This is a genomic window from Helicobacter sp. WB40, assembly GCF_027859275.1.
In the GTDB taxonomy this organism is placed as follows: domain Bacteria; phylum Campylobacterota; class Campylobacteria; order Campylobacterales; family Helicobacteraceae; genus Helicobacter_D; species Helicobacter_D ibis.
The window spans coordinates 1-110,218 of record NZ_JAQHXS010000007.1 but is presented as its reverse complement, the minus strand read 5'-3'; the positions used below and the strand labels follow the sequence as shown (position 1 = coordinate 110,218).

Annotated in this window: 116 protein-coding genes and 3 pseudogenes; 28 read left to right on the top strand and 91 right to left on the bottom strand. The window is 31.5% G+C overall.

Annotation, left to right across the window (positions count from 1 at the left end; all coding sequences use genetic code 11):
• A partial coding sequence (locus PF022_RS06610) for an autotransporter outer membrane beta-barrel domain-containing protein (RefSeq protein WP_271023285.1) occupies nucleotides 1-2,331 on the top strand: 2,331 nt, incomplete at its 5' end.
• 168 nt (nucleotides 2,332-2,499) lie between these two features.
• Nucleotides 2,500-3,114, top strand: coding sequence for a recombination protein RecO (recO, locus tag PF022_RS06605; protein WP_271023283.1), 615 nt, complete (start codon nucleotides 2,500-2,502; stop codon nucleotides 3,112-3,114).
• Here the strand turns inward: recO and PF022_RS06600 are convergent, their stop codons facing one another.
• From PF022_RS06600 to PF022_RS06555, 10 genes are all read right to left on the bottom strand, one after another.
• Nucleotides 3,115-3,819 (bottom strand): hypothetical protein, encoded by a 705-nt coding sequence (locus PF022_RS06600; RefSeq protein WP_271023282.1) that lies wholly within the window; start codon nucleotides 3,817-3,819, stop codon nucleotides 3,115-3,117.
• A gap of 304 nt (nucleotides 3,820-4,123) precedes the next feature.
• Nucleotides 4,124-4,477 carry a 50S ribosomal protein L20 gene (gene rplT, locus PF022_RS06595; RefSeq protein WP_271020679.1) on the bottom strand — a complete coding sequence of 118 codons (354 nt, stop codon included), beginning with the start codon at nucleotides 4,475-4,477 and terminating at the stop codon, nucleotides 4,124-4,126.
• An 82-nt stretch (nucleotides 4,478-4,559) separates the two neighbouring features.
• On the bottom strand, nucleotides 4,560-4,754 hold the full coding sequence (gene rpmI / locus PF022_RS06590) for a 50S ribosomal protein L35 (RefSeq protein WP_271020678.1): 195 nt from the start codon (nucleotides 4,752-4,754) through the stop codon (nucleotides 4,560-4,562).
• A gap of 24 nt (nucleotides 4,755-4,778) precedes the next feature.
• Nucleotides 4,779-5,294: a translation initiation factor IF-3 gene (infC, locus tag PF022_RS06585; protein WP_271020677.1), complete on the bottom strand. Its 516-nt coding sequence runs from the start codon at nucleotides 5,292-5,294 to the stop codon at nucleotides 4,779-4,781.
• Nucleotides 5,291-7,105 carry a threonine--tRNA ligase gene (gene thrS / locus PF022_RS06580; protein WP_271023279.1) on the bottom strand — a complete coding sequence of 605 codons (1,815 nt, stop codon included), beginning with the start codon at nucleotides 7,103-7,105 and terminating at the stop codon, nucleotides 5,291-5,293. The genes infC and thrS overlap by 4 nt, the downstream gene beginning before the upstream one ends.
• Nucleotides 7,106-7,198: 93 nt before the next feature.
• Nucleotides 7,199-8,605, bottom strand: coding sequence for an efflux transporter outer membrane subunit (locus PF022_RS06575; protein WP_271023278.1), 1,407 nt, complete (start codon nucleotides 8,603-8,605; stop codon nucleotides 7,199-7,201).
• On the bottom strand, nucleotides 8,602-11,724 hold the full coding sequence (locus PF022_RS06570; protein ID WP_271023276.1) for an efflux RND transporter permease subunit: 3,123 nt from the start codon (nucleotides 11,722-11,724) through the stop codon (nucleotides 8,602-8,604). The genes PF022_RS06575 and PF022_RS06570 overlap by 4 nt, the downstream gene beginning before the upstream one ends.
• A gap of 31 nt (nucleotides 11,725-11,755) precedes the next feature.
• Nucleotides 11,756-12,874: an efflux RND transporter periplasmic adaptor subunit gene (locus PF022_RS06565; protein ID WP_271023275.1), complete on the bottom strand. Its 1,119-nt coding sequence runs from the start codon at nucleotides 12,872-12,874 to the stop codon at nucleotides 11,756-11,758.
• Between the two features lie 81 nt (nucleotides 12,875-12,955).
• Entirely contained in the window at nucleotides 12,956-14,182 is a 1,227-nt protein-coding gene (gene nspC / locus PF022_RS06560) for a carboxynorspermidine decarboxylase (protein WP_271020672.1), read from the bottom strand.
• Nucleotides 14,183-14,199: 17 nt separating this feature from the next.
• A complete protein-coding gene (locus tag PF022_RS06555; RefSeq protein ID WP_271020671.1) occupies nucleotides 14,200-14,943 on the bottom strand; it encodes a 3'-5' exonuclease in 744 nt (247 codons plus the stop codon).
• A gap of 87 nt (nucleotides 14,944-15,030) precedes the next feature.
• Here PF022_RS06555 and PF022_RS06550 point away from each other — a divergent pair, with 87 nt between their 5' ends.
• The 5 genes from PF022_RS06550 (at nucleotide 15,031) to PF022_RS06530 (ending at nucleotide 18,968) form a co-directional block, all read left to right on the top strand.
• Nucleotides 15,031-15,690, top strand: a complete 660-nt coding sequence (locus PF022_RS06550; protein WP_271020670.1) for an HAD family hydrolase — start codon at nucleotides 15,031-15,033, stop codon at nucleotides 15,688-15,690.
• 137 nt (nucleotides 15,691-15,827) lie between these two features.
• Nucleotides 15,828-16,388, top strand: coding sequence for a pyruvate flavodoxin oxidoreductase subunit gamma (locus PF022_RS06545; protein ID WP_271020669.1), 561 nt, complete (start codon nucleotides 15,828-15,830; stop codon nucleotides 16,386-16,388).
• Nucleotides 16,389-16,396: 8 nt separating this feature from the next.
• The gene (locus tag PF022_RS06540) at nucleotides 16,397-16,795 is read left to right on the top strand and encodes a 4Fe-4S dicluster-binding protein (RefSeq protein WP_271020668.1); all 399 of its coding nucleotides are present in this window, start codon (nucleotides 16,397-16,399) and stop codon (nucleotides 16,793-16,795) included.
• Between the two features lies 1 nt (nucleotide 16,796).
• Nucleotides 16,797-18,014, top strand: a complete 1,218-nt coding sequence (locus PF022_RS06535; RefSeq protein WP_271020667.1) for a 2-oxoacid:ferredoxin oxidoreductase subunit alpha — start codon at nucleotides 16,797-16,799, stop codon at nucleotides 18,012-18,014.
• A gap of 9 nt (nucleotides 18,015-18,023) precedes the next feature.
• On the top strand, nucleotides 18,024-18,968 hold the full coding sequence (locus PF022_RS06530) for a thiamine pyrophosphate-dependent enzyme (protein WP_271020666.1): 945 nt from the start codon (nucleotides 18,024-18,026) through the stop codon (nucleotides 18,966-18,968).
• Here the strand turns inward: PF022_RS06530 and PF022_RS06525 are convergent, their stop codons facing one another.
• Nucleotides 18,969-19,664, bottom strand: a complete 696-nt coding sequence (locus PF022_RS06525; protein WP_271020665.1) for a queuosine precursor transporter — start codon at nucleotides 19,662-19,664, stop codon at nucleotides 18,969-18,971.
• Entirely contained in the window at nucleotides 19,664-20,353 is a 690-nt protein-coding gene (locus tag PF022_RS06520) for a hypothetical protein (protein WP_271020664.1), read from the bottom strand. The genes PF022_RS06525 and PF022_RS06520 overlap by 1 nt, the downstream gene beginning before the upstream one ends.
• 104 nt (nucleotides 20,354-20,457) lie before the next feature.
• On the opposite strand from PF022_RS06520, the pseudogene PF022_RS06515 reads away from it, so the two are divergent.
• The 3 genes and pseudogenes from PF022_RS06515 to PF022_RS06505 form a co-directional block, all read left to right on the top strand.
• Nucleotides 20,458-20,705, top strand: a pseudogene (locus tag PF022_RS06515) (glycosyltransferase family 2 protein); the annotation flags it as partial.
• A 223-nt stretch (nucleotides 20,706-20,928) separates the two neighbouring features.
• Complete coding sequence (locus PF022_RS06510) at nucleotides 20,929-21,141, top strand: hypothetical protein (RefSeq protein ID WP_271023274.1); 213 nt, start codon at nucleotides 20,929-20,931, stop codon at nucleotides 21,139-21,141.
• A 241-nt stretch (nucleotides 21,142-21,382) separates the two neighbouring features.
• Nucleotides 21,383-21,592, top strand: coding sequence for a hypothetical protein (locus PF022_RS06505; RefSeq protein WP_271023273.1), 210 nt, complete (start codon nucleotides 21,383-21,385; stop codon nucleotides 21,590-21,592).
• 21 nt (nucleotides 21,593-21,613) lie between these two features.
• On the opposite strand, the gene PF022_RS06500 is transcribed toward PF022_RS06505, so the two are convergent.
• The 52 genes and pseudogenes from PF022_RS06500 to PF022_RS06250 all read right to left on the bottom strand — a co-directional run bounded on the left by PF022_RS06500 (nucleotide 21,614) and on the right by PF022_RS06250 (nucleotide 70,888).
• Entirely contained in the window at nucleotides 21,614-22,111 is a 498-nt protein-coding gene (locus PF022_RS06500; RefSeq protein ID WP_271023272.1) for a FixH family protein, read from the bottom strand.
• A complete protein-coding gene (locus PF022_RS06495; protein ID WP_271023271.1) occupies nucleotides 22,111-22,704 on the bottom strand; it encodes a TPM domain-containing protein in 594 nt (197 codons plus the stop codon). The genes PF022_RS06500 and PF022_RS06495 overlap by 1 nt, the downstream gene beginning before the upstream one ends.
• 111 nt (nucleotides 22,705-22,815) lie before the next feature.
• A complete protein-coding gene (locus tag PF022_RS06490) occupies nucleotides 22,816-23,016 on the bottom strand; it encodes a DUF4006 family protein (RefSeq protein ID WP_271023270.1) in 201 nt (66 codons plus the stop codon).
• 11 nt (nucleotides 23,017-23,027) lie between these two features.
• Nucleotides 23,028-23,909, bottom strand: a complete 882-nt coding sequence (locus tag PF022_RS06485) for a c-type cytochrome (RefSeq protein ID WP_271020658.1) — start codon at nucleotides 23,907-23,909, stop codon at nucleotides 23,028-23,030.
• Nucleotides 23,910-24,125 (bottom strand): cytochrome c oxidase, cbb3-type, CcoQ subunit, encoded by a 216-nt coding sequence (locus PF022_RS06480; protein ID WP_271020657.1) that lies wholly within the window; start codon nucleotides 24,123-24,125, stop codon nucleotides 23,910-23,912.
• A complete protein-coding gene (ccoO, locus tag PF022_RS06475; RefSeq protein ID WP_271023267.1) occupies nucleotides 24,126-24,809 on the bottom strand; it encodes a cytochrome-c oxidase, cbb3-type subunit II in 684 nt (227 codons plus the stop codon).
• Between the two features lie 12 nt (nucleotides 24,810-24,821).
• On the bottom strand, nucleotides 24,822-26,288 hold the full coding sequence (gene ccoN, locus PF022_RS06470) for a cytochrome-c oxidase, cbb3-type subunit I (RefSeq protein WP_271020655.1): 1,467 nt from the start codon (nucleotides 26,286-26,288) through the stop codon (nucleotides 24,822-24,824).
• A 109-nt stretch (nucleotides 26,289-26,397) separates the two neighbouring features.
• The gene (locus tag PF022_RS06465; RefSeq protein ID WP_271020654.1) at nucleotides 26,398-27,339 is read right to left on the bottom strand and encodes a KpsF/GutQ family sugar-phosphate isomerase; all 942 of its coding nucleotides are present in this window, start codon (nucleotides 27,337-27,339) and stop codon (nucleotides 26,398-26,400) included.
• Between the two features lie 8 nt (nucleotides 27,340-27,347).
• Nucleotides 27,348-28,649, bottom strand: a complete 1,302-nt coding sequence (locus PF022_RS06460) for a Na+/H+ antiporter family protein (protein ID WP_271020653.1) — start codon at nucleotides 28,647-28,649, stop codon at nucleotides 27,348-27,350.
• Nucleotides 28,639-29,556 (bottom strand): damage-control phosphatase ARMT1 family protein, encoded by a 918-nt coding sequence (locus tag PF022_RS06455; RefSeq protein ID WP_271020652.1) that lies wholly within the window; start codon nucleotides 29,554-29,556, stop codon nucleotides 28,639-28,641. The genes PF022_RS06460 and PF022_RS06455 overlap by 11 nt, the downstream gene beginning before the upstream one ends.
• A gap of 36 nt (nucleotides 29,557-29,592) precedes the next feature.
• On the bottom strand, nucleotides 29,593-30,081 hold the full coding sequence (locus tag PF022_RS06450) for a DUF3972 domain-containing protein (RefSeq protein WP_271020651.1): 489 nt from the start codon (nucleotides 30,079-30,081) through the stop codon (nucleotides 29,593-29,595).
• 8 nt (nucleotides 30,082-30,089) lie between these two features.
• Complete coding sequence (gene purE / locus PF022_RS06445; protein WP_271020650.1) at nucleotides 30,090-30,584, bottom strand: 5-(carboxyamino)imidazole ribonucleotide mutase; 495 nt, start codon at nucleotides 30,582-30,584, stop codon at nucleotides 30,090-30,092.
• Nucleotides 30,585-30,598: 14 nt separating this feature from the next.
• Nucleotides 30,599-31,918 (bottom strand): hemolysin family protein, encoded by a 1,320-nt coding sequence (locus PF022_RS06440; RefSeq protein WP_271023265.1) that lies wholly within the window; start codon nucleotides 31,916-31,918, stop codon nucleotides 30,599-30,601.
• A 54-nt stretch (nucleotides 31,919-31,972) separates the two neighbouring features.
• Nucleotides 31,973-32,803 carry a YihY family inner membrane protein gene (locus PF022_RS06435; RefSeq protein WP_271020648.1) on the bottom strand — a complete coding sequence of 277 codons (831 nt, stop codon included), beginning with the start codon at nucleotides 32,801-32,803 and terminating at the stop codon, nucleotides 31,973-31,975.
• 3 nt (nucleotides 32,804-32,806) lie between these two features.
• Nucleotides 32,807-33,646 (bottom strand): biotin synthase, encoded by an 840-nt coding sequence (locus PF022_RS06430; RefSeq protein WP_271020647.1) that lies wholly within the window; start codon nucleotides 33,644-33,646, stop codon nucleotides 32,807-32,809.
• A gap of 1 nt (nucleotide 33,647) precedes the next feature.
• Nucleotides 33,648-34,052 carry a pyridoxamine 5'-phosphate oxidase family protein gene (locus PF022_RS06425; protein WP_271020646.1) on the bottom strand — a complete coding sequence of 135 codons (405 nt, stop codon included), beginning with the start codon at nucleotides 34,050-34,052 and terminating at the stop codon, nucleotides 33,648-33,650.
• A complete protein-coding gene (topA, locus tag PF022_RS06420; protein ID WP_271020645.1) occupies nucleotides 34,045-36,246 on the bottom strand; it encodes a type I DNA topoisomerase in 2,202 nt (733 codons plus the stop codon). Before topA ends, PF022_RS06425 begins: the two co-directional genes overlap by 8 nt.
• 60 nt (nucleotides 36,247-36,306) lie before the next feature.
• A complete protein-coding gene (locus PF022_RS06415) occupies nucleotides 36,307-37,131 on the bottom strand; it encodes a 3'(2'),5'-bisphosphate nucleotidase CysQ family protein (RefSeq protein WP_271020644.1) in 825 nt (274 codons plus the stop codon).
• Nucleotides 37,121-37,885 carry a phosphocholine cytidylyltransferase family protein gene (locus tag PF022_RS06410; protein WP_271023263.1) on the bottom strand — a complete coding sequence of 255 codons (765 nt, stop codon included), beginning with the start codon at nucleotides 37,883-37,885 and terminating at the stop codon, nucleotides 37,121-37,123. Before PF022_RS06410 ends, PF022_RS06415 begins: the two co-directional genes overlap by 11 nt.
• A 52-nt stretch (nucleotides 37,886-37,937) precedes the next feature.
• Nucleotides 37,938-39,038, bottom strand: a complete 1,101-nt coding sequence (locus PF022_RS06405) for a CDP-glycerol glycerophosphotransferase family protein (protein ID WP_271020642.1) — start codon at nucleotides 39,036-39,038, stop codon at nucleotides 37,938-37,940.
• 330 nt (nucleotides 39,039-39,368) lie between these two features.
• The gene (locus PF022_RS06400; RefSeq protein WP_271023261.1) at nucleotides 39,369-39,518 is read right to left on the bottom strand and encodes a hypothetical protein; all 150 of its coding nucleotides are present in this window, start codon (nucleotides 39,516-39,518) and stop codon (nucleotides 39,369-39,371) included.
• A complete protein-coding gene (locus PF022_RS06395; protein WP_271020640.1) occupies nucleotides 39,509-40,117 on the bottom strand; it encodes a gamma-glutamyl-CDP-amidate hydrolase in 609 nt (202 codons plus the stop codon). The genes PF022_RS06400 and PF022_RS06395 overlap by 10 nt, the downstream gene beginning before the upstream one ends.
• The gene (locus PF022_RS06390) at nucleotides 40,108-42,402 is read right to left on the bottom strand and encodes a PEP-utilizing enzyme (protein WP_271020639.1); all 2,295 of its coding nucleotides are present in this window, start codon (nucleotides 42,400-42,402) and stop codon (nucleotides 40,108-40,110) included. Before PF022_RS06390 ends, PF022_RS06395 begins: the two co-directional genes overlap by 10 nt.
• The gene (locus PF022_RS06385) at nucleotides 42,389-43,963 is read right to left on the bottom strand and encodes a hypothetical protein (protein ID WP_271023259.1); all 1,575 of its coding nucleotides are present in this window, start codon (nucleotides 43,961-43,963) and stop codon (nucleotides 42,389-42,391) included. Before PF022_RS06385 ends, PF022_RS06390 begins: the two co-directional genes overlap by 14 nt.
• Complete coding sequence (locus PF022_RS06380; protein ID WP_271023257.1) at nucleotides 43,947-44,720, bottom strand: class I SAM-dependent methyltransferase; 774 nt, start codon at nucleotides 44,718-44,720, stop codon at nucleotides 43,947-43,949. The genes PF022_RS06385 and PF022_RS06380 overlap by 17 nt, the downstream gene beginning before the upstream one ends.
• Before the next feature lie 296 nt (nucleotides 44,721-45,016).
• Nucleotides 45,017-46,372, bottom strand: coding sequence for a hypothetical protein (locus tag PF022_RS06375; RefSeq protein ID WP_271020636.1), 1,356 nt, complete (start codon nucleotides 46,370-46,372; stop codon nucleotides 45,017-45,019).
• Nucleotides 46,373-46,388: 16 nt separating this feature from the next.
• Nucleotides 46,389-47,170: pseudogene (locus PF022_RS06370) on the bottom strand (class I SAM-dependent methyltransferase).
• A 63-nt stretch (nucleotides 47,171-47,233) separates the two neighbouring features.
• Nucleotides 47,234-47,475 (bottom strand): annotated as a pseudogene (locus PF022_RS08915) (DUF2972 domain-containing protein); the annotation flags it as partial.
• Nucleotides 47,476-47,490: 15 nt separating this feature from the next.
• On the bottom strand, nucleotides 47,491-47,673 hold the full coding sequence (locus PF022_RS06365) for a hypothetical protein (protein WP_271020634.1): 183 nt from the start codon (nucleotides 47,671-47,673) through the stop codon (nucleotides 47,491-47,493).
• Between the two features lie 18 nt (nucleotides 47,674-47,691).
• Nucleotides 47,692-47,937, bottom strand: a complete 246-nt coding sequence (locus PF022_RS06360) for a hypothetical protein (RefSeq protein ID WP_271023255.1) — start codon at nucleotides 47,935-47,937, stop codon at nucleotides 47,692-47,694.
• Nucleotides 47,938-48,132: 195 nt separating this feature from the next.
• The gene (locus PF022_RS06355) at nucleotides 48,133-48,684 is read right to left on the bottom strand and encodes a hypothetical protein (RefSeq protein ID WP_271023253.1); all 552 of its coding nucleotides are present in this window, start codon (nucleotides 48,682-48,684) and stop codon (nucleotides 48,133-48,135) included.
• 142 nt (nucleotides 48,685-48,826) lie between these two features.
• Nucleotides 48,827-48,961 (bottom strand): hypothetical protein, encoded by a 135-nt coding sequence (locus PF022_RS06350; protein ID WP_271020631.1) that lies wholly within the window; start codon nucleotides 48,959-48,961, stop codon nucleotides 48,827-48,829.
• A gap of 14 nt (nucleotides 48,962-48,975) precedes the next feature.
• A complete protein-coding gene (cysC, locus tag PF022_RS06345) occupies nucleotides 48,976-49,503 on the bottom strand; it encodes an adenylyl-sulfate kinase (protein ID WP_271020630.1) in 528 nt (175 codons plus the stop codon).
• A complete protein-coding gene (locus PF022_RS06340) occupies nucleotides 49,504-50,601 on the bottom strand; it encodes a DegT/DnrJ/EryC1/StrS family aminotransferase (RefSeq protein WP_271020629.1) in 1,098 nt (365 codons plus the stop codon). It lies immediately after the preceding gene.
• Nucleotides 50,592-51,251, bottom strand: a complete 660-nt coding sequence (locus tag PF022_RS06335) for an O-methyltransferase (protein WP_271020628.1) — start codon at nucleotides 51,249-51,251, stop codon at nucleotides 50,592-50,594. The genes PF022_RS06340 and PF022_RS06335 overlap by 10 nt, the downstream gene beginning before the upstream one ends.
• A 1-nt stretch (nucleotide 51,252) precedes the next feature.
• On the bottom strand, nucleotides 51,253-51,672 hold the full coding sequence (locus PF022_RS06330; protein WP_271020988.1) for an acyltransferase: 420 nt from the start codon (nucleotides 51,670-51,672) through the stop codon (nucleotides 51,253-51,255).
• Nucleotides 51,673-51,679: 7 nt separating this feature from the next.
• Complete coding sequence (locus PF022_RS06325) at nucleotides 51,680-52,471, bottom strand: formyltransferase family protein (RefSeq protein WP_271023251.1); 792 nt, start codon at nucleotides 52,469-52,471, stop codon at nucleotides 51,680-51,682.
• Between the two features lie 8 nt (nucleotides 52,472-52,479).
• Nucleotides 52,480-53,541, bottom strand: a complete 1,062-nt coding sequence (locus tag PF022_RS06320) for a Gfo/Idh/MocA family protein (RefSeq protein WP_271023249.1) — start codon at nucleotides 53,539-53,541, stop codon at nucleotides 52,480-52,482.
• Entirely contained in the window at nucleotides 53,535-54,614 is a 1,080-nt protein-coding gene (locus PF022_RS06315) for a DUF354 domain-containing protein (RefSeq protein ID WP_271023247.1), read from the bottom strand. Before PF022_RS06315 ends, PF022_RS06320 begins: the two co-directional genes overlap by 7 nt.
• A gap of 43 nt (nucleotides 54,615-54,657) precedes the next feature.
• Entirely contained in the window at nucleotides 54,658-55,266 is a 609-nt protein-coding gene (locus PF022_RS06310; RefSeq protein WP_271023245.1) for a hypothetical protein, read from the bottom strand.
• Nucleotides 55,208-56,095, bottom strand: coding sequence for a hypothetical protein (locus tag PF022_RS06305; RefSeq protein WP_271023242.1), 888 nt, complete (start codon nucleotides 56,093-56,095; stop codon nucleotides 55,208-55,210). Before PF022_RS06305 ends, PF022_RS06310 begins: the two co-directional genes overlap by 59 nt.
• Nucleotides 56,092-57,777, bottom strand: a complete 1,686-nt coding sequence (gene asnB, locus PF022_RS06300) for an asparagine synthase (glutamine-hydrolyzing) (protein WP_271023240.1) — start codon at nucleotides 57,775-57,777, stop codon at nucleotides 56,092-56,094. The genes PF022_RS06305 and asnB (PF022_RS06300) overlap by 4 nt, the downstream gene beginning before the upstream one ends.
• Nucleotides 57,770-59,344 carry a hypothetical protein gene (locus tag PF022_RS06295; RefSeq protein WP_271023237.1) on the bottom strand — a complete coding sequence of 525 codons (1,575 nt, stop codon included), beginning with the start codon at nucleotides 59,342-59,344 and terminating at the stop codon, nucleotides 57,770-57,772. Before PF022_RS06295 ends, asnB (PF022_RS06300) begins: the two co-directional genes overlap by 8 nt.
• On the bottom strand, nucleotides 59,338-60,780 hold the full coding sequence (locus PF022_RS06290) for a hypothetical protein (protein WP_271023235.1): 1,443 nt from the start codon (nucleotides 60,778-60,780) through the stop codon (nucleotides 59,338-59,340). The genes PF022_RS06295 and PF022_RS06290 overlap by 7 nt, the downstream gene beginning before the upstream one ends.
• An 8-nt stretch (nucleotides 60,781-60,788) precedes the next feature.
• Nucleotides 60,789-61,766: a methyltransferase domain-containing protein gene (locus PF022_RS06285; RefSeq protein WP_271023233.1), complete on the bottom strand. Its 978-nt coding sequence runs from the start codon at nucleotides 61,764-61,766 to the stop codon at nucleotides 60,789-60,791.
• Nucleotides 61,759-62,856, bottom strand: coding sequence for a glycosyltransferase (locus PF022_RS06280; protein WP_271023231.1), 1,098 nt, complete (start codon nucleotides 62,854-62,856; stop codon nucleotides 61,759-61,761). Before PF022_RS06280 ends, PF022_RS06285 begins: the two co-directional genes overlap by 8 nt.
• Nucleotides 62,853-64,580 (bottom strand): asparagine synthase (glutamine-hydrolyzing), encoded by a 1,728-nt coding sequence (gene asnB, locus PF022_RS06275; protein WP_271023229.1) that lies wholly within the window; start codon nucleotides 64,578-64,580, stop codon nucleotides 62,853-62,855. Before asnB (PF022_RS06275) ends, PF022_RS06280 begins: the two co-directional genes overlap by 4 nt.
• Nucleotides 64,581-65,750, bottom strand: coding sequence for a glycosyltransferase (locus tag PF022_RS06270; RefSeq protein WP_271023227.1), 1,170 nt, complete (start codon nucleotides 65,748-65,750; stop codon nucleotides 64,581-64,583). It lies immediately after the preceding gene.
• A complete protein-coding gene (locus PF022_RS06265; protein ID WP_271023225.1) occupies nucleotides 65,747-66,988 on the bottom strand; it encodes a glycosyltransferase family 2 protein in 1,242 nt (413 codons plus the stop codon). Before PF022_RS06265 ends, PF022_RS06270 begins: the two co-directional genes overlap by 4 nt.
• Nucleotides 66,981-67,937, bottom strand: a complete 957-nt coding sequence (locus PF022_RS06260; protein ID WP_271023222.1) for a glycosyltransferase family 9 protein — start codon at nucleotides 67,935-67,937, stop codon at nucleotides 66,981-66,983. The genes PF022_RS06265 and PF022_RS06260 overlap by 8 nt, the downstream gene beginning before the upstream one ends.
• 33 nt (nucleotides 67,938-67,970) lie before the next feature.
• A complete protein-coding gene (locus PF022_RS06255) occupies nucleotides 67,971-69,263 on the bottom strand; it encodes a hypothetical protein (protein WP_271020611.1) in 1,293 nt (430 codons plus the stop codon).
• Between the two features lie 86 nt (nucleotides 69,264-69,349).
• Nucleotides 69,350-70,888, bottom strand: a complete 1,539-nt coding sequence (locus PF022_RS06250; RefSeq protein ID WP_271023220.1) for a hypothetical protein — start codon at nucleotides 70,886-70,888, stop codon at nucleotides 69,350-69,352.
• A 79-nt stretch (nucleotides 70,889-70,967) separates the two neighbouring features.
• Here PF022_RS06250 and PF022_RS06245 point away from each other — a divergent pair, with 79 nt between their 5' ends.
• Nucleotides 70,968-72,536 (top strand): multicopper oxidase family protein, encoded by a 1,569-nt coding sequence (locus PF022_RS06245; protein WP_271023218.1) that lies wholly within the window; start codon nucleotides 70,968-70,970, stop codon nucleotides 72,534-72,536.
• Between the two features lie 22 nt (nucleotides 72,537-72,558).
• Here PF022_RS06245 and PF022_RS06240 read toward each other — a convergent pair whose 3' ends face one another.
• The 14 genes from PF022_RS06240 to PF022_RS06175 all read right to left on the bottom strand — a co-directional run bounded on the left by PF022_RS06240 (nucleotide 72,559) and on the right by PF022_RS06175 (nucleotide 84,810).
• On the bottom strand, nucleotides 72,559-72,978 hold the full coding sequence (locus PF022_RS06240; protein WP_271023216.1) for a hypothetical protein: 420 nt from the start codon (nucleotides 72,976-72,978) through the stop codon (nucleotides 72,559-72,561).
• An 11-nt stretch (nucleotides 72,979-72,989) separates the two neighbouring features.
• Nucleotides 72,990-74,843 (bottom strand): asparagine synthase (glutamine-hydrolyzing), encoded by a 1,854-nt coding sequence (asnB, locus tag PF022_RS06235; protein ID WP_271023214.1) that lies wholly within the window; start codon nucleotides 74,841-74,843, stop codon nucleotides 72,990-72,992.
• The gene (locus PF022_RS06230; protein WP_271023212.1) at nucleotides 74,843-76,126 is read right to left on the bottom strand and encodes a hypothetical protein; all 1,284 of its coding nucleotides are present in this window, start codon (nucleotides 76,124-76,126) and stop codon (nucleotides 74,843-74,845) included. Before PF022_RS06230 ends, asnB (PF022_RS06235) begins: the two co-directional genes overlap by 1 nt.
• Before the next feature lie 9 nt (nucleotides 76,127-76,135).
• Nucleotides 76,136-76,861 (bottom strand): CDP-glycerol glycerophosphotransferase family protein, encoded by a 726-nt coding sequence (locus PF022_RS06225; RefSeq protein WP_271023209.1) that lies wholly within the window; start codon nucleotides 76,859-76,861, stop codon nucleotides 76,136-76,138.
• Nucleotides 76,818-77,423 (bottom strand): hypothetical protein, encoded by a 606-nt coding sequence (locus tag PF022_RS06220; protein ID WP_271023207.1) that lies wholly within the window; start codon nucleotides 77,421-77,423, stop codon nucleotides 76,818-76,820. Before PF022_RS06220 ends, PF022_RS06225 begins: the two co-directional genes overlap by 44 nt.
• 21 nt (nucleotides 77,424-77,444) lie before the next feature.
• Entirely contained in the window at nucleotides 77,445-78,854 is a 1,410-nt protein-coding gene (locus PF022_RS06215; protein ID WP_271023206.1) for a hypothetical protein, read from the bottom strand.
• Between the two features lie 8 nt (nucleotides 78,855-78,862).
• On the bottom strand, nucleotides 78,863-79,972 hold the full coding sequence (locus PF022_RS06210; RefSeq protein ID WP_271023204.1) for a radical SAM/SPASM domain-containing protein: 1,110 nt from the start codon (nucleotides 79,970-79,972) through the stop codon (nucleotides 78,863-78,865).
• Nucleotides 79,973-80,223: 251 nt separating this feature from the next.
• Nucleotides 80,224-80,382, bottom strand: coding sequence for a hypothetical protein (locus PF022_RS06205; RefSeq protein WP_271023201.1), 159 nt, complete (start codon nucleotides 80,380-80,382; stop codon nucleotides 80,224-80,226).
• 20 nt (nucleotides 80,383-80,402) lie between these two features.
• Nucleotides 80,403-81,659 carry a hypothetical protein gene (locus PF022_RS06200; RefSeq protein ID WP_271023199.1) on the bottom strand — a complete coding sequence of 419 codons (1,257 nt, stop codon included), beginning with the start codon at nucleotides 81,657-81,659 and terminating at the stop codon, nucleotides 80,403-80,405.
• A 29-nt stretch (nucleotides 81,660-81,688) separates the two neighbouring features.
• The gene (locus tag PF022_RS06195; RefSeq protein ID WP_271020597.1) at nucleotides 81,689-81,817 is read right to left on the bottom strand and encodes a hypothetical protein; all 129 of its coding nucleotides are present in this window, start codon (nucleotides 81,815-81,817) and stop codon (nucleotides 81,689-81,691) included.
• Between the two features lie 18 nt (nucleotides 81,818-81,835).
• On the bottom strand, nucleotides 81,836-83,020 hold the full coding sequence (locus PF022_RS06190; RefSeq protein ID WP_271023197.1) for a hypothetical protein: 1,185 nt from the start codon (nucleotides 83,018-83,020) through the stop codon (nucleotides 81,836-81,838).
• Between the two features lie 213 nt (nucleotides 83,021-83,233).
• The gene (locus PF022_RS06185; RefSeq protein WP_271020595.1) at nucleotides 83,234-83,737 is read right to left on the bottom strand and encodes a hypothetical protein; all 504 of its coding nucleotides are present in this window, start codon (nucleotides 83,735-83,737) and stop codon (nucleotides 83,234-83,236) included.
• Nucleotides 83,638-84,108, bottom strand: coding sequence for a class I SAM-dependent methyltransferase (locus PF022_RS06180; protein WP_271020594.1), 471 nt, complete (start codon nucleotides 84,106-84,108; stop codon nucleotides 83,638-83,640). Before PF022_RS06180 ends, PF022_RS06185 begins: the two co-directional genes overlap by 100 nt.
• Nucleotides 84,109-84,228: 120 nt before the next feature.
• Complete coding sequence (locus PF022_RS06175) at nucleotides 84,229-84,810, bottom strand: hypothetical protein (RefSeq protein WP_271020593.1); 582 nt, start codon at nucleotides 84,808-84,810, stop codon at nucleotides 84,229-84,231.
• A gap of 152 nt (nucleotides 84,811-84,962) precedes the next feature.
• Between PF022_RS06175 and PF022_RS06170 the strand changes: the two genes are divergently transcribed.
• Nucleotides 84,963-85,424 carry a GlcG/HbpS family heme-binding protein gene (locus tag PF022_RS06170; RefSeq protein ID WP_271020592.1) on the top strand — a complete coding sequence of 154 codons (462 nt, stop codon included), beginning with the start codon at nucleotides 84,963-84,965 and terminating at the stop codon, nucleotides 85,422-85,424.
• A 3-nt stretch (nucleotides 85,425-85,427) separates the two neighbouring features.
• Here PF022_RS06170 and PF022_RS06165 read toward each other — a convergent pair whose 3' ends face one another.
• From PF022_RS06165 to PF022_RS06140, 6 genes are read right to left on the bottom strand one after another with little or no spacing between them, the layout of a single operon-like run.
• The gene (locus PF022_RS06165; RefSeq protein ID WP_271020591.1) at nucleotides 85,428-86,669 is read right to left on the bottom strand and encodes a glycosyltransferase family 2 protein; all 1,242 of its coding nucleotides are present in this window, start codon (nucleotides 86,667-86,669) and stop codon (nucleotides 85,428-85,430) included.
• A gap of 2 nt (nucleotides 86,670-86,671) precedes the next feature.
• The gene (locus PF022_RS06160) at nucleotides 86,672-88,069 is read right to left on the bottom strand and encodes a hypothetical protein (protein WP_271023195.1); all 1,398 of its coding nucleotides are present in this window, start codon (nucleotides 88,067-88,069) and stop codon (nucleotides 86,672-86,674) included.
• A complete protein-coding gene (locus PF022_RS06155) occupies nucleotides 88,069-89,178 on the bottom strand; it encodes a UDP-galactopyranose mutase (protein ID WP_271023193.1) in 1,110 nt (369 codons plus the stop codon). The genes PF022_RS06160 and PF022_RS06155 overlap by 1 nt, the downstream gene beginning before the upstream one ends.
• Nucleotides 89,179-89,237: 59 nt before the next feature.
• Complete coding sequence (locus PF022_RS06150) at nucleotides 89,238-90,536, bottom strand: hypothetical protein (protein ID WP_271023190.1); 1,299 nt, start codon at nucleotides 90,534-90,536, stop codon at nucleotides 89,238-89,240.
• Between the two features lie 10 nt (nucleotides 90,537-90,546).
• Nucleotides 90,547-91,080 carry a thermonuclease family protein gene (locus tag PF022_RS06145; RefSeq protein ID WP_271020586.1) on the bottom strand — a complete coding sequence of 178 codons (534 nt, stop codon included), beginning with the start codon at nucleotides 91,078-91,080 and terminating at the stop codon, nucleotides 90,547-90,549.
• Nucleotides 91,073-92,740 (bottom strand): extracellular solute-binding protein, encoded by a 1,668-nt coding sequence (locus PF022_RS06140; RefSeq protein WP_271020585.1) that lies wholly within the window; start codon nucleotides 92,738-92,740, stop codon nucleotides 91,073-91,075. Before PF022_RS06140 ends, PF022_RS06145 begins: the two co-directional genes overlap by 8 nt.
• 91 nt (nucleotides 92,741-92,831) lie before the next feature.
• Between PF022_RS06140 and PF022_RS06135 the strand changes: the two genes are divergently transcribed.
• Entirely contained in the window at nucleotides 92,832-93,377 is a 546-nt protein-coding gene (locus PF022_RS06135; protein WP_271020584.1) for a hypothetical protein, read from the top strand.
• Here PF022_RS06135 and dnaJ read toward each other — a convergent pair.
• The gene (gene dnaJ, locus PF022_RS06130; RefSeq protein ID WP_271020583.1) at nucleotides 93,367-94,485 is read right to left on the bottom strand and encodes a molecular chaperone DnaJ; all 1,119 of its coding nucleotides are present in this window, start codon (nucleotides 94,483-94,485) and stop codon (nucleotides 93,367-93,369) included. The two genes, PF022_RS06135 and dnaJ, sit on opposite strands and share 11 nt — an antisense overlap.
• Before the next feature lie 90 nt (nucleotides 94,486-94,575).
• Here dnaJ and recR point away from each other — a divergent pair, with 90 nt between their 5' ends.
• Genes recR through PF022_RS06110 form a run of 4 tightly spaced genes read left to right on the top strand, consistent with a single transcriptional unit; the run spans nucleotide 94,576 to nucleotide 97,849 of the window.
• Entirely contained in the window at nucleotides 94,576-95,148 is a 573-nt protein-coding gene (gene recR, locus PF022_RS06125) for a recombination mediator RecR (RefSeq protein ID WP_271020582.1), read from the top strand.
• Nucleotides 95,145-96,341, top strand: coding sequence for a potassium/proton antiporter (locus tag PF022_RS06120; protein WP_271020581.1), 1,197 nt, complete (start codon nucleotides 95,145-95,147; stop codon nucleotides 96,339-96,341). The genes recR and PF022_RS06120 overlap by 4 nt, the downstream gene beginning before the upstream one ends.
• A gap of 52 nt (nucleotides 96,342-96,393) precedes the next feature.
• Nucleotides 96,394-97,059, top strand: coding sequence for a hypothetical protein (locus tag PF022_RS06115; protein WP_271020580.1), 666 nt, complete (start codon nucleotides 96,394-96,396; stop codon nucleotides 97,057-97,059).
• Between the two features lie 28 nt (nucleotides 97,060-97,087).
• Nucleotides 97,088-97,849 carry a TIGR02757 family protein gene (locus PF022_RS06110; protein WP_271020579.1) on the top strand — a complete coding sequence of 254 codons (762 nt, stop codon included), beginning with the start codon at nucleotides 97,088-97,090 and terminating at the stop codon, nucleotides 97,847-97,849.
• On the opposite strand, the gene flgK is transcribed toward PF022_RS06110, so the two are convergent.
• The 4 genes from flgK to PF022_RS06090 are packed head-to-tail and all read right to left on the bottom strand — an operon-like array spanning nucleotide 97,850 to nucleotide 100,661.
• Complete coding sequence (gene flgK, locus PF022_RS06105) at nucleotides 97,850-99,676, bottom strand: flagellar hook-associated protein FlgK (RefSeq protein WP_271020578.1); 1,827 nt, start codon at nucleotides 99,674-99,676, stop codon at nucleotides 97,850-97,852.
• A gap of 9 nt (nucleotides 99,677-99,685) precedes the next feature.
• The gene (locus PF022_RS06100; RefSeq protein ID WP_271020577.1) at nucleotides 99,686-100,141 is read right to left on the bottom strand and encodes a hypothetical protein; all 456 of its coding nucleotides are present in this window, start codon (nucleotides 100,139-100,141) and stop codon (nucleotides 99,686-99,688) included.
• Between the two features lie 32 nt (nucleotides 100,142-100,173).
• Entirely contained in the window at nucleotides 100,174-100,407 is a 234-nt protein-coding gene (locus tag PF022_RS06095; protein WP_271020576.1) for a flagellar biosynthesis anti-sigma factor FlgM, read from the bottom strand.
• Between the two features lie 59 nt (nucleotides 100,408-100,466).
• Complete coding sequence (locus tag PF022_RS06090) at nucleotides 100,467-100,661, bottom strand: hypothetical protein (RefSeq protein ID WP_271023189.1); 195 nt, start codon at nucleotides 100,659-100,661, stop codon at nucleotides 100,467-100,469.
• A 135-nt stretch (nucleotides 100,662-100,796) separates the two neighbouring features.
• Between PF022_RS06090 and PF022_RS06085 the strand changes: the two genes are divergently transcribed.
• The 10 genes from PF022_RS06085 to hisG all read left to right on the top strand — a co-directional run bounded on the left by PF022_RS06085 (nucleotide 100,797) and on the right by hisG (nucleotide 108,078).
• Nucleotides 100,797-102,014, top strand: coding sequence for a peptidoglycan DD-metalloendopeptidase family protein (locus PF022_RS06085; protein WP_271023186.1), 1,218 nt, complete (start codon nucleotides 100,797-100,799; stop codon nucleotides 102,012-102,014).
• 1 nt (nucleotide 102,015) lies between these two features.
• Entirely contained in the window at nucleotides 102,016-102,606 is a 591-nt protein-coding gene (locus PF022_RS06080; protein ID WP_271023183.1) for an NUDIX domain-containing protein, read from the top strand.
• Nucleotides 102,603-103,172, top strand: a complete 570-nt coding sequence (locus tag PF022_RS06075) for a hypothetical protein (protein ID WP_271023180.1) — start codon at nucleotides 102,603-102,605, stop codon at nucleotides 103,170-103,172. The genes PF022_RS06080 and PF022_RS06075 overlap by 4 nt, the downstream gene beginning before the upstream one ends.
• Nucleotides 103,165-104,265, top strand: coding sequence for a lipid-A-disaccharide synthase (gene lpxB, locus PF022_RS06070; protein ID WP_271020571.1), 1,101 nt, complete (start codon nucleotides 103,165-103,167; stop codon nucleotides 104,263-104,265). Before PF022_RS06075 ends, lpxB begins: the two co-directional genes overlap by 8 nt.
• A gap of 61 nt (nucleotides 104,266-104,326) precedes the next feature.
• Nucleotides 104,327-104,797, top strand: coding sequence for a transcription elongation factor GreA (greA, locus tag PF022_RS06065; RefSeq protein ID WP_271020987.1), 471 nt, complete (start codon nucleotides 104,327-104,329; stop codon nucleotides 104,795-104,797).
• 8 nt (nucleotides 104,798-104,805) lie between these two features.
• Nucleotides 104,806-105,237: a dUTP diphosphatase gene (dut, locus tag PF022_RS06060; RefSeq protein WP_271020570.1), complete on the top strand. Its 432-nt coding sequence runs from the start codon at nucleotides 104,806-104,808 to the stop codon at nucleotides 105,235-105,237.
• Nucleotides 105,238-105,247: 10 nt separating this feature from the next.
• The gene (locus tag PF022_RS06055; protein ID WP_271020569.1) at nucleotides 105,248-105,838 is read left to right on the top strand and encodes a tetratricopeptide repeat protein; all 591 of its coding nucleotides are present in this window, start codon (nucleotides 105,248-105,250) and stop codon (nucleotides 105,836-105,838) included.
• Nucleotides 105,825-106,829, top strand: coding sequence for a hypothetical protein (locus PF022_RS06050; RefSeq protein WP_271020568.1), 1,005 nt, complete (start codon nucleotides 105,825-105,827; stop codon nucleotides 106,827-106,829). The genes PF022_RS06055 and PF022_RS06050 overlap by 14 nt, the downstream gene beginning before the upstream one ends.
• 8 nt (nucleotides 106,830-106,837) lie before the next feature.
• A complete protein-coding gene (locus PF022_RS06045) occupies nucleotides 106,838-107,476 on the top strand; it encodes a type III pantothenate kinase (RefSeq protein ID WP_271020567.1) in 639 nt (212 codons plus the stop codon).
• Nucleotides 107,473-108,078 (top strand): ATP phosphoribosyltransferase, encoded by a 606-nt coding sequence (gene hisG / locus PF022_RS06040; protein WP_271020566.1) that lies wholly within the window; start codon nucleotides 107,473-107,475, stop codon nucleotides 108,076-108,078. The genes PF022_RS06045 and hisG overlap by 4 nt, the downstream gene beginning before the upstream one ends.
• A 1-nt stretch (nucleotide 108,079) precedes the next feature.
• Here the strand turns inward: hisG and PF022_RS06035 are convergent, their stop codons facing one another.
• Nucleotides 108,080-108,454 carry a hypothetical protein gene (locus PF022_RS06035; RefSeq protein WP_271020565.1) on the bottom strand — a complete coding sequence of 125 codons (375 nt, stop codon included), beginning with the start codon at nucleotides 108,452-108,454 and terminating at the stop codon, nucleotides 108,080-108,082.
• A 96-nt stretch (nucleotides 108,455-108,550) separates the two neighbouring features.
• On the opposite strand from PF022_RS06035, the gene PF022_RS06030 reads away from it, so the two are divergent.
• Nucleotides 108,551-109,753 carry a 2,3,4,5-tetrahydropyridine-2,6-carboxylate N-succinyltransferase gene (locus PF022_RS06030; RefSeq protein WP_271023178.1) on the top strand — a complete coding sequence of 401 codons (1,203 nt, stop codon included), beginning with the start codon at nucleotides 108,551-108,553 and terminating at the stop codon, nucleotides 109,751-109,753.
• On the opposite strand, the gene yedF is transcribed toward PF022_RS06030, so the two are convergent.
• Entirely contained in the window at nucleotides 109,750-110,094 is a 345-nt protein-coding gene (gene yedF, locus PF022_RS06025) for a sulfurtransferase-like selenium metabolism protein YedF (RefSeq protein WP_271020563.1), read from the bottom strand. The genes PF022_RS06030 and yedF overlap by 4 nt on opposite strands.
• Nucleotides 110,095-110,218: the final 124 nt, after the last annotated feature.

Here is a 110,218-nt window from a genome sequence, read left to right as displayed (position 1 = left end):
ATAGCTACACTTAATAATACTGGAAGCATTAATGGTAATATCAACCTAACTGATGTTAGTGGAAATGGTATTGGAACTCTTAATAACTCAGGAACAATTACTGGAAAAATTATTTTAAATGGTGGCAAACTAGATGCTTCTGTTGCAAATATTAATACACTTACTAACTATGAGACAGGTTCAATTGCTGAAATATTAGTTGGTGGCAATAGTGGTGGTCATATTGGAACTCTTGATAACTATGGAACAATTGTAAATGGTATCACTATATCTGCTTCTGGTTCTATTACAAGCTTAAATAACTACTCTGCACTTGGAAATGTTGATACTGGTAAAGTTGGTCTAACTAACAATAATACAATCGACAATCTAAGAAACTATGAGACAGGTTCAATTGTATATGCTGGTACTGGAACAATCAATAAGCTACTAGATAACAAAGGAACAATAGCTCTAGCTAAGGGAAGCAATTCTATTAATCTAGTAGATGGTGTAAGAGTAACAAATACTGGTAAAATCATAGGTGCTCAAAATGGAACAGGTGCTATACTTCTAGCTAGTGGTGGTGCAGCTATTTCTATTAATAACACAGGTTCAGTAGATGTTAGAAACTATAAGCAAGCTCAAATTGGTGTTGATGGTGAAACTTCAAGCGTTAATATCGAATCTTGGAAACTAACTCTAAATGAAAGCGCATCAACATTTAATAACACTCCTGGATATACATACAGAGTAAGTGATGAGAGATATCTATCAGGCACATTTATTCCTGCAGAAGTAACTCCTCCAGCAGATGGTAGTGGTGCAGATACTGGAACTGATAATTCAAATATGACTACTCCTGCAGGTAAATGGATATTTACAAATATAAGTTCTGGTGCTAACACAGATACTAATAAGATGAATGCTAATTCACATATCTATGTAGCTACAAGTAGTAGTGGTAAGTTTGAAAATGTAAACTTCCTGGATAAATCTATAGTACTAGATCTATCAGATCAAGGCTTTGAAGTTGGTCAAGTATATAATATAGATAATCTAGTATATGGTGTTGGTAGTGATGGTCTATTAACAGGCGTTGGTTCTGCTGAGTGGAAAATTTCAGATGCAAGTGGCACTGGAACACTAACATATACATTAGATGATACTGCTACTGCAGTTAATGGTGGTCTAGGTTTAACATCTGCTAACTTATCAATCCAAGATGATCTATATACTATTAGTGATACATTCATTGATACAATTACTTCTGAAAAGGGTGATGGTAAGAGAGTAAGAGGTTTCTCTGTTGGTGTTGATGTAGCAAATGGTGCTGGAGCAATCCTAGCTCAAGGTCTAACAAATGTTAGTGCTAGAAGATCTCTATTCATTGATTCAATTACAACAACAGCTATCCAAGCTACAGTTGATCAAACAAATAGAATGCAACAAGTTAGCTACAATGATAGTGATGTTAATTTTGAAAGCCTAGCTAAATATGCTCAAATCTCTACAGATGCATATAGTGCAACAACAAATAGAGATACATATTTCTATGCAATACCTTACTATACAGCAGATAGCATGGATCTACAAGGTGGATTTGAAAACCTAGAAGGTAACACTTATGGTCTTATTGCTGGTGCTCAAAAGAATCTATATGATGCAGGTATAGTTGGTATCTTCTTCGGATTTGAAAGTGGTAGCTATGATACAAGTGCTAGATACACATCATACAAGCAAGATGACTTAACATTCTATGGTGGTCTAAACTACTATAAAGTATTAGGTGGAACAGAAAGCAGAGAATACTATGTAAAAGCTATAGCTAAAGCTGCTCTTATTAATTCAGATGTTACAAGAAGTTCAACTGCAGGAAGTGGAACAGGTGATGCAAGTGTAGATAGTGCAAACTTTGGTGCAGGTGTTGATCTAGGTATTAACTTCTATCTAACAGATTCACATGTAATTTCACCAGAAATTGGTATAAGCTATGATAGATTAAATACTGATAGCTTCATACTAGGTAACCAATACTATGATGAAAGTGATGCAAACCTATTCCAAGGTAAGATTGGATTTAGCTGGTTAGCTCAATGGTCACCAGTATTTAGCACAAACTTTGGTGCAGGTATCAAAAATAACTTCACAGGTGATATTGATACAGCTATAAGAATTGATAATAATCACATTAGCCAAACAGTTGATCTACCAAGCACATATCAATATGTTCAAGGTGGTCTAAGCTATATGATTACTAATAACATTGAAGTTTCTCTAAACTACAATGGTAACTATTCAAGTGATACATCATCTCACTCAGGTCTATTAAGACTAGGTATGTGGTGGTAAGCGATTCTTCCCTCTAAGGGAGGAATAAATTCAATTCTTCACAATCTTCTTTCTTAAAAGTCTAAGTTTCAACACTAAGTTGGATCTTAGCTTTTAGAATTAACACTCTTTTTATTTTTATTGTAAAATCAAGTTTTAATTTAGGGAAAATGGTTTATAGGAATCTAAATGCAAGGCTATATACTTCACACACATAAAGTAAGAGATGAAGACTTGCTAGTAAAAATAATAACAACAAATCATCTATACACCCTTTATAGATTCTATGGTGCTAGACACAGCACGATACATATAGGACATAAAATAGACTTTATAATAGAACGAGATATAAAGAATCTAGGTAAATTAAGAGAACCATCACATCTATCGTTTGATTGGGAAATACACTCACACAAAAGATACTATTGGCAACAATATATAACCTTACTAAATACTCATCTACAAGATGTAAGTAATATAGACAGCTTTTATTTTGATCACTTAGAACATGGTGCTATTAGACTCAATAAAGAAGAACCAAAACGATGTATGCTAAGTTTGTATGCTAAATTACTAAATTTTGAAGGAAGAAATAACCCGCTAAATACATGTCTAATCTGCAATAATATCCTAAATGATGATAAAATTATAATACTAAGAGGAATACTTGCTGCACACAAAGAATGCATAAATGGGACTTTATTTAATAAAAGTAAAATCCTCCATTGGCTAAATGGCAACGGAGAATTTTTAGAAGACAATGAAGTTGATAAATTATGGGAAATTTTATTGCTAGGAATCTAACTATTTACATGCAAAGATTACTAATCCGTTTAACTTTTGCATTTCTTTGCTTTTAACTGGCATAGAGATTCCGCTTAGTTCATTTTCGGCTCTAGAATCGTTTGCAAGCATTGGCATTACATTTCTATTATTATCTAAATTAATCTCTTTTACATAACAACTTTTATGTGAAATATTAGAATATTCCTTCGCTAACGATATTGCCTCTAGTATCATTTTATTATTTAATTGTTTTAAAGTATCATTTTGAGATTCATAACTTGCTTGCTTGGTAATCGCTGGAATTGGCAATTGAAGAAATGAGTTTTTCGAAACAATAGTTTCTATACTGCTTAACATAGTATTGAACATCCCTTTATTTTCCTCGTTAAACTTACATTTCAAACTATACATACTATCATAACCACTTTGCACCCTGCTTCCATTATTATATGTATGATAAGGATTTATAGAAAATTCCCCTCCACTACATATTGAGCTTTGCTTTATTAGCTCATTTATAGTGTTATATGTTTTAATTATTTCATTTTTAGTAGCAGTTGATAGATTTTTTGTATTCTTTAGCTTTTCGCTTGATAGAATATTAACATCAGCCACATAATCTGTAAGCAATACTTCTATGCCAACACTCACATTCTGCTTAACAATCATCTCACTAGCAAAAATAAAGCTAATGCAAGATAAAAACACAACAAATAATTTCATATTACACCTTTAAATTTATATTTGCCACAATTAGCACAGATACAACATTTATAAATCCACACTATAGGCAACAATAAGTGATAATTATATCACACATCAAGTTGCACTAATTTAACTATAACCACCTTTTACTATTTTGTTCAGATATCTTGTGGATAATAAATTTATTAATACACTTCATGCAGTTTCCAAAACAAAGCTTTATAATCAACAATAAAGATAAGAATACCGAAATTAAGAGAAGTACAAAACTACTAAGAGGAAAATTATATCATCAAAAAACAAAGGATTCTAAGAAGAATCCTTACAGAGCTTTTTTTGCACTCTCTACTATCTTAGCAAAGTGGCTAGGCTCATTTAACGCAATATCTGCTAATATCTTTCTATCAAGCGAGATTCCAGCCTTCTTAAGACCAAACATGAACTTAGAATAGCTAATTGCATTAATCCTACAAGCAGCATTAATTCTAACAATCCACAATCTTCTAAAGTCTCTTTTCTTTTGCTTTCTATCTCTAAATGCATAACATAAGCTTCTTTCTAGTTGCTCTTTTGCTTTTCTAAAATGCTTATGTCTAGCACTATAAAAACCTCTTGCTAATTTTAAGATTTTCTTATGTCTTCTTCTTCTTACAACACCTGTCTTTACTCTTGCCATTTTTTCTCCTTAACCTTAAAAGGTGTGATATATAATCAAACTTACCCTAAAATAGGGGGATAACATAAAAATTATGCAACTTTTAACCCATGCAAAGCATTTTCTTAACAGATTCAATATTTGCACTATGAACATGCTTAGGTGCATTAAGATTAGCTATTTGTCGTGGTCTTTTCTTTGTCAAAATATGACTTTTAAAAGCAGATCCGCGTTTAATGCTATTTTTTTTAATTTTAAATCTCTTCGCTGCACCGCGATTTGTTTTCATTTTTGGCATTGCTTTCTCCTTTCATAAGATAAATTATTTTTTAGGCGTTACAAGCATATTGACATATCGTCCTTCTATCTTGTAATCCTTATCAACATTGGCAACTTCTTCTAGCATAGAAGCAACCTTATTTAACACTTCAAAGCCAACTTGTGGCTCACTTACCTCTCTACCTCGTAAGAATACACGGAATCTAACATGCTTATTCTCACTTAAAAACTCTTTTGCATGTTTTACTTTATAGTTTATATCATTGATAGCTATTTTAACTGATAACTTGATTTCTTTTATTTCTATTTGCTTTTGCTTCTTTTTAGCTTCTTTTAGTTTCTTTTCTTGCTGGTATCTGAACTTACCATAGTCCATAACCTTACACACAGGAGGTTTTGCATCTGGCGCTATCAAAACCAAATCAACACCCTTTTCTTCTGCAATTTTCAAAGCCTCACTTGAACTAATCAAGCCATACTGCTCACCATCATCACCTATACAACGAACCTCTGGAAAATCAATATCCTCATTTAACATTACATCTGTATTCTTACTCAAAAGCTAACCTCACGCATTTTCTCCCTTGAAAATTTTATAAACTCAACTAAATCCATATTAAAGTGTTCCTTATTTCTCCTATCCCTAATAGCAACACTATTATTCTTGACCTCTTCATCTCCAAGAACCAAAATCATAGGCACTCTTTGCTTTTCTGCGTTTCTAATCCTCTTATTTAGAGTGTCATTTTTGCTGTCTATTTCAGAATATACTCCATATTTTAGCAATTCATTTCTTATTTTTAAAGAATATGCAGTATGTACATTTGATATAGGAATTATAATAATTTGAGTAGGTGCAACAAAGAATGGAAATTCTCCTCCAAAATGCTCCGTTAAAATAGCAACAAACCTTTCAAAACTGCCCAATATAGCCCTATGTATCATTATTGGTTGTTTACTAGTGTTATCATCAGCTGTATATTCTAACTTGAATCTCTCTGGAAGATTCATATCAATTTGTATAGTCCCACACTGCCACTTTCTACCTATTGCATCAGTGATTTTAATGTCTATCTTTGGACCATAAAATGCACCTCCACCCTCATCAACTGCATAGTCTATACCATATTCATCCAATGCTTCTTTTAATGCATTAGTAGCCTCTTCCCATACTTCATCGCTACCTATTGATTTTTCTGGTCTAGTTGAAATTTCCATTTCATATTTGAAGCCAAATGCATTCATTATTTTTTGTGTAAATTCGATAATATCTTTAACTTCACTACCTATTTGACTTGGGAGACAGAAAATATGTGCATCATCTTGTGTGAATTCTCTAACCCTAAGCAACCCATGCAAAACACCACTCTTTTCATGTCTATGAACAACACCATATTCATAGAATCTCAAAGGCAAATCCCTATAACTTCTAGGTGAGCTCTGATATACTTTAATATGTCCAACACAATTCATCGGCTTTATGCCATATTCTACATTATCAATAGTGGTAAAATACATGTTTTCACCATAATTTGCATAATGTCCGCTAACTCTCCATACATCACTCTTCAGTATCTCTGGTCCTCTAACTGGCTCATATCCACGCTCAATTAGTGCTTGTGTTAGCAAATTTTCTATATTTCGCCTAAGTCTAGCACCACTTGGTAACCATATTGGTAGCCCTGCTCCTATTTCATCATCAAAGGTAAATAATCCAAGCTCCATACCAACTTTTCTATGATCTCTTTTTTTTGCTTCTTCTAATTGTCTTAGATATGTATTTAAACTATCCTTATCAGCAAATGCAATACCATAAATTCTAGTTAGCATTTCAGAGTTTTCATCACCACATAAGTAGGCACCTGCTATTTTAGTTAGCTTAAATGAATTAAGTAGCTTTAAAGTAGGCAAATGAGGACCTCTACACAAATCTTCGAATTCTCCTTGAGAATATATGCTAAGGGTTCCATCTCCAAGAGGTATTCTACTAATTACAGCCTGTTTTAAGTCATCATTTTTAAATTTCTCTATAGCCTCATCTCTAGGAAGTGAATACTTAACTAATTTTTCGCCTTTTTTGGCTAATTGTTTCATTTTGTTTTCTATTGTCTTTAAATCATCTTCGCTAATTTTATGATTCACCCTAAAGTCATAATAGAATCCCTCATTTACAACAGGACCGACGAAAAATTGTGCCTCTGGATATAGAATCTTTATAGCTTCTGCCATTAAGTGCGCACAAGTATGTCTCATAATATAGAGAGATTCTTCAGAATTATCAAAATAAATAGGCTCTTTAGAATCTATATTTCCTATGCTTTGTGTATCAATTATCTCGCCATTGACTTTATAACCAATAATTTCGGACATTAATTATATAACCTTAATTCAAAATTAAAAGTCTTGATTCTACCAAAAAAATACATTTTTATTCCTTAAAATAATTTTGCATCTTAATAAAGTCTATTCTTCTTGTACATATTTGGTTTTATCCCAACCACCACCAAATGCCTTATACACATTGATACTAGCACTCAAGTTCTCCAATGCGGCACTTTGATAAGTCAATTCTGCTGCAAACAAGCTACTTTGCGTATTTAAAACCTCTAAATAATTAGTATATCCTTCAGCATATCTAAGCTCTGCTAAGACTAATGTTCTCCTAAGTGCCTTTACTTGGTCATCTAAGCTTTTTAACCTCTCGCCACTCATAGAATAGTTAAACAATGAATCTCTAACTTCTCCAAATGCATTTCTTACTACTTGTCCATATGTAAGCAACATCTCTTCTTGTTGTGCTTTTGCATAATCTACATTAGCCATTGTTCTACCCATATCTAAGAGATTACCAACAAAGTTACCACCATAATTCCAAGTTGAAGATGAACTTTGCATTAGATTATTTAATTGTGGGCTTACATATCCTGCTAATCCCGTTAGTGATATAGTTGGAAAATATGCACTTCTAGCAACACCAATTGCAAAGTTAGATGCTTTTAGATTCTGTGTTGCTACTTCTATATCTGGTCTTTGCTCCAATAAAGTAGATGAAAGTCCAATAGGCATAACCGGTGCTTTTGGCAACGCTTTTGCTTCTGTCGGCAATTTTAGATCAAAAATCTCTTGCGGATTTCTACCTAGAAGAATCATAAGTGAAGTTTGGGCTGCATTTTGCTCCATTAATAACTTTTGCATTTGAGCCTTTACAGACGCCATCTCTGATTTTGCTTGTTGCATATCTATTTCTGGTATTTTCCCTATTTCATATTCTTTTTTTCTGTATTCATAGCTTTCAGTCCTACTCTTTAGGGTATATCTTGAAATTTCTACTTGATTGTTAAGAACCAAAACACCAAAATAACTTTGAATAACATTAGAAATCAAACTAAGCTTAATAGTATCTCTACTGGCCTTGCTTGATAATAACATGGCATAAGCTTTCCTATCAGAATCCCTAGCCCTACCCCACAAATCAAGTTCAAAACTCAAAACAGCACTTAAAGAAAAATTATTATAATTATCACCCATACTTACTGGATTGCTCATATTTCCATTATTTCTAGTAGCCTCACCTTTAGCACCTATATTTGGATATCTATCGCTTCTAGCATAGCTCCACTGACTTCTAGCTTGAGAGATTCTACTCATAGCTAAAGATAAATCATAATTATTTTTCAATGCTTCATCAACAAGAGTATTTAAATATTCATCATTAAAGTCTTTCCACCAAGCAACACTAATTTTAGAATCTGCACTCTCTCCTGTAAAGTTACTAGGGATACTAACTTGTGGTTGTTCATATTTTGGAGATAGAGAACAACCTCCAAAAATCAACAATAAAGATATTAAAGATATAATTTTTAATTTCATTTTTTATTCCTTAGGTTTGCTAAAAACTCACTAAATCTCGCAAAATATGTGAAAAATAAAGGTATGAAAAATGTAGCAATAAATGTAGCTGCCAACATACCACCTATAACACCAGTTCCTATTGCATGCCTACTAGCAGAACCAGCACCTGTGCTAATTGCTAATGGTAGAACCCCTATAGTAAATGCTAAAGAAGTCATAACAATTGGTCTAAATCTAAGTCTTGCTGCTTCAATTGCAGATTCGTATATATCTTTACCTTCATGCTCTCTAGCTTGCATTGCAAATTCTATTATCAAAATTGCATTCTTTGCTGCTAAGGCTATTAGAGTTACTAGACCTATTTGGAAATATATGTCATTTTCTAATCCTCTAAGCCATGTAGCAAAAATAGCACCAAATACCGCAAAAGGAACAGCGGTTAGAACCGCTAAAGGCATTAGCCATCTTTCGTATTGTGCCGCAAGAATCAAAAACACAAATATCAAACCAAAAATAAATGCAACAGCACCAGTTCCACTACTTGCTTTTTCTTGATATGAGCTACCAGAAAATGCTATCGTATATCCATCTGGCAAGACTTCAGCAGCCACTTCTTCAATAGCCCTTAATGCATCACCAGAAGAATATCCTGCAGTTGCATCACCCATTAATTTTGCAGCAGGGAATAAGTTGAATCTCTCTAAAATATCAGGTCCAACCACCCTTTTAAAAGTTACAATAGAGCTAATTGGCACTAAATCACCCTTATTTGTTCTTACAAAAACCTTGCTCAAATCAGCAGGAGATTCCCTAAAGCTACTTTCAGATTGTATATTTACCTTATAGGTTCTACCAAACAAATTAAAGTCATTTACATAATAAGTTCCAAATGTTGCTTGTAAAGTAGAAAATACATCAACAACGCTTATACCAAGAGATTTTGCCTTTTCTCTATCTAGTTCTACATTATATTGAGGCACACTTGCACTAAGCGTTGTCCTAACTCCAGTTAGCTCCGGACGATTCTGTGCTACTTCTAACACCATTTGAGTGTATTTTTGTAGATCTTGTATAGATCCACCAGTTCTATCTTGAATATAGGCTTCAAAGCCATCAGTCAAGCTAAGTCCCATAATTGGAGGTGGATTTAATGCAAAAATAACAGCATTTGGATTTTGCATAAGTTGTCCTGTTAGCGTTTTTGCTAAGAAAGCAGAGTGTTGCGAATCTTCTTTTCTCTCGTCCCAATCTTTAAGCTTAACAAACGCAGTACCACCAAATGTTCTAGTAGCACTAGATAACAAATCATATCCAGCTAGAGCCATAATTGAATCTACATTAGGATTGCTTCTTACGGTTTCTTCCATAAAGCCAATAGTTTGAGTTGTCCTGCTCAATGCAGTTGCAGGTGGCAATTGTACTGAAATTAGCAAAATACCCTTATCTTCAGCAGGAACTAATCCAGTAGGAACTCTAGTAAATAATCCATAAGTAATAAAAATCAAACCAACAAAAAGTACCAAGTATAAAGTACCTCTCCTAATAGCATTTGCTACCTTTTCTGTGAATTTATGTGTAAGCCAATCAAAAAATACATTAAACTTCTTCACTATTTTAAAAGGCTTTGGTTCTTTTGTGCTTAAAATAGACACACATAATGCAGGCGTCAGCGTAAGAGCAACAAACCCAGATATAATAACAGATATAACTATAGTGATTGCAAATTGCTTATATATCTCACCAGAAAACCCACCAATAAATGCGACAGGCACAAAAACAGCTGATAAAACAAGCACAATAGCAATAACTGGACTTGCTATTTCGTCCATTGCCTTAATTGTTGCTTCCTTTACACTTAGCTTTTCTTCATGGATTATTCTCTCAACATTTTCAATAACAATAATTGCATCATCAACAACAATACCAATGGCCAATATAAGTCCAAATAGCGTAAGTAAGTTAATCGAAAATCCAAGTAAATACATACCTGCAAATGCACCTATAATAGAAACGGGTACCGCTAAGACTGGAATAATAGTTGCCCTAAAATTCTGCAAAAAGAAGTAAATAACAATAACAACAAGTATTATGGCTTCAAAAAATGTCTTTACAACCTCTTGCACAGAAACCTTCACAAATGCGGTTGTATCATATGGAATCTTATATTGCATACCATCAGGGAAGCTTTTTGATAGCTCTTGTAACTTCTTTTCTACGCCTTCTGCTACATTAAGTGCATTAGCTCCTGGTTGTAAAAATACACCAAATGCAACTGCAGAATGCCCATTATAAAAAGCATTAACACTATAATCTTCGGCACCTAGTTCTATCCTTGCTATATCTTTTAAATACAAAGATGAACCATCAGGATTAGTCCTAATTAATATGTTTTCAAACTCTTTTGCATCAACAAATCTTCCTTTTGTAGTAACCGTATATGTGAAGTTTAAATCAGACCTTACAGGCTCTTGTCCAAATGCACCTGCTGCAAATTGTGAGTTTTGTTCCTGCACTAATGCAATTACTTCAGAAGGGGTTAGATTATATTTTGTAAGTTTGTCTGGCGATAACCAAATCCTCATTGCATACTCTTGTCTACCAAATAATGTAGCATCACCAACCCCCGGCACTCTCTTTAACTCATCTAAAATATTAATCGCAGCATAATTTGCAATATAAGTTGCATCTTGGTTTGGAACATCAGAAAATAAAGAATAAACCGCCAAAATTGTAGATGATCTTTTGTCTACCTTAACGCCCATTCTTTGAACTTCTTGTGGCAATGAACTAAGCACTGATTGGACACGATTATTTACATTTATGGTGGCTTGATCTGGATCTGTCTCATTTGTGAAATATATATTAATACTAAGAGTTCCACTTGAAGTAGATGAAGTTTGCATATATATCATGCCTTCAACACCATTAATACTACTCTCTAGCACACTTGCCACACTACTTGAAATTACCTCTGCACTAGCACCGGGATATGTAGCTTGTACCACAACTTGTGGAGGAGTTACTTGTGGATACTCTTCAACCGCAAGAGATACCATGGATAATAATCCAGAAATTACTATGACTATTGACATAACCATAGCTAATACCGGACGATTAATAAAAAATTTAGAAAACATAAAAAACCTTTTTTAAAAACCTTACATTAACTTATTTAGTTTCAAACTTATTGACACCAATTGTGGTTACACTAGCACCCGGTTTTATTTTAATTAGCTGACTTGTAATTACAACATCTCCATCTTTTAAACCAGACTTAACTAAAAACTTATTTCCAACTACATTTCCTAATACTACTGGGGTGATAGTGGCTTTATTATCTATAATTGTATAGACAAAACTACCTTGTGCATTTTGCATAACAGCATTTTGAGGAATCGCAATTGCATTTTCGGCTACAAATCCATCAAGTTTTACCCTAGAAAATTCACCTGGAACAAGCAAATTATCAGTATTTGCCACAATTGCTCTAGCCTTTATAGTAGCAGTATTTGAATCTACTACATTATCTATAAAATCAATCTTGCCCTTCTCTTTATAATCATTACCATCAGGCAATATATATGTAACTTTAATATTATCTCTATTTAGATTCCGCAAGAAATAATAATCATTGTTTGGAATTGAAAATTCTGCATGTATTGGATCAAGTTGCGTTATCGTGGTTAAAACATTGTTCCCACCTGCAATACCTACTAAATCACCTATGTCATAATTTTTCATACCTATTTTTCCACTTGCAGTAGCAATAACATCTGTATATTCTAAGTCAATCATTGCATTATCTAAACTAGCTTTTGCATTTTCTACATTTGCTAATGCACTCTCATATGCAGATAAAGATTGATCTCTTTCTTTTGGGCTTAATGCTTTTTCTTCAAAAAGCTTCTTTGATCTCTCCCAATCCCTCTTTGCTTCTTTAAAGGTAGCTTGAGCTGATAATAATTGAGCCTTAGCTATATTAACACTTGCCTCATATCTTGCTGGATCTATTTTAAAGAGCTTGTCACCTTCTTTAACAAAAGTGCCTTCAATAAAGTTTTGTTGCAACAATGTCCCTTGAACTCTTGCATAAATATCAACACTTTGGATACTTTTTAATTGAGTTGGATACTCAAATGAAACTTCCACATTTTCTTGCTTTACATTATAAACTTCAACAGGTATTGAAGAATTTTTAGCAACATTTTGCGTATCTCCACTTGAACAACCACTAACAACAAATGCTAAAAACAACGAAACTAACAATATGATTTTTTTATGCATCATAATAATTTTCCTTAATACAAAGTGTAATACTAGTTACAAAACTAAAAATTCTAACTAAAAATTGTTTATATAAGCTTAAATCTAACTATTTCGATTCTTATACTCACTATAATCAAATGTTTTTAAAATATTAAAATTGCCTTCTTTGCTTATCATTGCTATACTTGGCAAAGGTATTCCATTGAATGTATTATTCTTAACAATTGTGTAATGTATCATATCTTCAAAGATTATTTTATCTCCAATTTTAAGTGGTTCATCAAAACTATAATCGCCTATTACATCACCTGCCAAACAACTAGGGCCACCGAATCGATAGCAATATTTTTTCTCTCCTTTAAGCTTTAGCTTACCATTTTTTTTGTGCTTTATTTTTACTTCACCACTATTTCTAACCATTGGTCTATATGGCATCTCAAGGCAATCTGGCATGTGTGTTGTGGCACTAATATCCAAAATAGCAATATCTATTCCATTGTGCACAATATCAATAACACTTCCTATTAAAAACCCAGTTTGCCAACCAACCGCCTCTCCCGGCTCTAAATACACTTCTGTTTTATACTTCTGAATGAATCCTTGAATAATTTTCACCAAAAGCTCAACATCATAATCAGCCCTTGTAATGTGATGACCACCACCAAAATTAATCCACTTCATTTTTGCAATATGGCCACCAAAATGCTTCTCAAAATGTTCCAAACTTCTAGCTAATGCATCACTATTTTGCTCACAATGAGTATGAAAATGAATCCCACTTATACCATCTAACCCATATTTACTAACACCTTTTTTAAACTCCTTTGGCGTAATCCCAAGCCTAGAACCAATGATACAAGGATTGTATATAGGTGGTGTAACTTCGCTATATTTTGGATTCACCCTAAGTCCAACTTCAATTAATTCTCTATTTTCACTTTCTCTAATTTTATTTTCATTATCTATTATGTCTTTAAACTTACGCCACTGCTTAAAAGAATTAAAAATAATATGGTTTGAAATTTTTACTAGTTCTTCCATTTCTCGTTTTTTGTAAGCAGGACTAAATGTTGCAACCTCTTTTTTAAACTCTTCATAACCTAATCTTGCTTCATAAATTCCACTAGCTGTTATACCATCTAAATATTGTCTTATTAAACCAAAGCTCCTCCATAGAGAATAAGCTTTCAAAGCCAATAAAATCTTTGCTCCACTTTTTAATCTTACATAATTTAGTATCTGAAGATTCTTTTCTAGTTTCTCTTCTTCTAGCACATAGCATGGACTTGGAAAATATTCAAAATTATTAGGATAATTATTTGTATTCATCTTAAGATTCTCCTGCTTTATTGGGTTGCAAATTGTATCAAATCTTGGCTGGTGTATATGCTCTTAGGTAGCAACTTTAGACATTTTTTAAATATCTCAAATGCAATTACTGAATCATCATAAGCTCTATGTAAAGGAAAATGATTAATTTCTAAAAATTCATTTAAATAGCCAAGTGAATATCTTTCTGATTTTATTAGCTTTCTTGCTAACTTTATTGTACATATTCTAAAGTTATATAAAGCACCAAAATCATAATAATCCAAACATTGGCTTAAAAAATTAAAATCAAAATCAGCATTATGTGCCACAAGAATTGAATCTCCTAAAAACACTCTAAAAGTTTCCAATACACTCTTTAAATGCGGTGCATTAACTAGCATATCCGGTGTGATTCCAGTTAGTTTAGTAACTGCTTGTGGAATCTCTTTGCAAAAAATTAGGCTACTAAAAGTTCTCTCAACTCTACCTTCTTTGTATAATATAGCTCCTATTTCTATTGGTTGGTGAAGCTGTGGATTATGTCCATTGGTCTCTATATCAACTATACAATAACTATCTAGGGTAGCTTGCGTTAGTGTTGTTTTTAAAAATACCTGATCTTTTATAAAAACAAGTGGCAAACCGCTTGATTGTAACAATTCTAACTCTAAACTAGCATCACAATAATTATCCAAATCACTCAATAAAACCTCAAGCTCATTTATGCTAAGTGGTCTTTTTGTAAGTTTGTTTATAAGTTTAGAATAAATATTTGACATCACCATTCCTAAAAATTAAAGCCTAGATTCTATCGTTTTTAAAGCAAAATAAATGTAAATTTCAAAATATTATTTTTAGGACACGATATGAAACAAACAATTGTATTATTTGATTTAGACGGGACATTAATAGATTCAACTGAAGCAATATGTGAGAGTTTCAACAAAGTATTTGAATCTCACAACAAAAATAAACCAAATTTAGAAATACTAACAAGCAAAATAGGATACACACTAGAAGATATGTTTGAAGCATTAGAAGTGCCAAAAGATTCAATACCTACTTATGTTGAATCTTACAAAAAATACTATAGAGAAATATGTAATATAAAAACGAATCTACTTCCAAATGCTAAAGATTCGATTATTGAGGCTTATAGTTTTGCACATTTAGGCATAGTAACAACAAAAACTGGCAAATACTCCAAAGAGTTGCTAGAACACTTTGGATTATTGAAATATTTTTCATGTGTTATAGGCAGAGAAGATGTAACATACCCAAAACCAAACAAAGAGCCTGTAATAAAAGCAATCAATGCAATCTCAAAAAACATAGCTAAAGACAATATTTACCTAATAGGCGATACACAACTTGATATACAAGCAGCAAATGACGCAAATATAAACTCTATTGCAGTAACAACCGGATATGCAAGTGTAGAATTGTTACAAAAATATACAAGCAACATAGAAAAAGATTCATTGTATGCTATATTAAAAATAAAAGAAATACTAGGGATAAAATAGGATATGTTGAGAAATTTTATAAATATTATCAATTTCTATAAAGATAAATATTATTTTACCTTTTATTCTGTAAAAAGTAATTTTTAAGTGCCTCTTGCTTACAATAATATAAATACAAGTTATTTAGGAGGCATAACATGCTAGAGATTAGATGGCATAGTCGAGCAGGTCAAGGTGCTGTTACTGGTGCTAAGGGTTTGGCTGATGTAATTGCAGGAACTGGCAAAGAGGTTCAAGCATTTGCGTTTTATGGTTCAGCCAAAAGAGGTGCTGCTATGACTGCATACAACAGAATTGATGATAATCCAATTTTAAACCACGAGAAATTTATGAATCCTGATTATATATTAGTTATAGATCCAGGTTTAACATATATCACAGATATTTGTGCTAATGAAAAACCAACAACAAAATACATAATAACCACTCATTTAAGCAAAGATGAATTTTTAGAAAGCAAACCAGAGCTAAAGGGAAAAGAAGTGTATATATTAGATTGTATAGGATTATCAAGAGAGGCTTTTGGCAAATCAATACCAAATGCACCAATGCTAGGTGCATTCTTAAAGATTTCAAAAAGCCTAGAATTAGAATTTTTCTTAGAATCTTTTAAAAAAGTGCTTGGTAAAAAACTTCCGCAAAAGATAATTGATGCAAATATGGATGTAATAAGAAAAGCATACAACGAAGTAAAATAGGAGGTATCATGGAACACAAAGGTTGGAATGAATTTGAAATTGGTTCAGTATTGTTTCCATTTGAAAAAAATGGCTCAAACATGGTTGATAAACATGCAAGCGATAGAGAATACAGAGAAGATAGCTCATATAAAGCAAGTGTAGCACACTGGAGAGTAGAAAAGCCTGTTTATAACCACGATCATTGTATTAATTGCTATTTTTGTTGGGTTTATTGTCCTGATTCATCAATACTTGTAAGAGATGAAAAAATGACTGGGGTTGATTATGTGCATTGCAAAGGCTGTGGTGTGTGTGTAGATGTATGTCCTACAAATCCAAAATCACTTCTTATGTTTAGCGATTATGAAACAAATGAAAACGCACTAGCAAAATGGCCAGCAAAAGAAGAAAAGAAAAAGGATTAACATGGCTGAAAAATATGAATTACAAGAAATAGAAGTTTGGGATGGAAACATGGCTGCAAGCCATGCTTTAAGACAAGCACAAATAGATGTAGTATCTGCATATCCTATAACACCTTCTACGCCGATAGTGCAAAACTATGCTAGTTTTTTAGCAGATGGATATATAGATGGTGAATTTATAATGGTTGAATCAGAACACGCTGCCATGAGTGGCTGTGTTGGTGCTGCAGCTGCTGGTGGTAGAGTTGCTACTGCTACAAGCTCACAAGGATTCGCACTAATGGTAGAAGTTTTATATCAAGCATCTGGTATGAGATTGCCAATAGTGTTAAATGTAGTAAATCGTGCATTAGCTAGTCCATTAAATGTAAATGGTGATCATTCTGATATGTATCTTGGGCGTGATGCAGGCTGGATAAACCTATGCACATACAATCCGCAAGAAGCATATGACTTCAATCTTATGGCTTTTAAAATTGCAGAAGACTATGATGTTAGAATTCCTACAATGGTTCATCAAGATGGATTTATATGCTCACACACTGCACAAAGTGTAAGACCGCTAAAAGATGAAGTAGCATATAAGTTTATAGGAGACTATAAGCCCAAAAATGCAATGCTAGACTTTGACAAACCTGCAACATATGGAGCACAAACTGAAGAAGATTGGCACTTTGAACATAAAGCACAACTTCACAATGCCATTATGAATTCTATGCCAGTTATTGAAAGGACATTCAAGGAGTTTGAGCAACTAACTGGAAGGAAATATAGTGTAGTTGAAGAATATATGACAGATGATGCTGATATTATTCTTGTATCGCTTGGCACAACCGTTGAATCATCTCAAATTGCAGCCAAAAAAGCAAGAGAAAATGGAATCAAAGTTGGTGTAGTTAGCATAAGAGTTCTAAGACCATTCCCTTATGAAGCACTAGGAAGAGCACTAAGCAAAGCAAAAGCCGTAGCATTCCTAGATAGAAGTTTACCTGCTGGTGCTATGGGAATGCTATTTAATGAAGGTGTATCTGCAATTTACAAGACAGATTCTAGACCTGTTGTTAGCAACTATATATATGGACTTGGTGGTAGAGATCTTACACAAAATAATCTACAAGAGATTATAAGTGAGCTAAATAACGATGCAAAAAATGGCAAAATAACACATGCTACACAACAATTTATAGGACTTAGAGGTCCTAAACTTGGATATAACTAAAGGAATAACATGAGTGATATTAAAAATCTAAAACAATATTCTAAGGCTAGTGAAAGATTCGAAGGTGCAAATTTATTATGTCCTGGCTGTGCTCATGGAATCATAGTAAGAGAAGTGCTAAATGCAACAAACTATCCCTTATTAGTTGCTGCATCAACTGGTTGCTTGGAAGTAAGCACTGCTGTATATCCTTATACCTCATGGGATGTACCTTGGATTCATATTGGATTTGAAAATAGCTCAACTGCAATAGCTGGAGCTGAAGCAATGTATAAAGCCCTAAAAAGAAAAGGTAGATTATACAATGACAAAGAACCAAAATTTGTAGCATTTGGTGGTGATGGCTCAACTTATGATATAGGATTCCAATTTATCAGTGGTTGCTTTGAAAGAGGTCATGACTTCACTTATGTATGCTTAGACAATGAGGTATATGCCAATACAGGAGGACAAAGAAGTGGATCTACCCCAATAGGTGCTTCTACAACAACTACTCCTGCCGGAAGAATAAGCTATGGTAAAAAAGACAAGAAAAAAGACTTACTTTTCATAATGGCAGCTCATGGCTCTCCATATGTAGCCCAAGTAGCTCCAAATAAATGGAAAGACATGAGTAAAAAAATCAAAACTGCAATTGAGACAGAAGGACCTACATTTATAAACGCTATGAGTGCATGCACAACTGAATGGAGATTCCCAGCAAATCAAACAATAGAAATGAGCGATTTAGCAGTAGATTCTTTGGTGTTCCCATTGTATGAAATAATAAATGGCAGAGAGTTAAGAATAACCTATAGACCAAAAAATGTAATACCTGTAAGAGACTATCTAGGTGCTCAAGCAAGATTCAAGCATTTGTTCAAAAAAGAAAACGAGCATATAATAGAACAATGGCAGAAAAATGTAGATGAATATTGGGAATACCTACAAAGAAGAGAAGAAGCAAAGGTTTAATTACCTTTCACCTTTTCTTCTTGCCAAATGCACAATAGCATAAAGTGCTATCGTATCCAATAATGCCATACAAGCAAAAATCAAATAACTTGAAACTATAATACTATAAATCACTTCCAAGTCATACACTCCATAAAATGCACCAAAGGTAAAAAGACAAGTGTTAATAAATTGTGAAATCAAAGTAGAACCATTATTTCGTATCCAAAGCCCTTTGTCTTTTGAATTAAAAATTTTAGTAGTTAGATTCCACCACCAATGATATAACCACACATCCAAATAAGAAGCAAAAGCAAAAACAAGTAATGACACGATAATAATGCGTGGTATTTGAGAAAATACTTGCTCTAAACTTACAAAAAATTCTAAATCAACTGGTGTATATAAAAGCCATGTCTGCGAAAAGACTAAAAACATTATGCTAAAAAATATAGAAATTCCAACTGCCTTTCTTGCTACCTTTTTCCCATGAATCTCGCTTAATGCATCTGTCAATAAAAAAGTAGAAGCAAACAAAACATTTCCTAAAGTTTGCGTAATGCCAAAAGCATCTATTAGAATACTAACTTCAATATTGGCAACAATAGTAGCAAAAACCCCAAAAACGATCAATCCATAAATACCAAATAAAGCATAAGCCAATACGACACTACTATATGTTAATACCAAGCTAATAATTAGCAAAATCTCATTCATTAACCAACTCCAAAGTCTGTATTATCAAGCAAAAAGTCAATTCGTTCATTATCTTTATAGTTAGGATAAATCTCGCTACAAAACATCCTAATCACATCCAAATCTGCCTTAAGCTTGGAGTTATCGCACATTACATTAACGCAGATTCTATCAAAATACCTAAGCCCCAATAAAATATCATTAAGAATCATTTGCTTTGTTTGCCCTTTTATACCTATTAAAAAATTTGCCTCATCAAAGTCTTTTGCAATGATTTGTGGCGAATCTTCTTTTATGCCTTTTTTCATTACATTTTCTCTTAAATTATAATCAAAGCTCTCAAGCCCTAATTTTATTTTGATTTTAAAATCTCTAAACAGCTCTTTAAGATTTACAATTTCATCGCGATATAAATAATGACATTCAAAAATAAGCGTATGAATCTTTTTATCATACACAACTTTTTTAATAACTTCAAAAGTGCTTGGAGTAAGCTCACAAAAGCTACCAGAATTTATAATCTCTAAAATGCCATATTTTCCACTCACACAAGAAAGTGCAGACAAATTAATATTCTCCATATCATCTGAAACATCTAAATAATAATCACAAAAACTACAATTCTTATAACGACAACCAAGCCCTTGAAGCAAGACAATTTCACGCTTATTTTTTGTCTCTATCACACTATAACGCACAAGATCACTCAAAGCCTATCCTTTAAATTATGTATTATAAGCTATTTTTCGCATTTTATAGGCTTTTAATGCTTCTTTATATATACAATCACCGAATTTTAGATAGGAGGATTACTATGAATTACTCTGTTATTATTCCAATATGCAATGTAGAAAAATATATAAAAGAATGCCTAGATTCTGTTATCAATCAAACAAATAGAGAATTTGAAATAATCTTAGTAAATGACGGAAGCACTGATAATAGCCTAAATATAGCCCTAGAATATGTAAAAATAGATTCTAGAATATTAGTCATAAATAAGCAAATGGTGGTCTAAGTAGTGCTAGAAATATGGGAGTAGAATTTATACATGGTAACCATCTAAGAGAAATAATAACAAATATGCAGAGGGAGGGACAATATCATTTAAAGAGATAAATACATTTAGCAAAGAATCTAAAACAATCACACAAAAGCAACTTCAAAAACATTTTAAGTTATTAGCCATAATCACATACAAACTACTTTAGCCAATATTAATAAGTTAATCATACAAGAACTACCAAATAATCATTTTGTATTTTATAGATTCTGATGATTTAATATGAATGAATATAATATAGAAAGAACACATAAACAAAGCGATTTATATGCATATCTATTTGCTGAATTCAATGATAAAACTAAAGAAATAAACTACAATCCTCCTAACGATCAGTTCGCAAGAATCCAAAGATTTACAAATGGGCTTAATTTAGTATGTCAAATGTATAAATATGGTAGGATACTTTACCTTTGCGTGGCACGAGTGCTTTAAGGCAGATATTTTAACAAATACAACCTAAGATTTATTGATGAGATAGTGCATGAAGATTGTGATTTTGGGCACATTTTATTGCTACTATGCCAACATATAACAATCATAAAACAAATCAAATATCTATACAGAACAAGAAGTAATTCTATTACTCATAAAATAGATAAAAACACAAAAACTCCCAGATACGCTTCCATCATACTTAGAATCTTATAAGGATAAATATAGCACTTATTATGATATGAAAAACGCACATATACATTATAGTTTTTTGCTAATAAATTTTAATATTTATAGATTCTTAACACAAGCAAACATACCACATAGCAACCAATTAAGACAATACTACAAGCAACACTTAGAAGGTAGTCTGCAAAATTGTATAAAAGAAAATCTATGCAACCAAAAAACTTCAAAACAGATTTATGATTATCTTAAATTAAACAACTAAAGCTATACAATTTTGGCTGTGTTAAAATTCAACCTTAGATACATTATAGTTTTCAGATATGCAAATATAATCATCATTTATTCTCACCGATGCGTCCATTTGCCATCTACCAGCTATATCAACTTTGAATCTGGGGCTTTGATACAATCCATCTACAAGCTCACCTACTCCAAGCTCCATATCGTTTCTAGTAGTGTTTGGTCTTGTGAGATAAAACTTAATTTCAGCATCTGTAATAATTTTATTTGTAACTTTATCTTTGATTCTTACAAAAGTAGTAGTAAATGACTTAAAATCAACATCTCTAGAACCCTCAAATGAGATATTATATTTTTCTAAAAACTCATTTCTTTTAATTGTAATTTCATTTATATTTTCATCAACATATTGTGAAGTAAATCCACACATTCTCTGAATCTCAACAGGATTATTAATAGCCGTTTTTATAGTTAGAATAATCATCCCAACCACAACTAAAGAAAACAAGAAAATCCCCATAGGCCAATAATTTTTAGACATTACTTTTTCCTTAAATACACATATACAAATAAAACTAATAACACAAAAAGCATGATATATAAAACCAATCTCACACCAGATTGCACCACAAAATCACGCTTTAAATATCCATGCTCCAAAGACACATCATAAAAAGAAGCTATATTATCTGCAATATCAACAAATCCATTTAACAAAAACGCTGATACACTTTGAATGTTTATCTCTTCGTCTTTTTTGGGAATTAGTGGCACTATATAATCCCAATAAACAGAATTTTTATCAAACATTTCATTGCTTTTATCATCTGTTATGATGTCTATTTTTTTATCGTTTTTAACAAAGAACAAAACAACATACGGCGATTTTAGATTCTGTAAATAATAACTTTCAACTTCTTTTATAGGCTTATTATTTAGAGAATCTAATGCTACTACATATATACTAACTCCAGTTTTTTCAAAAACTTCACTTGATAATATATTCATAAATCCTGCAGTTTTATCAAGTATTTGATTTTTGTTTTCTAATATATAAGAATTAGCAAAGACATCAGAGATAGCGATAAATAGGGCAAAAAGCCCTACTTTAATAAACTTTAAACTACCCAACATATAAAAGCATATCAGGTATAAACGCAACGGCAATAGAAACAACAACCACAACTAGCTGAACAACAAATAAAGTCTTCTCTAATCCACTATACTTAATCATGGCAACTCTCCTTATTTAACTTCTTTGTAATTTGTAGCATTGTTTTTGTCTTTCATCTGAAGACTGTTTGCATTTTCTATTACATATGGATTTAGCGATTGAGCCTTTTGTGTAGATACAGCCTTATACCCAAGAACAAAAACCACAGCTAACAACAAAACAACAGCAATCAAAAACCCACCAAGACCATTTAAGCTAAACATACCATTCATAGCAATCCTCCTTAATTCTTATCAGAATATATAAAATGCCCAAGAGCTTCTTTTTGTATATCTGTAAGCATTTGTGATTTGAAAGATGGCATATTTCCTATATGACCATTTTTTCCTTTTTCTAATACTTCAGCCACAAATGCTGGTGTGCCATATTTGGTCAAATCAGGTGCCAAACCACCCATACCCTTACCATCATCTCCATGACACGCTATACATGTAGCTGATACATATAATTCCCTACCCTTATCAACTAATTCTGGGTATTTTGTTTTCTTTACCTCTGATAATTCAGCCATTACATAAGCGGCAATAGCCTTTTTAGATTCATCATCATCAGCAATTCCAGGTGCTACTTCAGCAATTGGTAGCATATCGCCTAGTGCATAACCCAAACCTTTACTTCCATGTTGTAGCGTATATACAATTCCCTCTTCTCTACCCCATTCTAGCAAGTTTGCCGCTACTCCATTTATACCTTCTGTTGTAATTCCATGACATTGCGAACATTGAACTAGATACAGATTTTGACCCATTTTAGTTAATGTTTCAGTATCTGCGTTATTCCATTTAGATTCAAACTTAACATTATAAGCTTTAACCTCTTCATTATATTCTCCAATTTGCGAATAAGCATTTAATGGATAACCAACAAACCAATACCATAATCCCCAAATTAGCAATACCAAATAAGAGATTCCCCAACCAATTGGAATATCATTTTTGAATTCTCTAATTCCGTCCCAATCCTCATTTGTTAAATCACCATCTGCCTTGCTATCTTTCATTTTTTTGATATATCCACCAACGACGAATATAGTCAAAGCCAAAATAGCGACGGCACCAATTAAGGCGATCTGATTTATACTATCGCCTAAGTTAAACCATTCCATTTAGTTCTCCTTCTTCGTATCTTTTTTTCTTTTTTCAACTAATTCATCATCAAGGTTATCATCTAGTGCTAATCTAGCGTACTTTTCGTAATCTATCTTTCCACTTCTTTGACTTTTATACAAATGGTAAATATACCCATACAACAACAAAGTAAGAATTATTGTTATAAACCAATATGCATAACCTTGTATGATTCTTATAGTTTCATATTCCACTTAGTTTGCCCTTCTTTTTTGACCTAAACTATTCAAATACGCAATAAGTGCAACAATTTGCTTAATCTCGCCATTTTCTAAAGCTGCTTTAACTTCAGGATCTTTCATATCATCAACTATTACTTTAGCTTCTGCCAAAATATCAGTTCTAGCAAAGTTTAAATCACCTATTTTTGGATTGTTTTCTGTATCATATGGCACACCAAAAACAACCTTTTGTGTATAAGCTTCTGCATATGCAGTATCTATATCTACATTTTTAGAATATAAATGCTTATAAGCTGGCATTATAGAACCGGGAACAACAGCCATAGGCTCATACATATGCTCTTCATGCCATTGAGTCGTTCTTACATCTCCAACCCTGTGTAAGTCAGGACCAGTTCTCTTAGAACCCCACAAAAATGGTCTATCATATGCATATTCACCACTTAAACTATAAGCACCATATCTATCAGTCTCTGATTTAAATGGACGAATCAACTGAGAATGACATGCATTACAACCCTCTGCTATATAAATTTGACGACCAGCAGTTTCAAGCAATGTATATGGTTTTAGATTTTCAACAGGACGAGAAGCCTTAGCAAAATCTGGCAATATCTCAACAAGTCCAGCAACAGAAAAAACTAACAAAAACACAACCGTAAAGAAAAATGGATTTTTTTCTAACCAATGAAACATTATACCCTCCCCTTATGCAGCCATAGGCGTTGCGTAATTAGGTTCTTTTTGAAGCTCTTTACTAGCAACAATAGTCATTATAATATTGTAAGCAAACATTATAAATCCTATAAGATACATAGCTCCACCAATAGCCCTAATAACATAATATGGTATCAACACAGTAACAGTATCAATAAACGAATAAGCTAAACTTCCAAACTCATCAGTAGCTCTCCACATCATACCTTGCGTAATACCTGCAATCCACATGCTTGAGAAATATAAAATAATAGCCGTAGTTTGAATCCAAAACTGCATATCCATAATCTTCTTAGAATAAATCTCACGCTTAAACAATCTAGGTGTCATGTGATAACAAGCAGCAATAATTGTAAATCCAACCCAACCTAAAGCAGCATCATGAACATGCCCAATAATCCAATCTGTAAAGTGTGCTAAAGCATTAACTGATTTTATCGACTGAATTGGACCTTCTAAAGTTGCTAGCATATACCAAGTAGACGCAAGAATCAAGAATTTAATAAGTGGAGATTCTTTTAGTTGATGCCATTGTCCCTTCATTGTAAGTAGCATATTTACAGCAGTTCCCCATGAAGGCAAAATAAGCACAACAGAGAAAATTGAACCCATTGTTTGCATCCAATCAGGCACAGTTGAATAGATAAGATGGTGACTTCCAGCCCAAATATATACAAACATCAAGCCCCAGAATGAAAACAAAGTAAGCTTATAAGAAAAAATAGGCTGACCAGATTCCTTTGGCAAGAAATAATAAATTAATGCAATAATTCCAGATGTAAATACAAAAGCAACTGCATTATGACCAAACCACCATTGAACCATAGCATCATTTGTTCCAGCATATAAAGATATGGAATGAAGCACTGACCCAACACCAGAGACCAAATAAGTTGGAATTGATAAGTTATTAAAAATATAAAGTGCAGAAATTGCTACAAATGTCGCAATAAAATACCAAAGGCTAATATAAATAGTCTGTTCTCTTCTAACACCCATAGATCCAAACAAACTAACACCCCATAATACCCACACAATAACAACCAACAAGTCCAAAGGCCAAATTAGCTCTGAATATTCTTTTGATTGATTAAGTCCGGCAAATAGACTAATAACAGCTAAAAGCATTAGCACGATATATAGCCAAAAATGAAGATGTCCTATGAACTTTAAAAATGGATATTCATTATAAGAAATTTTCAATACCCTTTGACCAATATAATACCAAGAAGCCCAGATACCACTTAAGGTAAAACCATAAATAATACCATTTGTGTGCAATGGTCTTAAACGACCAAATGTTCCGAATTCTCCCGCTAAATAATTTAGACTAGGAAATGCCAACTGAAACGCCACTATAACACCCAATAATAATCCTACGATACCAAACGCTATTGTGGCAAATAAAAATAATTTTGCAATGGAGTAATCATACTCTAAGGCAGAATCTGACTGCATACGCTCTCCTTCTCTTAAAAGTTACCCTCTCTAAAAATGTAAAAGGATCCTTACATTTTACAACAAATAAAATAACCAAAAACTTAAAAGATAGCGTAAAATGCTAACTTCAGATATTGCCTACATCATATAATTGAATAATTCCTGTTATATTTTTATTATGGTCCAAAACTACAAGTTCTTTAATTTTATATTTAAGCATAATCTCTTCAGCTTCAGAGGCTTTTGAATTTTCATTGATTGTCTTTGGAGTATTAGTCATTATATCTTTAGCCATACATTCAAAGTTACCACTCTTAAGTGCTCTTCTTAAATCTCCATCTGTAATAATTCCAGATAAGCTACCATTATCACATACTAGACACATTCCAAGCTTACCACTTGTCATACATTCTATTAAGTCTTTAAAATTAGTCTCACTAGATACTATAGGCAGATTATTAACACACATAATATCCTTAACCTTTGTTAATAACTTCCTACCTAAACTACCGCCCGGGTGAAACATAGCAAAATCCTCACTCTTAAAACCTCTAGCATTCATAAGTGCTACAGAGATAGCATCTCCCATAGCCAAAGTAGCAGTAGTAGATGAAGTTGGTGCAAGTTGCAATGGACAAGCTTCCTTTTTGATACTTATATCCAAGAAGTATTGACTTTCTCTAACTAGTGTTGAGTTCTTATTTCCACTCATTGCAATTATTGGAATCTTTCTGTGTTTTATACTTGGAATAATTCTTAAGACTTCCTCACTCTCGCCAGAATTTGAAATTGCCAAAACAACATCATCTTTAGTAATCATTCCTAAATCCCCATGCAACGCTTCTGCAGGATGCAAAAAGAAACTAGGAGTGCCTGTGCTAGCAAGGGTTGCAGCTATTTTTGCACCTATATGTCCTGATTTTCCCATTCCACTAACTATAAGCCTACCTTTAATGTATAAAATAAGCTTTATAATTTCATTAAAATCATCTGTTAAATTATTTTTTAGATTCAATATTGAATCAGATTCGATACTAAATACCTCACAAGCGATATCTCTATAATCCATAAAAGCTCCTATAATACCATGGCACCAATACTAGCACCAATAATTAGTGGAATGTTATACATTAAAAATGTAGGCACACAAGTATCCCAAATATGATCATGCTCTCCATCCGCATTCAACCCAGAAGTAGGTCCTAATGTGCTATCAGATGCAGGACTACCTGCATCTCCTAATGCACCTGCAATACCTACAAGCAAGATAATAGCCTTTGCATCAAAGCCAAGATTCAAAGCTAAAGGACAATAAATAGCCGCTATTATAGGTATAGTACCAAATGATGTTCCAATTCCCATAGTAATTAAAAGTCCAACAAGAAGCATAATTAAGATTCCACCTAGCTTACCACCTGCAACACCAGATACAAAATCAACCAAACTCTCTATCGAACCAGTCTCTTTTAAAACATTTGCAAACCCAGCCGCTACAAGCATTACAAAGGCAATAAAAGCCATCATTTTAAAGCCATTCTCCATAACTAAATCAATATCATTCCATTTAATTCCACCAAGTGCTATCATAACAATCAATCCAGCAATTCCACCAAGAGGCAATGAGGACATATAAAGCTGTACACAAAATGCAACTATAGTCCCTATTAGCACTCCATAATCCCCTCTTGTCATTGTAATATCTTTTATAGAATCCAAATTATGACTAGTAGCAAAATCCTCCCTATACTCTCTAGGCTTCCTATAAAAAACAAAAATTGCCAATAATAAACCACAAAGCATACTAGCTCCACCAATCCACATAACGCTTTGTATATCGCTTAATGTTACATTGATACCATTTTGCACTAGCTGATCTCTAAGAATTGTATGATATATAAGTCCAAATCCTATCCCCAAACTTACATAAGGTGCCTTAAGCCCAAATGTCAATGCACAAGCAACAGCTCTTCTGTCTATTTTTAGCTTATTCATCAATGGTAAAAGTGGAGGTATTAAAATAGGTATAAATGCTATATGCACAGGAATTAGATTCTGCGAAAAACAAGCAAAAAAAGCTAATGACAAACAAAACATTGCTCTTTTGTTTTGTATAAACTTTGCAATATTAAATACCAAAATAGGCGTTAAATTACTTCTAGCAATAGCAGATGCAATGGCGCCAAGCAAAATATAACTTAATGCTGTCTCCAAATTGCCTGCCATACCAGATATCAAAAGCTCTATACTTCTATCAAACCCAAGCCCAGACACAAATCCAGCAACCAATGCAGAGACCAAAATAGCCAATAAAACATTTAACCTACACAAACATAAAATACTCATAATCAAAATAGAAAAAATAGTCGCATTAATCAACATAGCTTCCCCTATATTTACTAGAATCTAAAAATACAAAACTACCAATATCTGCGTTTAAATAATCGCTAACCACGCTACATTTAACTTTGAATAAAAAAAATATCTTTGGATTTTTGAAAGATTCCAAAGATTCAAAATTCCCCATACCTTTTGATAGAATCAAATCTGCTGTATTGTATATTTCATAAGCTTTAGCACTTGATAAATCAGGTATGAATCCTGGTGTGCCAATACCACTATCCACCACATCACACATATTAAATAAATTTGAATTACTTTTCTTTAAATCTTGTATTGTAATATCATTTATTATACTTTGTCCTCTTGTAAAATATGTGATTGCTAGCTTTGGATTTAAGCACTGTAAAACTTCAATCAAAATCTCATCAAGCTCATTTTCACCAGCATTATCACCTATATACAGCAAATTTTTAGCATACATTAATTTCTCTTGAAAAGATTCAATATCAAAATATTTAAACTGCATATTAAATAAAGAATCTTTTTCTTTTTCTAAATCAAACTTCAATTGTGCTCCATAATCAATCACATTACCAAGCGCAGCACAATAAATACCAAACTTAAGTAAAGATTCTTCATCTTGTATATCTATTTCTTTCTTTAGAAATTCCTTTATTTTTCGTGCTTTTTGTATGCTATCTTTTTTTATAGTGTGATATATATCATCATTATTTAAATTCTTTGCCAAAGCAGAATATATAGGCATAGCCACCAAAGTAGGAGGAATCTCAAAGTCTTTTTTTAAATTAGAATCCTTAAAAAAATGTTCTAATTTAGTCCTTAAATCGCCCTCTAAAAAATCATTAGCCTCTTTTATTGCAATATCACAATTATTGCTTTGTGCTAATTTAGCAGATGAACTTACCTGTTGCTTTAGACATTCCAAACATTCTTTTTGTAACTTTATAATATATCCTTACAATTATTCTTGTTCTTTATTTTCTTGTGGATTTACAACCTTACCCCACATCATTTTATACTTTCTTTTTAGAAATTCAATTTCCTCTTGTGCTACTCTTAACTGCTCTCTTAAGAGTGCTATTGTCTTTTTATCGTCTTCATATACCTCTTGAGTATTAAATAATGCGTCTTTTAGAAATTGATTCTCACTTTTTATGCTACTTATTGTCTCTTCTTTTGAGGTCATCACTTTTTCATGCAAACTTAAAATTGTCCCTATTGTTTTTTCTACAAATTCACTATCAACAGAAGATCCTTGAGATGAGCTATCAACCATTACTGCATTACCACTACTAACCACAACAGCCTTTGCACTACTGCTTGCATCTATGTAGAATTTGCCATCTTTTTGCATACCCTTTAGCTCACCATTTGAGACCATCTTTAGCACTTTTTCTTTTTCTAATTTAGAAATTTGAACAAACTCATCAATTACTACCCAAGATTCCATAATGATCCCTATAAAATTACTTCAATATCACTAGAATCTAATTCTACATTTTTAGCTTTCATAACTCTATCTTCTCTTAATTTACCTTCTAGCTCAGAATTACTCAATGCTAAAATTTGCATAGCTAGATAAGCACTATTGACAGCACCAGTTTTACCTAATGCAACAGTCCCAACTGGCATACCAGAAGGCATTTGAACAGTTGAAAGCAAAGAATCTAATCCATCCAATGCACCTCCCTTTAGAGGGACACCTATTACAGGCTTTGTAGTCATTGAAGCTACTGCTCCTGCTAGATGTGCTGCCATTCCAGCAGCCGCGATAAATACCTTAGCACCCTTTTCTTCAGCACTTTTGATATAATCCTTTGTCCTTTGTGGACTTCTGTGTGCAGAGCTAATAATCACCTCATAAGGAACATCAAATTTCTTTAACACAGACACACACTCGCTCATAACATTATAATCACTCTTGCTTCCCATTAAAATTGCCACAAACTCCATAATATTCTCCTATTTTATAAAGATTCTACATAAGGTTTTTTCTGTGCTTTAATCCTTACTATTCTTGCACCTTCAGTTGCTAATACTTCATAAGTGCAATATTCATCATCGATAATATCACCAACAACTGGCATTCTCTCTAGCAAATTAAATACATAACCACCAATTGTTACTTGCTCTGTATCTTCAAAAGAGATACCAATTACATCAGCAACCCTCTCTAAATCAAGCATACCATCAAAAGAATAACAATCTTCATCTATCTTATGATAGTCATCATTTTTTTCATCATGCTCATCTGATATATCACCAATAACTTCCTCTAGTATATCCTCCATAGTTAAAAGTCCAGCAGTCCCACCATACTCATCAACTACAAGTGCAGTATGAATCTGTCTTCGCTTCATCTGTGTAAGAATATTCGATATAGAAGCACTCTCTGGCACAATTATTATCTCTCGTACTAATTTTTCTAGTTCTTCTGAAGGATTTGAAGAAAGCATAGTTTCCAATAAATCACGCAAATGAATCATGCCAATTATATTATCCTTACCATCTTTGCAATATGGGTATCTTGTATGCTTTGTTGATGTTACTATATGCATATTTTCTTCATAGCTATTATCATCATACAGACATATCATATCTTTTCTAGGCGTCATTATCTCTCTAGCTATAGTATCAGAGAAACTAACTGCATTTTGTATTATTTCATTTTCTATTGTGTCTAAATAACCACCTTTAAGGGATTCGCCTACAATAATCTTTAACTCTTCTTCAGAATGAACACTCTCTTCACCTTCACTAGCTGGTTTTATATTCATTCTATGCAATATAAAAATGGCTAAAAAATCAAATATTTTAATTAGAGGAAAAAACAACAACCAAAACAAATGCAATGGTCTAGCTATTATAAGTGTGCATTTTTCAGCCTTTGCTATAGCTATGGATTTTGGAACAATTTCACCCACTACAACATGCAATAGCGTTATAAAGCTAAATGCAATTACAAAACTAACAGAATGCAATAACACAAGATTATCACTAATAAAATATTTAAAAGGTGTTTCAAGTAACCTAGCAATGGCAGGCTCACCAATCCAACCAAGCCCCAAAGATGAAAGAGTAATTCCAAGTTGTGTAGCAGAAAGATAAGAATCTAATTTTCCTGTAATTTTCAAAGCCAACTTAGCACCAGATACATCACGCTTAACAAGCTCCTCTAATCTAGAGCGTCTAATTTTAACAATAGCAAATTCAGAAAGAACAAAAAAACCATTAAGAAGAACAAGAAATAAAGCAAGTATAGACAAAATAACCGACTGGGGTTCCAAAAATGACTCCTTTTAAAAAGTAAAATGTAATATGCACTATTTTAACACACTTTTTTATGTATCTTCCATTTCTTTTATAAATACTTCGTTAATTCCTCTGCTAAGCCCCATTCCAAACAACAAAATAGTCCATGAAAGATAAACCCAAATAAACAAAAAAAGCACTATACTAAAAGAACCATAAAGAGTTAAATATGCTTTGTTATAAAACACATAATACACAAAGCCATGCTTACACAATGACCATAAAACTGCAGTAACAAGAGAGCTTGTAATTGTGTTTTTCGTGCTAATTTTGGTGTTTGCAGAAATCTTAAACAAAATAAAAAATAAAATCCAAGTAATAAAATATGGAAGCAATGTGTATAAAAAACTAAATAATTTCGTATATCCAAGAGAATCTAAATAAATATAAGCCTTAGCACTAAAATACATAGAAAATAAAATACCAATAGGAAAAAGCGTCATACAAGTCCAATACACAGACAATGAATCCCAAAAGCCTCTAGCATTAGAATGAAAAATCTTAGAAGCTATAAATTGATAGTTTCTAAAAAATAAAATTGAAGTTATAAATGCATACAAAAGCCCCATTCCACCAAGCTTCAATGAGTTTTTTAAAAAACTATCAATATATCCTAAAAATACATCAGAATGAGTAGGTATAAAATTTGTAACAACTAAATTTTTAAAATGCTCTAAATACTTGCTAAATTCAGGCAATGAAGCAACTATTGAAAAAACTATTAAAAGCATTGGCAATAGGGCAAAAATAGTATAAAAACTAAGACTTGCTGCAAAATACAGCAAATCTCCCCTTAAAAACGCATACAAATATCGCAATAACAGATAAATTTTACTTTTTATATCAATTACAACTTCCATAAATCACTCGCAACTAGTTGCAATACTATATCCATAACTTTTGATTCTCTCTACCTCATCTTTTGGAGTATTTCCCTTAGTTGTTAGATAATCACCAAGCACAACAGCATTTATGCCACATTCAAATAATTCTTTTTGATTATCTCCAAAGACAAGCTCCCTCCCACCAGCTATCATAAGTCTAGCATTTGGTAAGTATTCCCTAGCTAATCTAACACACTCCAATGCCTCTTGTCTACTCAAAATCTCCTTGCTTAATGGCAATGCACCATTTGGCATAAAGAAATTAACAGGAGAGCTATGTGGATTTAAGGTTTGCAAAGCATACAATAAATCCGTTCTATCCTGCCAAGTTTCTCCCATTCCAAAAATTCCACCACTGCATAACCCAAGCCCAACTTCTAATGCATTCTCACAAGTTTCATATCTTTCTTCCCAGCTATGAGTTGTGCATATATTTGGGAAAAATCCCTTAGAAGCCTCAAGGTTATGATTATAGCTTGCAATGCCAGAATCTTTTAGCTCTTTTAATGCTTCTTTAGTAGCAATTCCATTACAGCCAATTAGGTGTAAATGTAGCCCAGAATCCAAAATTGCCCTTGCAACCTTGCTTATATATTCCACCCTTTTATCATCTAAATTTCTACCACTAGTTACAAGGCAGAATCCCAAAGCACCATTTTCACTAGCAACCTTTGCTTCATGCAATATTTGCTCCAATGGTTTTAATTTATATCTATCTATATCAGCGTTAAATTTAGCACTCTGTGTGCAATACGCGCAATCTTCAGCACAAGACCCACTAGAAACATTTGATATTGTGCATAAAAAAATATCTTTCATATTATTCCTTTATTAGCTCATTTTTACCATTAAAATCCCTAAGATTCACACTAATATTTTCTAAATAAAATACAGCAAAATTAGGATTATGAATATCTTTGTATATATTCTTTACCAACTCATATTTATTAAACATGGCCTCTTTTACTTTTAAATCATCACTAAATTTTGCATTACCTCTTATTCTAAGCCATGCACTCCCATCATTATTGCAAGATGATAGCTCAATGCCACTATGATTGCTTATATGCTTATATAGATTCTTATCCTTTGCAGTACAGAAATATAATTTATTATCCATATATAATGGAGAGTGAAAAGGTCTTACTCTAGGATTCCCGCATGTTCCAAGAGTTGCTAAAAATGTAGGATATTTATCCAAAAATTCTAAAATTTCATTAGTCATTTTCTTCCTTTATTATTCTTTCCTTACATGATATACATTCATACACTTCCTTGCCCCTATATGTCCTACTAGCCATTAAAAAGTCGCACTTTGGACATTTTTTATTAGTTGGCTTAAAGTTTGAAATAAAGTCGCATTTAGGGTAATTTGCACAACCATAAAACATTCCTCTCTTGCTTCTTCTTTGTAATATTTCACCACCACATTTAGGGCATTTGATATCCAAAGATTCTTGCTTTGTTAGTGTTTTTGTATTTTTGCATTTAGGATATCCACTACATGCGATAAACTCACCATTTCTACCAACTTTCTTAATCATAGGAAGTCCGCATTTTTCGCACTCGCCAAAGCTTTCTACTTCTTTTGCAGTTTCTTGTTTTTCTTCCTTTTTGATAAACTTGCACTTTGGATATCCGCTACAACCTACAAACTCTCCATATCTACTACTTCTTTTAACTAGCTCCTTACCACACATTGGGCATTCCTCACCAGTTGGCAGTGCTAATTTTTGACTTTTTATACTTGTTTTGCCTGATTTTATCTTATCTATAAATGGCTCATAGAATCTACATAATAATTCTTGCCAATCTTGTTTACCATCTGCTATATCATCTAACTTTTCTTCTAAATTAGCAGTAAATTTAGAATCTACAATCTCGAAAAAATGCTCTTCTAGTAGCTCGACTACCTTAAATGCTATCTCTTGTGGTTTTATTTGCTTTTTTTCTATGCTTATATAATCTCTATTGCTTAGTAGAGTAATAGTAGGTGCATATGTGCTTGGGCGACCTATACCTAAAGATTCTAGGGTTTTTATCATACTTGCTTCTGAAAATCTAGCAGGAGGTTCTGTTTCATGCTTAACTGCTTTGCACTCTTTTAACTCTAATATCTCACCAACTTTGAAATTTGGCAAGATATTATCCTTATCTTCATTGCCAAGCACCTTATAAAAGCCATCAAAAACCAACTTCCTACCACTTGCTTTAAGCTTTGCATTATCACTTGCAATAAAAATATTTTGAGAATCAAATTCTGCATCAGTCATTTGAGAAGCCAAGAATCTCTTATAAATCAAACTATACAATCTTAATTCATCATTCTTTAAATATTGTGTTGCTATTTCTGGTGTAAATTCAAGTAATGTCGGACGAATCGCCTCGTGTGCTTCTTGTGCTCCTTTGCTTTTTGTGGTATATATTTTTGGCTTTTGAGGGACATATTTATCTCCATATTGCTTTTTAATCAAGCTTCTAGCCTCATCTTGTGCTACTTTAGCTATATTTAGACTATCTGTTCTCATATAAGTAATAACGCCCATGGTCCCCTTGTGCGTCATAACCCCCTCATACAATCTCTGTGCATTCTGCATTGTGCGAGATGGTGAGAATCCCAAAATAGAACTTGCACTTTGTTGCAAAGTAGAAGTCATAAAAGGCGGTGGAGTTGCGGATTTTTTCTTTTTGTTTTCTATATTTATAATGCTAAACTTTGAATTTTTTATGGATTCTACAATGCAATTAGCCTCTTTTTTATCTTGCAAAGATAGCTTTTGAATCTTTTCTCCATTATATTCTACTAGCTCAAAGGGTGTGCTTGGCAACATTATAGTATCAATTGTATAGTATGTTATTGGCTTAAAATTTAGTATTTCTTTTTCTCTATCTACTATTATTTTTAATGCACTACTTTGCACCCTACCAGCACTTAATCCTCTTTGAATCTTGCTTGAGATAAGTGGGCTTAAATTATATCCCACAAGCCTATCTAAGAGCCTTCTTGCTTGTTGTGCATTAACTTTATCCATATCTATATGTCTAGGAGACTTTAATGAATCTAAAATAGCACTTTTTGTAATCTCGTGAAATACGATTCTAGGCAATAAATCTGGCTTCTTACCTATTGCAACTGCTATATGATAGCCTATTGCTTCACCTTCTCTATCCTCATCAGTTGCGATATAGACTGCTTTAGATTTTTTAGTTAGCTTTATTAGCTCATCAACTATGCTTTTATGGTCGCTATCAATGGTATATTCAGGTATAAACTCTCCTGCTTCATATTTAATTCCCATCGTTCTTTTTGGCAAATCCCTAATATGCCCTTTTGAAGCAATAACCTCATAATCTTTGCCCAAAAACTGCTTAATTGTTTTTGCTTTTGTTGGAGATTCAACTATTATTAAATTTTTCACAACACTTCCCTAAAACACAATATTTTTGACAATAATACAAAATCTATAATAAATCAATTTTTAAGATTTTAGAAAATCATTGTATATTTCTTTGCCAATTTGTGTGCGTGCAAATGCGATAAAATAGTTATTTCTTATGCTTTCTTTGTTATATTTTAGCTTCTCTTTGCTAACACAATCTAGCATAACACCACCAGATTCTTCTAATATCACATCACATGCTGCCATATCCCACTCGCTTGTGCCATTGAATCTAGGATATAAATCAGCCTTACCAGCTGCAAGAGAACACACCTTTAAAGAAGAACCACACTTGAGTGTTTTTAAATTATATTTTTTAAAAAACTCTAAAGTCTCCTCTGTGCTATGAAAAACAGAATCACAAGCCAAAAGACTATCATCTTTTACTATTCTATCGCCATTTAGCTTTATTTTATTACTCTTTATAAATTCAATACTATTGCTATTTTCTACATTCATCATATACGCACCATGACCACTTAATGCAAAATACAACTCATAAAATGCAGGTGCATACACAACCCCTAAAATGGGCCTATTCTTATGTATCAATGCTATATTTATAGTAAAGCCACCATTTTTAGCCAGAAAATCCTTAGTGCCATCTAGTGGATCTATAAGCCAATAATAATCTAGATTTTTTCTTTGTTCATACTCCAAAATAGCCTCTTCAGAACATATCTTATATCCAAACTCTTGCAAAGAATCTGTAATATATTCATTAGATTCCAAATCAGCTTTAGTAAGAGGGGAATCATCACTCTTTAAATCATATGTGCAATTCCCATAATATTTCATAGTTATAAATCCAGCTCTAATTGCAATTTGTGCAACTTTATATAACATTTCTATATTATTTTCCATTTATAACAATCTCCAAATCACTCTTAAAATCAATTTCACACCAATTACCCTCTATAAACACCGGGTTTGCATTATTGTATTTATCTATAATTCTTTGCAAAAAGCTAGTCATATACATATTATCAAAATCTTTTCCATCATACATATCATAGCGATTTAGAGAATCATAAAACTTAACAACATCACTTAAAAATTTATAAGACATTTTAAAAAGCCCTGTATATTGCCCTTCTATATCATCATAGCTACTTGCTTTCTTGCCTAATTCTACTATTTTTCCATTTTTAATCTTTAAACTCTCAGCATCATCTAATGGATTAGCAAATCGTCTCTCCCACAGGCTTCTCCAAGCTTTATCAACAACGATATTTAGCTCTCCAATAGAATCTTTTAACTTAGATATAGTATCGCTAAAATACACAATATCTGCATATGAGATAATTAAATCACTCTTAGTGCTAATACAAGATTCCAAAAACTCTCTAGCACAAAACATTGTGCTAACCATATTTGTCTTATCGTATTTTTTGTTTTCATAAAATGCAGCAATGTCAAATTTATGCAAATAACTCTTTAAAGTATCAAATAAATATCCACCAACAACGGCAACCTCACAAATACCAGCCTTCTTTAAAGCCTCTATTTCATAATCTATTATTTTCCTACCATTATACTCAACCATACATTTTGGATTATTTTCTGTCAAAGGCATAAGTCTAGAGCCAAATCCAGCAGCTAATATCAATGCTTTCATAACTTTTCCTAATTAGAATCTTTAAGTTATAAAATTATAGCAAGATAGTTAATTATTCACCTGCTAATATCTTATCTATTTGCTCACATATGTAATCACTAGACTTTAGTGGATTAAACAATATTTCATCTCTAAATTCTTGGATTTTTTGCTTGTAAGATTCAAAGTCTATATTTTCTATCATTTCTCCTAATTGCTTAAAATTACTAGCAAGCCCACCAATTTTTTGAAAACTTTCATTATACACTGGTATATTATTGTATGGTGCAATGCAAAATGAAGGTCTAAGGGTGCTAAAACTATAAGTAAAGGCACTAGTGCTATAATCTGTAATGATAAAATCACTAAAATTACAAAACACATTTCCATCTGTCATATCAATAGAGATTCTTTTGTTATTTTCATACTTCTTCTTTATTAGTGAATATATTATGTGATTGTTCTTTGAATTCATAGGATGTGCTCTATAACTTATGTTATAACTAGTATTTTCAAGTAACCATTCTAAAATAGAGCTTTCAAATCCAGCTACCAAGTTTGTGGTTTTTAAATCATTTGAACTAACAAACTTCAAAGTAGATATATAAGAAATGATATTTTTAGATTCATGTTTATAATTTGAAATTGCAAAATCTAGCTTTGGATATCCACATTCTAGTAGTTTTGCTTTATTACCAGCTTTTTCATATCCATCCTTAGATATAGTTGTTGGGATAATTATATAATCCATAAAACTATCACTAGAGGCAGTTGGCAACAATAAAGAATGTGGTATATACATTTTTTTAACATTCTTATTCAAAAACTCTCTATCAATTTTCCCGTTTTCATATCCAACACCATCAGCAGTAAGTATCAAATCAATTCCATCAATATCTAAATAAAAATAATAGGTTATATTATTATCAAAAAACCTCCAATAAGCTACAATAACTTCATTTACGCTTTTTTCTAGATCATCATGCAACATTTGAGGCACTATTGCTATTACATTATATTTTTTTCTTAACTTTTTTAGTAAAGTACCATATTGACTTCTATATGTATCATAAAAACACATAACAACAATATTTTTCTTATCTTTTTTTAAGACACTCTGTATTTTTTGCTTTAATTCTTTACTATAAAAATCTACTCTATCTTGTGCAGTCATGCTATATCACTTGCTAAGAAATGTTCTATAAAACCTATTTTTCTATCCATATTAGCTTGTATAATATTTCTTAATTCTTTGTGACTATACGCACAATATACACAAGTATTAAGCAATAAATCAAGCCTATCATTTCCAAATTTTGCTTCATCAAACCCATTTAGAAATAAAATACTAGGTCTTTTGCAAAAAAGACTATATGCATATACAATATTTGAAATATCGCTAACTAGAAATGAACTATCAATACCTTCTTTTAAAGAAGAAATTCTTTTGATATTACAATGTTTTATAGAATCTAAAAATTTCTTATTATAGTCTTCTTTAGTATCACAAAAAGGAAGGAATAATATCTCTATATTTGCCCCCCCCCCCCGCAGAATCTAAACACTCACATAACGCTATGTCATATCCTAGTGTAGAGTTTGTTATCATAATATCTTTTATTTCTCGTAGGCTTGGAGCATATATTATTTGCATACTCTCTCCTTTACTTTTTTAAACCATATATCAAAAACATCTCTATATTGCATACCACACTCCCTCTCTATGTGCCACATTATAGCATATATATCATGTTGCTTGTGTCTGAAAGCCTCAATGCTACAATCAATCTTAGCCAAAGCTTCTAGTTCATCTCCAAGCTTGGTTATACAATAATTGTGATATGAATTTACCTCATATTCTTTATTATCCACCATTATTTTATGATTACCAACATGCCCACTTTGCCTCTCAAAACTAGAAGAAAAATAATAAGAAATAATCTGTGCTCCATGACATATACCAAGAAGTGGTATTTTGTGTTCTATACATTCTTCAATGATTTTAGATTCATAAGAGTCTCGTTTATTATTTATTCTACTATCATCAATGGTTGATAAATCATTACCACCACTTAAAATAACTCCACTTACATAAGGAATATATCTATTAAACTCTATCTCATAGCTTAGTGGTAACGGCAAATAATCTCTTAAATATTTTCTAAAAAATATTCCCCAATCTAATGCCAAGCCCTCTCTTAGTTCCACATAAGATGAATTTTCCATTAATCTTTGTGAAATTGCTATAAACATATAATTTGCTCACTTTGACAATCAATAGTAATATTGGTTGCTTGTAAATATTTCTTAAAAGATTCCTCTCCTACACCTATTACAGCTGGCATACCAAGTTCTGATGCGCGAATTGCCATATGAGAGTTTGCCCCTCCATAGCAAGTTATAAATCCTGCTATATTTTTTGTAAATAAATAATCATATCCGGGGTCTGCAGCATAAATAAGCACTATTTTACCATCTAAATTAGTATCATTTTCTTTTGCAACATTTGCACTTATACATTTTTGTGATATAAAATTTGGCAACACCATTTGGCTAAAGAATCCAAAAATCTCGCTACTATCCCTTAAGAGTTGTGGCAATTTTAATGCTAAAGTTAGCTCATATTCTTCTTTATGTCTTTTAATCTCATCTAAGAATCTATTCTTTGGGCTTTTAGAATATAGCGAAGAATATAAAGTTAAGATATTTTTAATATCAAGATGTGCCATATCCTCCTTATCTATTCCATAATATTCACCAAGCTCACCTATTAGCTTTAATGCCATTGACAGTAACTTTGTAAATTCAAACTTTGCATATTCCCTACCTTCAATGGCTACTTTTAAAAATTTAAAAAACTCATCTACATTCATGCTAAGACCATTTTCACTTAATATTTCTTCTAGTTTTGCTTTTCTGTCATCAGCGATACTAAACTCAACATGACTATTCTTAATCACTTTAACATCACTAAAATACTCACTAAAAGCCTCATCATATCTAGGAGATAAAATATTATAAGTCCCCGCTCTTAAATGACCAAAGTCTCTTAAAAACCCTTCTTTATCTTTTAAATCATAATTACTCAACTTTTTACTAATTGTATTTAGAGAATTCAAAAAAGTATTCTTTTCATCAATACTAAAAAATCCAATCTCGACCAAAGAATTAAGTAAAGAAATAGCAATAAACCCTGCCCTAGCAATCCCAGCAAATGGTAAAGTTCCATATCTCTTTGTTGATTCTAAAAGCCAATAAATCTTATCAATATTTGAAAGATTAGAATTTAAAATTTCATCATAATAAAAAACTAATTTTTTTATCTTTTTTATATCTTTTAAATATAAACCCTTTTTGTGCTTAATTATTAAATTTGTAAGATTTAGCAGTGAAAACTCTAGTCTTTTAATTTCATTTTCATTAAATCCGTGTTGTAATAATTGCTCTAATTTCTTAGGGGTATTAAAGTCATAGCATGAAAATACAATATCAAACTCTATCTTATCATGTAAATGTGGGGATTTGGAAAGTTTATCCAAATAATAATTCACAAGTTTATTGGCAATATTTTTATCTAAACTTTTTGGGATAAAAGAATTAAAAGAAAGTCTAACATCAATATATGGAATCCCTAAGAATGAATGCATAAGTGGGTGAGATCGTAAATTTAAATATCCATAATTATCCCTTTGATATGCCCAAATATTATCAGTGACAATTTCTTTATAGAGACTTAATGCTAATCTTTTTGGCTTTAGCCCTATTATTTCTGCTGGATTCCAATCAGGCATAACGCCAAAAATAGCCCTATCTCCAAAGACATCAGGTGTGGCTTTTTGTAGGCTTACAAATCGCTTCTCGAGCCTCTCTAGTGCTTCTAGTGGTAATGCATTAAATAAATTTTCCTTATTCTCCATTACCAATGGACGCACTTGAAAACAATAAAGCTTTCCTTTAGATATGGCAAACTCTATATCTAATGCCTTATATTCATATAGAGATTCAAGCTCTAATATCATTTCTATTATTTTTTTTAAATTTTCATTCTTTGGAGGCTTAGAATTTCGATAATGAAAATAGCTAACAATATCGTTGCTACTACCATCTGTTATTGCACTATTTGACCCACTAGTATCATATTGTATGCAAAAATATGGTGCAAAATTATCTTTATCTACACTAAATGCGACTCCACATATTTCTATATCATCAAGCATTGTTTGAACAAGAATCTCATCATCAAAATTTGGCATAGAATCTGCAACTTTTTTTAATGCTTCTTTTAGATTCTCCTCTCTTACATTTGCTATACTTAAAAATGCACCAGCATTTGACTCTATCTTGCTATCCTCACTTTTTGATGAACTACGAACTATAAATTTATCTCCAAGCTTTAAGATTTTATCTTTTAATAATTCAAAATCACTTTCTACTTCTTTTAGATTAGTAATCAAAAGTGGCAAAATTTCTCCACTCTTTAAAATGCTTTGTAGATTTTTTAGATTCTGTGCTTTTGAGGCAAATTTAACACTCATCATCTTCCCCTATCTTACTAATTATAAAATCAGCTATAAACTCACTAGCACAACCTAAATTAAAAACTTCTTCTTCTCTAAAGATAGCAATCTCCTTAGCCTTCTTGTTACTGATTGTTCTGCTTTGTGCTTTTATATTTTTTATGATTTTTATAGCCTCATCACAATTATTTGCTTTAACATGTATTTTGCTATTAAAAAACGATACGCCATTATAGCAGTTATTAGGAGATACCATACCACTTACAAGTAAAATTGCAGGTTTTAGAGTAGTTAGAGGAAATGTATAAACTAAGCTAGAATAATCCCCAAGTAACAAGGCACAATCATACATAATTTTTACACTTAATTTTTTAGAAGAATCATAAATAAACCAATCCTTATTTTGATATTTTTCTGCAATTTTTTGACTTTCTTGCACCAAAATTCTCCCAGGATATGGACGAAAATATACTTTTGTATTTATAAATTCTCTCTCAAACTTATCTAAAAGCTCTTCTACTACCCTTAGATTTTCAATGCTATTTACGGAGACCAAAATATTGCCCCCCCCCCCGCAGAGATTATGTGTAGATAGATAGTTTTTATATTCTTTTAGATTTATATCCAAACTAGGATATCCACCGCATATAAGCTCATGCTCATACCCAAGATTCCTAACTTCTTTTTCAAAAATTTTATAATTTGACTTTGTGCTAATTATTCTATAACCATTAATCCCAACCCTGCGCTTAAAGAAAAATGCATCTAATGGTCGATTCCTCTGAAATAATGAAGCAATAGGATCAATAATAGCATGAGGAACATATATGTATTTGCTACCGATATTTGGTGTATTATGTGGCATAAGACATGTTACAACGAATCTAAAAACACTCAAAAAGCATCCGAAATAGCTATTAAAAATTGGAATAAATATACATTTATCTCCAAAGAGTTCTTTTTCTTTTAAATAAAACTCTTCCTCACCATAAATATAAATAGTATCAACCCCCTTACTTTCCAAAATTTCTGCAATATTTCCTAAATGCTTATTATTACCAAATGTAGTCCTAGTAATTCCTATGCTATTTTTAAAATGCGGAAACTTCTTAGCATAATGATTGTTGATTTTCTCAACAATATTTAAAAATGAACAATAAAATACAGAATCTTTTTTCAAAGATATAAAAAAATGCAAAACAAAATAAGCTAGATATGTTAAAGCTAAAAACTCGTCATCTCTTTTATTTTCATATATTTTATTTATTTCAATATTATTTAACAAAATTAACATTAAAGATTCTAGCTCTTCTATTCCATTGTGATACGGAATATTTAAAATATCAGCATTATTTGACAATCTTTCATATAATTTAGAATCTTGATGCACTATCCACAATTTTCCATTTTTTAATATCTCTTCTTTTAATGATTGCAAACTTGTCTCACAAAAACTATCATCAACGAATTTTATATTCATTGAGACAATATTTTGCCTTTGAAGTTCTTGCATTATTACAAATAGGCTTTGAGTATCTTCACCCTTAGGGTAAAGATATATAGTTTCACACTTTTTTAGCACTCCAGCACCTTGTTGTGTATTTTATGTCAAATTCTTTTGGAAGTTGCTCTTGCATTTTATCTGCAATCTTAGAAAACAATTCCTGACCTTCTATTGTTTCTAAATCCCAATAAGGATTCTTAACGCTTCTCCAAGCATTGATATAATTTTCTATACTTTGATGAAAATAAAAATCTTCCTCGATATAAATAATATTATCAAACATATTTTTATGCTGTTCAATAATGCTTCTTTGCTCCTCTCGTCTTACACCTCGTGTATAATTTGGAACAAATTCTAAGATAATGCTTTCTGCTTTCTCTTGTATAGTATCTTCTAAATCTCTATGATTCCACATACATGAAAAATAGCAATCTTTCTTTAGTAGTCTATATGCTTCTTTTAATGCCTCAATTCTATCCATAACATTAAAGCTACTCCCAAATGTAACCCAATCAAACTCTCCACTTTTAAGAGTAGAATCAATCCCTGTCGCTCTAACCCACTCTATATTTTGACCATTAGTTCTTTCAATACCTATTTCTCTCATAGCATCATTTGGTTCCACTGACACAACTTTGCATTCTCTCTCTAAAAGCATAATACTTAAATTACCTGTTCCAGCACCAATATCAGCTACTAAAGGAGTTTTTGCCCCCCCCCCCGCAGAGATTAGCCTAACTAACATATCAATAGTTTTTGGTGCATAATTTGGTCTATAACTATAATATTTAGCATGTTTAGTATAGTCCCACACTTGTTCAACAATTTTTTCCATATTTACTCCTTAAAATAATTTAAAATTAAACTTTTATACTCCTTTCATAAGATTAATCATTTTTGATTAAAGATTTGTTAAGTCTTGATACCTTAAGTAATAAAAAAACACTATAATAAAGACTATGCCCCATACTATAAGGAAGCTATGAAATAGCCATTTAGCCAAATTAGTAACATTAGACACAATAAAGCTCACAATAAAAATCATAATAACTAAATCAAACTATATAGCTTCTTTAGAAACACAATAAACATTGAAATTACATCCAAACAAATAATAAAAATACCAATTTCTTAACCGCAAATTTCCTTATTTATAAAATTACTAATCAAAAATCTACCAAGAGCTTCACTTGCAAAGCCGAAATTATACACATTCTTATTTCTAAATTCCAATATTTTTTGCTCCCAAGATTCTAAAGAATAATAAATCTCATCAACAATCTCTAAAAACCCATTTTCAACCAACTCGCATTTGATTCCTAGATTACTATCTAGTCTTGGACTATCGCTAATGCTAGGTGATAATGAAATAATTGGAAATGTATTAATAGTAGTGGTAATCCCACCTACAAAAGCAAAACTACTACTATAAACATCTTCACTAATCTCCCAAGAATCACTAATTATAAAATTGTCATTTATCTGCAACGATTCTATTATCTCATTTGCTTCGCCCCACTTATAAGGACCTTCAAAGAATCTTCTATCTCTGTATATCACTCTATATTTGCTAAGAGCTACTTTTATAAGTGGTAAAAATTTGAAAAACTCATCTTTATTATATGGAGCAAAAAGTATTGAATCTTTTTTTGTTATCTTAATTTCCTTAGCTATTAGATCAAACCCTAAATAACCACATTCTATCATCTTAAGATTCTCTAAATTTTTAGCCTTAAAATTATCAAGACCGATACTTAAATAATCAATCCTATCTCCATAGTACTTCTCCACATCGATATTAGACCAATCAGTTAAAGCATGTCCTATGTATAAAGTAGGAACATTTCTATTCTTTATACTTGTAGTTGAAGTTTTACATAGTGCGGTTAAAAAATCTAATTCTTCTGTATGCTCTAGCGGATAACATACGGCTAACATTCTATCTTGATATGGACTATTTTGTATCTTTTGTGTTATTTTTATATATGAAGCCTTAGTTGCACATATGTATAAAATATTTACACTTGAATTATCAAGTAAATAGTCATCTAAATACCCTATATGCTTATCATTTGCTATGCCACATAGCTCTATTCCTATTATGTTTTGCCGCTTTAGAATCCAAACTTGTTCTTTTAGCTTTTTAGCTACTTTTAGTGCATATTCTACAAAGGCATTTTCATTATATTTGATATTTAGAGATTCTAGCTTCTCTTTTAGAATTGTTATTGTTTTTTCATTTGCACCTATTACTTTATTATTTGCTAGAAGTACAACAGAATTACTAGAGATAATAGAATCTTTTTTAGTCTCCAAGCTTGTAAGAGGAGATGAATCATCAATGAAGTCTATAATACACTCCATTTTGCCCCCCCCCCCGCAGAGGTTATCATTCTCTATATACTCTACCATAGCTCCAAGTAATGATCCAGAAATACCATGCGGATACACAAAGAACTTTTTACTTGCAACTAAAGAGTTATTCACATTTTTCCTTTCTCCCTTATTTGGTTACCTTCACACTCCATGCACGAATCTTATAAGGGATTTGTATAATATCCATATCTTTAATCTTATCTTCAATCATAGATAAGATTTCTTGCCATCTAGATTCTCCTGCTTGAGCTTGTATATCATTTACAGAATGCCAAGCACCAAGATATCTAGCCTTATCCATAGTTTCTATATAATCACTCTCTAAAAAGAAACAATCCTTAAAATCACCAGTGCTTACTAAAATATCTTCCCATTTTTTGACATTTTGGCTACCACTGCTTACTCTATTTAATTCCGGAACAATACGCTTTATTTCTTCTTCAATATCAGAAAATAAAGAACCTTCTATAATGTTTCTGGGATTCCAAATAGCGGTAAAATATGCCCCCCCCCCGCAGAAGATTTTAGAATCCTCTTAAACTCGGGTAGCGATTTTTTAGGATCAGTCCAGTGAAATGAACTAGCCATAATCACCCAATCTGCATAATTTGAAGTAACTCCTGTTTCTTCACCGCTTCCCTTTTGCCATTTTATATTTGTATTTTGTGTGTATTTAATTCCCTCTTCTCTCATATTATCATTTGGCTCTACTGCTAGGACATTTAAGCCCATTTCATCAAGCATTTTAGTAAGTTTCCCAGTTCCAGCTCCTACCTCTACTACTTGTAATTCATTTAATGGCTTTTGTTCATCGTTAATACAAGCTATTAGCTTTTTAAGTAGCATTTCACTATACGCTGGACGATTATGGTAGTGCTTTGCTACTTTTGTAAAATCACCTTGTTGCATATTGTTCCTTTTTTTGATTTAATCTTTGATTATAACAAACCTAGTATAAAAATACATTTATATTTATTCCAATCTATGCATTTTGCATATTTCTATAAACTCTTTATAATACTTCCAATCTTCCATAATATCCTTGCAATATTTTTTAACATTAAAGAATCTTTTTTATTGCTCCTTAAATGTTCTAAAATATCATCTGAATTAATATATAAATTCTCTTGGTATTTAAGCATTTCTTCTATCTTTCTTACAAAATACCTCAAATATTCTATAACCTCATTATATCTTTCTACATCTGCTCTTAATGCTTCTAGGTCATCTTAAAAAATGCACACATCATATATAGTTGCAATAAACCCAATTTCACTAGATAGACTGCACAAACCTTGCTTTTTAGATTCAACAATATTTAAAAATACAATCTTTATTTTCCTATTTTCTAAGATTACTTTCATCTCCAATGGTAGCCATAAATATGCACTACCCTTAAAATAATTTGCCATTAATACATCATTACAATTTTAACTATCCACTCTAAGCCCAAAGTCTTGCATAATATTTCTCATTTTTAAATCAATACTTGGCTTATTTAGCTCTTTTGTATCTATGAATCTTACATTTTCATCTAGCAACTTACAATATTCTTTAAACACAAAAACACTGCTCCACTCTTTAATGTATATCTGTTTTAAAATAGGTTGCTTTTTATAATCTATAAACACAGATAAAAACGGATCATTTAAATAAAATTGGCTTCTTTTAATCATATCACTTCTATGCCACCTACCCCACCTTGCTAAGACATGTCTAAGCAACTCTATAGGGTCTCTTACTTGGCAGAATCTCCCAATTTCATCTCTGCATATAAGACTAAAGAATTTATTTTTATCATCTACATTTCCACCAACAATCTTAGTATTACTAAGATCAAAGCAATAATTATATTTTAAATCTTTTCTATACTATAATATATAAGAGTAGCACTCCTTAGCACTCTTGCAATCATAAGCAATAATAATCTTTAAATTCTCAACTTTATTTGCAAAATATTCAATAATACCATTTATGTCAGTGCCATGTGGATACAACCATATAAACTTACACTCTCTAGGCAATGGTAAATTAAGATTAAAAGCTTGCTTTGAGGAGATATTCTTATAGTCTGCACTCTTTGGATTAATTAGTGGTGGATATGGATAGTTTTCTTTTTTATATTTATAAAACTCGCTAGATTCTAGCCATTGTTTAATAATCAAAAAGTTATCTAAAAAATAAGCAAAATTATTCAGAATTGTATCAAGCAAATATTGATAACCAACAGAAGCTTCAATAACACTCTTTACATCTATAAACTCAACAATCCCCTTACTATGTGCAAAATATACTAAATCGTTTATAGAATCTGATAAAGCAGGTATATTTACACCACCACACTCTCTTTTAGTCCTAGCAACAATTTTTCTAAACTTAAAAAACCCACTAAAACGCCACTTTGCATTATCTCTTATAATCATATCTCCAAGCAATCTAACAACATGAGTTCTATAAGCTAAACTTTCATTATAATCACTACATTCTTCTAAGCTTAAATATTCTAGTTGTGGGAATAACTTTGTTGTATCTCTATATATTTTTAAATTCTTAGTATGATTCCTTTTAATTTTTAAAAGTGCAACTATTAAGCATAATTGCCACTCCCCCCCCCCCGCAGGTATTTTGTATTATCTCACTACCCATTTTATAGGCAATACAATTTTGTTCCCTATGTATTGCAGAATCTATCTTTATCATACAATGTTCTTAAACTAAATTGTTACTCTCTTTAAAATTTCATCTAATTTTTTATCCAAATTATTTTGCTCACTATTTTCTATAACTACATCTGCATTTGGATTATCATATGCTATATCAATTCCTACTACATCTCTTATCTCTCCATTTAATGCCTTACTATATAGCCCCTTTTGATCGCGTCTTTTTAACTCTTCTAAATCACATTTTACATACACTTCAAGGTAATTTTTCAAAGTCTCTCTATTATATTGATAAATCTCATCAAACAAAGAAATAGTAGTAACCACAACAACCTGCCCTTGAGAGCTTAGAAAATGTGCAAATTTCGAGCGTTTGAGTGCTACTTCAATCCTTCCTTCTCTATCATATCCATAAGCTCCAAGCAAGTCTCTTAACTCATCACCATCTAAATACACTACATTTGGAATCTTTTCTCTTAATTTTTGGCTCAAAGCCCTACCTATCGTGCTTTTACCACTTCCAGCTAAGCCACATAGCCATATTACAAGCCCACGCCCATCTTTATCCACAACACACATCTATACAAATTCCTTAATTGCCTCTATTACAAATTGCACTTCTTCATCAATTAAATGCTCACCCATAGGGATTGATAGAATCTCATCTTGCCACATATTTGCATTGGTTGTTTTGCTATCAATCACATATTCTTTATTACTGAATGCAGGTGTATTAGGCAGTGCATTAGGATAGTGAAGCCCTATTTCTATACCTTTAGATTCTAAATGTTTGATTAGAGCTTCCCTATTTTTAATCCTAATTACAAATAAATGCCAAACACTCATGCAAGATTCTTTAACCTCCGGTAAAATCACACAACCACTCAAACCTTCTAAATACATTTTAGAAACTTCATTTCTCCTTTGTATCCATTTATCTAAATGCCTTAATTTCACCCTCAATATCGCTGCTTGCATACTATCAAGTCTAGAATTACGCCCTGCAATTATATGTTCATACTTTTTTAATCCACCATGTGTGCTAATGGCCTTACATTTCTCCAATAGTGCAAAATCTTTACTAACAATAGCTCCTCCATCTCCATAAGCACCAAGATTCTTGCCCGGATAGAAACTAAATGTAGCAATATCACCAAAACTGCCAACCCTCTTACCATTAAATGTAGCTCCATGTGCTTGAGCACAATCTTCAATAACTTTTAAATTATTACTCTTTGCTAACTCTAATATCTCATTAATTCTAGCTGACTGACCATAAAGATGCACCGCAACAATAGCAGAAGTATTTTTATTAATCTTACTCCTTAAGTCATCTATATCAATAGTATAATCACTAGCACAATCAACAAAGACAACTTTTAAATTATTCCTAACCACAGCTTCAGCACTCGCTGCAAATGTATTAGCAGGGACTAATACCTCAGAATCGTTTGGTAAATTTAGTGCTTCAATGGCAATTTCTAATGCATCAGTTCCATTTGCAACACCTAAACAATGCATACCTCCACCAATATACTCAGCAAACTCTCTTTCAAACTCCCTTACACTCTCTCCACCAACAAAAGAGCTACTTTCAATCACTTCACAAATCGCCCCATCTATCTCATCTTTGATACTTAAATATTGTTTGTGTAAATCTAAAAATTTTATAGCCATATAGCCCCCATCCAAGAATAATCAGTATAGCTCTCATACACAGAAGAATCCAAAATCTCTCTCCAAGCCTCTTTCATAGAATCATTCCATGAAATATCATCAAAAAGCATTACCCCTCCCCCACTCATAAAAGGAAGTATAGTTTTAAAATACTCCAAAGTAGCCTCTTTATTATGATGTCCATCGATAAAAGCAAAATCAATAGGAGAGATTCTATCTAGCACACCATCTAAGATAGCATCAAACCTACCTTCTATAACTTCGATATTTTCTAAGTTAAAAAATTTATGATTTTCTCTTGCTACTTTGGCTAGGCTTTCACTTCCTTCAATAGTATAAATTTTACATTCAGGTAGAAAATGCGCCATATATGAGCTAGAAAACCCACAGCAAGTGCCAAGTTCTAATATTGTCTTTGGGTTTAATGTTTGGAAGATTTCATAGATTTGTAGTGCTTTTTCTTTTTTTACCCCTATTGTTGCAAAATCACTTAAAGCCACCTTTAACTCTACACCCTTTTTCATTTGTTCTTTTGTTCTTTTTTCATCAGCCTTTCCAGCACCATAATCAACTATATCTAATACAATATCGCTTTCTTTTAACTCATCTCTCCTTTTTTCTATCTTTTCTACAATGTCTAAAAATTCCATTTTAAAGCTCCCTTATCATTCTTGCAGGATTACCAGCATAGATTCCCTTTTTTGTAATATCCTTTGTAACCACACTTCCAGCACCTATAACAACTCCATCACAAATACTAACAGGCAAAATTGTTGCATTTGAACCAATGCTCACATTATTGCCTATGCTCGTATTTTTCCATAAACTCTTATCGCCATATGCAGGACCACCACTATCAAAAATATCATTTATAAACATAACACCATGTGCTATAAAGCAAGATTCTCCAATATTTACCAACTCACATATAAAACTATGACTTTGCACTCTTGTATTTGCACCAATATTCACACCACTCTGAATCTCCACAAAAGGTCCCACAAACACATTATCACCCAAAGAACAACCATACAAATTACAAGGCTCCATAATTTTTACACCACTACCCATTTTTACATTAATTATCCCGCTTTGTATTAGAGTGAAGCTCTCTTTGTTCTCCAGTTCCACTTTTATTATCTGTGGGCTTGATGAGAAACTTTCTGCCCTTGATGATGATATATGGAGGCTCGAAGTTTGGCATTGAAGTGGCGCGAATAATTTTTTCAATTAATTTGCCCCCCCCCCCGCAGAGAATCTCTAGCTTAATGTGCTTTAAGCTTTCAATTTCACTTCTTAGATGAAATTCTTTTTTAGCTTCAATAGCACTTTGAGACTTTAGCGTATATCTACCATAAATCATATTTTCTAAATTTTTACAAAATAGCTCTACTCCATGAGAATTTGCTAACTCTAAAAGCTCATCTACAAAACAATCTTGTGGAATAGGAAATCTTTTTTCAAAGACAATATCTCCACTATCAATCCCACAATCAAGCTTATGCAAGGTTACTCCAAACTCTTTATCCTCATTCATAATTGCAAAAGAAAACTGGTTGCAGCCCCTATATTCAGGCAATGGTGCTAAGTGTAAATTAAATGCCATTTCTTTTATGCTTTTTATATGAGATTCTTTTAATATTTCATCATATTGCACAGAAAATAAAATATCAGCCCCTAAAGTATGCAAATCATCTAAACAATCTAAAAGCTTTATATTTTTCTCTTTGCAAAATTCTACTATTGTCTCTCCCCTCTGTCCAGCCAATACTGCCACAAGGCTAACCCCTAAAGATTCTTGTCTAAAATACAAATCTTCCAAGCAAATTCTTCCTATATTTTTTGTGCCTAAAAATACAATCTTCTTCATAAATACCTCTACATTCCAAGACGACATTTTTTAGGGTGGAATTGCAAAAATACTTCCTTACCAGTTTCAATAGATTCATACATAGCAATAATTAACTCCAAACTCTTCCTCCCCTCTAGCCCATCAACTAATGCTTTTTTATTATTAATAATAGAATCTAACACATGCAAATAATACTCTCTATGCCCAAACCCATACACATTTGGTGGATTTACAGAGTATTTTTCTATAACTTCATCATCACTAGGAAGTCTATCTTTAAACTGCCAATGTCTTATTTCATTTACGGCAAATCCTCCAATTTCTACACTACCATTCTCTCCTAAAATAGAAATACTCCCCTCTAAATCCTTAGGTCTAGTGGCAGTTGTAGCTTCAATCACACCTAAAGCACCATTTTTAAACTTCAACACAGCAACTCCAGTATCCTCTGTCTCTATATCGCTTAGTGCGGTTCTTGCCTTAGCAAACACACTCTCTACATCACCAAGCATCCACTCTAATAAATCTATATGATGACTTGCTTGATTTGTAAATACACCACCATCCATAGCCCAAGTACCACGCCAAGAATCTTGCCTATAATAGCTATTATCCCTGCACCATCTAACCCTAATACTTCCCATTACAAGCCTACCAAACCGCCCACTCTCTAATGCTTCTCTTAATTTTTGCACAGGCAAATTATATCTATTTTGCTTCACTACAAAAAGCCTAATCCCATACTTATCGCATGCTTCTATCATTTTATCAGCATCATCTAGTGTTAATGCCATTGGCTTTTCTACAATTATATGCTTTTTATAAGGTGCAACTTCAAGTGTATTTTTTGCATGAAGCCCACTTGGAGTTAAGATTGATATTATATCTATATAGTTATAGTGAGAATCCATCATAGATTCTAAGCTTGTAAAATAAGGAACTTTATACTTTTCTCCAAAACTTTTTGCCCTATTTTCATCAATATCACATACACAAACCAATCTAGCACCACTTATCTCACCCTTACTTAAAAGCTCTGCATGACGCACAGCTATCCTGCCACACCCAAGTAATGCTACACCTAGCATAATATATCCTTCTCTATTCTATTGATAATTGCATCAAAATTACACTCACCACGAACAAAATAGCTCTTAGAATCTATCATTTTGCCTAAATTTTCTTTTGCAATTTTTAAAATTTCATTACAATCTTGGCTCCAAAACATCAAATTATTTTGCACTAAATATTGATCATGCACAAGCCAAATAGAGCGTGTAGAAATAGTAGGAATCCCATAGCACACAGATTCTAGATTCATAGTCCCTCCGCCGCCAATAAAGAGATCAATAAATGGATAAAATTCCTCTGGTTTTAACTTTTCTTCTAAAATTGTAGCAATGTTACCAAAATCATTTTTCAATCTTTCCTTCTCATATCTTGGCATGATTACAATGTTTGCATCAATTTCCTTCTTTAATAGTGGGATAACTTCATAAATAGTAGGGATCTGCTCTTTTACATAATGTGCCTTATATTCCTCTTCTCTAACTAAAATAGTAGGCTTAGAAATATCAAGCCCATATCTAATCCTAAAGTCATTTTTAGAATCTTTTTTAATATTATTTATCCATAAAGCTACATCAATGAATGGATATGGGATTATTTGCTCCTCATCAAGTGCAAAACGCAAAATAAGTTCTTTAGGAAAAATAAAAGGATAAAAAAACAGCTTTGAAAAAGGCAAAGTAAGCCTTGCAACTGCTGTTAGCTCTTTTGGACATGCTTCATCTTTTGGGGTTGTAAAAGCTGGGGTATCATAGATATTCACCACAGGAATCCCAATCCCATAAGCCACCTGCACACTATCTACCACTGCTCCACAGATTAGAACTTTAGGCACTCCTCTAGCTTTAAATAAATCTAATATTTCTTTTTGACGAAAGATTCTAGCTTCAAACTTCTCTAACAAACTAGCCCCACCATACTCACCAAGAACAATATGTGGAATCTTTTGTAATTCTAAAATCTCTTTAGCTTCAGTGTAGTTTGGTGCATAGCGAGTAGTTACTAAGACTTCATGACCACGCTTTTGTAACTCACCAATCATAATAGAAAAAAACATAGCATATTTAGGAGTAGCAACATCAATCCAAATCATTTATCCCTCTAAAAGTGCAAAATAACTTTAGATTATAAAGAAATTATCCTAAGATTTCCTTTATTTTTAATGCTATAAACTCACTAGAATTTCCTATATTATATATCTCATCATCTCTATATTTTTGTATTTCTTGTTTGTATTTTTGTAAAGTATCGATATTGCTTAATATTTTTAAAGAATCTCTTATATCTGAAGCATTATGAGCTATTAGATGCATTGTTTTATTATAAGCATATATGTTTTCTATACCTATCCCAACTTCAGCTTCACTTAGTAAAACTATTGCAGGTTTTAGAGAAACTAGTGGATATGTATAAGATAGCGAGCTAGAATCACAAAGCAATGCAAAGCTTTTATACATAGCAAGACTTAAAGAATCTACCTTTTGTTTTGCTTTTAAAGTTTCACATAAATTGCCATTATCAAAGATAAAATTTTCATATTCTTGTAATTTTAAAAGCTTTTTAGTATTTTTTTGTTTTTCTGATTCTACTAATATTGGGTGTCCTCTCATAATAATAGGAATCCCACTTTCTAATAACTCTAAAATAACACTAAAAATGGAATCTTCTAAAAACTTTGAGATATAACTAGGAGCTATAAGAAGATATTCGCCCCCCCCCCCCGCAGAGAATAGGAGATATAGCATTATAACTTTGCAAAGATACATCAAAGCTAGGATAGCCAGATTTTATTATGCAACTTTTATCTATTTTATATTTTTCACAGCTTAATTCAAGCAATCTTACCTCACTTTTGCTATGACATAAATGATAATGAGATCTCAAAAGCCTAGTTTGCAGAATTGAGTTATAGAAATATTTCTCCTCTTTCTTCCAACATAATTGCTTTAATATAGAGTTAAACACATGATTTACATAGAATATTTTTGGAGATTCCTTTAATCTATATAACCTTAAGTTAAAAGCAGATACAATCCCATTTAAATCAAACATATACAAATATAAGCAATCAGCATACAACACATAAGAATCAAAAGAAATGTTTCTATTTTCTACACAATAAATAAAAGTAAATCCATATTGCTTTAAACTATCCACAATCGTGCTTGTATGCTTACATATCTTATGAATTGAGGCTGGGATAATACCTATGTCTATTTTTTTATGAAAGTTTACTTGTTGTTTTGTGTTTTGCAGATGAATATCTATGGCAATTTCAAGCCTTGAAATTGAATCTTTATTTAAATAACATAAAAAATAACCACAAAATTCATTTAAAATCCTAATAATCCCTAAAGTATCTATTATTATTTTTTTACCATTTATTGTGCAACTGGGTACTTCACGCCTTAGTCTTGAGCAAATTTCATCTACAAAGACACTTAACAAATCGTCTTTAGATATTTTAGATTCTACTTGTGCTTGAAGTATATATTCTCCACCAAGTTTTAGTGCTTGTGCTATTTTTATAGCATTATTTAAGTGATCATTTGACATTTGAGTGAATATTTTCATTTTCTCTTCTCCAGTTCCCTAAAAATCGCAAGTCTAATATCAAATAAATTTCCACTCACACCAAACAACTTAGAATAACATAAACTCTCCGGTGCAATAAATCCCTTTTTATCAAGCCTCCAAGCAAATTCATCTAAAAAATATTTACTAAGCAATTTTCGTAAAATATATTTACTATAACCATTTTTAAATTTTAAAGACGAATCTAGCCTAAATGCAAACTCAACAAGCCTAAAATCAGTAAAAGGGGTGCGATTTTCTAAAGAAAAAAACATAGAATTTCTATCTTCATATCTTAATAAATTTGGAAGATTAAAATACAAAACATCAAGCAGTAATCCTTCATCAAAAGATTCCTTAAATCTATCCAGCAAATGCTCAAAGCTAGGGGGATTAAACCCAAATTCCTGCAATTTATTTATACCATATTCATTATCCCGCATAAAAAGCCTTAGCTTCAATTTGTCACCCAAAGAACATTTAAGTCCAAAGACATATTCATCTAGCGCATCTTTTCCATATAAATTTACTCTATTCTCAAATTCTTCTTTATTTTTATATATATATCTACCGACATGATGATAATACCCACCAAAGCACTCATCAGCACCCTGACCACCTATTATTACCTTATGCGTTTTTGAAACTTCTTTAAAGAGTAAAAATTGAGCATAAATAGAAAAACTCCTAAAAATCTCATCTTGTGCAAAAACTAAATTCCTAAAATCATCTCTTATAGATTCCAAGTTTGCATTAATGATATTTACATTTATTTTTAGCGAATCTTCTAGCTTTCTTATATATTCTCCCTCGCCAAATTGATAAAACTCATCAAATGAAAGCCCAAAAAATTCACAACTTTTACCCAAATTTTTCGCCATATAAGCAAGAAGTGTACTATCAATCCCACCAGAGACTGACATCGATAATGGAACATCACTTCGCATTCTTAAAAGCAAAGAATCACTCAATAAAGTTTCTAATTCTTCTAATGCCAAAGCTTCATCGCAAATTACATTATCAATCCTTAAATCCCAATACCTCTCTAAATGCAACTTGCTATTTTTATACACCCCAAAATGTGCCTTTGGGAACTCTAAAATATCCTTATATATTGTCTTGCCGTTACTTCCATTGCTAAAGAGTAACCACTTTGATACCTCATCTCTATCAAACTCAACACCAAGCACTTTTAACAATGCTTTAATTTCTGAAGAAAAAATCAACTTATTGTTTTTAAGCGAATAAAAAAGAGGCTTATTTCCAAGTCTATCTCTTGCTAGAAAGAAACTCTGATCTCTTGTATCAAAAATAACAAAAGCAAAATCACCATTTAGATACCTTAAAGAATCCTTGCCATATTTTACATACATTGCTAGTAAAACTTCTGTATCGCTTGTAGTGCGAAATTCCACACCTTCTTTTGCTAGTTCTTCTTTAAGTTCTAAATAATTATAAATCTCCCCATTAAAAATAAGCACCAAATGTGGATAAAGAGAAGATATAAAGGGTTGATTTGCTCCACTATCCAAATCAATAATACTTAAACGATTATGAAAAAGTCCAACTCCACCCTCTACAAACTCTCCACTAAAATCAGGTCCTCTATGTATTAAAGTTGCATTTGCTTCTTTAAATTCCTCTACCCTATCACCTATTTCACCACCAAAAACACTACACATAACTCTCTGCTTTTTCTAAAAGTAAAAGCAGTATTTTTTCAATTTTTTGTTGTGAAACTCCTAAATTATAGATATTTTCACTTCGATATTTCCTTAAACTTTCTTTTAATTCCATACCATGCTCTAGCACCTCTTTTTCTAATTTCAACCCTTCATTTAAGAGAGTTTCCACGCTATCACCAACTCTATGTAAAGTTGGATTAGCAAAACTAAAACCATATCTTACCTGCCTTAAATCATGTTCTTTTTTATTTGGTGCAAATAATAAAGTAGGTTTTAGAGAACTCCAAGGAGTGCTATATGATACAGATGAAGTATCTGTTATAACTATACCTCTAGCTAGAGATTCTTGTGTGATTTTAGGATCTCTATCGATACTAAAATTATCATTTTGCATAAATTCCTCCAGCGGTCTATAAATATTGCTTGAAGAATAATTATCAAGGTACTCTATATTCATATGGGGACGAAATCTTATCTTTTTACCAGCCTTTAGAAATACTCTAATAACTTCCACTATCATGCTTATTTCTGTGCTTTTTGGTATATAATAAAAATATTCTGCTCCATAGTTTGCTATATTTTCTTTTATTTTGTTATCTAGTGATGGAGAGCCAGCTTCAAGCGGTATAGCAGGTATGTTGCACTCTCTAAATAGATTGCTTAAGGCTTGAAAAGAAAGCTTGTCAATAGCCAAATAATAATCAAAAGTTAGAAAATTTGCCCTTGCTATTTTATCAACCCTACTAATCGTCAAAAGGCAATAATCAAATGCTTCACACACACTATGACCAGCCCCGATAACTATTCTTTTTTCATCTCTTAATCTTGGGCGATTCTTGCCATACATCCACACAAGCTTTTTTGGTGTAAAATAGTCAGATAGTATCCAAGGAGCAATAATTATCCTTGTATTTTGCAACTTATCTCCTAATTTAACATATGAATCATAATCCCAAAAAAACAAAGTCGTATCTATTGCTTTTGATTTCAAAAATTGATCCAAAGCCAAACTTTGAACACTAACTAATTTATTTACATCTAGGCACACACCACTAGTTACACTTAGATCAAAACCGCTCTTTTCAATTAACTCCCTTAAACATTCACAAAAATTTCGAACTTGATAATTCAATTTCAATAAAATATCATCATCTATAAAGCGAGAAAAACTAAAGTAAAAATAGCAATAATGTTGTAATAATCGTATATCTTTAATATGTAAAAAGTTAGCATCTAAAAAGAAGCAGTTAGATAAATGCCCCCCCCCCGCAGATAATTTATTAAATTCTTGTGCAAGTAGTTTTGCGGCATATTCTCTACCACATAGAGCATTTACACCATTCTCCTTGCATTTAGCAAATAATATATCACCAACTTCACCAGCACATACAAGTAATGGAATATATGAGTTTAAAATTTCATCTCTCTTCTCACTTAGACTAGAGCCACACACTCTGTCATCTATAAATATCGCCTCAAAATCACCAAGCAAATCTTTATACATGGCAACCAACGCATTAGAACAAGAATCATTTGGATATATAAAAGCTTTTTTAATCAACATAACTCTCCTTTATTTTTTAAAAACTCAATAACTTCTCTTGCCACCATTTTATTACCTAACTCATTACAATGAATCCAATAATTAGTAAAAATAGATTCTAAAGAATCTTTTGTAACCTCATTTAAATCATACAAAAATTCACAATCATATAGCTTTGATTTTAGATATTCTATTAATTTTGGCGTATCTTGTATTATTTTATTTTGATATATTGCAGTTTTAGCAAAAAATTCTTCTTCTTTTTTACGCATATTTTGCTCTTCTTGTGTCCATTTTAGCTTGCATGGTAGTAATGGCTGGATAAAGGAATAAAATGCCCCCCCCCCCGCAGAGACAATAGCATTAAATTGTCTCAATCTAGATTCAATTGCATTAATGGTATCTTCATAGCTAATCTCTTTATTTATACCATCTTCTAAATTACCCATCTCTGTCCAAAGTGGCATTTTAGATTCAACGCTTTTTTTATATAAGTATTCATATACACCAGTTGTATATATCATCTTGTGCCTCTTTACCATCATGCTATCAGATACACTTGATACTCTAAAGTCAGTCCCAGCAAAGAAGCTAAGAGTAATATCAGGTTTTAGTGGATAGACAAGTGCATTATAAAGCATCATTTGCTCATATATCGTATATCCTGTAACACCAAAATTAAGCACAATATATGAATCTCCCAAACTCTCCCTCATATATCCTGTAATACTTTTAGAAAAATCCATATATTCAACTCTTAAAGCACTATTGCCAAAACACGCTATAAGCTTTGTATCTTTATCTCTTTGACTTACAGATTCAAAATCTATTTTTTCTATAAAATAAAAATTATCATCATGTTTTTTATTATTAGACTTAACAACACAAAATCCGGGATAATTAATCCAAGTTCCACTAAGATCAAGTGATTTTTTAGATAGAGACAGAATCTTAGAAAATATAGTAGCATTGTTAATTGTGTTATCTATTTTATCTCTTAACTTCTTTGCTTCCATACTTCTTTGCAACTTAAGTTCTCTATGCTTTTTTACTATATTTTCTATTTTTATATGAATCTCTTCAAGTTCAAAATCCGATTCCTTTAACTCTGTAAATAATGAATCTGTATTTGGAAAACAAGAAGCAAGTAAATACTGCACACTATTTTTGTAGCTTTCATTATAAAAATGTTTTATTTTACTTTCATCAACAAACAAAGATATAAGCTTATCTCTAATCTTAAGTGTAGGCTCTTTGTGAAAAGTAGAAATAAAAACCAAATCAATTTCATCTAAAGATATATCCTTTAGAGTTGTGAATTTACAATCCAACATACCAATAACACTAAAATCCAAATTATCATCTACGACATACAAATCAAAATCAAAATTCTTTAAAAATTCATAAGCACAAAATCCGCTCCACCCATAACCATAAATTAATATTTTCTTTCTCATTTTACTTCCTATTTCTTTATACCTCTTCCTTCCCAGCCATTATAGCCCGGATTTGTCTCTACATTCTCCAGTCCTGCTTCTTCTAAAAATCTATACAATGTTTTCATTCTTATTGGTCTATCATATTTTGGAGATAACATATCAAAAAAGTCCAAATAAGCCCACTCTTTTAGCTTTTCTTCATCTAAGCCTTCACTAGTATAATCAGGGATTAGAAGTCTCCAATTAAGCCTATTTGCACGGAATGGTGAAAAGAATCTTCTGTTAAACTTAAATATAGGCCACATAAAATCTACATACCTCTTGCCAAAGTTATACAACGCCCTATGCGGAATCCATTTTGCAATAGGACGCACATAGTATTTTGTATTAAATGGAGTATTTTTGTTAAATGGATAATGATCACATACAAATTGCCCCCCCCCCCGCAGAGAATTTACTAGCGATTTTATAGCATTCTTTGCACTTGGAGTATGTTGCAATACCCCAAAACAAAAGCATTTATCACAACTTTCATCTCTTAAAGGTAGATTAAAAATATCTGCTTGAATCCTTAGAAGATTCTTGCTTGGTTTATTACTTGCTGCATCTACTGCATTTGAATAATCAAAGCTAATCACAAGCCCACTATCCCCAACCAGTTCCAATGCATAAGGGGTAAATCTCCCACTACCACAACCAGCCTCTAAGATAATCTCACCCTCGCACTTCTCCCATCTAGTTTCTTTATAAAACCTAGTCCTACTAGCACTTACCCCACTTGCACTATCATATTGAGTTTTTTTATGCATATTCCACTCAAAGCCAAAGCTATCAGCATAATTGCTAGATTCTACAAATCTAGGAATCCCATTTAATATCTCATATGACACATTACATTTTTTACACTCTAAAGAGCCATTTTCTACAAACTCGCCCTCACCAAACAACTCCAAATTACCCTTGCATTTTGGACATGCAAGAATCTTTACATGTTCTTTATACATTAAATTCCTCCTTTAGAATTCTTGAATATTCTTTTTTTTGCAACTCTCTATTTAGCATTCCATTATCAATATTTTGGAATTTATTATTTAAAACAAAACAAAAAGCATCATTTAACTCTTTAAAATCATTTATCAAATACGAATTTTGCTTGTGTTTTAGGAGCATGGCATGGTTTTTAATATCACTTGCTATTACAAATACACTAGCACACAAGCTTTCCATTATCGATTGAGAGATTCCATCAAATTTCTTTAATGATAAAATCGCATTACTTATATGTAAAAACTCATGCATTTGTTCATGTTTAATATTTATAAGTTTGATATTTTTTTGATGTTTCAAATCAAATTCCATCTCACATTCTTGCAAATAATCACTCTCACAAGATAACACACTAACAATAAGACAAGCATTATCATCGTCTTTATAATTTTGTAAAAAAGCACTTATTATCTCTTTATGAAAATGTATTTTTTTAAATGTCCGTATAGAAAAAAAGATATTTTTATAATTTTTACCTAAAAGTTTAATTTTTAGCTCTATTTTTTCATCATCGCTTGGGATGTTACAAAATCTATCCTCTACACCAAAACTAAGAATCTTTATTTTTTTTTCATCTAAGAGGGGGAAATTACTTAAAGTAATATCCTTCATTACCTGTGTCTTACCTGTAACAACTTTAGCATTCTTTAGCAAAATACCGGTAAAGAACTGCTTCTTTCCATAGCAATCTTCTTCTTTGTTTATCTCTCCACCCATAGTATGGACGATAACCCTCTTTCCAAAGAGTGCTAGAAGGAGATTTTGATACAAGCGTGATGCCCAATGCACGACTATTAATTTTGGGTTTAATTTTACTAGTAGATACAAAGTATAAAAAAAGCTATACAAATACCTTAGCTTTAGAGATTCTATTTCTGGGTGTTCTAATACTATAAAGCCCTCATAAGAACTTAGAATCTCTTCGCTCAAAGCTACATTATTTGCATTATGCAAAATATATTTTCTATAAGGCAAATCCTTTAGCATTAAAATTCTTGGTTTCATAAGAGGACTTGTGAGGTCTGCTAGTATTAAGATATTTCTCATATTCTCTCCCTATCAAGCCACATTCCAAGAGTAAGCACGAAAAATCCGATATTCCCAAAACCAACTTGCCTTCTTTCTATCACACTATAAAAATCCTCTCTGCTTTTTATAATTCCATTTAGGACAAGGCTATTTTGTGGGCTTAAAACCTCGTCTAATAGCCCCTTCCAAGAAGTTTGCATCCAATAATCAATAGGTGGATTAAATCCATGTTTCTCCCTCTCTATAATATTAAGCGGTAAAGAATCTCTAAAAGCCTCTTTTAGCAACCATTTTGTGCCATTTTTAAGTAAAATCTCATAGCTAAGATCTTTACAAAACTTCACAATGCTAGGAGAGACAAAACAAGCTCTCCCCTCCACTCCCTCACTCATAGTCATTCTATCAAGCTTCATCATCATTTCGTTTTTCAAATAAAACTCTCTATCAAAGTTAATACAATCAAGCGGGGCAATTTCTTTAAAATCTAAATAAGGAAAATGTCCTAAAGAACTATATGGTTTATCAAAAAACTCTCCACAAAACTCTACTTTCTCACTCTCATAAGCATAATAATGCCAACCTTTTGGCTTTTCTTTTGTTATAAATTTTGGATTATTAAAGCAAAGCTTTGGATACCAAGCATATCCCCCAAATAGCTCATCAGCACCATCTCCACTAAGCAATACTTTGATACCTTGTTCTTTAGCAATTCTAGCGATAATTTTAACCCCAATACCAGATACAACCCCAAAAGGCTGATCAATAGAATCTATAAAATCATCTAAAACATTTAAAAATTCACTAGAACCAACCTTAACTTCAGTATGATTAAGCCCTAAAAACTTCGCAACTTCCTTAGCATACTCACCCTCATTAGCAAAGGAGCAATAAGGATCAAAATCATCCAAAAAAGAAATATTAAAAGATTGCTCCAATTTATCTCTAGCTAATACACACACAATAGAACTATCTAGCCCACCGCTTAAAAATGCTCCTACCTTGCAATCGCTAAGCAATCTATCCTCTACACTTTTGCTAACAATCTCCCTTGTAAGCGTAACTAAATCTTTACTAAAATCTATCTTAGAAACTTTAGGGCTAAAATGCTTAATTTCTATCTCACCATTACAAAATTCTAACACCCCACCTCGTGGCACAACACAAATTTCATTATAAATGCACTTGCTCTCAGGTATAAATCCAAAGGTAAAATAATCCCAAATAGCCTTTTTATTCAAGCTCACATTTGCTATCTTTTTTAAAGGTGCAATAAGTGAGCTAAAAGCAAAACCAGCAGAATCTTTATAATAATAAAGTGGCTTCTCTCCCATGCTATCTCTTGCTAGGATTATTTTTTTACTTTTTGCCTCATACACACAGATTGCAAACATACCATCAAGCCGTGAGAAACAATCACTTCCATACTTCTCATACAAGTATGGTAGCACCTCTCCATCACAAGTTGTACTAAAGCCTATGCCATCTTTTTGTAGATCTTCTCTTAAAGCCTTATGGTTATAAATCTCCCCATTAAAAAACACAAAAATATCAGAATTCTTATTAGAAAATGGCTGAATCCCACCTTCTATATCATTGATACTTAGGCGATTCATACCTGCTTTAAAGATTCCAAAATCTTTTTTATATCTACAATCAAGCCCACGATTCTTAAGTGCTTCAAGCATTGAATCTAATGTGCTAAGATTACTATTTTCTCCATAAATTCCGACAATCGCACACATTTATTGCCCCATATTTTTATCCATTGCCTCATTATCCGAGGGCTTCCCCAATGCGACTTTTGGCGATCCATGCCTCATTATACGAGGGCTTCCCCAATGCACTTTAAAAATATCATCTAATTTTTCAAAAAAGCCATTTTGCAGATATTTTTGTATCGCTCCTTCTGTGTTTGTAACTAGAGCATCTTTGTTTATATGGGCTTTTTTTATGCCTTCCTTTAACAACAATGCACTACTAGATTCAAAAAACACAGAAGAATCTTCACAAAATATCTCTCTATGCACAGGAATATCAGATAAAACCAATGGCTTTTTTAAATACGCAGCTTCCAAAAGCACATTGGGGAAGCCCTCGTATAATGAGGCATGGATAAAAATATCAGCATGTTTCAAAAAAACATAAATGTTTTTTTGAAAGCCACAAAGAGTGATGTTTTTTAAATTATTTTGCAAAATATACTCTTCTAGCTCTCCTCTTTGCTCTCCATCGCCTAAGATATAAAGATGAAAGCTAGAATCTTCATCTTGCAGTAGCTTAAAAGATTCTAGTAAAGTTTTATAATTTTTCTGTGCATGAAGCCTACCAACTGCAACGCAAAAAATCTCTCCTTCTTTTTTATTAAAAGTAAATTCTTCATTTTTTAATCTGTCTATACTTTGCGTATCTATGGGGTTATACAAAAGCTCTACTCTATCTTTTGCCACACCAAAATTTGTTATAACATCATTACAAGAGCTACTAGAGTTACACACAACTTTTAGTGCATTTTGCAGTGTTAATTCATATAGCTTGTGATTAATATATGCCTGTGGAAATGAATCTTCTACAAAGCTAGGCTCACAACGCACAAAGCAATAATAAGGCACCTTTAAAATCTGTGAAGAAAGAGAAGTGCAATACCCAGTAATAAAATCCATAAACGACACCAAAAGTGTGGAATCTTTTGCAATTTGTGTGATTTTATCTAAGATAAGAAAGCTATTTGGAAGCAGTGCTTCACTCTCGCTCTCTAGGATATAGTGTGTCTTTATGCTAGGAATCTCAAGTAGATTTTCTGTTCTTTTTAAGACTATTAACTCTACTCTATCTTTCAAATGTGGTAGCATGATTGATAGCACCTTTTGTGCTCCACCACCTTTACGCATTACATCAATGATAAAATATATCATTTATAACTTTCATCTTTCAATAATAAAGTCATAACTTTGATTTTAGAATCTTTAATTTTATTTAACATATTCCAAACAATTCTAGGGTGCCCACTGCTTATAAACACCAAATCAGCTTCACTCCCTATGACATCATCAAACCTTTTATATCCTTCTTTATAATCATCTGCTACAAAGAGAATATTTTTACCTTTAGCTTCTAAGTATTTTTTTATATCTTTTGTATAGTGTGTATGAGGATATAAGACAATATTTTTAGCATTTTGTATTGCTTCTTGTCTTTCTTTTAGAGTTGGTAGCATATTATTAAATTTAGAATAATACTCATACAAAGTATCTTGAAAAGCATCTTTATAAATTTGTGCAAACTTCCTAACAACACTAGAAAAATCATCTCTACCATAAAATTCTGCCAAAGTATCAGCCAATCCATCTCCACCCCATGAAAAAAATGCGTTCAAACACAATGGATAAGAGCTACTATAATGCAGTTTTAGCAGTCTATGACATTCTTTCTTTGTATCTGCTAGCGCTGAAGTCTGTCCTGTGGCTACTATCCAGTTATAAAAGTCTAAATATTTTGTTCTTGCATTTTCTGTAATGCCAAAAATTTGCACCGCACCACTCACATATGCCATTTTTGCAACTTTAAATAATCTTTCATAATCAACTTCACAGCAAACATCATTTTTGCTATTAAAATTTCCATTAAAAAATGGTCTCTCTCTATCTAAAAATTCCTTAGAATAAATAACTTTGTGTTTTGTGCTCAGAATTTCTTTTTGTTTTTGTGATAATTCATCATATAAAAAAGTCTCTGGCAAAGGATCATTATACCCATAATCAAATGCTTCAATATCTTCATAAGCAAAACCATAGTCAATTGCTACAAAATCGGTATCTTTATGTTTATTTAATGCCTCTGCTACAAGCCTTAAAGAATCTTCTCCATACATATACTCATCATCAGAAAACAACCACACAAAATCCTTAGTAAAATATCCTTTATTTTGTGCCTCATTTATAACTTTAGTTCCAAAACCTAGATTTTTTTCATACTTTATGTATCTAAATCTTGTATCTTTTGTAAATTCCTTTACAACTTCACTTGTATCATCACTAGAACAATCATCTAATATCAAAACTTCATAGTCGCTAAAACTTTGTCTTCTTACAGATTCCAAACACCTCTTTAAAAGCCTCGATCTATTATAGGTTGTAATTGATATACTAATCATTTCTATCCTTCAAAAATCCCTTTACATTATCCAAAATATCGTCTAAATCAATAAAATCCATACAATGAATATTCTTTATACAAGTTGGATTATAACATGGCAAACATTCATAAGCTACTTTTTTCACCTTTGGATAAATTGAAATTCCACGATTATAATAATATATCTCTTCTCCAGTTGTAGCACCAAACAATATGATTACACTTTTTTTCATGGCTAATGCCAAATGAGCACCCAAAGAATCATGACTAACAAGCACATCGCAACCACTAATCCAATCCATATAATCATATAAATTCTGCATTCCTTGCTGGTATGAGTAGCTTATATTATTACTTTCTAGCATTTTAGCTAGAGCATCCCATTTTTCATTTTTCATAGCTTTAGTGGGCCATTTAGAACCCACTTGATAATTAAGTCCAACTTGCACTCTTTCTTTAGTTGTTGGACTATATCCTAACGAATATTCTTGTCCACGCCATTCACAACCGACCATCTCAACTAATACTTGTTGCCAAATTTTATGTTGTATTTCTCCACTTGCCTTTTGTGCTATATATGAAGTTGCACTCTTAGATTTCTCATAAGCACTATAATCCCCACTTAATACATCAAATCTAAATCCAACTTTCTCCCAAGCCTGTATCATATCAGCTAAAGCACACACACCATGAATCTTCTCTAAATTCACAACCATATCAAACTGCTCTCTCATCAAAGCAAAAGGGACAAATTCATCCCAAATTAAGATTCTATTTATATGTGGATTATCGACTATTAATGGAAATGCTTCTTGTGAAATTAGCCAAGTTATATTTGCGTCTTTATATTTATTTTTTAATGCCTCTAAAATAACCGTGCAACGAACAACATCTCCAAGACTTACTATTTTACCCATTTCAGGATCAAGCGTTTCAGAATAACCAAGTTTTAAAATTAATATTTTCACAAAAAATCCCAAAGAAAATTTCGTGCGATTATATCAAATTCGTTTTCTAAAACTTAATACATTTAACAATTCAAGTATGAAATCTGCAATCTTTTGTGAAGAATTGCCAAAATTAAAAATCTCGTTTTGTGTATATTTTAAAACTTCATCATCAATATCATTTTGCAAAATACTCTCACATAATTTTAGTATTTCATCATATGTGTGGGCTATTTTTTGAATCTTTCTTTCGATAAATACTTCAAACTTGTCCTCACTCTCCTTGCTAAGGCACATAATACATGGCCTTAAAGTAGCAATAGGATATGTATAACACAAGGAACTAATATCAGTGATTAATAATGGTCGACTTGAAATAACATCTAAAGATAGCTTAACGCTAACATCATAGGTAAAATTTATATTTTGTTTAAAATTTTCATTTATCTTTAAATGTACTTTATTATTCTGTTGGTTTATATGAGGACGATATATTACTTTATAGCCACTATCCAAAAGTTTTGATACCACATTATTTGCAAATTCAAAACTAGTATAAATCAAATTAAAGCATACAAGAATAGTATTGTCTTGTAGAACAAACTCTATATCTTTATATCTATCAATAGTTGGAGCACCAAAAGGAAGCACTTTATAAAATTTCGAAAATCCAACTAAATCAGCCCCAAGATCCTTTAGATATGCATAATTACACACTTCTTGCCAAGTATAGTGAGTTTTTAAGCATGATGAAAATATAAAATCATTATTTTCTAAATACATTCTAGATTCCGCACTATCTCTTATCTTATCATATGCTATGCCTTGATTTGGACTTGCAAATGTATGAGGTATATATCCTACAAACACATCTGGTGATAAATATTCATGGCATTCACTAAAAATAAACCCAAAAAATGAGATTCTACGCAATATCTCACCTTCATTTAAAATAAAAGCTACGCTATCTCCAATCCTATCTTCTGCCTTTTTTAGTTCATTTTCATCTTGACATAGAAAGACAATATTAATACCATTATTTTTCAAAATATGCTCAACATTACCCCTATGCTTACTTCCACTAGGTCCATATGTTAGTACCGCTATTGTATTATGCTGTCTGTATCCTAAATTATAAAAGTATTCATCTAACTTTTTTGCCACAAAACTTGCTCCATCTACAAAGTTCAACTTAAGCCCTGCTAACTTCCGTCCCAAATTTATAAAATTCGCTCTTGTAGCGAGTAATAACACATCATTAGATGTAATTTTTGGTGCTATATTTTTTAGAGAAGTATCTTCATTGTTATCGTCGATAAATCTTATGCTGTCTTTTTTATATCCCATAAACTCCAAAAGATAAGCTATATCCTTGCCCACCTTACCAGCAGGATATATATATATATATATATATATTACTCATATAAAACCCTTTAAACCAATTGTTGTTTTTTAAAAGATTCTAGCAAAGTTTTTGCTATCATCTCTGCACTACAACCCAAATTATAGAAATTATCCAACACATAGTCTTGGATCTCCTTTGTTATTTTTTCACTATTAACACTTAATTCTGTTTCTAAATCTAGTGACACTCTAAAAAACTCTTCATCATCTAATGCAACTCTGTGAAGTAAAGGATTTGCAAAACTAATTCCATAATTTCTAATTCTTAAATCAAACTCATTTTTTGGTATAGAATACAAAATGCATGGCGTAAGACTAACAAGCGGTGCAGAATACGCAACAGATGAATTATCTGTTACAACTATACTTTTATCTAAAATTTCGTTTGTAATACTAGGAGTCTCATCAAAACTAAAATTTGGATCTTGTTTAAATGCTTCCAACACTTTATATGGATCATCTAAACCTTGCCATTTTATGTAATTCTCATATGCTCCATGCCTTCTTAGCAAAACTTTTTTACCATTATCCAAAAGATATGAAATAATTTCTAATAACTCGTGTGGCTTACTAAGTCGCGGAATAAATAAAAACTGCTCTTTATTGCATTTAAAAGCTTGTCGTTTTTGAAATCTATTGTCAAATCTAGGATAGCCACCTTCAACTACACAAACTTCCAAACCTACTGCATCAAACATAGACTTAAAAGCTCTCTTAGAATCTTTATTTATAGCGATATAATGAGAAAAAGCACAAAAAGCATTATAAACTCTAACATCTAAATACTCTTTTTTTTCTCTCAATGGTGCATAATAAAAAGCTTCCGCCATAGAATGTCCAATACCATAGATATTACGTTTATCATTTCTTAATTTTGGTAATGCTCCTCCACCAAGCAACGCTGTATCATATATAAAATAATCAAGCAAAACCCAATTACAAACAATAACCTTTGTATCTTTTTTAATGCTATGTTTATTTATCTCATACCATTCATATGTCCCAAAGTACCAAAGCAATGGAATATCTTGTTGAAAGTTTTTTGTAATGCTTAAAAAATCAGATGAAAAACTAACCAACAAAGTATTTTGTAAAAATTTTTTAACAGAAGAATCTTGTATGATATTTTTACAATATTGTCTTAATGCTTCTAAGACAAGATCCATATCACATTTTGAAGCATATGAAAGAAAAAAATTATGAAACATATAAGCGTGTTCTAAAAGTTGGGTGTTTGAAATATGAAGTATATTATCTCTTAATATAAATCCCCCCCCCCCCGCAGATAAGGCATTAGCTAAAAGCCTAGCACACAAAGAAATTCCATTTATATATTCTATCCCTTCCTTTTTACACCTATCTTCCAATGTAGCATAACAATCTCCACCAAGCAATAATACTGGTAAATTTGATTTTATAATCTCTTCTTTTAGAATTTTTAAACTAGTTTCACTGCTACCATCGTCTATGAATCTTATATTTTCTATATTTGTCAAATCTTTCAAAATTCTTAATGCTACAGATGCACAACCTCCATTTGGATAAACATAAATATCTCTAAAATCCATAATTCTCCCTATTTACTCATTATTTAAATATGAAATCTATAATTCTATCCTTTAAATGCTTACTATAAAAGGAGATTTTATGAACAGAAGACAATTTTTACAATTTAATGCTCTTAGCATAGCAAGTATCGGCATGGTATATGCTACACAATCTCACAATGGGCATAATATGCACAACATGAACATGGGACATATGAATCACAATCCCAAAAACACAAAAGACATCTACACTGACTTTATATCTTTAGAGAGTGAAAATATGCCTCTATTAGATGCTTCACAAATCCCGCAAAATCAATCTCTAAAGAAACTGCAATTATTAAAAAATCAAAGCAAAAGCAAAAATAGCTTCAAAGCAAAAATAGAAATCATAGAAAAAGAACTAGAAATAGCAAAAGGCAAAAAGACTAGATTCTACACATACAATGGGTTAATCCCCGGACCAAAAATCGAAGTCTATGAAGGAGATGAAGTAGAAATAGAAGTGATAAATCACCTAAATGAAGAAACGACAATACACTGGCATGGATTAGAAATCCCACCAGAGCAAGATGGAAATCCACATGACCCAATAAAACCACACCAAAGCAGAATCTATAAATTCACAATTCCACAAAATTCAGCAGGAACATATTGGTATCACCCACACCCACACTACATAACAGGGAAGCAAGTATATATGGGGCTAGCAGGTGCATTTGTAGTAAAGGCAAAACAAGATTCTTTATCTCATTTACAAGAGCAAGATTGGATTATTAGTGATTTAAGATTAGATAAAAATGCTCAAATCCCACAAAATACACTAACAGATTGGCTAAATGGTAGAGAAGGTGAACTAGTGCTAATAAATGGGCAATTAAATCCACAAATAACAATAGATAAGGAGCAAAGAATAAGAATCTACAACATGTGTGCCGCAAGATATCTAAACTTAAAAATAGAAAATGCGGAATTCATTCTTGTTGGCACAGATTGCGGACTTATAGAAAAACCAATTACCAAAGATACCCTGTTTTTATCTCCAGCCTCAAGAGTAGAAATAATCTTAAAGCCAACAAAACAAGGGGAATCCAAACTATACACCACATACTATGACAGAGATAAAATGATGGTGGAAAAATCACAAGAGCCACAAAGAATAGACTTAGCAACACTAAGTATAAAAGAGTTTATAAACACAATCCCAGAAATACTAAGGGAACTGCCAAAGTTAAAAAAAGCAACAAGCACAAAAGAAGTAGTCTTCAGCGAAGATCACATGCAAATGCATGGAATCTCCAAAAAAACACAAGAAGAAATAAAAATAGCCCTTGCTTCCATGTTCTTACAAAATGGAAAAACTTATAAGCTAGATAGAATAGACTTACAATCAAAAGTGGGCGAAGTGGAAACTTGGATAATAACAAACAAATCACATATGGATCACCCATTCCACATACATGGCACACATTTTGAAGTAATTAGTAGCACATATCAAAAGAAAAAAACAAAGCCAGAATTTAGAGCACTATATGATACGATAAACTTACGCCCAGGAGAAACATTAGAGTTGCAAATTGTGCAAAAATATAAAGGTTTAAGAATGTATCATTGTCATATATTGGAGCATGAAGACTTAGGAATGATGGGGAACTTAGAAGTAATCTAAACAAAGCAAAACTTTTGCTTTGTTAATTTTTCTTTATCACGCAATAAATATAAGGTGCAAAAACACTATTACCACTATAGTCATATGTGTTTGCCAATTTATTCCACACAAATTTTGTCATTTTATTACCTATTTCTCTATGCTTATTATAATCTGTTCCAAAAATAGTCCTAGGAGTAACACCATATGCAGGAATCCCTAAAGAAAACTTACCTAAATATCCGCTGTTAACAATACTAAAACCATCTATTTTGTGCATATTTTCTAATTTTTGCAGATTCATTAGATTGTGAATCTCTAATATTTTGGGCTGATACAAATAGCATAATAACTTATGAAATGAAAAAAATGAAAAATTAGGAATAATGCTAACAATAATGCCACCATCATTCAAAAATGTAGAAAAAATCTCCAAAATTAATTTTGGATCTTCAAAATGCAAAATATATATATTTAATCAATTTTGTAATACCTCTTCCACACACTAAAGGTATATAAATACCATATTTTAGCAAAATCAACCCTTATGCTATTTTTAAAATCATCTATTAAAGATTTAACATAACCCTCATTAAAATATCCGCAATCAATCTCATCCAATAAATAACTAAGCTCCCCTCTAACCCAAGATTCCAAAGGAACTCCAAAACCCATTTTTTGCCTATAAATTAGCTCTTTTGGCAAGAACTTTTCTAAATACTTTTTAAAAATCTTCTTACCAGACACCGCCACTGAATCTTTAAAAATTAAATTCTCCTCACTACTTAGTGATAACATATACTCTACAAGCTCTCTTCCTAGCAAAGGTTCTCTAAACTCTAACCCAACGCTCATGCTAGCTCTATCAGTCTTGGTTAAAATATCTTCACTTAGATAGTTTTGTATATCAAAATAGCTCATTTCTTTAAAATTATCACACAGCACGCTATCAACCACAAAAGGAGTAAGCCCATTTTTCTTTAAACCCTCTTTTCTAAAATGAGTAATCTCAACTAAATAATGCTCCAAAAAACTCTTTGCTTGAAGTTGGTTTTTAATCCGTAAAAACTTATCAATACCAATACTTACACCAAATTTTTGCAAAAGCTTTACAGAAGATTCAGTATCTAAAACATTTAATAAAAACCCAAAAGCTCTAAACTTCCTATACTCAATATACCTATTATTAGCCCAAAAATACCGCTCATACCCAAAGCCTAGCTCATCTCCACCATCTGCACTTAAGGCTACTTTGTGTGTTTGTCTAATTTTTTGTGCTAGGAGCAAAGTAGGTAGTGCTGAAGTATCGCCAAAAGGCTCATCATAAATCTGAACTAAGCTTGGTATCAAATCCTGTGCTTCTCTCAGTGTGCAGATGAACTTATGATTCTTAACCCCAAAAATATCAGCGACACTCTTAGCATACACACTCTCATCAAAGCTAGATTCCAAAAAAGACATAGAAAAAGTCTCAAAAGAATTTCCTTGCTCTTTCAAAACCGCACACACAAGGCTTGAATCCACACCGCCACTTAAACACACCCCTACACTTACATCACTCACCATTCTTAGAGATATACTCTTATGTAAAGCTTGCTCAAAGCTATCTTCACAAAAGGAATTATTACCATACTTCTCTTTTATAGAATAATATTGGATTTTATTAATCGAATCTTTTATTCCAAAATTCCTAGCCTTTTTAATATTTACTATCAAATAATGCCCATTTTCTAACTTATAAGCATTCTCCACCATACAATAAGGAGCAGGAACATATCCTAATTCTAAAAAGTAGCTTAATGCAATTTTATTTACGCTTTTTTGTAGCTTTGGATAAGCAAAGAGCCCCTTTAGCTCCGAACTAAACAAAAAACAATTAGAATCATAATAATAATAAAGTGGCTTAACACCGAATCTATCTCTACATAAATATAACTTCTCTTCCAATCTGTCAAAAATAGTAAAAGCAAACATTCCATCAAAATAATCCACACAAGATAGCCCAAAATAAGCAAATGATTCCAAAAGAACTTCGGTATCACTCCTAGAATCACAATTCACACCTTCTTTTTGCAAAATTTGTGCTACTTCTTTGTAATTATAAATCTCACCATTAAACACGAGAGCATATCTATCATTTACAAATGGCTGATGTGCATGGTTACTTAGATCTATTATAGATAGCCTTCTATGTGCTAATACCACTTCATTTTGGATAAAAAGCCCATAATCATCAGGACCACCAGCACTCATGGAATCTCGCATAAATTCTATATTTTCTAAAAGTCCATTACTCTTAAGCTCAAATCCACCAACGATTCTGCACATTAGTTTTTAAATTCCTTGCTTAAAAAATCAGCTAGATACGCACTTGCAGAGCCAAAATTATAAATCTTAGATTCCCTATATTCAAGAATCTTTTCTCTCCACATATCTTTATTTTTATAAATTTCATCAATTAGAGCCATAAATGCCCCCCCCCCCGCAGAGGTATTCTCTATGACAATTCCTAGATTTTCATTTATATCTTTATAATCCCAACTTGGTCTTATGACAACGCTTGGTGAAAGAGCCATAAGTGGAAATGAATTTTTAGTAGTAGTTTTAGAGCATACAAGAACAAAACTCTTGCCATACACAGCATAGTCCATAGGCACTGACATATCTATATCTACACAATCTACAAGATCTCCTAACACCTTTAGATGAGATTCTTCCCATTCATATCTATGACGCAGTATGACCTTATACTTTGTAGATACTTCTTTTATTAGTGGCTTTACACTCTCTAGCTCATCTAAATTATAAGGTGCAAACAAAATACAATCCTTGCTAAATTCAACTTCTTGCAATTTTTGCACATCTCTATCATATGCCAAATAACCACTTTTTATAATTTTAAACTCATTTTTTACTGAATCATTTGGCATAAACTCATCACCAACCACACAAAGATAACTAGAGATAAAATTTTGTAGTGCATACTTATCATCATATCCACCATAATTAACCATTCCATGCCCTATAAAAATAACCTTAGAATCTTTATGTACATTATATTTCCCAGTCACACAAATAGCAGTCGTAAAATCAAGCAAATATAAATACTCATACGACAAATACAAAATACAATTTTTAGATTCATCTCTATTTTCTAATGCTCTTAAAAAACTACCTTCTTGAGCACAAAAATATAAAATCTTCTCTCCTCTTTTTTCTAATTCTAATGCCAAATTTCCAAAATGCTTATCTTTAGCAAAATCAGGCAAAACAAGCGTAAAAATTCTATCCCAGCCTTTATTTTTACACTCCTGCTTTAGTTTTTGTATTGCTTTTTTTGCATAATTTAGAATTTCACCATCTTTGTATGGAATATTGTTATCTTTTAATTTTTTAATCAACTTTTCTTTTATCTCTTCATAATTGCTTGGCAATGAGCTAAGCGCAAGATACACAACCCCATTATTTGCCAAAATTTCATTCTTTAAAGCTTCTAAAGACATTTCATCTATACTATCATCTATTGGTTTTATAGAAATATTATCAGTGTATTTTATAAGCCATTCTAACTGCTTTCCACTTGTTCCATATGGATATACATATATATTCATGACTACTCCTTAAATATATTTTTTTAAAAAAATATCTACAAAATCAGCTACTGCATAACTTGCACCACCTAAATTATAAGCACAACTATTAATATATTCTTCTATTAAATCCTTTCTCTTAACTCTAAAATTCTCATCTTGTAATTTTATTAAAGTGTCTAAAAATTCTTCTTTGTTATGAATTTTAATATGTAAATTAGAGCAATAAAAATTATCTTCTTCATTATAACTTTCAAATTGCGGTTGCAAATACAATGCTGGTTTTTTAGTAATTAATGGATAAGTATAGAGAATGGAGCTTCTAAACTCAACCACACACAGACTTTCAAACAATATCTCATCACTTAAAGTTTCATAACAAACTACAAACTTCTCATTGTCCTGCCATCTTTTTACTATTTCTCTCTCTTTATCTAGTAATTCTAAATGACCACCATGAGTTTTATAAAGCACCTTATATCCATTTTGTAAAGATTCTGTAATAAGCTCTATTAACACTTCGATAAATGGCGAATGTGGTAGCGAGAGAAATATTATTAAATTATTATTAGATTCTTCTTTGTCTTTACAAAACTCATTATATCTAGCTATTGGTTTATCAAGTCCTGGATAACCTAGTTTTAATAAATTGTCAACAACGCCTCCATGTTGCTCATAAAACTCTTTTGTCCTTTTGTATCTAATATTATCACTAATACTCAAAATCCCCCCCCCCCCCCGCAGAGGAAATAGCACCTTTAAGACTCCAAAAACCACGAGTTTTTGGATTATGATAAAAAGCATGATAGTCAAAAATATAATAATGGCTAGGGATTCTTAAAGAATATGAATCGTATGGTATATGAGTTAAAATTCCAGTGCAAATAAATAATTTAAAAGCATTTAAAAATGGGATTAAATCTTGACAAATCACAAAATCATATTCGCAAGTTTCATACTCCAAAACATCAGGATAAATAAATCTACAAATGGGGATATTTTTTGATCTCAAAAGAGATTCCACTAAGCCAAAATGCTTCTGTCCTTTATAATCATCATAAATTAAGGCGACACTATTTTTTGGAAATTTTGCCTTTAAATAGTAGTTTAACTTTTTGCCTGTATATTCTAAACCATCTATGTAGTTGGTTATATTTTTCTCTTGCAACTCTTGTTGCAGTTTATATTTGTAGCGTTTTGAAGCGATAAGCACACAATCACTGGTCTGAATATCATCTATTTTATATTCTTCACCAAAAAATTCTAAAATCGATGCGATAGCCTTGCCACAATTACCAAATGGATAAATAGCTTTCATAAATTCCCCTTAAAGAGGGAATTATAACAAAGTGTTTTTTAATATTTCTCTATTGTTATACCATTGCATGATCCAGTTTGCAAGATATTCACTTGCATTACCAAAGTTATAAAGATCATTTTTGCAATAATTATCTATTTTTTCTTTCCATTGCTTTTGCGTTTCTATATTGCTTGATAATTCAAAAATAAAAGACATAAATAAGTCTATCTCATCTAAAAAGATTCTTATATGTAGATTCTCGTTATAAAAAATGTCATTGCTTAATACAGAATCTTCAATGCTATTTCTTTGTGGATAAATCAAAATACAAGGTCTTTTTGTAATACTTGGATACGAATAGCAAAGCGAACTATAAACTTCAATCAAAGTAATGCTTCTGCGCAAATCTTCAACCTTAATACGCGGTGTGGAATTATCATAAAACACGAATTTTTCATACTTTTTAAAATTATTTGCAAATTCTATTTCTCTTTCCTCACAAGTATCTTTTAGCGGTGGACAACTCTTAAAAATAACCCTAAACCCAGAATCCAAACATTTTATAATCAAGGATTTTACTAAATCTTCATTATCAAAGTTTAGTTGAGATGAGATAAAAATAATAGTATCTCTAACACCAAAAGATACTTTACCAAACTCTTTGATTTCATTATCTATGCTTGGATAACCACCTTGTATCAACTTATTTTTTGGATTATAAGTCCCACCAAAACTTTGAATATTGCATACATGTTTATAGAAACTCTCACTATGAATATTTACATAATCTGCCAAAAAATAACTCATATTTTGTATATCAAGCATTTCACTCTTTGAAACTACTATATTTGATAATTGTTCCATACTTGTAACTATTTTTAAACTCTTAACATCACTATGTAGCTTTACGATATTGCCCTGCCCAATGATAAAAGGAAAGAAATTTAACTTTTCTAAAAACTCACAATCAGCACATAAATAAAACTCTTCTTGTTTATGAAAATCATCGATAATCTCATCAAAGCTATGATGAAACAAAGAAGTAATCCATACCACACAAAATCCATTATCTTTTAGTATCTTTACAATATCACCTAAATGTTTTTGCTTAGCAAAAAAGCCGCTTAAAAAAACAGCAATAACTTTCCTACCTTTTAATTTTTCTAAAAAGTATTCATTTAATTGCTTAGCTAACACACTTACTCCACAATAGCACTCTGGTATATCTGCTTTTTTAATTTTTGGTAACAATTTATCATATAACTTTGGAGATGATAAAAATAACTTTGAATCGTTTTTTAAATCTTTTTTCATTTGTTCTTGTAAAGATTCAAAGCTATTTTGACTATTGTCATCAACCAAAATCACATCATGGTTATACCCCAAAAACTCTAGTGCCCATTGTATATATCGTGCTTGTCCCCCATTTGGATAAATATATATTTTCACTTTTACTCCTAATTTAACTCATGCCTACTAGTAGTGTCTTTTTCTACATCAAAACACATCTTGAATCTCTCGGCACAACCATTACACAATGAAAACTTATTAAATTTTTGCTCTAAAGTTTCTTTTCTCAATGTCTTATATCCAATACCATTCCATACACCTTTATATCCTAGTTCTTTTACATTGCCTAAAGAAATAGGATTATACATCACACTAGAATCCATTGTGCAACAGCAAGTAACATTACCATAGCAATCAACAGAAAAATTTTGCCATGGAAGAGAACAACTAAACTTTTCATATCTTTTTTGTGTATTTTTATCTAATCCAAACTCATCATACACAACCATATTTGTAAAAAATATCTTTGTAATAATATCTCTACAATCAGACCACTTTTGCAAATACATATCTTTTTCGTCAGATTCTTTAAAAATATCAGTCAAAACGCAATTCAAATCAAATTCAATATTTGCCCCAAATGCATTTAATTTTCTTGCATGTTCTACACATTTTCTCACACCTCTTTCTACTTTATCTAACGATGCACCACGAATCTTCTTATAAGTTTCACTTGTAGCACCATCTATACTAATTGCCATTCTATTTAATCCGGATTCCAGCAAATCCACTCCAACCTTTTCAAGCATTGTGCCATTAGTTACAATATATCTATAAGGGATACCTTTTTGCCTAGCATGCTCTATAAATTTCGGCAATCTATCATCAAGCGTAGCTTCCCCAGCTGCTGTAAAACCTATCGTTACATCAGGATATTGTTCAACTGCTTTACTCAAATAATCTATTGCTTCATAAATATAGGAATCTTCCAACACTCTTTTGGTTTTAAAATAATCAATTTTATGAGTTTTTTCAAATTCTTTAGAAAAAAATGGACACATTATACAAGTTAGATTACATACATTATTAATAGATACATTAATGCCCTTTGGATAAGGATAAAAATACTTCACATTATCTGTTAAATCAAACTCTAATTGCTCTCTACTAGCACTATACTCATGCCAGATATACGATAAATTAAATAATTTTCTAGATTCATAAAAAAATTTTTTATTGCAAATGCTTTTATCAATTTTAAGATCGTCTCTAAGCAAGACATGAAGCTTATTTCTTAACTGCCGACTAATCTCGCCTTTTCTATATAAAGTCTCTACTTTTAAATTCTCACTTGTTATATTTTTGAATAATGCAAAATACGCAAAGTCATCAACTTCAGTGTAATAATTTGGTTTTGGAAAATAATAAAGATTTTCTTTATGTTTTAAAGCTTCTTCAACAAAGCTTTTTACATATACTATAGATTTATGATCATTAAGCGGGTAATTTATGCCAATAATACAATCAGCTAATCCCCCCCCCCCGCAGAGATATCAAGCTCTTTTAATGCTAGATATACAGAATCGCTAAAGAAATCATTAACTTTAACTTCTTTGATATCTGCATCAAGCCCCAATGTTTCTTTAATGCTACTTACTTGTGTTTTTTGAAAATTTAATATAATCATATTTACTCCTTGAAATATTATTATACATCAAGTATAGAATTAGCATTATACCAATCAATGATCCACTTAGCTATTTCTTCACTTGCATTACCAAAATTATAAAGATCATTTTTGCAATAATTATCTATTTTTTCATACCATTCTTTGCGTATTTTCTCGTCATTGGCTAAAGATTCTAAAATACCTCCTAAGACTTCCTTATACTCAGACTCAAACACTCTAATATGAATATTCGGATTATAAAAAGCATCATTTTCCAATAAATCACTAGGTATTTTATTTTTTGGAGGATAAAATAAAATACTAGGTCTCTTAGCAGTTACTGGATAAGAATACATCAAAGAGGATGCACACTCTATTGCTGTTATACTTCTTTCTTTATCCTCAATGCTTAATTTTGGTTTATCTGCTTTTTGATACACAAACTTTTCATTATCCAAAAAATAAGAGGCAACCATATCTTCATGAGTAGAATGACTTATATGGCTTGGATTTGATTTAAAAATTACCCGATATCCTAAAGAAAGTAAGAATTTAATAATCTCAACACTCAATTCTTTCCTAAAAATACTAATTAATGCGGATACAAAAATAATAGTATCTCTCTTGGTATCCTTATACCCCAAAATGTCTTTAGCTTCCTTATCAATACTCGGATAACCACCAAGTATAAATCTACTTCTAGGATTTGAATCTGCATTTTGCAATGATTGATTTATACTTAAATACTTCAGATGACTTTTTGAATGGATATTTAAATAAGTATTTAAAAACATGCTTATAGTATTCGCCTTTTCAGTTTCTCTATTGTTATAAACTTCGTTTAACCAAACATAATTTTGTACTTCATCTAAGCTAGAGTGAATTCTTAAACTAGTTACACTTGGATGAAAATTCAAAATATTATTAAAGCTAATCACAAATGGAAAAAAATCAAGTTGGCTTAAAAATTCAAAATTTGCAAAAATAACTTCATCACTATTATCTTTGTGATATTTGTATATTGCTTCAAAATCAAGATTTTCAAACGATAAAATATATACAATAGTAAAACCATGTTTTTGCAAAATCTCTCTAATACTACCTAGATATTTATAATGTGGTCTCCCCTCTGTATCGCTGTATATCGCTATTATCTTTTTGTTTTTATATTTTTCCCTTAAAAATTCGTTGTATTGTTTTGCGATTGTATTTAAGCCACACACAGCAGAGTTAATGCCATGTTTTTGTAAGTTTTGTAGCAATTTATATTTATATCTCTTGGAAGCTAAGACCATTATAGCTTCTTTAGAATTTACTTCATCTTTTATATCCAGTAAGGTTTCATTGTCAACAAACGATAAATCCCCCCCCCCCCCGCAGAGGAATCAAGAATAGCTAATGCATTTTTTATATATTGCCCATTGCCACTTTTTGGATATATGTAATATTTCATTTTTTCTCCTTTTAAAATTTAATTATACATTATTTCCATATTTTCATACCACTCAATAATCCACTTAGCTATCTCTTTGCTTGCATTACCAAAATTATAAAGATCATTTTTACAATAGTCTTCTATTTTATCTTTCCATTTTTGGCTTTCTTGTTCCTCTTGTAGTTTTTTTAAAATTTCAACAATACTATAATCATCTTCCTCAAAGATTCTTATATGTATCTTATCGTTATAAAAACAATCATTTTCTAATGTATCAAAACTAATAGAATCTCGTTTTGGATACATTATTATGCTTGGTTTTTTTGTTGCAATAGGATAAGAATACAACATAGAACTACAAGATTCAACCAAACTTATACTTCTTTGTAATTCCTCTTTATTTAATCTGGGTGTGCTATTATCGTAAAATACGAAATTATCATAAGTTAAAAACTCTTTTACAAAGTCTTTTTCTATATTTTCTAATTCACAATGAGCAGGGTTTGATTTAAATACAACCCTAAACCCACAATCTAACACATGCTTTATTATAGTGGCTAATCGTCTTGGATATTCGAAATTCAAATGCGTAGAGACAAAAATTACACTATCTTTAGGTATATCACTACAAAGACAAGCTTTTGCTTCCTTGTCAATACTAGGATAACCACCAAGCAAGAATTTATAACTAGGATCTGGCACTAAGTTTGCAAATTGTTGCTTTTTGCTTATATATTTTAAATGACTTTTTGAATGAATATTTACATATGTACTAAGAAAAAAACCAAGCTGAATACTACTCTCTACTTCTCTATTTAAATAAGCATAATTCTGCACCATATCAGCACTAGTAAATAACTTTAAACTAGCTACCTTAGCATTATACCTACTAAACTCTGCTTGACAAATTACAAAAGGAAAAAAATCCAAAGCCTCAACAAATTCGTAATCTGCCAAAATATAATCTTCTCCCCTTTGCTCTAAATCACAAATCAACTCTTTATGCCATTTGCTTGCAAATGATAATATATACACTATATTAAAGTTAGAATCTTTTAGTATCCTTGGTATGTCTCCTAGGTGTTTTTGTGATAGCTCATATCCATTTAATGCAATAGCAATTATTCTTTTATTTTTGTATTTTTCCTTATAATGTTTATTTAGCAAATTAGCAACAAATGAGATTCCATCGTAACACCTGCTAATTCCTAGATTTTTCAAAGTTTTTAAAAGTTTATTTTTATGATTAGGGGACGAAAGAAGTATTGTGCATTCATTTTGATTTTTTATGTTACATACATTATCAACTAAGGAATTATCCTTATCATCTAGGAGATAAATCCCCCCCCCCCCGCAGAGAATCCATACTACACAGAATCTCTAAGTTGTGCTTTATATATTGTGCATTTCCACCTGCTGGGTATATATAATATTTCACTGCTTCTCCTTTTTAAACAAAAACTCATTACAACCAAGACCGACCACTTTGAGATAAACAAACATTCTATACCAAAATCCTTTTGGATATATCGGCTTATAATACATTGTTTTATTATTATTTATGCATTTAAAACCATTCTTTTCCCAAAACTTTATTACATCATCGTTAAACATAGGCTCATAAGGCAATCCACCTAGCCAATCTATAATATCTGTTACCTTATACATTCCACGATTTCTATCATACATATTTAATCCACGACCTTTACGCAAATCTTCAAATGTCAAAAACAAAGTATAAGCACTAACAAGTAGGAACTTCATAAAAATATTTGTTCTATTATAATACTCTTTCTTTTTAAGCCACCAAAGTGAAGCTTCTGTTTTGTTGTAGAGAGCTATATAAGCGTAATTCCCCCCCCCCCCGCTGAATCTAGAATATCCATAGCATTTTGCATTGCTAATTCTAAATTGCCAGTATGATGCAATACTCCCCAACTATACAAAATAACACTTTCGTTTGTAAGCTCTTTTTTTAGTCTATCAACCAAGTTAGAATCCAGAATGCTTCCTAAAAAAATCTCCCAATTTTCTGTATTTTTTGGTTTAAATTTATCTTTTGCCATTTGTGTTGCTTCTATTGAATTGTTATCTACATCTATACTTATTACTCTCTTGCAGCCCAAATTCAATGCTGCAATAGAAAAAATCCCACTTCCACAACCAATATCCAAAAATACTTTATTGCTAAAATCAAAATTGCCTCCAAAGAACCTGCTTAGAGAATCTTTAGCATTTTGCAATATCTCATCATTTGCAACATATTTCACAAATCTTTTCCAATTTCTACCAAAACTAAAAGTAATCATAGTCCCTCTTTACAATATAAAATTTCTAATATAAAATCAGCTATTTTCCTAGATGAATTACCAAAATTATAAACTTCACTAGATATATATTTTAACACTTCTTTAGACAAATTATCTCTCTTATACAGGAGTTACACTAGGATGGAATTTCTCCCCACCCTCACTAATCACAACAGAAGCAAATGTAAATCTAGAATACAAATCAGATTTGTATGTATAAAAATATGGGCTATCCTGTATCCTATCTTTAGCGTCTTTTCTTTCTTTCTCATTTGAACAAATAAACACCAAATTAACTCCAGAATCCCTTAAAAATTCCTCTATTTGCCCTCTATGTTTAGAGTCACTAGGACCAGATATAATAATCCCAACCGTATTATCTCTGTTGTATTCTAATTTATTTGCTATATAATCATCTACCATTTTTGCAACAAAATCAGTCCTCATCTTAAAGGATAGTTTCAAATCTTTAGCAGTTCTAGCAAGTGGTAGAAAATTTTTTCTGCTAGATATTAATAAAATATCATCATCTTTTTTAATATCTGCATATTCTTTAAGACTTATGCATTCCTTATTAAAATCATCTATAAAATCCACATTATCAACTCTACAAAATTCCAAAAGATGAGCCAAATCTAGCCCAACTTTACCTTCTAGGATATATATATATCCTAGCCATTTAATCCACCTAAATATTGCCAACTTTCATATTTTTACGTCAATGCATTAAACTTTATCGACAAACCACACTTTTAAATAAATATTTAAAAAATACAATCATAAAAACTCCAAAACAAAATTGAAAAATTATATCATTTAAAGTATAATCTAACAACAAGACAAGGGGGATAATAGTGAAAAATATATTATTAATAATGTTATTTAGCTTATGCGTGTTTGCTCAAACAAAGTATAAACCATTTTTAGATACTAAATTGGCACTAGAAATACTAAACAATGCTTACAAAGAATCGCTAAAACAAAATAAACATGTCAGCATTTCTATAGTTGATAGCTCAGGTGCATTATTAGCTATGGTAAGAAATGATAATGCTGGTGTTCACACGGTAAAAGCAAGCTTTAAAAAAGCATACACGGCAGCCTCTCAAAAAAGACCAACACATATGATACATAAAGGCATAAAAGAAGGATCAATTCCAGAGGATTTAAGGTATCTAGACGATAATTTCTCGATTATGGATGGTGGACTCCCAATAATAATGGATAATGTTGTAGTTGGTGGCATAGGTGTGGGTGGAGCACATGGAGACGAAGATGTAGAAATAGCAAAAGCTGGGCTTAAAACTCTAAAGTGATTGCTATATATCATCTTTCAATATTAGTGTAGCCACCTTGATGCCAAACTTATCCAATTTATTTAATAAATTATAAACTATTTTTGGATGCCCACTTGTGATAAAAACACAATCAATTTTAGAGCTGTTTTCTAAAATGTCACCATATCTTTTGTATCCTTCTTTATAATCATCGGCTACAAACAAAATATTTTTACCATTGTGTTGCAAATAGTCTTGTATCTGTGCCCTCCATGAATTCTCTGGATACAACACTATATTTGTTGAAGTTTCTAATAGTTTATTTCTCTCATTAATAGTTGGTAATTTATTATTGAACTCTTCATAGAGTTCTAAAAATCTATCCTTAAAGCTATCATTGTAAATCTTTGCAATTTCTCTTATTATTTTATGAAAATCTTTATGGGTATAAAAATCTTTTAGCATCAAAGCCAATCCATCTCCACCCCACGAAAAGAATGTATTTAAAAATATAGGATACGAGGAAGAATAATGAATCTTTAAAAGCTCATAAAACAATTCTTTGTTTTTTGCTTGATATGCTGTCATACCAACAGATACAATCCACATATAAAAGTCCAAATATTTTCGTCTAGCACTAGGGACTACGCCAAAAATATGGGTAACATTTGGCACAAAAGCCATTTTAGCTTGTGGATATAAATTTAAATATCCTCCCTCCCCTTCAAATACAACATCATTAGCACCTTGCTTTGCTGTATCAAAAAATCCAGAACTAATAATCAAATCTCTTTTAAAAATATTTTTTATCGTCTTTCTTAGCTCTGATTTTTCGATACAAGATAACATATCATAAGTAAAATATTCTGGCAATCTTGGCCTATCATTATCAAGCAATGGAATATCTCCATAATCATAACCTTGTTCGACTGCTACTAGATTTATATCATCGTATTTAGAAATAATATTTGCTACTTTTTCCAAATGATCATTTGTATAAAAATATTCATCATCAGCAATAGTTATAATCCAATCAGAATCTAACATTCCAAGTGATATTGCACTCATCATTACCTTATCCGAATGTCCATTATTTACTTCAAATTTATAATAACTAAACCTATCATCAGACAAAAATGATTCTACAACCTCTTTTGTATTATCTTTAGAGCAATCATCTAACACCAAAACTCTGTAATTTTTGAAAGTTTGACTTTGAATCTTGCCCAAACATCTCTTTAACAATTCTGCTCTATTATATGTTGGTACAACTAGCAAAAACATTCCTATTCCTTCTTTATATCATTTTTTAATTTTTCTAAAACATCAAATCTATCACAATCAAATACTCCAGTATAAAGATAATCTATACTATCTACACCACAAGGCATTTTGTAAAAATTAACTTGTCTATCTTTATATTTTTTATAATCTTTATGGGTATCTTTTATGAGACATAAGCTTGGAACAATCGCCCTACGACAATCTAAAGCAATAAAATTAAAATTCTTAAATTTTGATTTAAACCTCTCTTTTAAATCTAGCTTATCATCAATAAATACAATATTTTTGATACCTAAAAACTCTAGCTCTTTTGTATTTATTATTTTTTTGCCACAAATTTCGCCAACCTTAAAATCATCAAGAAGATAAATTTCACTAAATTTATCAACAAAACTTAAATCTTCAAGTAAAAACTTGGCACTCTCACATGCAGGCGCTAGTACTATTGCTTCATTCTTTAAGAAGTCTAATTTTTCTAAGTTTGCATAGAAAATATTATTAAAGCTATAGTAAAAATAAATAGCAAAACCAAGCTCGTATATCATAGAGAATAAACTCTCTGGTGTATTATTTGAGACAAGACCTAGACAATTTGCATACAAAATTCCATCATCTTTTAAAATATCTTTAGTTAAAAGCAAGTAATCATGCAGACAATCACTAGAAAACTCTTGCAAATTAGCATTAGATAACATTATATCAAAATGTTTCTTTTTGTTTTGTATCTCATTAATCTTCCACCATGGATATGCATTGACTTTGATATTCTGCTTAGATTCTATAAATTCTCTTTTTTGTCTTGTTGATATAGCTTTACTTTTAGTTTCTGGATCATAAAAACTATCTTCTACAAAATCCAACGCAAAATTTTTAAATTCACCACTAAAGCAATGTGTATTAACCAAATTCTGTAGCATATAAAAACTCTCACAAGCATCAGTATAGCTATAATCTTTCAAAGATTCATGTTGAGATAAGAAATAACTCATACCACTACTTCCAGGACCTATTTCAAAGATATTTTCAAAATTTGGCTTAATAGATTTTAATCTATGATACACAACACATGATGAACTAAGAATTTCTAATGGCAAAAAATGTCTTTTGTTTTGAAAATACACTTCTTGTAATTCCAATGACTTTTTACAAGCATCAACTAGGGAGTTATACATACTGCTAAATCCCCCCCCCCCCGCAAGTAATATATCATTAATATAAAAGCTTTTCCTATTTTCTTGCATGGAATCCAAAAGTGAAAATAACCCTTGAAATGTATTTATTCTAACCGGAAAACCATGCTTTTCAAAAATATCTAAATTATACTTTCTAATTGAATTATACTCATATGCACAACTTTTTGCCTTTTCTTCCAGATTTCTATACATATTTATATCAAGCATCAAATTTCCTTTATTAACTCTAAGCAATCATTCAAAATTTCACTCATATCACTATATCTATATCTACCCATTCTTCCTAATGTATAACAATCATTGGGCATTAATTCTAAGTATTTTTTATATTTTGCAACATCAGCACTTGTTTGATAAGGATAAAGTTTATTATTAAATGAAGGTGTCTCAATTCCTATCATTGTGTATTTAGATTCATAACCAGTTAGCTTTTTATATTCTACAATTCTTGTATAAGATTCTTCACTATCTGCATAATGTGCAAAGTGATATAACTCTGGTAAAGCATACTTAACAGGCAAGATTATCTTTTGAAAATCCCTACCAATATACCTTAACTCCCCATAACAATAATCAAAAACCATATCTAAAGAGCTAGTATTAATAATGACATCCGCACTTAAGTATTCACCATTTACATAAACCCTCTTTTTATCAAGCTCGAATTTATCCACATAAGTATTAAATCTGACATCACAACCTTCAACACACTTCTCAAATAAGCTATTATATCCATCTAGCTCTTTTGGATATAGTACATCTTTTTTTCCAACAAATCTTTGTTTAGAACCTGTCTGAATTGCAGAATCAATCCCAAAAAATCCAAATACATCAATTTCTTTATTATTCTTTATTTTCCACATTTTTTGAGAGTAGAAGTTTATAAATTTATCATACAAGGTTTTACCAATAGCATTAATCCAAAAATCTTCAAAATTACTTGCCTTAAAATTTGGATCTCTTCTTTCAAGCTCTTTTTGAATCTTATCTCTATCTGGCATTAAAGCTATATCATCAATATGTGGAGGATATGAATAAAACTCCCTATCACTTGCCACAAAAGTTAGCATATAGTGCTTAATTTCACGCATATTTAAAAATTGATTAAAAAAATCTATTACAGATGTATTTCCCACATCTACAAGCAAATGGTGAGGACCATAAGTATATGGATGTCCATGGTAAAAAAATGTTCTACAACCACCACCCAGAACATTACTACCCTCTAGAATCTCTACTTTGAAGTTCTTATTTTTGAGAAAGTGAGCTATAACACAACCAGCAAACCCCCCCCCCACTACTAAAGCTTTTTTCATAACCTGTCCTTTGATTGTAAAATAAATTTATAATTCTATTAAATTTTACTTAAATATAGCTAGATTATATTGTCTAGTATAAAATTTGAAAGATACTCACTAGCATTACCAAAATTATAAATCTCATATTCTCTGTGTTCTGTTATTTTTTTACACCATTCATATTTATTTTCATAAATTTTGTGTATATTTTCTAAAAATTTAGAATCTTCTAAAACAAAACCTAAGCTAGAATCTATCTTAAAATCACCAATAACCATACAAGGTGAGCCACTCAATAATGGAAATGTAAATTTAGAAGTCGTAGCCCCACAGACAAGAACAAAACTTTGAAAATATGTATATTCTGAAATTTCACCAGAATCATCAATAACTAGCAAACCTTCCTTGATTGGTTTTTCAAAAATATCATAAATAGAATCCCAAAAACCCTTCTCACAAACCATTCTAGAGCGCAAAATAACTCTATAAAAAGGTAGAACCTCGTTTATAAGTGGTACAAATAAATCAAATTCACTTTTATTGTATGGTGCAAATAGCACACTATTTTTTATCTCTAAGTTATAATTTATATCACCACCATACATTCTAAACACCAAATTATCAAAACCCAAATAACCACTACAAATAGGAGTTACTAAATCCCCCCCCCCCACAGAATTATTAGGCATATAACACTTACCAGAAATACATAAATAATCAAAATTTTTAGAATACAAATCTAAGTTAATATTTGAAAAATCACTTAAAGAATGACCTATACAAATGGTAGGAATATAATTATTTTTGTATGTCCATGACACTTTTGTGATACATCTTACAAAATCTATTAACTCCAAATAATAGCATGGCATACAAACAGCAAATGCAACTTCTGCTAAGTTATTGGTTTTGATTTTATTAATCACTCTATTATATGCCAAATTTGTACCACACAAATATAGTATTTTTATATCATTGCTCATTAAACAATCATCTAAAAAACCTATATGCTTATCATTTGCCATTCCAGAGACCTCTATTGCCACTACTTTATCCCATTTTTTGCTCTTAATTTGATTATAAAGTTTGTTAGCAGTCATTTTAGATATCATAAAAAAAGAATCATAATGATATTTAATACCATATATATTTAATTTATTAATCAAAATCCTTGCTGTGCTATCATTTAAAGTAGAGCGTTTATCCCATGCTAGAAATATAGTCTCACCATTTGCTGTAAGCTCATGTTTAAAACTTTCTAGAGAAGTATCAATACAACTATCATCTATAAAACAAACCTCACAATCATACACATATGATACCATTTGACCTAATAATTCTCCAGCTATACCTTTTGGATATACATATTTTTTCATCACACTCTCCCTACTCTTCTATCATCTCTCGTGCTATACCTCTTAATGCACTCTTTAAACATTCCATTTCTTGCTCCCATTCTCTCCATAGACCTCTTTTATTTGTTTTGGCGATATTTTCTAAAACCTCCAAATCTTCAATAATCTTTGGCTCACTTATGTCAAAATACTGGACAACAGCATATCCATTTTCAACAAGTTGGGCATTAAAAAACTTCCCACCATTTTGCAAAAAACACCAACCATTTTTATATCCTATTCTATATTGTTGTTCTAGAAAAATAGTATTTTGAGTATAAGTTAATGCAAAGTGTCGCATTTCTTTAACAGCCCTTGGAGAAACTTCACAATTTTCGGACTTAAAACTTTGACTAACCATAGCAATGCCATACAACTGACAATACAACATTCCATAATCTTTAGCATAAACACTAAACAAAGTTGGTGCATAAATATACTTTAATATCACAGAAGTAGTAACAGGTGGTATGGTATATGCATATAAATTAAGCACCAACAAAAATACAAAAAAGATTCTACTCATTTACCCACCATGTTTCAAACCCAACATCATAAGTTGGAGTGATTTTAGGGTGGGATAATCCATTGTAAAATGCAACCTTAAAAGTATCTGTATAAAAATAAGGTATAACATAGTATGACCACAACAACACTCTATCTAACCCCCTAAATAATACCACTAATTCATTATAATCATCACTAGATTCAATTTGTGATAAAAAATAATTTATAACCTCACTATTAGCACCACTATAATTAAATGTCCCATTTATATCCCAAAATAGCCTTTGTTTAATGCCATTTCTATAATCAAAACTATCAACTATCATATCATAATCAAAGTTCGACTTTCTCTTTTTATATTCTTCGTTTGAGACGATTTTTATTTCTGTTGTGATTCCCAATTTTTTTAGACTATTTTGTAGATTCTTGCTAAACTGCAAAAAACTATCTCCATTAAGTAATATCTCAAAAGAGACAGCATTATTTCTATCATCAAATAACCTACCATTTTTCATAACATAACCAGAATTTTTTAAAAGATTCATAGCCTCATTTACATTGCTCTTGCTAGGAACAATAAAGCTTTTATTAAAAACATCATCACTAAGTTTATTTCTAAAGTTTTCTAAAATTTCTAACTCTCTCCCAACTGGTAACCCAACACTTTGAAAATCAGTTCTCAAAAAATAGCTATTAATTCTTTTATTGCTTTTATCAAAGTCAAATGCGTAATTTATCGCTTTTCTTAATTGTATGTCCTTAAAAATCTCTTTTCTTGTATTAAAGATAAAGCCTTGCATAACAATTGGTGTTAAATGCAAAAATTCCTCTTTTTTTATATCATCTCTACCATATCCCTCTTCCCAATTTTTTACGCTTTTTTCCAATCGATAATCATATTCTTTATTTTTAAATCCAACTAGAGATTCCTTATTATTTTTATAAAACTTATATATTATTTTGTCAAAATTAAAATATCCAATCCTAGTTTTGTGATTTTTAGCCCAATAATTATCAACTCTTCTATATATAACTAGTTCTCCTTTTATAAAACTCTCTATTACATATGCACCGCTTCCAAGAGGAATCTTTAGCTTATCTTTTGTTGTATCTATACTTTCATAATAATGCTTTGGCAGTATTGGCATATCTCCTAAAGTTAGGATTATTTCTTTATTTTTTGGATTTTTAAAATTGAATCTAATTGTATATTTATCTACTACTATAACCTCCAAAACATCACTATATAACTCTTTATAATTTGGTAATTGTGAAAAATACTTATAGCTAAATTCAACATCAAAGGCACTAACTTCCTTTCCATCATTAAATTTAGCACTCTTATCCAAATGAAAAATCACAAAGTTATTGTTAGAATCTACTTGTATTTGCTTAGCTAAAAGACCATAAGCACTATATGGCTCATCTAAAGATCGAATCAATAATGAATCAAAAACAAGCTTCGTATCAAATACATTTGCACTTGAATTAACATCATAAAAACTATCAAACTCTCCTAATGCACTCCTTCTTACAACACCTCCTTGTTTAGCATTTACATCAACATAATCAAAATGCTTGAAACTCTTATATTTTACTTCTCCAAATGGTGCATAAGAATCGCTACTAAAAGTATCTGCATAAATAAATAATGGCAACAAAATAAATAATAATTTCATATATACTCCAAAATTAAAATTCTATCCTAAACTTCACAAACTCTTAATATAAAACAATATAATTTAACGAATTATTTTTAGGGAGGATTTTATGAAGACTTTTAGGAATATTCATATTTATCTTAGTTTATTTTTCTTACCACTTGCGTTAATGTATGCACTAACAGGAATATTATACATAAGTGGCATAGACCAAAATTATGGTGCTACAAAAAATACATACACCATGCACAATGCTACAAAAGGCAAAGAAATAGAAAGTATGCTAAAGTATTTTAAGGAAAACAACATAGCATTACCAAAAGTTGGAGAAATCAAAGAGAAAGAAGGAAAACTCATTGTTGGTAGTGCTCACTATTCTGCAACATTAGAAAAAAAAGCAGAAGATTCTTATAATATAACTACCATAGAGCGTTCATTTATAGGAAACTTAATAATGCTTCATAAAGCAAAGGCTAAATGGTATTTTGATGTTTTAGCAATAGGATTTGGAATAACCATGTTTTTGTTGTATTTCTCTGGAGTAATGATAACTTTAGTAAATATAAAGAAAAATAGAGAAAAGCAAATTCTAACAATAATAGCAGGTATTGTAATAAGCACAATAGTTGGTGGTTTAAGCGTCCTTATTGCTTAAACCAACTTTTAATTCTATCAAACAAGCCTTCAAAGCAGTTAATTGGCTTTGAATGCTCATAGCCAAAAGATTCATGCAATTCTTGCACTAGCTTTTGTTGATGCTCATTTAATTCTTGTGGGTATGTTATTTTTACAACTGCGATAAAATTCCCATATCTACCACTCTTTACACTCTTAATACCCTCTCCATGAAAAACAAATTGTTGCTTATCTTTCACGCCTTTTGGTATTTTTAATTCTAATTCTTTTCTTAATGCTGGAATCTTTATTGTCCCACCTAGCATAACAAGACTAAAAATAACTGGAACTTCCAAATAAACATCACTATGATGTCTTATAAAATGCTCATCTTCTTGCACTATTATTTCTAAGTATAAATCTCCTCTAGTTCCATCTGGCATTTGGTTACCACGCTTTGCCACTCTTATTTGATTTCCAGTATCTACACCTTCTGGGATTTGAACTTCAAAGCTATCTTTCTCTTCTTTATATCCCTTACCGCTACATTTTGGACATTTATCGGCTACTTTTGTGCCACTACCACCACATTTAGAACATGTTTGTGCAAATGTCATAAAGCTTTGTGTAAAAGTCTCTCTACCGCTTCCATTACAAGCCTTGCAAGTTTCTAGCTTCCCATCTTTTGCACCTGTTGCTTTACAAGATTCACATGCTACTTTATATTTTATATCTATTGTTTTTTTAACCCCAAAAATAGCTTCGCTAAATGGTAGATGAATCTCTAAGACTATATCGCTTGAATAACTATAGCTTTCTCTCTTTGTTCTTCTGCCAAAGTCTGCTCCAAAACCGCCAAAACCACCAAACACGGAATTAAAAATATCAAAAATATCTCCACCTTCAAAGCCTACGCCACTATTTTCTAAGCCTCTCTTGCCATATGTGTCATATATTTTTCTTTTTTGTGAATCACTTAATATTTGATATGCTTCATTGACTTGTTTAAATTTTTCTTCAGCCTCTTTATTGTCTGGATTCCTATCTGGGTGATATTTTAGAGCCATTTTTCTATATGCTTTTTTTACCTCATCACCACTAGCATTTCTAGAAATTTCTAGGACTTCATAATAATCAAATTCTTCCAAAAAAAATCTCCTAATTATCTTTATAAACAAACTGCAAATTCTAGCTAATTTTATGTTAAACTTTCCAAAAAATTTAGGCTATAACTATAAATGAATTCATATCCTGAAAACTTTAAAAAACTAATAGAATCTTTAGAAAAATTACCAAGCATAGGAAGAAAATCAGCAATAAGACTTGCATATTTTCTAGCCTTTGAAGATAAATTTAGTGCGATAAACTTAGCACACAACATAGAAGAATGCGTCCAAGACTTGCAAGTGTGCGAAGAATGCTTTGGCGTTAGCGATTCTTATATATGTGATATTTGTAATGATGATTCAAGAAATAATGGAGAATTATGTATAGTAGCAAATGCAAAAGATATATTTTTATTAGAAGATAGTGGAGAATTTAGCGGAAAATACTTTGTAATATCAGACATCAAAGATACAAACATAAAGCAACTAGAAATAAAAATAACAAACAATAATATAAAAGAAATAATTTTTGCTCTAACCCCATCTTTAGGCAGTGATGGGATTATGTTGTTTTTAGAAGATAAACTATCTCACTTAGGGATTACATTTAGCAAAATAGCACAAGGAATCCCAACAGGAGTGAGCCTAGAAAATGTCGATCAGCTATCTCTTATACGCTCTTTACAAGCTAGGATAAAAGTATGATAGAAATAGCAAATAATCTGCATATATACATAGTAATAATAGGATTTGTGCTTTTCTTTAGCACATATGCAAGCAAAATATCAGATAAAATAGGAGTGCCTTTATTGCTTGTGTTTTTAGGCATAGGAATGCTTCTTGGTAGCGATGGCATAGGTGGCATAGAGTTTGACAATCCAACGCTAACGCAAATTATAAGCACTATTGCACTAATTTTTATATTATATTCTGGCGGATTATCAACAGCATTTAAAGATATAAAGCCGATTATATCACATGGAATTGCACTAGCTACAATAGGTGTTGTGCTAACCATGCTTGTTATGGCTTGTTTTATTTATCTATTGCTAGATTTTACATTTTTAGAATCCATGCTCTTAGGTGCTATTATATCTTCTACAGATGCTGCAGCAGTATTTATGATTCTAAGAAGCAAAACAATAAAACTAAAAAACAATATAGGAGAACTACTAGAGCTTGAATCTGGTAGCAATGATCCTATGGCGATATTCCTATCAATAGCAATTTTGCAATTAATTTTTATGCCAGATGAAAATACGATTGTAGATTGGATTATTTACTTTATCAAACAATTTGCAATAGGTGGAGCATTAGGAATCCTATGTGGATATTTATTCCCAAAGATATGCAACAAAATAAATCTCTCGCAAAGTGGCTTATATCCTCTAATAAGCATTAGTTGGGTTTTTATAATCTTTGGATTATCAGTTGCACTTGGTGGAAATGGATATTTAAGCATATATATAGCAGGTATCTTAACTAATAGCTATGAATTTCCTAACAAGCAAAACATCACTTCATTTCATGATTCCATTGCATGGCTAATGCAAGTTTTAGTATTTTTGTTGCTTGGATTATTGGTGTTCCCTTCAGATTTAAAGAGTGTAGCACTAGAGAGCTTGATATTAACCTTTATACTAATCGTATTTGCAAGACCATTTAGCATATTTGCAACACTAATAAAAAGCAAATACAACACAAAAGAAAAAATATATATTTCATGGGTTGGGCTTAGAGGAGCAGTGCCAATTATTCTGGCAACCTACCCATATACATATGGTTTGCAAAGTGCTCATAGTATGTTTAATATAGTATTTTTTATGGTGCTAATTTCAGTGTTAGTTCAAGGCATGAGTCTATCTTTTATGGCAAAAAAATTAAATTTAGTGGAATAATGGAATTATTTTTGCTAGTAGGAATCCAAACAAAATGAAAGGATTCGTTATTATGAAAAGGATATTATCTGCATTATTACTCTCTTGTATGCTTATTAGCACTTTATATGCTTACAATCAAGGTGCAAACTCATATAGCCCACTATATACTGATAGGAAGAATAAGCTAGTTGGTGTATATTCTATGGTTGGTAGAGTTAGTTCAGATTCTACTTTAAGCATAGAAGGCTTTGAATCTCAAAAGCACTCCTTAAAAGAAACTCCAATAGGTTTTGGTGTGCAAGTTGGTTATTTGCTTAGCGAAAATCATAGGCTTTTATTAAATTATGAGCAATTCTTAAAGAAGCATGGGTTCTCACATCAGCTCCTAACACTTGGCTATGCTATAACTCCACTAGTGCCAAACACACAAAATCTAAGATTGCTACTTGGTTTAAATGTAGGCGTTGTTATGGCAAGTTTTGATTCTGGTAGCTTTACTATTAATGATAGCTCTATGGGTGGGCTTGATTTTATGGGCACTACATATGGAGTAAAGGGAGGATTCTTATATAACACAGGTGCTGGTGAGATAGAATTTGGAATCCAAGCAAGAAAGCTAGATTTAGGTGTAGAGAGTGGAGAAATAGCAGTAAATAACGCTCCTACAAAATCATCACTAGATTTAAGCGATACTTCAAGCACAAATTTCTTTTTAGGATATAATTTCCTATTTTAATGGACTTTGGTCCATTGTAGGAAACAAAATGGAATACGACAAAATAAACATAAAAACACAACTTAACAAAACACAACTACACAAACTGCTAGAAGAACAATACAAAATATTTAACAACAAACATAGCATAAGCGAATCTCTGCCAGATCCTCTTGGAGTAGCAAGGGAATTTTCTAGCGATAAAGTTGCCCTATTTTGTGCATTGTTTGCATATGGTAATGTTAGAGCTATTTTAAAATTCCTAAAATCATCTCCACTAACAGAGCTACAAAACAACAAAATAGATAAAAATCAGCAATACAAAGTATATAGATTCCAAACTGCAAATGATGTAGAAATATTCATAAAAGCTCTTTGTAAAATAGATAATTTGCATGATATTTTTTATAAAGCATATAAAAAAGATTCAACTCTTAGCGGGATTAAAGCTATGCAAGAGGCAATATACAAAAATATAAGCATACAAAGTGATGGATTAAAATTTTTAATAGGAAATACGGATAGTAGCTCTCCACTAAAGAGATGGAATATGTTTTTAAGATGGTTAGTTAGAAATGATAATGTAGATTTAGGCAGATGGAGCGATGTAAAAAAGAGTGATTTAATATTACCACTTGATGTGCATACATTCAAAATTTCACAAAAATTAGGAATCTTAAAGAGAAAAACATATGATATAAAAGCAGCATTAGAAGCAACAAACACACTAAGAGAGTTTGATTCTAATGATCCAGTAAAATATGACTTTGCACTATATAGAATAGGACAGCTAGGACTTTTAGAATCCTAACTATTGCTTCATACCCAAAAGAGTGGTTATCATCTCATCAATAGCAGTTACCATTTTTGCGTTTGCACCATAACCACTTTGGAATCTAATCAAATTTACAAGCTCATCATCGATTGATACTTCAGATTCCATTTTATACTCATTTTGCACAGCTACATACACAGCTTGTTTGGTTTGCATAGTTGTTTGTGTAGCTTCAGTCTCTGATGCAACTCTTGATGCTATAAAATTAAAAAATCCACTAATAGTCTCTGAATATTCCTCTCCGCCATGTCCATTAAATGTGATTTTGTCGTATTGTAATTGTTGCATCATATTTGCAATATCAAAGTTACCACCAACTGGTTCTTTATAAGACCTAATTAATGTAGGATCACTCTTATAAGGCTCTGCTAACTCTATAGTCTGTGCATCTCTGCCACCTAAGAATCTATTCACGCCCAATGCACCGGCAAAATTTGTCCCTTTATCTTGTATTGATATATATAACTCCATGCTAGGATTCTTAGGTGATATTTCAAATTGTTTTGTATGATTGTTAAATGTCGCTACAAACATATCATCAAAGTCATTTGTCGCATCACCATCACCATTATCATCTACATTTGCATTTAGTTGAGCGATAACATCATTCATAGTGGTATCTATATCAATCTTTACCGTTCTAGTGCCCATTGCCTCGCCATCTTTGTTGTATATCACAACATCAAAAGAGCCTCTTTTTACATTATAACCACTATTAATTAGTGCATCACCTGCGTTTATAGTTAGCTGATCACTTTGAGCACCCGGTCTTGCACTTTGTGCATAAATATTATTTGTAGCTTCTATAAATCCATTTGCAAATGTATCAAGGTCATTAATATAATTTTGTAACTTACCAAGATTCCCATTACAACCAATCATTTCATCGCTTCGTATCAAATCCAAAATAGCACCTATCTTGCCACCTGTAAGATCATTTGTCAAATTAAACTCTTTATGATCCCCTCTTAGATACTTAATGGTATACATTCCATTTGGGCTTTGCGTATTATCTAGTGTTAATGGGTGAAATGTAGAACCATCAACCAATGCTCTACCACCAACTGTTAGCGTATAATCATCATCAAAATCTGCAATGCCCTTATCAGTAGCTGCACTACCTTCGATATTTTGTTTAAATACATCACAACCTATTAGATTATTTAATTCATACTCATATTGGTCTCTTAAATCACGCAAGTCATTAGCTTTTTTATTCATATCTTTGCGTTCATATTCTGCGATTTGCTTATTTATTGTTGCTATTTGCTCACCTAATCTATTTACCTCTTTTACCGCAACAGCCATTTCTTCATTTAGCTTTTTTTGCAAATCAACAAGTCTATTTCTAGTGTCCTGTATGTTTTGAGTTAGAGTATTTGTGTGTTCTGCTAATGTATTTTTTAACGCTGGATCACCTGATTTTGTAGCTAGTGATTTCCAAGCATTAAAGTAATTTTGTAAATCATTATACACACCAACACCATCAATTTCTGGATAAAAAGATGAAGCCTCTCTTAATGCCTTAAAACTAGTATCATAATAAGTCTTATCCATAGAGGCTTGTTTATATCTTGAATAAGTATATTCATTATGCACACGTTCTACAGTTACAATATCAAGTCCCTGTCCTAGTGCGTAGTTTTGCCTCCATAGCGGAGTTTCTGCTGCACTTCTTACTACTTGCCTTGAATAAAAACTATTATTAGCATTTGCAATATTATTACTCACCGTATCAACCATCACTTGATGACCGGTGATTCCTGTATATGGAGTATTTAAAGATGATAAGATTCCGCCCATGTTGCAACCTTACACTTCAGCTGCAAGTAAAGATGAGCTACCAAGATGACTTTTCTTATAGCCCCTCTCCTCTACTGGCACTATGTTTTTTAGCATAGAATCATATAGCTCAGAAACCGCTAATGACATTCTTCCAAAACGATAATTAAGTTGTTTTAATTCTGATAATCTATCATGTAATTCTGCAGTAAATTCACTAGCACCTTCGCCTAATAACTTTTGCTTATCTTCATATGTTAAATCCGCGATAGTAGCATTTGGATAGTATTGCTTTAGCTTATCTTCAATGCTCTTAGCATAGGCGTCTTTTTTTCTTATAAAGGAGGTTGTTAGCTCCTCTTTATGTTGGATTCTACTAAATATAGCGTCATTGTTTGCTACTAAAATATCATCTATATCTTGTTGGGTTATAGCTATTAGAGCTTTTACATCCTCTAATGCATCTTGTAAGAGTTGCAAAGACATTGGAATAACTCCTATTTTTAAGGTTTTATTCCTTAGCTAAGCAAATCTTGTGCCATCTTTTCAGCACTCCCCCTTAAGTCAATTTTATAACTACCATCAGCTATTGCTTTTTTAATATCATCTACTCTTGAGCTACCCTTTGTGCTATCAGCCTTTTTTTCAGAATCTGATTGTTCAACCCTTCCATTTTGTTGAACATTATTCTTGTTATTAGCCTGATTTACAGCACTTGAGAAGCTAGAATTGCTCATCAAATTGCTAATCATAATCTATCTCCTTAATAAATTACTTAAACACTATATCGACATTTTTACAAAAAACTTAACTAAAAAGATTCTCTTACACTCTTTGAAACATCTTGTAAAAATTTTTCTGTATCGTTCTTTGGTTGTGGCGTGTATTTGCTTTGAGTGTGCAATGATACATTTGGACCACCTATCTTTATTGTATAAAGAATTACAAAAAGCATAAAATATACAAATAAACCAAATCCAATTGAAGGTATAAACCAATCTTTCACCACAAATCCTTAAGCAATTTACAAACAAATATATCACAAAAATACTTATCATAAATTTATATTTAGTCCTAAAACCACTTAATTTATGCTACAATTTAGGCTTTTATGTCCAAAATTATCTCAAGGCTTTTTGATATGAATAAATTTTTATCTTTTACATGCGGTATTTTAATGTCTCTGTTTTTTGCAAATCAAACTCTATTTGCTGCCTCACTTAGTGAATCAAAATGGGAAAATGGACAAACACTACTTACATTTTTTGAAAAAAATAAAATTCCACAAAAGGTATATTACAATCTCCCAGTAGAAGATAAAGAATTAGCCGATGAAATAATGAGCGGACAGACATTCTACACACTACATGATGGTAACACACTAATCCAAGCACTAATACCAATAAACGAAGATTTGCAACTGCATATCTTTAAAAAAGGCGATACATATGGAATGCAGAGCATACCAGTAGCTCATTTTAGCGAGACTATGGAAGTATCATTGCCAATAGAATCTTCAGTCTATGAAGATATTACAAAATACACTGGAGATAATTTACTAGCGTCATATTTTATTTCAGGCTTTAGAAGTAGTGTTGATTTTAAAAGACAGATTCAAAAAGACAATAAAATAGCAATAATATATGAAAGAAAATACAGACTAGGCAAATATTATGGAAGTCCAAATATAAAAGCTGCAACAATTAACCTTAAAGACGAAAACAAATACATAATAAAGCACCAAGACGGCAACTTCTACGACCTAAAAGGAAATAGCCTAAGCAAATATCTACTAACCGTTCCACTAACATATAAACGAATCTCTTCTCACTTCTCATCTGGGAGAAAGCACCCAATACTAGGATACAAAAGACCGCACTTAGGCACTGACTATGCAGCCCCAAGACATACACCAATATATGCTGCAGGCAAAGGAAAAGTAATATTTGCAGGCAAAAAAGGCGGATATGGAAATACCGTAATAATCCAACATGATGATGGATACAGAACTCTATATGGACATATGCACAAAATAGATAAAAGCATAAAGACAGGAATGTATGTAGCACAAGGTAGAAAAATAGGAAGTGTCGGAAGCACAGGACTTAGCACAGGACCTCACTTGCACTTTGGATTATACAAAAATGGTAATGCAGTAAATCCTCAAAAATACTTAAAAATAGCCACCTCAAAACTAAAAGAAAAAGAAAAAGAAGAATTTTTAGTTATTGCAAATTCATATAAAAACAAACTTGATAGCAATATAGCTAATAACACAACAAGCGAAATCTTTAAAAGCAAAGATACATCATATGTGGTATATCTAAATCAAAACAATAGCTCAAATAGTATAAACTAAAATGAAACCAAAAAATATAACAGACATAAAGTTTGATAAATGCGAGGATTCTAAGTATATAAATCCAATAAGAATGATTTTCAAAGATAATGGCAAGAGAAGAGTATGGGATATTATAGAAGTCCATAATAGTGTTGCAACACTTCTATACCACAAAGATAAAGATTCATTTATTTTTGTAAAACAATTTAGACCTGCTGTGTATTTAAAAGAACACAGAGATTCTACGCACCAAGAATGCGGATATACATATGAGCTATGTGCTGGGCTAATGGATAAAGAAAAGTCAGCCAAACAAACCGCAAAAGAAGAAATCCTAGAAGAATGCGGATATGATGTAAAGCTAGATAACATAAATGAAATCACAGAATTTTACACTGCGGTTGGTTTTGCTGGAAGCAAACAGGTGCTATTTTATGCAATTATTGATGATGGCATGAAGGTTAATAATGGTGGCGGAATCGATGATGAAAATATAGAAATTATTTTTATAAAGAAGCAAGAAGTAAGAAATTTTATATTTGATAAATCATATCCTAAGACTTCTGGAGCGATGTTTGCTGTGCTATGGTTTTTGGAGAATGTAAAATGACTGAATTAAAAACATTAGTAAAAAAATTAGACGAGATAAAAGAAGTTTGGCAAATATATGAAATCTTTGAAAGTGAGAAAAAGAAATTCAACGAAGAATTTGAAAAACTAAAAGAAGACAAAGAGCAAATAATTGAAACATTTAACGAAATTTCTGCAAAAAATGCAATGTTACTTGCACAAAATAAAGAATTAGAAGAAAAAAACAAAGAACTAGAATCTCTAATTACACAAAAAGAAAATGATATAAATAATGCTCCAACACAACCAATAATCAAAGATCAAACAATAAATATCAAAGCACTAGAAAAAATCCAAAACAGCATACAAACAACACTAAATAGTATAAAAATAGAACTACCAGGCGAAATAATCACAGAACAAAAACTAGAAATATCATATAAACAACACCAAAAGCTTCTAGCAAACCCTGCAAAACCTTATGTGAAGCTTGAATTAGCACAAAATTTATATGACCAACTAAAAATATTTCAGACAATGCTAAAAACTTTACAAAAAATTTCAGAATCTCTAAGAGAAGAAATTTCACAAATCAAAAATGTCTAAAAAAATCTTCATCTCTGCTATTGAATATTCAGCCAATATACACGCATTAAAACTAATACAATCACTAAAAGATTCAAACCTAGATTTTGAAATTTTCGGAATCTTTGATGAAAAAATAATAAACAAAAAAAGCCAATTCTCACCAAATGACTTTAGAATTATGGGTTTTAGTGGGATTATAAAGCTAATACCAAAATATTTTAAAATAAAAAACCAACTAACAAACCTAGCAACAAAGTGTGATGTCGCTATCTTTATAGATTCCTCATCATTTAATATACCTATTATAAAAAACATGCAAAATAAAACAAATACAAAAATAATATACTACATACTCCCACAAGTATGGGCGTGGAAAAGATATAGAGCAAAACTTTTAAGCAAACTATGTGATGAGCTATGGGGGATAATACCTTTTGAAAAAGACTATTATCCACAAGATTCAAATATATCCTATGTAGGACATCCTCTCTTAGATGAAATACCATACTCAAATACAAATAAACAAAATACAAACAAAATAGCTCTAATGCCCGGCTCACGCAAAGGAGAAATCAAAAACTTGTTTTCAATTTTTAAAGAAGTAAGCCAAAAGATTCCAAACAAAAAGTTTATACTAATTGCCCCAAAAAGCTTCCAAAATAGAGATTTAAACAAAATATATGGAGAAATAGACAATATAGAAATATCATTTGATCCATATACTGCATTAAAAGAATGTGAGTTTGCCTTTGTATGTAGCGGAACTGCAACGCTAGAGACGACACTTTTAGGGATTCCTACGATATTAGCATATAAGACTAGAGTGCTTGATTTTTTAATTGCCAGATCATTAGTAAAGCTCAAATTTGTAGGATTGGCAAATATTTTTTTAAGCTATAAATATCATAAAAGCATAAACAACACAAACATACAAGCACCAATACACCCTGAATTCTTGCAGTTTTTTGATGCACAATGCTTACTTGATGCTTATTATAATTTTGACTATGATAAATTTTTTAAAGAAAAAGAATCTTTAATTAGTTATTTAGAACATGGTAGTGCAAAAATATGCACAAATAAATTACAAAATTTTTATAAAAATAAGTAGTGTTTTAAATGTATATTAGTATAATTAATGAATCTTGCTATGGAGAATTATCGTGCAACCTATGACACAATATGGCTATGATAAGTTATTAGCCGAATTAAAAAATCTAAAAGAAATAGAAAGACCAAAAAACATTAGAGAAATAGATGAAGCTAGAGAACATGGAGATTTAAAAGAAAATGCTGAATATCATGCAGCAAGAGAGCGACAACTATTCTTAGACGCTAGAATTAACGAGTTAACACAACTAGTAGCAGAAGCTAGGGTAATAGATCCAAAAACAATATCACATGATAAAGTAGGCTTTGGCTCAACTATTATACTAGAAGACATGGACACAGAAGCAAAAGTTAGCTACACGATAGTAGGTGCTACTGAAAGCAACCCAGATAAAGGACTAATCTCATATCACTCACCACTAGCAAAACAACTAATAGGCAAAGTAGCCGGCGATGAGATAAGCGTTACTCTCCCAAAAGGCACAATAGACTATGAAATTATAGAAGTATGCTTTAGAGAAATAAACTTTTAAGGGATTGCATGGCTACAATAAAAATAAAGCAATTAGACAAAAACGCAACAATGCCAATCTATCAAAGCGAAGGTGCAGCGGGATTTGATTTGTGTTCTAGCGTTGATATTACAATAAAAGCAGGTAAATGGGCTTTAATAAAAACTGGACTATCTTTTAGCTTTAGCAAAAAATATGAGGTTCAAATAAGACCTAGAAGCGGACTTGCACTAAAACATGGTATTACTATTCTTAATACTCCCGGCACAATAGATAGTGATTATCGTGGCGAGATTCAAGTAATTGCCATTAATTTAGGTGATGAAGACTTTGAAGTAAAAGCTGGTGATAGAATCGCACAAGCAGTCTTATGTAAAGTAAAAAGAGCAAAATTAAAAGAAACAAAATTTCTAAGCAGAACAAAGCGTGGTAGTGGTGGCTTTGGTAGCACAGGAATATAAGGAGAATAATTTGGACTTTAAAAAAGGTTTAGGATACATAAAAGAAGAAATAGATAGCAATGAAAAGATGTTAGAAGGTGTATTTAGGCTAGAGAGCATTTTAAAAAAATACAAAATGCCTCTAATAGCAATAATTGTGGCAACAATAGTATTTACGATAGGATATACTGCAAACTCATATTATAAAGAAAACAAACAGCAAGAACTATCTAGTTTATATACCTTAGCATTACAGGAAAACAAAGAAGCAATAGCAAAACTAGAAGAATCGAAAAGCAGTCTATATGATTTATATCTCTTTCAAAAAGCAGTAAAAGAAGGTGATACAGAGATATTAAATAAATTAAAAGATTCCAAAGTTGCTATATTGGCAAAATTTGCAGAATATCAAAGTGCAAGTCTAGACAAAAACAAAACAGAGCTAGAAAATAGTACCATTGACTTTGCAAAACTGCAATTAGCGCTACTAAATATACAAGAAAAAAATACAAATGAAGCAAAGACTATTCTAGAGCAAATACCAGATGATTCATTTGTGAAAGAAATTGCAAAAGAACTAGAACATTTAAGCATAAAAGGAGAAACAAATGCAACTAAGTAAAATCACATTAATAATCATGCTAGGTGCAATTTTAAGCGGTTGTGGTTCGAAGTTTTACTTTGAGCCAAAAGAAGAAGAAATAGCAGGTGAAGTAGCATATATGGGTAGTTTGCCTGATGATATTATTTCTGTTACAAGAAATGGTGCAACGCTTGATAATAGACAATTTATCACAAAATACTCACAAGTTCCAAATGTAGTATTACCAGAAGGTGCAAGGTATCTAAACCAATCAGAAGAATATTATATAGCAAGCACGGGTGATAATAAGCTATTTTTATTTCACAAAGATACTAGAAAGGCTTTATTTGTACATTTAGAAGGTAATCCCGTAAGTGCATCAATAGATAAGAATCTAATAGTAGCAATTTTTGATAACAACACATTTGTAATATATGATTTAGAACAAGAAAAAGTTATTTATAAACTAGATAGTGCCCCAGCACCTACAAACAACACTCTAATTGCTTCTCCATATTTCTTAGGAGACATTATAGTTGTGCCTACTTTAGATGGCAAGCTTGTAATAGTTGATAGAAACAAAATGCAAATAATAAGAAATATAGTTGTAAATGGTGAAAAACACTTCAATAATGTAATATTCCTAGAAGCTATAAACAATAGAATGGTAGCCGCTACTCCAAAGAGAGTAATATCTGTAAGTCCAACGGTTATTAATACATTTGATGCAAACTTAAAAGATGTTTTATTCTTTAGCGATAGAATCTTTTTATTCACTTCAGAAGGTGAGGTAATCCTAACCGATGTGGATTTAAATGAAATAAAAAGGTTAAAATTCCCGTTTGCTCACTTCACTGCTGCAAATCATGGACAACATATTATGGTTTTGGAGACTAGAGGATATTTAATTATCCTAGAAGATGATTTATCAGATTATAAAATATTAAAATTACCTGATGCCATAGATGTTCCTGTATTTTCTGGCACAGATAGAATCTTCGTTGGCGATCAAGTATTTGAAATCAAATAGGTTTAAAAATGATTCTATGCGATATTGGCAATTCATTTTTGCACTTTTATTATCGCGGTAGAATCTGGAAAGAATCAAAAGATAAGCTATCACAAAAAGACGCTAATGAAATTATAATTTTCATAAGCGTCAATGAGCAATCAACACAATCTCTCCTGCACTCACACCCTAGATGTTTTGACCTTACCCCACTTTTAAGCATTGATACTACATACAAGGGCTTAGGTATAGATAGAATTGCAGCATGCAATGCAATAAAAGATGGTGTAATAGTAGATGCAGGAAGTGCAATTACAATTGATATTATGCAAGATGGAATCCATCTTGGTGGCTATATAATGCCCGGTTTAGCACAATATAGAAAGCTATTTAGTGCCATTTCTGTGCTTGATTGCGATTTAAACTTAGCAATAGATTTGGATATGTTTCCACAAAACACTAGAGATGCAGTTAGCTTTGGGACACTAAAGTCAATAATATTAATGATAAAAAATACTTCCAAAAACAAAAAAATATACTTCACCGGTGGAGATGGCAAGTTTTTATCTAGATTCTTTAAAGATTGTATTTATGATGATTTATTAATTTTCAAAGGAATGCAAAACACAATCGAATCAAAAATAATAAACAAAGGTGTAACGCTATGATTAAAGTCGCACTCCCAAAAGGCAGGATAGGAACACAAGCTTTAGAAATTTTTGAATCTCTAACACAAGAAAAACTAGAATTTGAAGATAGAAAACTAATTTTACAAACAAAAAATTTCACATTTATGCTAATAAGAAACCAAGATATACCCATATATATAGAAAGACAAGTCGCAGATATAGGCATAGTTGGGCTAGATGTATTAGAAGAACAACAAAGACATATAATAAGACTGCTTGATTTGGAGTTTGGCAAATGCAAAATAATAATAGGTTCTCCAAAAGATTCAAAACTAGACTTCTCAAAGCCGAATCTAAAAATAGCCACAAAAATGGAAAATATAGCAAAATCATACTTTGCTAAAAAGGCACTAAGTGTTGATATTATCAAACTATATGGCTCTATTGAATTAGCACCACTTGTAAATTTAGCCGATGGAATCGTAGATATTGTTGAGACTGGTAGCACCATAGAGCAAAATAATCTAAAAATAGATGAAGTAATAATGGAGGTTAGCGCATATTTAGTAGCAAATGAAAATAGCTTTTATACAAAAAAGGACGAAATACTAAAAATACAAGAATTTTTCAAACCAAATTAATCTATCTCTTTTTTAATCCCGCTCCAAGTGCATTATCTAAAAGTGTAGCTCTATTTGGATTTTCTACTTTAAAATATCTTTCAACCTCTAAAATTAGCTTTGCATTTACATGCTTATGAGCACTCAAAACAACAACAAACTCCAAATCAAAATCGCTAATCTCACCCATATATCTATGATAGTGTGCTTTTGCAATTTTAGAATACTCCTCTAAGGCAGATAAGCTATTGTTAGAATCCTTTACTAACTCCAAAATCTCATGTGCTGAATAATCTTTTATAATTGTCTGTTTCTTAGAAGTTTTGGTATGCAAAAATGCAAAAACAAGCCAAACAAACAACAATAAAATAACAAATAAAATAATAAAAACTACCAAATAATCACCACTTTGCATACAAATATTATAGTTATTTTTTTATTTAATTACTATACTTTTGTAGCTATAATCAAAAAATACAATTAAGGAGATTCTATGAAAACAATGTTTGAACAAAAAGTGAAGGAAATACAAAACAAAAACGACTACAAAGCACCACTAGCCTTTGGTATATGCTATGCTGATGTTGGGATTTTAAGCAATAAAGTATTACAAGCTACATACCCTGTGCTAAACTGGGGAGAAAACTTCGGAAGCTATGCAATATTTTGGAATCTAAAAGATAAATGCGAAATATTAGAAAATAGTGATAGTGAGCTTGTATTTGGTATCACTGAAGAGTTTGTGCTTGAAGCGTTAGAGACTTTTGCACCATATATAAAAGAAACACAAGAAAATCCAAACTCACACAAAAATGTAGCTGTAATACTAGAGCTACAAAGAGCGTTAAACGATGGGAGATTATATACACAAACTGGAGATTTTAGATATAGATTTTGTGCAATATATAAAGATGAAGTGTGCAAAAGCGTAGAATCTGCATATATGAAGCTTCTAGCCCTATCTTTAGGTAAAGCTCCACTAAGAAGTCTGCAACTAGATGGAATCTTTGGGTTACTAAGCAATGTAGCATGGAGCGGAAACACACCATTTGAACTAGAATGGCTAAGAGAAAATGAAATCTCTCTAAAAATGCGTGGCGAATTTCCAATTATAGACTTTGTAGATAAATTCCCAAGATACCTAATGCAAGTAATCCCTCAATATGACAATATAAGGTTACTTGATACAGCAAAAACTCGCTTTGGTGCATATCTTGGAACTGGTGGTTATACACAAATGCCGGGTGCTAGTTATGTTAATTTCAACGCTGGTGCAATGGGTGCTTGTATGAATGAAGGAAGAATCTCATCTAGTGTAATTGTAGGTGAAGGCAGTGATGTAGGTGGAGGTGCTAGTATTTTAGGAGTGCTAAGCGGTGGTAATAATGATCCAATAAGCATAGGCAAAAATTGTCTTTTAGGCGTAAATAGCTCTACTGGAATTAGTCTAGGAGATGGTTGTATTGTAGATGGAGGGATTGCAATACTAGCTGGGACAATATTTAAAATCACAAAAGAAGAAGCAGAAAAAATAAAAGAAATAAACCCAAACTTTGAGATAAAAGAAGAAGGAATCTATAAAGGAAGAGAATTATCAGGGAAAAATGGGATACACTTTAGATGTAATTCAAAAACAGGCGAAATGATAGCATTCCGCTCGAATCGCAAAATCGAGCTAAATGCAAATTTACACTAAAGAGTGATACTATCTTGGCTAAGGAGTGCTTCTAGTATATCCTTAGCATTACCAACCTCACCTACTTGCAATTTATCTCTAAGATTAAAAAAATCTAAACAGGTCCCACAAGAAAATATCTTAACTCCTATATTATGTAATTCTTTTAAAGAATAAATTGCATTTTCATTTGTAGTACTTAGAAATACAGCGCGATTTATGAGAAAAATATTACTTGGCACAATATCACACTCTTTAACATTGGATATTACACCAAGCAAAAGTTTCTCTCCTAATTCCCCTCTCTCTCCTATCACATCATCTTTTAATAGAATATTAGTATTTTTTCTTATTGATGTCATTTAAAATCTCCTGTGCTATATTATTAACTTCTTGAGCTACGCTACTAGTATCATTAGCAACAATTACATTATCTTGTGTTACAGATTCTAATTGAGCTACTGCTTCATTTATTTGAGTTACACC

What these genes read in the sequence shown, in the direction of transcription:
- recO (WP_271023283.1), top strand. Translation starts at nt 2,500, where the DNA reads ATGCAAGGCTATATACTTCACACACATAAAGTAAGAGATGAAGACTTG.
- PF022_RS06600 (WP_271023282.1), bottom strand. Translation starts at nt 3,819, where the DNA reads ATGAAATTATTTGTTGTGTTTTTATCTTGCATTAGCTTTATTTTTGCT.
- rplT (WP_271020679.1), bottom strand. Translation starts at nt 4,477, where the DNA reads ATGGCAAGAGTAAAGACAGGTGTTGTAAGAAGAAGAAGACATAAGAAA.
- rpmI (WP_271020678.1), bottom strand. Translation starts at nt 4,754, where the DNA reads ATGCCAAAAATGAAAACAAATCGCGGTGCAGCGAAGAGATTTAAAATT.
- thrS (WP_271023279.1), bottom strand. Translation starts at nt 7,105, where the DNA reads ATGTCCGAAATTATTGGTTATAAAGTCAATGGCGAGATAATTGATACA.
- PF022_RS06575 (WP_271023278.1), bottom strand. Translation starts at nt 8,605, where the DNA reads ATGAAATTAAAAATTATATCTTTAATATCTTTATTGTTGATTTTTGGA.
- PF022_RS06570 (WP_271023276.1), bottom strand. Translation starts at nt 11,724, where the DNA reads ATGTTTTCTAAATTTTTTATTAATCGTCCGGTATTAGCTATGGTTATG.
- PF022_RS06565 (WP_271023275.1), bottom strand. Translation starts at nt 12,874, where the DNA reads ATGATGCATAAAAAAATCATATTGTTAGTTTCGTTGTTTTTAGCATTT.
- nspC (WP_271020672.1), bottom strand. Translation starts at nt 14,182, where the DNA reads ATGAATACAAATAATTATCCTAATAATTTTGAATATTTTCCAAGTCCA.
- PF022_RS06555 (WP_271020671.1), bottom strand. Translation starts at nt 14,943, where the DNA reads ATGTCAAATATTTATTCTAAACTTATAAACAAACTTACAAAAAGACCA.
- PF022_RS06550 (WP_271020670.1), top strand. Translation starts at nt 15,031, where the DNA reads ATGAAACAAACAATTGTATTATTTGATTTAGACGGGACATTAATAGAT.
- PF022_RS06545 (WP_271020669.1), top strand. Translation starts at nt 15,828, where the DNA reads ATGCTAGAGATTAGATGGCATAGTCGAGCAGGTCAAGGTGCTGTTACT.
- PF022_RS06540 (WP_271020668.1), top strand. Translation starts at nt 16,397, where the DNA reads ATGGAACACAAAGGTTGGAATGAATTTGAAATTGGTTCAGTATTGTTT.
- PF022_RS06535 (WP_271020667.1), top strand. Translation starts at nt 16,797, where the DNA reads ATGGCTGAAAAATATGAATTACAAGAAATAGAAGTTTGGGATGGAAAC.
- PF022_RS06530 (WP_271020666.1), top strand. Translation starts at nt 18,024, where the DNA reads ATGAGTGATATTAAAAATCTAAAACAATATTCTAAGGCTAGTGAAAGA.
- PF022_RS06525 (WP_271020665.1), bottom strand. Translation starts at nt 19,664, where the DNA reads ATGAATGAGATTTTGCTAATTATTAGCTTGGTATTAACATATAGTAGT.
- PF022_RS06510 (WP_271023274.1), top strand. Translation starts at nt 20,929, where the DNA reads ATGAATGAATATAATATAGAAAGAACACATAAACAAAGCGATTTATAT.
- PF022_RS06505 (WP_271023273.1), top strand. Translation starts at nt 21,383, where the DNA reads ATGAAAAACGCACATATACATTATAGTTTTTTGCTAATAAATTTTAAT.
- PF022_RS06500 (WP_271023272.1), bottom strand. Translation starts at nt 22,111, where the DNA reads ATGTCTAAAAATTATTGGCCTATGGGGATTTTCTTGTTTTCTTTAGTT.
- PF022_RS06495 (WP_271023271.1), bottom strand. Translation starts at nt 22,704, where the DNA reads ATGTTGGGTAGTTTAAAGTTTATTAAAGTAGGGCTTTTTGCCCTATTT.
- PF022_RS06490 (WP_271023270.1), bottom strand. Translation starts at nt 23,016, where the DNA reads ATGAATGGTATGTTTAGCTTAAATGGTCTTGGTGGGTTTTTGATTGCT.
- PF022_RS06485 (WP_271020658.1), bottom strand. Translation starts at nt 23,909, where the DNA reads ATGGAATGGTTTAACTTAGGCGATAGTATAAATCAGATCGCCTTAATT.
- ccoO (WP_271023267.1), bottom strand. Translation starts at nt 24,809, where the DNA reads ATGTTTCATTGGTTAGAAAAAAATCCATTTTTCTTTACGGTTGTGTTT.
- ccoN (WP_271020655.1), bottom strand. Translation starts at nt 26,288, where the DNA reads ATGCAGTCAGATTCTGCCTTAGAGTATGATTACTCCATTGCAAAATTA.
- PF022_RS06465 (WP_271020654.1), bottom strand. Translation starts at nt 27,339, where the DNA reads ATGGATTATAGAGATATCGCTTGTGAGGTATTTAGTATCGAATCTGAT.
- PF022_RS06460 (WP_271020653.1), bottom strand. Translation starts at nt 28,649, where the DNA reads ATGTTGATTAATGCGACTATTTTTTCTATTTTGATTATGAGTATTTTA.
- PF022_RS06450 (WP_271020651.1), bottom strand. Translation starts at nt 30,081, where the DNA reads ATGGAATCTTGGGTAGTAATTGATGAGTTTGTTCAAATTTCTAAATTA.
- purE (WP_271020650.1), bottom strand. Translation starts at nt 30,584, where the DNA reads ATGGAGTTTGTGGCAATTTTAATGGGAAGCAAGAGTGATTATAATGTT.
- PF022_RS06435 (WP_271020648.1), bottom strand. Translation starts at nt 32,803, where the DNA reads ATGGAAGTTGTAATTGATATAAAAAGTAAAATTTATCTGTTATTGCGA.
- PF022_RS06430 (WP_271020647.1), bottom strand. Translation starts at nt 33,646, where the DNA reads ATGAAAGATATTTTTTTATGCACAATATCAAATGTTTCTAGTGGGTCT.
- PF022_RS06425 (WP_271020646.1), bottom strand. Translation starts at nt 34,052, where the DNA reads ATGACTAATGAAATTTTAGAATTTTTGGATAAATATCCTACATTTTTA.
- PF022_RS06415 (WP_271020644.1), bottom strand. Translation starts at nt 37,131, where the DNA reads ATGGAAAATAATATAGAAATGTTATATAAAGTTGCACAAATTGCAATT.
- PF022_RS06410 (WP_271023263.1), bottom strand. Translation starts at nt 37,885, where the DNA reads ATGAAAGCATTGATATTAGCTGCTGGATTTGGCTCTAGACTTATGCCT.
- PF022_RS06405 (WP_271020642.1), bottom strand. Translation starts at nt 39,038, where the DNA reads ATGACTGCACAAGATAGAGTAGATTTTTATAGTAAAGAATTAAAGCAA.
- PF022_RS06400 (WP_271023261.1), bottom strand. Translation starts at nt 39,518, where the DNA reads ATGCAAATAATATATGCTCCAAGCCTACGAGAAATAAAAGATATTATG.
- PF022_RS06395 (WP_271020640.1), bottom strand. Translation starts at nt 40,117, where the DNA reads ATGTTTATAGCAATTTCACAAAGATTAATGGAAAATTCATCTTATGTG.
- PF022_RS06390 (WP_271020639.1), bottom strand. Translation starts at nt 42,402, where the DNA reads ATGATGAGTGTTAAATTTGCCTCAAAAGCACAGAATCTAAAAAATCTA.
- PF022_RS06380 (WP_271023257.1), bottom strand. Translation starts at nt 44,720, where the DNA reads ATGGAAAAAATTGTTGAACAAGTGTGGGACTATACTAAACATGCTAAA.
- PF022_RS06365 (WP_271020634.1), bottom strand. Translation starts at nt 47,673, where the DNA reads ATGGCAAATTATTTTAAGGGTAGTGCATATTTATGGCTACCATTGGAG.
- PF022_RS06360 (WP_271023255.1), bottom strand. Translation starts at nt 47,937, where the DNA reads ATGATTAAAAGAAGCCAATTTTATTTAAATGATCCGTTTTTATCTGTG.
- PF022_RS06355 (WP_271023253.1), bottom strand. Translation starts at nt 48,684, where the DNA reads ATGATTATAAGAGATAATGCAAAGTGGCGTTTTAGTGGGTTTTTTAAG.
- PF022_RS06350 (WP_271020631.1), bottom strand. Translation starts at nt 48,961, where the DNA reads ATGATAAAGATAGATTCTGCAATACATAGGGAACAAAATTGTATTGCC.
- cysC (WP_271020630.1), bottom strand. Translation starts at nt 49,503, where the DNA reads ATGTGTGTTGTGGATAAAGATGGGCGTGGGCTTGTAATATGGCTATGT.
- PF022_RS06340 (WP_271020629.1), bottom strand. Translation starts at nt 50,601, where the DNA reads ATGGCTATAAAATTTTTAGATTTACACAAACAATATTTAAGTATCAAA.
- PF022_RS06335 (WP_271020628.1), bottom strand. Translation starts at nt 51,251, where the DNA reads ATGGAATTTTTAGACATTGTAGAAAAGATAGAAAAAAGGAGAGATGAG.
- PF022_RS06330 (WP_271020988.1), bottom strand. Translation starts at nt 51,672, where the DNA reads ATGGGTAGTGGTGTAAAAATTATGGAGCCTTGTAATTTGTATGGTTGT.
- PF022_RS06325 (WP_271023251.1), bottom strand. Translation starts at nt 52,471, where the DNA reads ATGAAGAAGATTGTATTTTTAGGCACAAAAAATATAGGAAGAATTTGC.
- PF022_RS06320 (WP_271023249.1), bottom strand. Translation starts at nt 53,541, where the DNA reads ATGCTAGGTGTAGCATTACTTGGGTGTGGCAGGATAGCTGTGCGTCAT.
- PF022_RS06315 (WP_271023247.1), bottom strand. Translation starts at nt 54,614, where the DNA reads ATGATTTGGATTGATGTTGCTACTCCTAAATATGCTATGTTTTTTTCT.
- PF022_RS06310 (WP_271023245.1), bottom strand. Translation starts at nt 55,266, where the DNA reads ATGCTATATCTCCTATTCTCTGCGGGGGGGGGGGGCGAATATCTTCTT.
- PF022_RS06305 (WP_271023242.1), bottom strand. Translation starts at nt 56,095, where the DNA reads ATGAAAATATTCACTCAAATGTCAAATGATCACTTAAATAATGCTATA.
- asnB (WP_271023240.1), bottom strand. Translation starts at nt 57,777, where the DNA reads ATGTGTAGTGTTTTTGGTGGTGAAATAGGTGATAGGGTAGAGGAATTT.
- PF022_RS06295 (WP_271023237.1), bottom strand. Translation starts at nt 59,344, where the DNA reads ATGTTGATTAAAAAAGCTTTTATATATCCAAATGATTCTTGTTCTAAT.
- PF022_RS06290 (WP_271023235.1), bottom strand. Translation starts at nt 60,780, where the DNA reads ATGAGAAAGAAAATATTAATTTATGGTTATGGGTGGAGCGGATTTTGT.
- PF022_RS06285 (WP_271023233.1), bottom strand. Translation starts at nt 61,766, where the DNA reads ATGTATAAAGAACATGTAAAGATTCTTGCATGTCCAAAATGCAAGGGT.
- PF022_RS06280 (WP_271023231.1), bottom strand. Translation starts at nt 62,856, where the DNA reads ATGAGAAATATCTTAATACTAGCAGACCTCACAAGTCCTCTTATGAAA.
- asnB (WP_271023229.1), bottom strand. Translation starts at nt 64,580, where the DNA reads ATGTGTGCGATTGTCGGAATTTATGGAGAAAATAGTAATCTTAGCACA.
- PF022_RS06270 (WP_271023227.1), bottom strand. Translation starts at nt 65,750, where the DNA reads ATGATATATTTTATCATTGATGTAATGCGTAAAGGTGGTGGAGCACAA.
- PF022_RS06265 (WP_271023225.1), bottom strand. Translation starts at nt 66,988, where the DNA reads ATGATTAGTATATCAATTACAACCTATAATAGATCGAGGCTTTTAAAG.
- PF022_RS06255 (WP_271020611.1), bottom strand. Translation starts at nt 69,263, where the DNA reads ATGGGATATAAAAAAGACAGCATAAGATTTATCGACGATAACAATGAA.
- PF022_RS06250 (WP_271023220.1), bottom strand. Translation starts at nt 70,888, where the DNA reads ATGGATTTTAGAGATATTTATGTTTATCCAAATGGAGGTTGTGCATCT.
- PF022_RS06245 (WP_271023218.1), top strand. Translation starts at nt 70,968, where the DNA reads ATGAACAGAAGACAATTTTTACAATTTAATGCTCTTAGCATAGCAAGT.
- asnB (WP_271023214.1), bottom strand. Translation starts at nt 74,843, where the DNA reads ATGTGCAGAATCGTTGGTGGATTTGAGCTTAAGAGTAATGGACTTTTA.
- PF022_RS06230 (WP_271023212.1), bottom strand. Translation starts at nt 76,126, where the DNA reads ATGAATATATATGTATATCCATATGGAACAAGTGGAAAGCAGTTAGAA.
- PF022_RS06220 (WP_271023207.1), bottom strand. Translation starts at nt 77,423, where the DNA reads ATGAAAGCTATTTATCCATTTGGTAATTGTGGCAAGGCTATCGCATCG.
- PF022_RS06205 (WP_271023201.1), bottom strand. Translation starts at nt 80,382, where the DNA reads ATGATTATATTAAATTTTCAAAAAACACAAGTAAGTAGCATTAAAGAA.
- PF022_RS06200 (WP_271023199.1), bottom strand. Translation starts at nt 81,659, where the DNA reads ATGGTCTTAGCTTCCAAGAGATATAAATATAAATTGCTACAAAACTTA.
- PF022_RS06195 (WP_271020597.1), bottom strand. Translation starts at nt 81,817, where the DNA reads ATGAAATATTACATATATCCAAAAAGTGGCAATGGGCAATATATAAAA.
- PF022_RS06180 (WP_271020594.1), bottom strand. Translation starts at nt 84,108, where the DNA reads ATGATTACTTTTAGTTTTGGTAGAAATTGGAAAAGATTTGTGAAATAT.
- PF022_RS06165 (WP_271020591.1), bottom strand. Translation starts at nt 86,669, where the DNA reads ATGTTTTTGCTAGTTGTACCAACATATAATAGAGCAGAATTGTTAAAG.
- PF022_RS06160 (WP_271023195.1), bottom strand. Translation starts at nt 88,069, where the DNA reads ATGCTTGATATAAATATGTATAGAAATCTGGAAGAAAAGGCAAAAAGT.
- PF022_RS06155 (WP_271023193.1), bottom strand. Translation starts at nt 89,178, where the DNA reads ATGAAAAAAGCTTTAGTAGTGGGGGGGGGGTTTGCTGGTTGTGTTATA.
- PF022_RS06150 (WP_271023190.1), bottom strand. Translation starts at nt 90,536, where the DNA reads ATGAAAAAATATGTATATCCAAAAGGTATAGCTGGAGAATTATTAGGT.
- PF022_RS06145 (WP_271020586.1), bottom strand. Translation starts at nt 91,080, where the DNA reads ATGAGTAGAATCTTTTTTGTATTTTTGTTGGTGCTTAATTTATATGCA.
- PF022_RS06140 (WP_271020585.1), bottom strand. Translation starts at nt 92,740, where the DNA reads ATGAAATTATTATTTATTTTGTTGCCATTATTTATTTATGCAGATACT.
- PF022_RS06135 (WP_271020584.1), top strand. Translation starts at nt 92,832, where the DNA reads ATGAAGACTTTTAGGAATATTCATATTTATCTTAGTTTATTTTTCTTA.
- recR (WP_271020582.1), top strand. Translation starts at nt 94,576, where the DNA reads ATGAATTCATATCCTGAAAACTTTAAAAAACTAATAGAATCTTTAGAA.
- PF022_RS06120 (WP_271020581.1), top strand. Translation starts at nt 95,145, where the DNA reads ATGATAGAAATAGCAAATAATCTGCATATATACATAGTAATAATAGGA.
- PF022_RS06115 (WP_271020580.1), top strand. Translation starts at nt 96,394, where the DNA reads ATGAAAAGGATATTATCTGCATTATTACTCTCTTGTATGCTTATTAGC.
- PF022_RS06110 (WP_271020579.1), top strand. Translation starts at nt 97,088, where the DNA reads ATGGAATACGACAAAATAAACATAAAAACACAACTTAACAAAACACAA.
- flgK (WP_271020578.1), bottom strand. Translation starts at nt 99,676, where the DNA reads ATGGGCGGAATCTTATCATCTTTAAATACTCCATATACAGGAATCACC.
- PF022_RS06100 (WP_271020577.1), bottom strand. Translation starts at nt 100,141, where the DNA reads ATGTCTTTGCAACTCTTACAAGATGCATTAGAGGATGTAAAAGCTCTA.
- PF022_RS06095 (WP_271020576.1), bottom strand. Translation starts at nt 100,407, where the DNA reads ATGATTAGCAATTTGATGAGCAATTCTAGCTTCTCAAGTGCTGTAAAT.
- PF022_RS06085 (WP_271023186.1), top strand. Translation starts at nt 100,797, where the DNA reads ATGAATAAATTTTTATCTTTTACATGCGGTATTTTAATGTCTCTGTTT.
- PF022_RS06080 (WP_271023183.1), top strand. Translation starts at nt 102,016, where the DNA reads ATGAAACCAAAAAATATAACAGACATAAAGTTTGATAAATGCGAGGAT.
- PF022_RS06075 (WP_271023180.1), top strand. Translation starts at nt 102,603, where the DNA reads ATGACTGAATTAAAAACATTAGTAAAAAAATTAGACGAGATAAAAGAA.
- lpxB (WP_271020571.1), top strand. Translation starts at nt 103,165, where the DNA reads ATGTCTAAAAAAATCTTCATCTCTGCTATTGAATATTCAGCCAATATA.
- greA (WP_271020987.1), top strand. Translation starts at nt 104,327, where the DNA reads ATGACACAATATGGCTATGATAAGTTATTAGCCGAATTAAAAAATCTA.
- dut (WP_271020570.1), top strand. Translation starts at nt 104,806, where the DNA reads ATGGCTACAATAAAAATAAAGCAATTAGACAAAAACGCAACAATGCCA.
- PF022_RS06050 (WP_271020568.1), top strand. Translation starts at nt 105,825, where the DNA reads ATGCAACTAAGTAAAATCACATTAATAATCATGCTAGGTGCAATTTTA.
- PF022_RS06045 (WP_271020567.1), top strand. Translation starts at nt 106,838, where the DNA reads ATGATTCTATGCGATATTGGCAATTCATTTTTGCACTTTTATTATCGC.
- hisG (WP_271020566.1), top strand. Translation starts at nt 107,473, where the DNA reads ATGATTAAAGTCGCACTCCCAAAAGGCAGGATAGGAACACAAGCTTTA.
- PF022_RS06030 (WP_271023178.1), top strand. Translation starts at nt 108,551, where the DNA reads ATGAAAACAATGTTTGAACAAAAAGTGAAGGAAATACAAAACAAAAAC.
- yedF (WP_271020563.1), bottom strand. Translation starts at nt 110,094, where the DNA reads ATGACATCAATAAGAAAAAATACTAATATTCTATTAAAAGATGATGTG.